This is a genomic window from Oscillibacter hominis (assembly GCF_014334055.1).
In the GTDB taxonomy this organism is placed as follows: Bacteria; Bacillota; Clostridia; order Oscillospirales; family Oscillospiraceae; genus Oscillibacter; species Oscillibacter hominis.
In genome coordinates this window covers 167,796-279,017 of the sequence record NZ_CP060490.1, presented here as the reverse complement: position 1 = coordinate 279,017, position 111,222 = coordinate 167,796, and the positions used below count along the sequence as shown (strand labels likewise).

Here is a 111,222-nt window from a genome sequence, read left to right as displayed (position 1 = left end):
TATACCTCCTACTTTCGATTAGACGCGGCGGCGCTTGGGGGGGCGGCAGCCGTTGTGGGGAATGGGGGTGACGTCCTTGATCATGGTCACCTCGAGACCAACTGCCTGCAGCGCACGGATGGCGGCCTCACGTCCCTGGCCGGGGCCCTTGACGAAAACCTCAACGGTCTTCAGGCCGTGCTCCATGGCGGCGCGGGCGGCCACTTCCGCCGCGGTCTGGGCCGCAAAGGGAGTGGACTTCTTGCTGCCGCGGAATCCCTGTCCGCCGGAGGAGGCCCAGGAGATCGCGTTGCCCTGTGTATCGGTGACAGTCACCATGGTGTTGTTGAAGGAGGAACGGATATGCACCTGGCCCTTCTCAATGTTCTTCTTTTCGCGACGCCGGCGGATGACCTTCTTACCGGCTCCTGCTTTCGCTGTTGCCATCGTTCAATCTCCCTCCTTACTTCTTCTTGTTCGCAATGGTCTTCTTGGGGCCCTTGCGGGTTCTTGCGTTGGTCTTGCTGCGCTGGCCGCGGACGGGCAGGCCTCTGCGGTGCCGCATGCCGCGATAGCAGCCGATTTCCGTGAGACGCTTGATGTCCAGCGCCACGTTGCGGCGCAGGTCGCCTTCCACGGTATAATCCTTATCGATCGCCTCACGAAGCTTGGCCTCGTCGGCGTCGGTCAGATCTTTCACGCGGGTATCAGGGTTGATGCCTGTGCGCGCCAGGATATCCTTGGCGCTCTTTCTGCCGATTCCATAGATATAAGTCAGGCCAATTTCGATCCGCTTATCCTTCGGCAGGTCAATGCCGGCAATTCTTGCCATACTGTTTCAGCACCTCCAATTAAAGTTAGCCCTGTCTCTGCTTGTGCTTGGGATTCTCACAAATCACCATGACCCGGCCTTTGCGGCGGATCACTTTGCACTTTTCGCACATGGGCTTCACGGACGGTCTTACTTTCATACTAATAAACCTCCTATTTGCTGCGCCAGGTAATCCGGCCACGGGTCAGGTCATAGGGAGACATCTCCACCGTCACCTTATCACCGGGCAGAATCCTGATGAAGTTCATCCTTAGTTTTCCGGAAATATGCGCTAAGATCGTGTGTCCATTTCCAATGTCGACCTGGAACGTCGTGTTGGGCAGGGACTCGACCACCACGCCCTCCACTTCAATCATGTCGGATTTTGCCAAAGGTTATCCCTCCTGGTCCAGATTACTTGTCTCGCGAAAACTCGCGAGGGCTCTGCGAAGCTCGCTGTTTGTGATTTTTTCATCGCTTCTGATCTTCTCGGAAAGACGGGTTTGCTCCGCCGAAACAAATTGCACATGCCTGCGCTTTTTCCGTTTCGGGGCTTCCACCCTGCGGCCCTTCCCGTCCGCCAGCAGCAGGTACTCCCCTTCCACGCAAAGGACGTAGAAGAGCTTGCCCCGGTCTCTGCCGGCGGATGCTTTCACAATATTTGATTTCGCAATGTCCATACGTTTCACACCTGCGTCACACCGGGTCCGTCAGAAGCTCCGGAGCCCCGTCCGTGATGAGTATCGTATTTTCATAGTGGGCCGCATAGGCGCCGTCCGCCGTCTTTACCGTCCAACCGTCCGGCATTTGGCAGATGGCAGCGCTGCCAGCGTTCACCATGGGTTCGATTGCCAGGGTCATTCCGCGCAGAAGCCGCGGCCCCCGGCCGGGTTGCCCGTAGTTGGGCACCTCCGGCGATTCGTGCATCTTGGTTCCGATGCCGTGACCGACATACTCGCGCACGATGGAGAATCCGTTTGCCTCCGCGTAGGCCTGGATCGCCGAGGAGATATCCCCCAGGCGGTGCCCTTCCCTGGCATAGGCGATCCCCTCAAAAAAGCTCTGCCGGGTCACGTCGATCAGACGCTGGGCCTCAGGCGAGATCTTCCCGCAGGGGAAGGTTGCCGCACAGTCGCCGTGGAACCCCCCGATGTAAGCCCCTACATCCACGCTGACAATGTCGCCCTCCTGGAGGATTCTCTTGCCGGGAATCCCGTGAATGATCTCGTCATTCACTGAAATGCAGGCGGACGCAGGAAAGCCGTTGTAGTGCAGAAAGGACGGGACGGCGCCGTGCTTAGTGATAAACCGGTATACTTCTTCGTCAATTTCCTGGGTTGTTACGCCGGGCCTTACCATTTCCCCTGCCAAGGCACGGGCAGCCGCGGTAAGTTTTCCAGCTCGGCGCATCGCTTCGATTTCATGCGGGGATTTTAAGGTAATCATATCTTATCTCCCTACCGCATGAAGGATGGCCTGAGAGGTCTCAGCCAGGGTAGGCTGGGTCTCCACAGACTTCAGAACGCCCCGGGCCTCATAAAAGGCCTTCAGCGGTTCTGTCTCTTTATGATAGACCTGGAGACGTTCTTTCACCGTCTCGGGCGTATCATCCTTGCGCTGTACCAGCTTTCCGCCGCACTTCTCGCACACGCCGGGAACCTTGGGAGGCACAGCTACCAGATGGTAGCTGGCCCCGCAGGATTCGCATACACGGCGGCCGCTCATGCGCTCCATGATGGCCTCGTCGGAGATCTCAATGGAGAGGACAGCGTCGAATTGAATTCCGGCTTTCTCCAGGGCCTCGGCCTGGGCAATGGTGCGGGGCACCCCGTCCAGGATATAGCCGTTTTTGCAGTCTTCCTCCGATAGACGCTCGGTGATGATGCGGATGATGATGTCATCCGGCACCAGGTTGCCGCCGTCCATATACGCCTTGGCCTCCCGGCCGGTGGGCGTGCCGTTTTTGATGGCCGCTCGGAGGATGTTGCCAGTGGAGATCGCGGGAATTTGCAGCTCCCTGCACAGGACTTCCGCCTGTGTGCCCTTGCCGGCGCCGGGAGCACCCAGCAAAATCAGTTTCATTGCGCTTCCCTTCTTATTCCAGGAAACCCTTGTACTGACGCATCAGCATCTGGGATTCCAGAGCCTTGACGGTTTCCAGCGCAACACCGACAACGATGATGACGGAGGTACCGCCGATAGACAGGGAGAAATTGCCCATAATCTTACCAACAATCAGCGGGCAGATGGCCACGATGCCCAGATAGATTGCGCCAAAGAGCGTAATCTTGGAGAGGACCTTGGTGATGAAGTCAGTGGTGGGCTTGCCCGGACGGAAGCCGGGGATGAAGCCGCCCTGTTTCTTCAAATTGTTGGAGATCTCCACCGGGTTGAACTGAATGGTGGCGTAGAAATAGCTGAAGCCAATGATCATCAGGAAGTAGATCACCATATAGAGGATGGACTTGGTGTCAATGGCATTGAGCAGAGAATACGTCAGGGTGCCCTCCTTCGGCGCCTTGAAAAAGGCGGCGATGGTGGCGGGCAGGGACGCGATGCTCTGGGCAAAGATGATGGGCAGCACGCCGGCCATGTTGACCTTCATGGGAAGGTGGGTGCTCTGGCCGCCGTACATCTTCCGGCCCACCTGACGCTTGGCATACTGCACGGGAATGCGGCGCTCGGCGTCGTTGATGAACACGATGAAGACCACCAGGGCCAGGATGCCCACCACGATCAGGGCTACGCCCCAGGGGGCGATGGCCTGGTTCAGGTAAGCCTGGGCCTGTTTTTCGGTGTAGTTATAGGCACTCATCACGCTCTCTACGGTCAAAGAGCCGCTCTGGACACCGGACCAGATCTTCACGCTGTCGATCATGCTGGAGACCATGGCCGGGACACGGGAGAGAATGCCTGCAAACAGGATGATGGAGATACCGTTGCCGATGCCGAATTCCGTCACCTGCTCACCCATCCACATTACAAAGGAGGAGCCTGCCACAAAGGTGACGATGATCACCAGTGCGTTCCAGATCGTGGGATCCGCCACGCTCAGAAGCCCGTTGTTCTTCATCAGCATATAGTAGCCGAAGCCCTGCAAAATGGCAATGGCCACGGTGGCATAGCGGGTGATGGACTGGATCTTCTTGCGGCCTTCCTCGCCGCCCTCCTTGGCCATCCGCTCCAGGGCGGGAATGGCCACGGTGAGCAGCTGGATGATGATGGAACTGTTGATATAGGGCTGGATGCTCAGCGCAAAGACCGTGGCGGAAGCAAACGCACCGCCGGACATCACGTTATATAAGCCCAGCACGGTGGCACTCATGGAGTCCAGATAGGCCCCTAAGAGCCCTACATTGACATACGGAACTGTAATCGCATTACCAATGCGGAAAATCAGCAGAATCAGCAGTGTAAAGATGATCTTTTTCCGCAGCTCGGGGATAGCCCACGCTTTGCGTACTGTTTGGATCACGTTACATCACCTCTGCCTTTCCACCTGCCGCCTCGATTGCCTCCTTGGCAGACTTGGAAAAAGCAGATGCCTGTACAGTGACTTTGCGGTTCAGCTTGCCGTTGCCCAGGACTTTGTATCCATACTCGCACTTGCTGAGGATCCCCTTGGCAAGCAGCGCCTCGCTGGTGACGGTCTCACCGTCCTCGAAAGCGTTCAGCGCGCTGAGATTGATGATCTCCAGAGGCTTGGCGAAGATGTTGTTGAAGCCGCGCTTCGGGACACGGCGGGAAAGGGGCATCTGGCCGCCTTCGAAGCCGATACGGACTCCGCCGCCGCTGCGGGCCTTCTGGCCCTTGTGGCCGCGGCCACCGGTCTTGCCATTGCCGGAGCCGTTGCCGCGGCCCTTGCGATAGGCCTCACGGGTAGAGCCGGCAGCGGGAGACAGTTCATTCAGTTTCATAGTCTCGTACCCCCTTAGTTGGCTTCTTCAACCTGAAGCAGATAGCCGATCTTGGCGATCTTGCCCCGGGTCTGTTCATTGTCGGGCTGCACGGTGGTGTCACCGATCTTGCGCAGGCCCATGGAGTTGGCGGTTGCAATCTGCTTCTGCAGTCTGCCGTTCAGGCTCTTGACGAGCTTAATATTTAAGTTTGCCATCTTAAGCTCCTCCTTAACCCACAATCTCTTCTACGCTCTTGCCACGGATGCGGGCGACTTCCTCAGGTCCTCTCATTGCTTTGAGGCCTTCGAAAGTGGCAGCCACAACGTTGTTGGCATTGTTGGAGCGCAGACATTTGGTGCGGATATCCTTGATGCCGGCAGCCTCGACGACGGCACGCACTGCGCCGCCGGCGATCACGCCGGTACCGGGAGCTGCGGGCTTGAGCAGGACTCTGCCGGCGCCGAACTCACCGATGATCTCATGGGGAATGGTGGTGCCGGACAGCGTCACGGTCACCAGGTTCTTCTTTGCATCCTCAATTCCCTTGCGGATTGCCTCGGGAACCTCAGCGGCCTTGCCCAGGCCATAGCCCACGCGGCCCTTGCCGTCGCCCACGACAACCAGTGCCGCGAACTTGAAGATACGGCCGCCCTTGACGGTTTTGGACACTCGGTTCAAGGACACAACTTTCTCGGAAAACTCGCTGGGCTCTTTTTCAAATCTCGCCATTTTGTTGTTCCTCCCTCCGATCAGAATTTGAGGCCGCCCTCACGGGCGCCTTCAGCCAGTTCTGCCACACGGCCGTGGTACAGGTATCCGCCGCGGTCGAACACCACGGTTTCAATGCCCTTTGCCAGGGCGCGCTCAGCAACCAGCTTGCCCACCTCGCGGGCAGCGGCCTTGTTTCCGCCGTACCCTTCGATGGACTGATCCAGGGAGGAAGCGCTGCACAATGTAACGCCGTTGACGTCGTCAATCACCTGTGCGTAGATGTTCTTTTCACTGCGGAACACATTCAGGCGGGGCTGCTCGGGGGTGCCGGAAATTTTGGCACGCACCCTCTTGTGGCGCTTCAAACGCTGTGCGTTGGTGTCAGGTCTTTTAATCATTTCGGCACACCTCCTTACTTCTTGGCGCCGGTCTTACCAACCTTGCGGCGGATGACCTCATCGGCGTACTTGATGCCCTTGCCCTTGTAGGGCTCGGGGGGACGCTTCTCGCGGACTTCGGCGGCGAACTGGCCCACCTTCTGCTTGTCGCATCCACTGATCACAATCTTATTGGGAGCGGGAACATCAATGGTGATGCCCTCGATTTCAGAGACGATCACCTGATGGGAAAATCCGATATTCATAACCAGGTTTTTGCCGTCTTTTGCCACTCTGTAGCCCACGCCGTTGACATCCAATTCCTTCTTGTACCCCTCGCTGACGCCCACAACCATGTTGTTGAGCAGCGTGCGGGTCAGGCCGTGCAGGCTCCGGTGCAGCTTGTCTTCGGAAGGACGCTCCACGGTGAGCACACCGGCGTCCTGCTTGATGATCATTTCAGGGCGCAGAGCCTGGCTCAGCTCACCCTTAGGTCCCTTGACGGTAACCACATTACCCTCGGCGACCGTGACGGTAACGCCTGCGGGGACGGTAATGGGCATTCTACCAATTCTTGACATAAGTTCAAATACCCTCCTTACCAAACAAATGCCAGGACTTCACCGCCGACATGGGCCTCGCGGGCCTTCTTGTCGGTCATGACGCCCTTGGACGTGGAAACAATTGCAATGCCCAGGCCACGGAGCACGCGGGGCAGCTCGTCGGCGCCCACATAGACGCGCAGGCCGGGTTTGCTGACACGGCGCAGGCCGGTGATGACCTTCTCCTTGCCGGCGTTGTATTTCAGCGTGATGCGGATGATCCCCTGGGTCCCGTCATCCACAATCTGGAAGTTCTTGATGTAGCCCTCATCCAGCAGAATCTGAGCGATGCTCTTCTTCATGTTGGAGGCGGGGACATCAACGGTATCATGCTTGGCGCTGTTCGCATTGCGGATACGGGTCAGCATATCTGCGACGGGATCTGTGATGTGCATTCTATTTTCCTCCTGATTTTAGAGTTACGACTCATCTAAGTCGTTCAGGCAGCGAGGTATCACTACCAATTTGGAGCGCCCGCTCGATATGACGCGTAATTGGCAGTGACCTTTCGCCATCCTATCTATCCAAAGGCGCAGGCCTCTGGTCCAAGTTACGGAAAGGCTTCTCCCCCCTCTTAGAAGGAGGCCTTTCTCACGCCGGGGATCTCGCCCTTGTAAGCCAGCTCACGGAAGCAGATACGGCAAACGCCGTAGTTGCGCAGGTAAGCATGGGGGCGGCCGCAGATCTTGCAGCGGTTATACTTGCGGCTGGAGAACTTCGGCTCCGCCTGCTGCTTCAGAATCATGGACTTCTTAGCCATTTCGTTTCTCCTCCTTAGCGCTCAAAGGGGGCGCCGACCAGCTCCAGGAGCGTACGGGCCTCTTCGTCGGTCTGGGCGGTGGTGCAGATGATGACATCCATGCCGCGGATCTTGTCGATCTTATCGTACTCGATCTCGGGGAAGATCAGCTGCTCTTTGATGCCCAGGGCATAGTTGCCGCGGCCGTCAAAGCTGTTGGGGTTGATGCCGCGGAAGTCGCGGACGCGGGGCAGGGCCACATTAAAGAGGCGGTCCAGGAACTCCCACATCTTATCGCCGCGCAGCGTCACCTTGGCGCCCACGGGCATGCCCTCACGCAGCTTAAAGTTTGCCACGGATTTCTTGGCCTTGGTGATGACGGCCTTCTGGCCGGTGATGGCGCTGAGATCGCCCACCACGTTCTCCAGAACCTTGGCATTTTCACGGGCCTCGCCGCAGCCCACGTTGACGACGATCTTGTCGATCTTGGGAATCTGCATGACGCTCTTGTAGTTGAACTTCTTCATCAAAGCGGGAGCGACTTCAGCCTTGTATTTCTCTTTCAATCTTGCCATTTTCGGTCTACTCCCCTTTCTTACAGCTCAGCGCCGCAGTGCTTGCACACGCGGCTCTTCTTGCCGTTTTCAATCTTGTGGGCAATCCGGGTGCCCTTGCCGCACTTGGGGCAGACCACCTGCACCTTGGAGGCATACATGGCGGCTTCCCGCTTCACAATGCCGCCCTCTTCGCCCTGCTTGCGGGGCTTGACGTGGCAGGTCACCATGTTGATGCCCTCCACGACCACTTTGCGCTCGGCGGGCACGGTGCCCAGCACCTTGCCCTGCTTGCCCTTGTCCTTGCCGGACAGGACGACGACGGTGTCGCCCTTCTTGACATTCAAACTTGTCATCTCGGCACCCTCCTTAAATGACTTCGGGAGCGAGGGACAGGATCTTCATATAATCCTTATCGCGCAGCTCTCTTGCAACCGGCCCAAAGATACGGGTACCTCTGGGGTTCTTGTCGTCCTTGATGAGGACGGCCGCGTTGTCGTCAAAGCGGACATAGGTGCCGTCGGCACGACGCACGCCCTTGGCGCTGCGGACGATCACGGCCTTGACGACCTCGCCCTTTTTCACGGTTCCGCCGGGAGCGCTCTTGCGGACGGAGGCCACAATCACGTCGCCGATGTTGCCGTACTTACGCTTGGATCCGCCCAGAACGCGGATGCACTTGATTTCCTTGGCGCCGGTGTTATCGGCTACCTTCAGGTATGTTTCCTGCTGAATCATGTTCCGGCACCTCCTTACTTTGCTTTCTCAATGATCTCGACCACGCGCCATCTCTTGTCCTTGGACAGGGGGCGGGTCTCCATGACCTTGACCTTGTCGCCGACGCCGCAGGCGTTCTGCTCATCGTGAGCTTTCAGCTTATAGGTGCGGCCAACGATCTTCTTATATAGGGGATGGGCCACGCGGTCTTCGATGGCCACAACAACAGTCTTGTCCATCTTGTCGGACACGACCTTACCAACCCTCGTCTTACGGGAGGAAGTTCTCATTTCGTCGTTCATCTTCGCTTACCTCCTTCTCACTGCTTGTCGGAAGCTCCGCTGTGGAGCTCCTTTTCACGCAACATGGTCTTGACTCGGGCAATATCACGCTTGGTCTCCTGAATCTTCAGGGGGTTGTCAAGCTGGTTGGTCGCGTGCTGCATACGCAGGAAGAACAAGTCCTTTTTCAGGCCCGCCAGCTTCTCATTGAGCTGGTCGGCACTCATGCTACGAACCTCACTTGCCTTCATCTTATTCACCTACTTCCTGAGCTTCCAGATCGCTGCGCTTGACAATCTTGGTCTTGATGGGCAGCTTGTGGCTGGCCAGACGCAGGGCCTCACGCGCGGTCTCTTCAGAGACGCCGGCGATCTCAAACATGACACGGCCGGGCTTAACGACTGCAACCCAATACTCGGGGGAACCCTTACCGGAACCCATGCGGGTCTCGGCAGGCTTCTGAGTGACGGGCTTATCGGGGAAAATCTTGATCCAGACCTGGCCGCCGCGCTTGGTGTAACGGGTCATGGCGATACGGGCTGCTTCGATCTGATTGCTGGTGATCCAGGAGGGCTCCAGCGCGACGAGGCCATACTCACCATAAGTGATGGTGTTGCCTCTCATGGCCTTGCCGGTCAGGCGGCCACGGTGTACTCTGCGGTACTTGACTCTCTTAGGCAGAAGCATTAGTTTGCGCCTCCTTCCTTAGCGGGCGCTGCGGGAGCAGCAGAAGAAGCCGTGGGTGCGGGGCCTCTGTTGAAGCCACCGTTGGGACGGCTGTTATTGTTGTTGCGGTTGAAACCACCCTGGCCGCCGCGGTTAAAACCGCCGCCCTGACCACCGCGGTTAAAGCCACCGCCCTGGCCGCCGCGGTTGAAACCGCCGCCACGGCGGTCGCCATCCCGGCGGGGACGGCGCTCACGGCGCTCCTGATAGGGCTTGGAGGTATCCATGGTGCGGGGAGTGGTGCGCAGGGTCTGAGAGAGGACCTCACCCTTGTAGATCCAGACCTTGACGCCAATGCGGCCAAAGGTGGTGGCAGCCTCGGCAAAGCCGTACTCGATGTCGGCGCGGATGGTCTGCAGGGGGATGGTGCCCTCGTGATAGTGCTCGGTACGGGCGATCTCAGCGCCGCCCAGACGGCCGCCGCAGGAGACCTTGATGCCCTTGGCGCCGGCGCGCATGGCGCGGGCCATGGAGTTCTTCATGGCCCGGCGGAAGGAGATACGCTTCTCCAGCTGCTGGGCAATGTTCTCGGCAACCAGCTGGGCGTCCATGTCGGGGTTGCGGACCTCGACGATGTTCAGCTTCACCTTCTTGCCGATCATCTTCTCCACCGCAAGGCGGTACTGCTCGATCTGCTCGCCGCCCTTGCCGATGACAACACCGGGGCGGGAGCAGTGCAGGAAGATGGTGACAACGTCGTTGCTGCGCTCAATCTCGATCTTGGGCACACCGGCGCTGTACAGGGTCTTTTTCAAATAGTCGCGGATCTTCTTGTCTTCGACCAGCAGATCGCCGACCTTCTCATCACTGGCATACCAACGGGAATCCCAGTCTTTGATGACACCCACACGCATGCCGTGGGGATTTACTTTCTGTCCCATAAAACTGCCTCCTCCCTCTTATGCCTTTTCCGCCACAGCAAGGGTGACGTGAGAAGTTCTCTTGTTGATGCGGTACGCTCTGCCCTGGGCCCGGGGCATCATCCGCTTCAGGATGGGGCCGGGGGTGGCGAACACTTCGCTGACGTAGAGCTTGGCGGGGTCCATGCCGAAGTTGTTTTCGGCGTTGGCGGCGGCGCTCTTGAGGAGCTTCATCAGAGGCTCGGACGCAGCCTTGGGGGTCTGCATCAGAATCGCCATCGCGGTACCCACATCCTTGCCGCGGATCAGATCGCACACGATCTGGACCTTGCGGGGAGAGATGCGGATATATCTCAGATAAGCCTTGGCTTCCATATTATTCTGCATCCTCCTTCTTATTTGTCTTTCGCGTGGCCACGGAAGGTGCGGGTGGGAGCGAACTCACCCAGCTTGTGGCCCACCATGTCCTCCTGGATATAAACGGGGACATGCTTGCGGCCGTCGTGGACGGCGATGGTATGACCGACGAAGGAGGGGAAGATGGTGGAGCTGCGGCTCCAGGTCTTCAGGACCTTCTTCTCATTGTTCTTGTTCATCTCATCGACCCGTTTGAGGAGCTCAGGGGCAACATACGGGCCTTTTTTAATGGATCTGCTCATACTTTCTTGCCTCCCTTACTTCTCGTTCCGACGCTTCACAATGAACTTGTTGGTCGGATTCTTGCCCTTGCGGGTCTTGTAGCCCAGAGCGGGCTTACCCCAAGGAGTGACAGGGCCGCTGCGGCCGATGGGCGCGCGGCCCTCGCCGCCGCCGTGGGGGTGATCGCAGGGGTTCATGACGCTGCCGCGGACAGTGGGACGCCAGCCCATGTGGCGCTTGCGGCCGGCCTTGCCGATGTTGATGTTCTCGTGCTCGATGTTGCCCACCTGCCCGATGGTGGCCAGGCAGTTGGTACGCACCACGCGCACCTCGCCGGAAGGCATGCGGATCTGGGCATCCCTGCCCTCCTTGGCCATCAGCTGGGCGGCGGTGCCGGCGGAGCGCACCAGCTGGGCGCCGTTGCCGGGATGGAGCTCGATGTTGTGGATCACGGTGCCCACGGGGATCTTCTCGATGGGCAGGCAGTTGCCCACTTTGATGTCGGCCTCGGCGGAGGAGATCACCTTATCGCCGGGGTTCAGACCCACGGGAGCCAGAATGTAGCGCTTTTCGCCATCGGCATACTGTACCAGGGCGATGTTGGCGCTGCGGTTGGGGTCGTACTCCAAGCGGACGACAGTGGCTTCCATGTCCTTCTTGTCGCGCTTGAAGTCGATGATGCGGTACTTGCGCTTATTGCCGCCGCCGCGGTGGCGGACGGTAATCCTGCCGTAGCTGTTGCGGCCGGCGTTCTTCTTCAGAGACTCGGTGAGGCTGGGCTCCGGCTTGGCGTGCTTGTCAATGCCGTCGAACCCGGAGACCGTCATTTGTCTTCTGGAAGGTGTCGTCGGCTTGAAAGTTTTAATAGACATTCGCTTAACACTCCTTCAGTTAGATCGGGTTACGGTCTTACACCATTCCCTCAAAGAATTCAATGGTCTTGGAATCATCGGTCAGCTGCACATAGGCCTTCTTCCAGGTCTTGGTCATGCCGGGACGGCCCGCGCCCATGCGCTTTTCCTTGCCGCGGACGATCAGGGTGTTGACGGAAGCGACCTTCACGCCGAAGATTTTTTCCACAGCGTCCTTAATCTCAATCTTGCCAGCATTCCTGGCCACCTCAAAGACGTACTTCTTGTCGGCAGCACCGGCCATGGCGCGCTCAGTGATGATGGGCCGGATGATGATGTCATACGTGTTAGCCATTATGCGTACACCTCCTCGATTTTTGCGAGGGCTTCCTGATCCAGCACCAGGTACTTGGCGTTCAGGAGGTCATAGACACTGAGGATGGTGGCGGTGGTGGTCTGGACGCCGGGGATGTTCCGGGCGCTCTTCACCACGTTCTCTCTCACCTCGGGAGTCACCACAACCGCTTTGCCGTCGCACTTGACGGCGCTCAGGAAGTTCCGGAAGTCCTTGGTCTTAATGGAATCCATCGCAATGCGGTCGATCACGATCAGCTCGCCGTCGGCAGCCTTGGCGGACAGCACGGACTTCAGGGCCAGACGCTTGACCTTCTTGTTCAGGACATAGGAATAGCTGCGGGGCTTGGGGGCAAACACAATGCCGCCGTGGGTCCACTGGGGGGCGCGGGTGCTGCCCTGGCGGGCGTGTCCGGTGCCCTTCTGGCGCCAGGGCTTCTTGCCGCCGCCGGAGACCTCGGCCCGGGTCAGGGCGCTCTGGGTACCCTGTCTTACGTTGGCAAGGTGGTTTTTCACAACTTCGTGAACGACAGCTTTATTGGGCTCGATGCCGAAGATGGAGTCGTTCAGCTCAACAGTGCCGACTTCCGCGCCGGCCATGTTCAATACTTTCATAGTAGCCATTTCTTAAGCACCCCTTTCCTTACTTGTTCTTGGCAGAGGCCTTCTGGGGATTACGGCCGGACGCCTTCTGCGGGTTGTTGCTGATGCCGCTCTCCACGTTCTTGACGCGGTGGGTCTTGACGGTGGACTTGATGGTCACAAGGCCGCCCTTGGGGCCGGGGATGGCGCCGCGGACAGCGATCATGTTCAGCTCCGGATCCACCTTTACGATGTCCAGGTTCTGGACCGTGACCTGCTCAACGCCCATGTGGCCGGCGCCGATCTTGCCCTTGAAGATACGGGAGGGATCGGTGGTGGAGCCCATGGAGCCGGCGTGACGGTGAACGGGGCCGCCGCCGTGGGTGGTGGGGGTGCGCCCCGCGTTCCAGCGCTTGATGACGCCGGCGTAGCCCTTACCTTTGCTGGTGCCGGTGATGTCCACGAAATCGCCGGCCTGGAACGTGTCGGCCTTGACGATATCGCCCACGTTCAGCTCAGCGGCGTTCTCCAGGTCAAACTCCTGCAGGTGCTTCTTGGGGGCGACGCCGGCCTTGTTCAGGTGGCCCATCTCAGGCTTGGTGAGCTTGCGCTCGGGAATGTCCTCATAACCCAACTGGACAGCGCTGTAGCCGTCCTTCTCGGCGGTCTTCTTCTGCGTCACGACGCAGGGGCCGGCCTCGATCACGGTAACCGGGATCACATGGCCGTTTTCATCGAAGATCTGGGTCATACCGACTTTCTTGCCGATGATTGCTTTCATGTATGTTCCTCCTTAAAGGTTATTGGTCGGCTTAGTTGAGCGCTACATTAAATAATGTATTGCATGGCTCATTGCTCTGCCGACTTGACCCCGCCCGTCCCGCAAGTTGACGGGCTATGGGTTGAGCAAACGAACTAACAGGACGAGAGAAGCCTTACAGCTTGATCTCGATCTCCACACCGGCGGGCAGGTCAAGGGCCATCAGGGCCTCGACGGTCTTGGGGGTGGACTTGGTGATGTCGATCAGTCTCTTGTGGGTGCGGCGCTCGAACTGCTCGCGGCTGTCCTTATACTTGTGCACTGCACGCAGGATGGTGACGATCTCCTTCTTGGTGGGCAGAGGGATGGGGCCGGACACCTCGGCGCCGGTGCGCTTGGCGGTCTCCACGATCTTCTCTGCGCTCTGGTCGATGACCTGGTGGTCATAGGCCTTCAGACGAATGCGGATCATTTCTTTCTGTGCTGCCATGTTCAATTCCTCCTGATTTCGTACGGTTTTACTTGACCCTCAGCCGTACGGCGAGAAGCATTTTTTCTATACGCTTATCCGTGCGTATCATTCCGACTCATAAGAAATACCGGCGAGACATGTCGGCCGGTACTGCTCATTGGCGCAGCGATCTACGCAACGTACAGATTCTTCTCAGCCGCCCGATTTTCGGACATACTCCCCGGAAGTTACCGGGCAAACGCCCGCAATCTCCCGGTTCATCGCAGTTTGCGCGTTTTGGACAGAATCCGCCCACACAGCGCGCTTAACTATAATATAAGAAATCCCCCTTGCTGTCAAGGGGGATTTCTCTATTTTTCATAAATTTTTTTGGATTTTTTCTGCTATAACGGAGAATTTCCCGTTTTTCAGAATACTTCCCGTTTTTGCGGCGCGGAACAATCAATAGGCCACGCCCCAATAGATATCGGTGGTGCAGGGCTTGCCGCACACGGGGCAGACGCCCTCGGTGCCGCTCTGGCTCAGCGGCATGCAGCGGGAGGAGACGCCGGCTTCCTCCTTCATCTTCAGTTCGCACGCCAGTTCGCCGCACCACTTGGTTTTCACAAAGCCGCCCTTGGAGTTGACGATGGTCTTGACTTCCTCCAGGGTTTGGGCCTCGTAGGTGTTGTCCTCCAGATTCTGTTTGGCCCGGTCGTACATGTTCTGATGGACCTCGTCCAACAGCCGGCCCACCGTCTCCTCCACCTGGTCCAGGGGCACAAAGGTCTTCTCCCCGGTGTCCCGGCGGGCGATGCAGCACTGGCCCTTCTCCATGTCCTTGGGGCCGATCTCCAGCCGCAGGGGCACGCCGCGCATCTCATACTCGGCGGCCTTCCAGCCAAAGCTCTGTTCGCTCTCGTCCATCTTCACCCGGAAGCCGGCATTGGCCAGGCGGGAGCGCAGGGCTCCGGCAGCCTCAAGAACGCCGCTCTTGTGCTGGGCCACGGGTATGACCATCACCTGGGTGGGGGCGATGCGCGGCGGCAGGATCAGGCCGTTGTCGTCGCCGTGGGTCATGATGATGCCGCCGATGAGGCGGGTGGATACCCCCCAGGAGGTCTGATGGGGATAGGCCTGCTGGTTATTTTTGTCGGTAAAGGTGATGCCGAAGGCCTTGGCAAAGCCGTCGCCGAAATAGTGGCTGGTGCCGGCCTGGAGCGCCTTCTTATCGTGCATCATACATTCCACGGTGTAAGTCTTCTCCGCTCCCTTGAACTTCTCCTTCTCGGTCTTGACACCCCGGACCACCGGCATGGCCAGCACGTTCTCGCAGAAGTCGGCGTAGCAGTTGAGCATCCGGACAGTCTCCTCCATGGCTTCCTCCGCAGTGGCGTGCATGGTGTGGCCCTCCTGCCAGAGGAATTCCCGGTGGCGCAGGAAGGGGCGGCTGGTCTTCTCCCAGCGCAGCACGCTGCACCACTGGTTGTAGAGCTTGGGCAGGTCCCGGTAGGAGTGGATGATGTTGGCGTAGTGCTCGCAAAAGAGGGTCTCAGAGGTAGGGCGGATGCACAGCCGCTCCTCCAACTTCTCGCTGCCGCCATAGGTGACCCAGGCGCACTCGGGGGCAAACCCCTCCACATGATCCTTCTCCTTCTGGAGCAGAGACTCCGGAATCAGCATGGGCATGTACACGTTCTCATGGCCCAGCTTCTTGAACTCCGCGTCCAGTACGGCCTGCATGTTCTCCCAGATGGCATAGCCGTAAGGCCGCAGGATGAACATGCCCTTGACGCTGCTGTAATCAATCAGCTCCGCCTTTTTGACGACATCCGTGAACCACTGGGCAAAGTCCACATCCCGGGCGGTGATGGCTTCAACCTGTTTTTTCTCCATAGCTCTCAATTCCTTTACTTTTTCCAGCATAACTGTGAGTATGTGGTATTTCACTGATCGTTAATTGTACCGTTTTCCCTGTAAATTGTCAACTGTTTCCGCCCTTCCGGCCCTTCCGTTGGAAGGTGGACAGTTTTCCCATCCAAATTCCACTTCTTAACGGCCCTTTCCCTTGTTTTTGCTGAAAAAGCGTGATAAGCTAATGGAACCACTGTATGGCGTCGGCGTTTTTAGCACAGGATACAGGAAAACGGGGGATCAGGAATGGAAAAAGAACGGAAACTGGCGCTGCTCATCGACGCGGAGAACATTGCCAGCAAATATATCAGCATCATCCTCAACGAGGCCAACAACTTGGGCACCATCATCTATAAGCGGATTTACGGCAACTGGACCTCCAGCAACATGAGCGGCTGGAAAAACGTCATCCTGGACAACTGCATCCAGCCCATCCAGCAGTACAGCAACGTCAGCGGGAAAAACTCCTCCGACTCCTCGCTGATCATCGACGCCATGGACCTCCTATACCAGGGCAGGCTGGACGGCTTTTGCATCGTCTCCTCGGACAGTGACTTCACCCGCCTGGCCTCCCGGCTGCGGGAGTCGGAGATGTTCGTGCTGGGCATGGGAGAGCAGAAGACGCCCCAGTCCTTCATCTCCGCCTGCAACAAATTCTCCTACCTGGACCTTTTGTACTCGGACGGCAGCGCCGCCCCGGCGCCGCACCAGGCCCCGGTGCCCGGCGCAAAGCGGACGGCAAAGAAAAAGGCCGACAAGGACGAGGAGCGCTCCGGCTCCAGCCTGGAGGCTGTGAAGCTTGCCCTGCGGGAGCTGGCGGAGGAAAACTCCGACGACGAGGGGTGGATTTTCTCCTCCCAGCTGCGGGATCTGTTGGTGAAGAAATTCCCGGACTTCGACGTGCGCAACTTCAAATACAAGAAGTTCGTCCCCTTCATCGAATCCCTTGGCATCTTTGAATCCCGCAAATACTCTCCCAAGGAAAACGACACGGGAAAGATCGTCTACTTCCGCCTGAAGTGAATTGCGGCATAAAAACAGCTCTGCTGTTTTTAGATTCGGCCATTTTCTCACCCTTCAATCTGTGAAAATCAGGCCAAACAGTCTGCGTCCTGCAGGGCGCGGGCAGAAAAAGAGACAGCGGTCTGCAGCCGCTGCCTCTTTTTTGTTTTACGCCCGCCAGAGGATGTCGTGGGCCACAGGCATGTAGAACATCCGCTCAATCTCCCGACGGTCCCGGGTCTGGCCCAGGATCCACATGAGCTTTGCCACCACGGCCTCCGTGGTCATGTCGTAGGCCTCCAGGACGCCGAGCCGCTCCTTTAAGCTGTGGCCCACGTTGTAGACCAGAAGGTCGCTGCCCTCGTTCTGCACCTGGGTGGTCAGCACCACGGTCTTGCCCTGCTCCATGGCGGCGCAGACGCTGCTGTAAAAATCCGTGCCCTCGTAGGACGGCAGGCCCCCCACGCCGAAGCTCTCAATGATGACCGCGTCGCTGCGCTGGAGCACATAGTTCAGCAGTTCCCCGTCCGTGCCGGGGATCAGCTTCAAAAGGCTTACCTTCGTGTCCAGCAGGTCGTAGAAGATGGGCGCGGCGCCGCAGTCCTGGCGTATGTAACGCATCAGGCACCCGTCCCGCAGCACGCCAAGGAGAGGGTAGTTGATGCTGGAAAAGGCCTGGAAGCTCTTGGAGTGGGTCTTTCTGGCCCGGGTCCCCAGGATCACCTTGTTGTTGAACACGATGGACACGCCCGGCAGGTCCTCTGTTGCGCAGCGGAAGCTGTCCGTCAGATTGATCTTGGAATCGGTGGAATCAAACCCGATGGGCCTCTGGGCCCCGGTAAGGATGATGGGCTTGGGGCTCCCCTGCACCAGGTAGCTCAAGGCCGCCGCCGTGTAGGCCATGGTGTCCGTGCCGTGGGTGATGACAAAGCCGTCGTAGGCGGCGTAGTGGTCCCGCAGGCACCTGGCCATCAGCCGCCAGTGGTTCGGCGTAATGTTGGTGCTGTCCAGATTCATAAGCTGGATGCACTCCACCTCGCAAATTTCAGAAATAGCCGGGATGTGCTCTAACAACTGCTGGGAGGTGAGCTCCGGCGCCAAGCCGTCCTGCGTCACCTCAGAGGCGATGGTGCCCCCGGTGCCGATCATCAGAATCTTTTTCATACTCTCTCCTCACACCAAATCCCGGTGATCCAGCGCCGCCAGACCAAAGCGGACCGCCTGGGTCACCGTCTCTCTCTCCTCATCGTTGGAGGCCCTGTCCCACTTTTCCCGCAGCTCCCGCAAAAAGAGCCCCCGGAGGGAGTCCTCCTCTGCCCGGGCCCACACGTCCTCCCGGATGCGGGTGCGGTCCAGAAGTTCCAGGTCATAAAAGCGCGGGCCCAGCTGTTGCTGCAAAGCGCTCAGGTCAATGCCCCGCTCATCGGTCTCCCCGGTGAGCGCAATGCGGTACAAATCCCTCTCCGTGGACGGGGGCAGCACCGCCTCCACCGCAGCCGCCGGCTCCTGATCCGATACATCCACCTCCAGGCTCTCGTAGCGCCGTTGGGCAAAAGGGACAAACCGGAGCGAAACGTCATCGCCGTCTATCGTCCCGTGGTAGAAACCCTTCTCCCCCAGCTCGTCAAACCCCCGCCCCTCCGGGCAGCCGGGATAGGCGCACCAGGTCGCGCCAAGCCGCACCGGTTCGCTGCGCTGGTGGATGTGGCCCAAAGCCAGATAAGCAAGGCCGCTCGCGGATACCTGCTCATGGGAGATGGGGTTGTAGGGCGAAGCGGCGGCGCCCAAATCCCCGTGGAGCACCATCAGCGGCACAAGGCCGTCCTTCTCCGCCCGGAAGCCCTCCAGGAGCGGCATTGTCTGCTCTGGAGCGGTGAAGGCCGCGCCGCAGACCGAAACACCCAACTCCGGGAGCGGCACTGCTTCCACCCGGGCGGAGGAAAAAATATGGACGTTGTCCGGCCAGCTCCCCCGGGCATAGGGGCTGGAGGGGCTCCAGAAGTCGTGGTTACCCGGGGCGATGAACACAGGGCAGCCCATGTCCCCCAAGGCCCGGGACAGCTGTTCCCAGGTCTCCTGATACACGCTGCCGCTGTCAAAGAGGTCTCCGGAGAGCAGCACCAGATCGATGCTGCTGCACCGCACGTACTCCGCCATGCGGCCCAAGAGCGCCCTGTTCTCCCGACGGCGTTCCGCCGCCCGTTCCGGTGAAAGGCCGGCAAAGGGGCTGTCCAGATGGAAGTCCGCCGCGTGAAGGAACCCTACCATCCTCACTCCCCCTGCCAGTTCTTGCACACATCCACCCACTTGACAAAATTGGAGGAGTAGCGCTCCATCTCCTCCAAGGTCATTTCAATGGCGGAGTTGTCGCTGCCCGCGGCCGGAAACACCGTCTCAAACCGCTTCATGGAGACATCTAAGTACACCTCTACGCCCTCGGGAAGAGCAAAGGGGCACACGCCGCCCACGGCGTGCCCGATCCGCTCCGACGCCTCGTCGTGGCCCAGCATGGTGGCCTTGCCGCCAAAGGTATCCTTGTATTTGCGGTTGTCCACCTTGGCATCCCCGGCCGCCACCACCAGCAGCACCCGGTCCCCCAATTTAAAGCTCAGGGTCTTGGCGATCCGCGCGCCCTCCACGCCCACGGCAAGGGCCGCCAGCTCCACCGTGGCGCTGGACACGTCGAACTCCCGGATGCGCCCCTCCAGGCCACGCTCTTTCATATAAGAGCGCACTTTTTCAATAGACATTGAACTTCCCCTCTTTTATCTGATGTCGATCCGCTCCACCGCGGTGCAAAGCCCAGTTGTACTGTCCAGGGTAAAGATGGCGCCCTGCATCTTGCATTCGCCGGAGGCCACCTGGTACCTGCCGGGCAGGCCGCCCAAAAAGGTCTCCACCGACTGTTCCGGCCGGATGCCCAGCACCGACTCCACCGGCCCTGTCATCCCCAGGTCCGTCAGGTAGCCGGTTCCCTTTGGGAAGACACGCTCATCCGCCGTAGGCACATGGGTGTGGGTCCCCCACAGCGCCGAAACCCGCCCGTCCAGGTAGTAGGCCATGGCCAGCTTTTCACTGGTGGCCTCTGCGTGGAAATCCACCAGCGTAAAGGTGGCTTTCTCCCCTTTTAAAATCCGGTCCATGGTAAAAAAGGGGTTGTCCGCGTGAAAGTCCAACCCGCAGCGGCCGATCAGGTTCACCACCCGGAAGGTAACCGCCCCCATATCCCAGATCACCTCGCCTTTGCCCGGCGCCCGGCCGGTGTAGTTGGCGGGCCGGAGCAGGTAAGGGCTGTCCTCCAGATACGGCGCGATCTGCGCCTTGCCCCAGGTATGGTTGCCCAGAGTGACCACATCCGCCCCGGCGGCAAAGAGATCGTCCGCCTGGTCCGGCGTCAGCCCCACGCCGGCGGCATTTTCCCCATTCACCACGGTGAAAGCGATTTTCTTCCACTTTTTGAGGGCGCGAAGGTGGCGGCTCAGGTGGCGGACGCCGGCCTCCCCCACCACATCTCCCACGGCAAGCACGTGATACTCCATGCAGTTCCTCTTTCCTAAGCTCCCAAGGGAGCGGTCTTTTACAAAACAGCCCTCTGCAATCAGGGGCCGTACCCTGTATTATACCCAGACCATGCCAGGAATGCAAGCCAGCTCTTCCCAGGGTCCTTTCTCCTTTTCCATACCTTGCAATCCTCCGTCCCAAATGTTACGATCTCCATATCACTATGTCAGGAGAGCTTTATGGAGGCATTTGCCATACGGCGTCACAGGCGGCTGAACTTTACTTTGGCCTTCTCGATCCTCATCGGGTGCTGTACACAAAATACAAATGGAAAAAGGAGCGGGACGCAGCTGCGTCCCGCTCCTTTTTGTTATTTTGCGTACTCCACCACTTTGGTTTCCCGCAGCACGTGGACCTTGATCTGGCCGGGGTACTCCATCTCGCTTTCGATCTTTTTGGCAAGGTCTCTTGCCAGGATGACCATCTGGTCCTCGGAGACCTGCTCCGGCTTTACCATCACGCGGACCTCGCGGCCGGCCTGGATGGCATAGGCCTTATCGACGCCGGGATAGCTTCCGGTGATCTCCTCCAACTGCTCCAGGCGCTTGATGTAGTTCTCCAGATTCTCGCGCCGGGCACCGGGCCGGGCAGCGGAGATGGCGTCTGCCGCCTGCACCAGGCAGGCAACCAGCGTCTTGCACTCCACATCGCCGTGGTGGGCCTGGATGGCATGGATGATCTCTTCTTTTTCCCTGTACTTCCGGGCGAACTCCACGCCCAGGGCCACATGGGTGCCCTCCATCTCATGGTCCACGGACTTACCCAGGTCGTGGAGCAGTCCCGCCCGTTTTGCGGCGGTGACGTCGGCGCCAAGCTCGGCGGCCATCAGGCCGGCCAGCTGGGATACCTCGATGGAATGCTGCAGCACGTTCTGGCCGTAGCTGGTGCGGTAGTGGAGCCGGCCCAGCATCTTCACCAGTTCCGGATGCAGCCCGCGGACGCCGGTCTCGAAGGTGGCCCGTTCGCCCTCGGCCTTGATGGTGGCCTCCACTTCCCGCTTGGCCTTTTCCACCATTTCCTCGATGTGCGTGGGATGGATGCGCCCGTCGGCGATTAACTTTTCCAAGGCCAGCCGCGCGATCTCCCGGCGGACCGGCTCAAAGCAGGAGACCGTGATGGCCTCCGGCGTATCGTCGATAATCAGGTCGACGCCCGTCAGCGTCTCAATGGTGCGGATGTTGCGGCCCTCACGGCCAATGATACGGCCCTTCATCTCGTCATTGGGCAGGGGAACCACACTGACGGTAATCTCGGCCACATGATCCGCGGCGCACCGCTGGATCGCAGTCGCAACAATTTCGCGGGCCTTCTGGTCCGCTTCGTCCTTGGCACGGGTCTCGATCTCCTTGATCTTCATGGCGGCCTCGTGCGTGACTTCGGTCTCCACCTGGGCAATCAGGTACTTTTTCGCTTCCTCCGCGGTAAAGCCGGAAATGCGTTCCAGCATCTCCGTCTGACTGCGTTTGATGATTTGAATCTGCTCGTTTTCCTTGTCCAGCACCTCGTGCTTTTGCTGGAGCAGCTCTTCCTTTTTCTCTATTGCGTCGGTCTTCTTATCCAGGTTCTCCTCTTTCTGCTGAAGCCGGTGCTCCTGGCGCTGCAGGTCGTTTCTGCGCTCTTTTACTTCCTTCTCATACTCGCTGCGATTTTTTAAAATCTCCTCTTTCGCTTCCAGCAAAGCTTCCCGCTTTTTGCCCTCCGCGCTCTTGATCGCTTCGTTGATGATCCGTTTTCCTTCTTCTTCCGCGCTCGAGATTTCCTTTTCAGAGACGTTTTTCCGATAGCGAATGCCGAGAGGGAAGCCAACCACACAACCGACCACCAGCGCGATTACACCAATGATCACTTCCGGTATCACGATTGGTTCTTCCTCCTTGTATCATTTGAATTATGCGAACAGTAGGCTTGCGCCCTTTGATAGATACCATTGAAAGATACCCCTTTATCTTTCAGCAATAATCCTATCTAATTTTAATCGTTTCCGCCTTCACTGTCAAGGGAAATCCCAATTTTACTGTAAGTCTCTGGAAGCTCTTCAGTTCAGCTGGATATAATCTCCGGAGGCATAGCCCACCAGATCCCCGTAGTGGACCACATACCAGCCCTGCCATTGGCCGTAGACGGTGACCGTGCTTCCGTTGGGCATGTTGGCAATCACCGTGCCGTAAGTGGAGGGGTAGCTACGCAGTGTCAGAGTACCGTAGTTCACCCGCACCGTGCCGCTGCGGGGCTCCATGGGATAGATGAAGGGCAGGCCAAAGTACTCCGTCAGGGACAGAACCAGGTTCTGGGCGATCTCATCCATATTGTTCTCAATCCAGTAGGCGTCACTCCAGTTGTCGTGATACCCCAGTTCAAGGAGCACTGCAGGGAACCGTGGCTGGCGCACCTCGCCCAGCGTGGTGGTGGCCTGTGCGCGGACCTTGTCAGGCAGGGGATAAATGTTGCGCAGGTTGTCAACAAAGATGTTGGCCGCCCGCTCGCCGTCGGCACTGCCGGGGTAGTAGAAGGCGATGACTCCGCGGACGGGGCTGGCTTCCCCCTGGCCGGAGGCGTTGGAGTGCAGCGCAAGGTAGAAGTCGTAATACCCCTTGTTGGCCTGGCGGATGGACTCGGCCGCCGTCATATCCGGCGTGTTCCGGCTCCACCGGATGCCGTTGGACAGCAGATAAGGCACCATGGCGTCGGCCAGCAGGTTCATATTGTACTCCTCCGAGCCGCTGCCGGTGATGTAGGGGTTGCTCTCCTGGGTGGATGGGCTCAGGTAGATGATTGGCATACTTAGGTTCCTCCCGTCATATCAGTCTCTTTTCAGATGTTTATGTGGAATTCCCATTATCTATGTGATAAAATCGAAAAAATAGCCGCCGGACGGGCGGCGGAAGTTTGGTGATTGGATTTGAAAATAGAACGGAACTTTCCCAGCGTAACCGTAAGTCCCAAGGCGGAGGCCGCCGTCACCGGCGGGCACCCCTGGGTCTATGGCGAAGAGATTCTCTCCCACAGCGGCGAGGCGCCCAACGGCGGACTGGTGGATGTGCTCAGCCGGAAGGGCCGGTATCTGGGCACCGGTTTTTTGTCGGAGCGGTCCAAAATCCGGGTACGGCTCATCTCCCGCAACGCCAACGATACGTTCGATGAAGCCTTTTGGGAGCGGCGGCTGCGCTATGCCTGGGACTACCGCAAGGCCGTGATGCGGCCGGAGGACCTCTCCTGCTGCCGCATCATATTTGGAGAGGCAGACACCTTCCCAGGGCTGACGGTGGACCGGTTCGGTCCCCTCCTGGTGGTCCAGGTGCTGTCTTTGGGGATGGAGCTGCGCAAGGACCTGATCTTCCGCCTGCTCCTTAAGCTCCTGCGGGAGGACGGGGAGCGGATCGACGGGCTTTTTGAACGCAACGACGTCCCCATCCGGGAGTTGGAGGGGCTTAAGCAGAGCAAGGGCTGGTACCCACTAAAGGGTGAAGCGCCTCCTGCGTCGCCGGTGACGGAGATCGTGGAAAACGGCATCCGCTACGCCGTGGACGTGGAAAACGGGCAGAAGACCGGCTTCTTTTTAGATCAGAAGGACAACCGGGCGGCGGTCGCGCGGCTGGCCAGAGGACGCAGGGTGCTGGACTGCTTTACCCACACAGGTTCTTTCGCCCTCAACGCCGCCAAGGGCGGGGCAGCCCATGTCACCGCCGTGGATGTCTCGGACAGCGCCATCGCCATGGCCCGGGAGAATGCCCGGCGCAACGGCCTGGAGGAGCGGATGGACTTCCGGACGGCGGATGTTTTTGATCTGCTCCCTGGGCTGGAGCCCCGCCTCTACGACTTCATCATTCTGGACCCGCCGGCATTCACCAAGAGCCGCAAAACGATTCGCAACGCCATGGCCGGCTATAAGGAGATCAACTACCGGGCAATGCGCCTGCTGCCCCGCGGCGGGTACCTGGCCACCTGCTCCTGTTCCCACTTCGCCACTGAGGAGCTCTTTTGCCAAATGCTTGCTCAGGCCGCCCGCGACGCCGGTGTACAGCTGCGGCAGATCGAGGCGCGCCAGCAGTGCCGGGACCACCCCATCCTCTGGGGCGTGGAGGAAACCAACTATCTCAAGTTCTATCTATTTCAAGTGGTGTAGAATTTTTCAAAAAAGGGACCTGCGGAATCTTCCGCAGGTCCCTTGATTCATAGATGTCACTTGACAAGCTGGCCCTCTCGTTTGGCGCTCATGCGCTGGTAGAAGATAATGCCGCCCACCAGCACCAGGCCGATGACGTCGGTGACAACGCCGGGGTAGAGCAGCGTCAGGCCGCCCACGATGGACACAACCCGCAGCAGCCAGGGTATTTTCTTATAGATGAAGCCCTCCGTCCCCAGCGCCACGCCAAAGATGCCAAGAAGCGAGGTCAGGATGATCAGCACCACCTCGTACCAATGGGTGTCGATGAACAGCATGGCGGGGTTGAGCGCAAAGACATAGGGGACAATGAATGCGGCGATGGCCAGTTTGGAGGCGTTCAGCGCCGTCTTCATGGGCTTGGATTTTGCGATGGCCGAACCGGCATAGGCCGCCAGGGCCACAGGGGGCGTGATATCCGCCACGATGCCGAAATAGAATACGAACATATGGGCCGCCAGGGTGGGGACGCCCATTTTGATCAGGATGGGCGCACAGGTGGTGGCCATGATGACATAGTTGGCTGTGGTGGGCACGCCCATGCCCAGGATGATGCAGGTGATCATGGTCAGCAGCAGCGCCACGATCAGATACCCGCCGGAGGCGTTGACGATCAGGGTGATGAGCTTGGTGCCGATGCCGGTGGTGGTGATGACGCAGGCGATGATTCCGGCCACCGCGCAGGCAATGCCCACGGTCAGGGTGCTCTTGGCGCCGTTTTCCAGCGCGTCCAAGAAGCGGCTCAGATTCAGCCGGGTTTCCTTGCGGAACATGCTGACAACAATGGCCAGAACAGTCGCCAGGACGGCCGCCATAGCCATGGTGCGGGTGATGATCAGGTACACCAGCAGCAAAAGGGGCAGCAGCAGGTAGCCCTGGGCCAGCATCAGCTTGCCGAACTTGGGCAGCTGATCCCGGGGCAGCCCCCTCAGGCCCAGCTTCTTAGCCTCCAGATGCACCGTGATAAAAATGCCCGTAAAGTACAGCGCCGCTGGCAGGATGGCCCGCACGGCAATGGACCCGTAGGCCACGTTGGCATACTCCACCATCAAAAAGGCGGCTGCGCCCATGATGGGCGGCATGATCTGCCCGCCAGTGGAAGCGGCCGCCTCCACCGCGCCGGCAAATTCGCCCTTATAACCGTTGCTCTTCATCAGCGGGATGGTCACGGCGCCGGTAGTCACGGTATTGCCCACGGAGGAGCCGGACACCATGCCGCACAGGGCACTGGAGATGACCGCCACCTTTGCCGGGCCGCCGGAAGAACTGCCGGCAACGGAGTTGGCCAGTTCAATAAAGAAGTTGGAGATACCCGTTTTCTCCAAAAACGCCCCGAAAATTACGAAGAGGACAATGAACGTGGAGCAGGCCCGGATGGGAGTTCCGATGACGCCCTCCGTCGTGTAAAACAGGTTGTAAATGTTCAGGGCCACCGACTTCTGGGTCAGCGCATAGAGGATGAAGCAGCTGGCCACGATCACAATTGGGATGCCCGTTGCCCTGCGGCAGGCCTCCAGCGTGATGAGTACGCCGATGGCGCCCAAGATCACCTGATAGTTCTCCAACTTGATGCCCTGCTTGATGATGGCCTGGCAGTTTAAGACAAAATAGAAATAGGTACCGCCGCCCACAAAGCCCAGCAGGAGATCATACCAGGGGATGTGGTTCGGCTTCTTTTTCCCATTTTTGGTGGCCGGGAAGATCAGGAAAATCAGAAAGACCAACCCTCCCACGAAGGAGGCGCGCTCAATGCGGGTCTCCCAGTTGAACACCAAATTGATCAGGACGCTGTATACTGCAAAGGCCACCATCAGGTAGCGCACAATACTCCGGGGCACGCCCTCCCAGATGCGGACGTTGGATTCCCGGTCGAACTTCTCCAAAACCGCCTGGGCCTCCGCCTCTGCTGCCGCCTCCGCCCGGAGTTCCTCCTCCGGGCTCAATGGCCTATCTTGTTCGGCGGCCGACCGGGTATCTTCTTTCTTCTTAAAAATTGACAAGGCTCTCCTACCTCCTGTCTAAAATTCCTCAGAAAGGACGCCATTGTACCGTAAAGGTCACTCTGCTGTTGCGCCCGCACAACGCCCGCAGGCTGACTTCCCTCTCTCCAATCCGCAGGATATGATCGGACACCGTACCCACCATATACGTCAGCGGGTCCAGCTTGATATTGATGTTTTTCACCTGCATGGAGCCATCCTCGCCATAGCTCAGCGTCTCGCCGGGGTTGAGCTCCGTCTGTACACCGGCGCCAAAGGCGAAGTAATCCGTCTCCACCACATAGAGGTCGGTGTTGTCCCGCACCTCGTAGATATCCCGCACCGGGGACTTGTTTACGGAGTGGACAAACTCCACGCTGAAGCGGTCCCCCTCCCGTATGGGGTATTCCTCATAAATCTGCCCCGTTTGGGAATTTCGGAGGACCAGATGGTACCCCGGGCTTCCGAACAGGAGGAGCATTGCAGCCGCGGCGACTAAAAGCGCCGCGGCTGCAAGCAGTTTCTGATGTGACTGCGTTCGGCTCACTTACATCGCGCCAACTTCCTTGTAGTACTTTTCAGCACCCGCATGGAAGGGGATGGAAATGCCGGAAACGGCAGTCTCGGTATTGAGCAGCTCACCCTTGGAATGGCCGGCGGCGATGTCGCTCTGATACTCAAAAAGGCCCTTGGTGAACTCATAGATCACATCCTCAGGCACGTCGTTCCTTGCAACGATGGTCGCCATCACGGCCACGGTCTGCACGTCATCCGCCACGCAGCTGTAGGTGCCACCGGGAATGGTGACTGCGGTGTAGAACCCGTAGTCCTTCTGGAGGGCCGCCAGATGCTCGCCGTCGATGGGCAGCACATTGAAGGAGTAAGTGGAGGACAGCTCGGTCACAGCGGTGGTCGGCGCGCCGGCGGTGACAAAGGCGGCATCGATGGTGCCGTTTTTCAGGGAGTCGGCGCTGTCGGCAAAGGACTGGTTGTTGACGGTGATGTCGTCAAAGCTCAGGCCGTATGCCGCCAGGATCTGACGGGCGTTGAACTCCACGCCGGAGCCCGCGTCACCCACGGAGACCTTCTTGCCCTTGAGCTGGTCGATGGAGGTGATGGAGGAGTTGGCGATCACCTGGACCTCCTCGGGATAGCAAGATGCCACGGCAGAGAAGGAGGTGCAGGCTTCTTCCCCATCAAACATGTCAGTCCCGGTGTAGGCGTAGTACATCACGTCGTTCTGCACGATGGCCAACTGGTTCTCGCCGGCATCCACCAGCTGGATGTTGGCCTTGGAGGCGCCAGTGGACACCACGGCGATGTCCAGCACGCCGCCCAGCTTCTCATTGAGCACCTGCGCCAGAACACCGGAGAATCCGTAGTATGTACCGGAGGTGCCGCCGGTGGCCATGGACAGCGAGGTGGGGGTTCCGGACACCGGGCCGGAGGACGCGCCGCTGCCGGAGGCAGACCCGGAGCCGGACCCGGACCCTCCGCCGCCGCCGGAGTTACCGCAGCCGGCCAGCAAAGAGGCGACCATGACCAGCGCCAGGATCAGAGACAAAAACTTTTTCATGTTACTTCTCCTTTACCCAAAAAATTTGGAAGCACGGGTTCTTCCCTGGAGCATATTGTAACCCATTTTGCCCCATTTTGCAAGTGTCATTTCTTTAATTTGCATTTTTTGATTCTCCGCCCGCCTCCCGCACTTCTATTTATTGATATATTTATTGCAAAAACATTGAAATATTTGTCCATATTTTTTATTTTCTACGCCTGATTTTAATATATGTAAAAATTTGGCACAATTTTTGCTTAGTATATTTTTGCATTTTTTATCAAACTAACTTGCAATATTTATAACATTTTTCCTTGTTTTTGCATACTTTGCACATTATTTTTGCAAAGTATCATTCATTTTTTGTTTGTTTTGCTATTCGCTTTGCAAAAAAGCAACCCCGCTATGAAGCGGAGTTGCTTTTTTGCACAAATTCTATCTTCTTTTACTTCTTGGCTTTGGTATCTACAACATTTTTCAGCAGTGCGGCAAACTCGGGAACGCTCATGACACCCAGATCGCCCTCGGCGCGGTGGCGGACAGCCACCTGGCCGTTCTCCACTTCCTTGTCGCCCACCACAAGCATATAGGGCACCTTCTCCAGCTGAGCCTCGCGGATTTTCTTGCCGATTTTTTCATTGCGCTCATCCACTTCCACCCGGAAGCCCTGGCTGAACAGCTCCTTCTGAAGCTTGACGCTGTACTCAGCGGCACGGTCGGTGATGGGCAGGATGCGGACCTGCTCCGGCGCCATCCAGGTGGGCAGAGCGCCGGCGTATTCCTCCAAAAGGTAGGCCAGCGTCCGCTCATAGCAGCCGAGGCTGGTGCGGTGGATGATATACGGGGTCTTCTTCTGGCCGTCCGCATCCACATACTCCATGCCAAACTGCTTGGCCAGCAGCATGTCGATCTGGATGGTGACCAGCGTGTCCTCCTTGCCGAAGACGTTCTTGTACTGAATATCCAGCTTGGGGCCGTAGAAGGCGGCCTCATCGATGCCCACGGTGTAATGGACATCCAGATCGTCCAAAATCTGGCCCATGACGCTCTGGGCCTCGTCCCACTGCTCGGCGGTGCCCTCATACTTGTTGTTGGGGTTAGCGGGGTCCCACTGGGAGAAGCGGAAGGTGCACTTGTCCAGCAGTCCCACGGTGCCCAGGCAGTACTTGGCCAGGTCCAGGCAGCCCTTGAACTCCTCTTCCAGCTGCTCAGGGCGGAGCACCAGATGGCCCTCGGAAATGGTAAACTGGCGGACGCGGATGAGGCCGTGCATCTCGCCGGAATCCTCGTTGCGGAAGAGAGTCGAGGTCTCCCCCAGACGCATGGGCAGGTCGCGGTAGCTGCGTCCACGGTTCAGGAAAACCTGATACTGGAAGGGGCAGGTCATGGGACGCAGGGCAAAGCACTCCTTGGTGTAATCGTCGGGGTCGCCCAGCACAAACATGCCGTCCAGGTAGTGATCCCAGTGTCCGGAGATCTTATAGAGTTCCCGCTTGGCCATATAGGGAGTCTTGGTCAAAAGATAACCCCGCTTTTGCTCCTCGTCCTCCACCCAGCGCTGCAGCGTCTGGATGGTGCGGGCGCCCTTGGGCAGCAGGATGGGCAGGCCCTGTCCGATGACGTCCACGGTGGTGAAGTACTCCAGTTCCCGGCCGATCTTGTTGTGGTCCCGCTTCAGCGCCTCCTCCTGCTGCTTGAGGTACTCGTCCAACTCCTCCTTCTTGGGGAAGGCCACGCCGTAGATGCGCTGGAGCTGCTTGCGGGAAGAGTCGCCCCGCCAGTAGGCGGCGTTGCAGGCGGTGAGCTTGATGGCATTGCCCTTGATGCGGCCGGTGGAGTCCAGATGGGGACCCGCGCACAGGTCGGTGAAGTCGCCCTGCTTATAGAAGCTGATGACCGCGTCCTCCGGCAGGTCGTTGATCAGCTCCACCTTGTAGGGCTCGCCCTTTTCCTCCATGAATTTGACAGCCTCTTCCCGGGGCAGCTCAAAGCGCTCCAGCTTCAGCTTCTCCTTGCAGATTTTGCGCATCTCCGCCTCGATCTTCTCCAGGTCCTCGGGAGTGAAGGTCTCCTCGGAGTCCAGGTCATAGTAGAAGCCGTTGTCGATGCTGGGGCCGATGGCCAGCTTGGTCTCCGGCCAGAGGCGCTTTACCGCCTGGGCCAGGACGTGGGAACAGGTGTGCCAGTAGGTTCTCCGGTACTGCTCATTTTCAAAGGTGTACAGATCAGACATTGCAGTTTCCTCCTTTGCACTGCGGGGCAGGCAAATAAAAAATCCCACCCCTGAAACTCAGGGGTGGGATACAAAAGACGTATTCCACGGTTCCACCCTGCTTGCGCTTTTGAAAAGCGCCGCTCGTGCCCTCTGTAACGGGAGGTCCCGTCCCGGTTTACTGGGGTTTCCCCGTTCAGCGGGCGGCTCCAAGGCGGTGGCTGTTCCGTCTCCGGCGAGGGCCGCTTGCAGCATCTGCGGCCCCTCTCTGTCGTCTTCCCCGGACAGCGTCCTTTTCCAAGCCTTTTCCTATCAATGCACCCTATGTTAGCACGCCTCTCCCCCTCTGTCAAGCGCACATTGTACAAAAATTTGTTCCTGCCCTGTGCATTTTCCCCAAATACGCCCTCCCCTCTCCTGCGCGAATTTCATAAACTATTTTGAAGTAAACTTTTACCATAGAAACAAATTTTATGAAATAATAAACTATTTTCATCAAAATGAATGGGCAGGCGGATGCGCGCAAAAAATAGCCCGCGGCTATGAGTTCATCCCATCAGCGTCCGCAGGGGCACCAGCAGCGCGAAAAGCACAGGCTGATGGAGCAGGTACACCGGAAGTGCCTGGCGGCCCAGCCGGGACAGCGCCGTGGGACGGAGCTGCGCAAACTGCCAGCGCTGCGCCCAGCCGCCCAGCCGCGCGCCGGCAAAAAACAAAAACATCCATGGAAGCAGAGGGAAGTAGTCATAGGATACCATTCCGGGCCAGGGAAGGCCCAGCACCCAGAGCAGGGGGCTGCGCAGCGAGGTGGCCTTCAGCCACAGCAGCGACAAAAAGAAAGCTCCGGTGTGAACCGCCTCCGGCAGGCGGTCGGTCCATCTTCCCACCAATGCGTAGAGAAGCATGCACACGGACAGCAGATGCAAAATCCCGAAGTGGATGGGAAACCCGGCGGCCCGGGTCACAGCAGTGAGGGCCATGGCCACGGCCAAAAGCCGGGCGCCGCGGCGGCCGTTGCTCCTGGAAAAGCGGCAGCACATGCCGGACAACGCCACAAAAATCCCGGCGAACAGATAGTGCCCCGCCGCAAACAGCGGGTTCCAGAACAGCCACCCGGGTGCACCGAAGAGCAGCACCAGGTCGTAGAGCAGGTGGTGAATCACCATCAGCGCCACCGACAGGCCCCGCAGCGCGTCCAGGCGGTGCAGCCTCGCTCTTCCCACAGCCTTCCCCCCTTTGTTGATGCAATTCAGTATGGCAGGTTTTGGCCCGGTTTAAACCTTGCCTTTTTCGACACGCTCCTTTATAATAAAGTTTGATTTTTACATGAGGAGGTCGGCCATGTCAGTCAAGCTGGAGCTCTACCGAATATTCAAAGAGGTGGCGGAGGCCGGGAACATTTCCGTGGCCGCCCGGAACCTCTACATCTCCCAGTCCGCGGTCAGCCAGTCGGTGAAGCAGCTGGAGAACGAGCTGCAGGTGCGGCTCTTTTCCCGCAGCCCCCGGGGCGTGACACTGACCAGCGAGGGACAACTGCTCTATGAGTACGTCCGCAGCGCCATCAGCCTCCTGGAGACCGGCGAGGACAAGATCTCCCAAACCCGGGAGCTTTTGATGGGCGACCTGGTCATCGGAGCCAGCGACACGGTCACCAGCTGGTTTCTGCTGCCCTATCTGGAGTCCTTCCACAAGGAGTATCCGGCCATCCGCCTCCAGATCACCAGTGGGCGGAGCCAGAAAGTGCTGGGCCTTCTCAAATCCGGCAAGGTGGATATCGCCTTCGCCTCCTCCCCCTCCGACCCGGCGGGTCTGAACACCTGGCCCTGTTTTGATACCCACGCGGTGTTTGTGGCCTCGGCCAACTATCCCTGTGACTTTGACCACGTCTACACCCTGGAGGAAATTGCCCGCTTTCCCCTGATCCTTCTGGAGCGGAAGGCCAGCTCCCGGGTGTTTTTGGAGCAGTTCTTCCTGCAAAACGGCATGTCCCTCCACCCGGAGATTGAGCTCAGTTCCCGGGGCCTGCTCATCAAGCTGGCCCAGATCGGCCTGGGCGTGGCCGGCGTCACCCGGGAGTTCGTGCAGCCCGCGCTGGACTCCGGCGCCATCCGTCTGCTGAAGACCAACTTCCAGATCCCGGTCCGGTCTGTGGACATGTGCACGCTGAAAGCTGTTTCCCCCACCGCCGCCGCAGAGCGGTTCATGGCCCTGGTCAAGGCCGGTAAATGATGCAAAAGCCGCCGGGAACTCCCGGCGGCTTTGTTACAGGTCCTGAATATTCATTTTCTCCACTGCGTCTTTTTTCCGCCGCCTTTCCCGGCAGGCAAAGTAGACGGCCAGCAGGACAATGGTGGGTATGTTGCTCAGCAGCATTGTGAGCAGCGCCATCAGCGCGGTCTGGAGCGGACTTTCCATGGCCCTCAGGTTCAGCAGGTATATGAGCGACCACAAAAAGCTCACTCCCGGCAGGATCAGTCCCAGCCACCTGCTCTCCCGCCTGGACAGGAACACCTGCAGCAGGATGACGCCTGCTGTGAACACAAGGAAAAACAAGATACCAAACCAAAGCGTCCTTACTGCAATTTCCATATTATGCGTCCTCCTTCCTCCTGCGGTATTCCGTCACCAGCAGCTTGGCTGTGTCGAAATCCAGCCTGTCGTCCACTGCCAGCCGCTTGATCAGGGCCACATAGGGCTCTTCCTCCGCCTGCTCGCTCAGCCGGATTTTCTGAATCAGCCGGTCCAGCCGCAGGCGCACCGTGGGATAGGTGACGCCGTAGAGCGACGCCATCTCCTTCAGGGACCCCGAGCTGAGGATGAACTTTTTGATAAACGTCATGTCCTCGTCCTCCAGGCCCGCCATCCAATCGGGCAGCAGCTCCATCCCCATCCCCCTCTTTCATAATATTAAATATATACTTTAATTTTATGAAAGTCAATATGAAATATTATTTTTAATTTATTGACAAAGGGTCGTCCCATATGGGACGACCCTTTGTCAATCCAGCGGAACGTCAAATTCCCTGTCTTGGCGGTAGTACCTCCGATCTTCCTCCGTGATCTGCCGCACCACCCGGCACGGGTTGCCCACGGCGATGGTGCGGGCGGGAATGTCCCCTGATACCACGCTGCCGGCCCCGATCACCGCGCCTTCTCCAATGGTGGCGCCAGGCAGGAGCACCGTGTTCCCGCCGATCCACGCATTGTCCCCCACGGTGACGGGCGCGCCATACTCATAGCCGGTGTTCCGGCTCTCCGGGTGGATGGGGTGTCCGGCGGTGTAGAGGGCCACATTGGGCCCCATCAGCACATGGCTGCCGATGGTGACGGGCGCAATGTCCAAAATCACCAGATTGTAGTTGGCGAAGAAGTAGTCGCCCACAGAGATGTTGTACCCGTAGTCGCAGTGGAAGGGCGCCTCCACCGTGAAGTGCTCCCCCGCCCGGGCAAAAAGGCCCTTGAGCAGCTCCATGGCCTCACTCCGCCGGGAGGGCTCCATGTGGTTGAAGCGGTGGATCACCTCTTTGCAGGCCAAACGGTCCTCCGCAAGGCCGCCCACCCAGGGCCGGTAGGGCAGCCCCGCAATCATCCGTTCCCTTTCTGTCATGCTTCTCTCCTCCCTGCTTTTTCAAAAGGCTCAAAAGGCTCCGCTGACAGCGGAGCCTTTCGTCATTTCCCAATGCCGTATATCTCAAAACGGCCGATCAGATTCTGCACGGTGAGCTTATTGGCCAAAAGCTGCTGATAGGTGACGGACTTAACCCGCCCGGCCGCCTTCAGCTCCTCCTGCTGGCGGAGAATTCCGTCCAGCTCCTTCAGCAGGTCCCGGTACATCCGGTCGTAGCGCTCCAGCCGTTCCCGGTCACCCTGTTCCATAGCGCCGCCCATCAGACGTTGAAGCGGAAGTAGATCATATCGCCGTCCTGCACCACGTACTCCTTGCCCTCGCTGCGCAGCAGGCCCTTTTCCTTGGCCGCGTTGACACTGCCGCACTGGAGCATGTCGTCATAGGCGATGACCTCCGCCCGGATGAAGCCCCGCTCGATGTCGGAGTGGATCTTCCCCGCGGCCTGGGGCGCCTTGGTGCCCTTGCGGATGGTCCAGGCCCGGCACTCGTCCTTGCCGTAGGTCAAAAAGGAGATCAGGCCCAGCAGGGCGTAGGAGCACTTGATGAGCCGGTCCAGGCCGGACTCCTCCACCCCTAACTCCTCCAAAAAGAGCTGCTTCTCCTCGCCCTCCAGTTCGGCGATATCCTGCTCCAGCTTGGCGCAGATGGGCAGCACCTGGGCCCCCTCGGCCTGGGCGATGGAGCGCACCTGCTGATAATAGCCGTTCTCCTCCAGGTGGGTGAAGCCCTCCTCGTCGGTGTTGGCGGCGTAGATCACAGGCTTGAGCGTCAGAAGGTCCGATGTGGCCAGCAGTCCCCTGTCCTCCTCGCTGCACTGGAAGGTCCGGGCCAGATTGCCCTCGTCCAGGTGCTTTTGGAGCGCGGTGAACAGCTCCACCTCATGGGCAAACTTCTTGTCACCCTTCATGGCCTTTGTCGCCTTGTCCACCCGGCGCTGCACCATCTCCAGGTCCGCCATCACCAGCTCCATGTTGATGATGTCGATGTCCCGGCGGGGATCCGTGGTGCCCTCCACATGGATGACGTTTTCATCGTCAAAGCAGCGCACCACGTGGATGATGGCGTCGGTCTCCCGGATGTTGGCCAGGAACTTGTTGCCCAGGCCCTCGCCCTTGGAGGCGCCCTTCACAAGGCCCGCGATGTCCACAAACTCGATGACCGCCGGGGTCTTTTTGTCCGGCTGGTACATCTCCGCCAGCTTGTCCAGCCGCTCATCGGGCACCGCCACCATGCCCACATTGGGATCAATGGTGCAGAAGGGGTAGTTGGCGCTCTCCGCCCCGGCGTTGGTGATGGCGTTGAACAGGGTGCTCTTGCCCACGTTGGGCAGGCCCACGATACCTAATTTCATAGAAGCAAATCTCCTTTGCCGTATTTTCGACTTATTATTGTATCATCCGCACAGGAAAAGTGCAAGGAAAAGAAAATGTAAAAAACTGTTGACATTGATTGAAATTGGAGGTACACTGCAAATGTCAAAAATACTTTACATTTGGGGAGGAAACTCTATGAAAAAATCAGATGAAATGCAACTGCACATTGAGCTCTCCGCCATGAAGTGGGCATGGGCGTTCGACGTGGCGGTGCTGTTGGTGTGGGGCGTGTGGGACCGTGCACGGACCGGGCACTTCACAGGCCCCATGTACCTGCTGGTGCTGCAGAACCTCCTGTACCTTGTCGCCGTGCAGATCGGGAAATGGCGGGTCGGAGACGAGGAGGGCAGGCGTGGCCTTGTGGGGTATCTTGCGGCTGCGGCCGGCGTTCTCCTCCTGGGCGGCGCGTTGATGTGGCTGCAGAGGCTGTAGGGAGATGGAAAACAGCATCCGGATGCTGCGCAAGGCCGCGGGGCTGCGGCAGGAGGACCTGGCGGAGCGCCTGGGCGTCACCCGCCAGACCATCAACGCCATTGAAAACAACAAATACGACCCCACGCTGGGCCTGGCCATGCGCCTGGCCCGGCTGCTGAACACCACGGTGGAGGAGCTTTTCCGTCTGCCGGAGGAGTGAGGCGCAAAAAAGGCACACCGTAAAACGGTGTGCCTTTTCATATCTATGTGTACCGCCGGTACGCCCCGTGGCAAGGAGCGGGCTTGCCTGTTCGCAGCTGTTGCCGCGAGACCGCTCATTCGGGGATACGGCCGGAGTGCGCGTTACGCGGCAGTCCCGCTGCCCGGGCGGGAGCCGAAAAAGTAGTCAAACAGGTCGCCGGGATAGCCGCCGGTCTGATCCTGGGTGGCGCTGGTGGTGGCATCGTGCTGATTGTCCTGATTATCCGGCAGGGTGCCAAAGGTCAACTGGAGCTCAATGTCCTCTCCGCCCCGGAACACCGTCACGGCGGTGGTGTCGCCGGCGGCGTAGCCCTTCTTAGCGGCGGTCAGGTCCTCCAGGGAAGCGATGGTCCTGCCGTCGATGGCGGTGATGACGTCGCCCACCTGCAGCCCGGCCTTCTCAGCGGCGCCGCCAGGCTCCACGGAGTAGACGTAGACGCCCTCGGTCAGATTGGTCTGCTGGGCCATGGCCGCGTTCATGGTGCCCACAGTGGCGCCCAGATAGGGCTTGTTGGTCACATAGCCGTTGGTCATGATGTCCTCGATCATGGCCCAAACATCGTTGATGGGAATCGCAAAGCCCAGGCCCTCCACCGACTCGGAGGAGTAAGAGGAGTATTTGGCGGAGACGATGCCCACCACCTCGCCGTACTCGTTGAACAGCGGGCCGCCGGAGTTGCCGGGGTTGATGGAGGCGTCGGTCTGGATCATGTTGAAGGGCGTGCCATCCACGTTGATGGCGCGGTTCACGCTGGACACCATGCCGCCGCTCATGGAGAAGGTCAGTTCACCCAAGGGGTTGCCCACGGCCAGTACATGGTCGCCCACATTCAGGCTGTCGCTGTCGCCCAAAACAACGCTCTGCAGTCCGGTGGCGTTGATCTTCAGCACGGCGATATCGTAGTCCTCATCGCCGCCGATGACCGTGGCGTCGTAGGTTTCACCGGAGTACAGCGTCACCTTCACGGAGGTGGCTCCGTTGATCACGTGGTGGTTGGTGACGATGTATCCATCCTGGGAGATGATAAAGCCGCTGCCGGAGGATGCGCTCTCCACCACCTGACCAAAGATGTTGGTGCTGGCGGCAGAGGAGTTGATGGACACGGCGCTGTTGACGTTGGCGGCGTAGTTCTCTGCGTCGGAGAGAAGCTTCTGCCCGTCCACCGACACTTTGTTGACCTTCACCGGGGTGCGGGTGCTCATCTGGACATTGACTTCGTCGCCGCCGCGGCTGACGCCCCACATCACGCCCGCGCCGGCGGCGCCGCCCAGCAGGGCACAGCTCAGGGCCAGCGCCGCGATTTTGAGCCCGGCGCGGCTTTTCTTTTTGCGTTCGGGCTTTGCCTCCCAGGGTTCGCGGTAGACCGCCGGTCCGGCGGTGGGGGCTTCTGCGGTATGTTCGGTACCGTCCTTGCGGTAAGTGTAATGGTACAGGTTGTGTTCGTCGTTATACATAACTGATTCCTCCTTGTGTAACGAGTCCCTCACATTGGGACTCAGTATATCGGCTCTTTATGTCCAAAGTATGAAAAATGCTGTTGGATTATTTGAATTTTTGCTTGAGGGTCTTTTCTTCCAATATTTCGAATTCCTTTTCACATCTGCTGAGCGCAGTATAGCCGGGGTATCTTAAATGGACTTTAAAATCAGGCGTCAAATTATAACCGTTCTGTGAACATTTTTCAAAATACCATTGGATTTTGCTGGAATTGCATACTACTGAAACAGAAAACCAATCACGCGGCAGGCGCACATGTCACTGAAAAAAATAAAGCGCCCAAGGAAGACAGCGCCTCCATCTTATGATATACTTGCTGTGGACTTCCACGCCCTGAATAGGGACAGGGCGTCTGAATACATGATGTTCTCCGCGAGGGCGGAGGGAAAGCTGGTGAATCGTTTGCTGAAATTAGAAGGGCTGAAGCTTGCCCCAGGCCAGCCGGAGTCCGCGCTGTGGAAAAAGGCGGCCCGGGAGCTGCATGTCCCTGCCGTGGAATCGCTGCGTGTCCTGCGCCGCTCCATCGACGCAAGGGACGGGTTGTTTTTTGTCTATTCGGTGGCCGTAACGGTGCAGGACGAGGAGGCCGTGCTGCGCCGCCATCCCCGCCTCTCCCGCTATGAAGAACCCCTTTACCTTCCGCCGGCGCCTCTTGATCGCGCCGTGGAACCGCCGGTTGTGGTGGGCGCCGGGCCGGCGGGCCTTTTTTGCGCATTGCTCCTGGCCCGCGCCGGGGCCAGGCCCATTCTGCTGGAGCAGGGGCAGGGCGTGGAGCAGCGCCGGCAGGACGTGGAGCGCTTCTGGTCCACCGGCGAGCTGAACACACGCTCCAACGTCCAGTTCGGTGAGGGAGGCGCAGGGGCCTTTTCCGATGGAAAGCTCAACACCGGCACACGGGACATCCGCCACCGCTGGATTCTGCGCCAGCTGGTCTCCTGGGGCGCACCGGAGGACATCCTCATCGACGCCAAGCCCCACGTGGGCACGGACCGACTACACGTTGCCCTTCAGGGGATGCGCCGGACGCTTCTGGACGCGGGCTGCGACATCCGCTTTGGCCACGCCCTGGTGGGAATCCACAGCAGGGACGGCGCCGTTGCCTCCCTGGACGTGGAGGGCCCCGGCGGCCTCTACTCCCTGCCGGCCCGGCAGGTGGTGCTGGCCCCCGGCCACAGCGCCCGGGACACCTTTTTCCTGCTGCAGGACCTGGGGGTCCATCTGGAGGCCAAATCCTTCTCTGTCGGCGTGCGCATCGAGCACAGCCAGTCGGACATGGACGCGGCCCAGTACAAGCGCTACGCCGGCCACCCCTGCCTTCCCGCCTCCAGCTATAAGCTCTCCTGCCACCTAAGCAGCGGCAGGGCGGTCTACTCCTTCTGCGTCTGCCCCGGAGGCCAGGTGGTGGCCGCCGCGTCGGAGGAGGGCCGGGTGGTCACCAACGGCATGAGCGAATTTGCCCGGGACGGAGAAAACATCAACGGCGGATTGCTGGTCAGCGTGACGCCGGAGGACTACGGCGGCGGCCGGGACGCGCTGGCCGGCATCGCCTTCCAGCGCCGTTTGGAGGAGGCAGCCTACGCCCTGGGCGGAGGCTGCTACCGGGCGCCGGCCCAGCGGGTGGAGGACTTCCTGGCCGGGCGGCCCTCCACCGGGCCAGGAGCGGTGCGGCCCACCTACCGTCCCGGCGTCACTTACACCGACCTGCGCCGGTGCCTGCCGCCCTTTGTGGCCGACGCCATCGCCCAGGCCCTGCCCCTCCTGGGCCGGAAGGTCCGGGGCTATGACGCGCCGGACGCGCTCTTGACGGCGGTGGAGAGCCGCAGCTCGTCTCCGGTGCGCATTGTGCGGGATGAAACGTACCAATCCTCCCTCCGGGGCCTGTACCCCTGCGGCGAGGGAGCCGGTTACGCCGGCGGCATCTTATCCGCGGCCGCCGACGGCATGAAATGTGCGGAACAAATTTGGGAGGTACTCCAACATGAAGCATGAAATCTGTGTGGTCAATGATTTTCTCACCGCTGCCCACAGGGAAAAAGTATGCGCCGCAGCGGAGCGGCACGGCTACACCGTCCGCTTCTTCGAAACCCCCGAGGCGGCTGAAGGCCAGCTGGGCCAATGTGAAATCCTCTACAGCCACTATCCAGACCTCCTCCGCCAGGCGCCGGAGCTGAAGTGGTACTGCTGCTCCTTTGCCGGGGTGGAGCCCTATATGCAGCCCGGCATTTTCCCCAACGAGGAGTGCCTGCTGACCAACTCCTCCGGCGCCTACGGCGTCACCATTGCCGAGCACATGGTCATGGTGACGCTGATGCTGATGCGGCGGATCATGGAATATCAGGCCTCCATGGCCCGAAGGGAGTGGATCCAGGAGCTGCCCATCCGCTCCATATTAGGCAGCCGCATCACCGTGCTGGGCACCGGTGACATCGGCAGCAACTACGCCCGGCGGGTCAAGGCCATGGGCGCGGCAAAAGTGGTCGGCGTCAACCGCAGCGGCGGCTCCGGAGAGCCCGCCTACGACGCGGTCTATCCCTCTGCCCGGCTGGAGGAGGTGCTGCCCCAGACGGAGGTGCTGGCCATGGCCATGCCTTCCACGGCCCAGACCGCGGGCATCCTCTCCCGGGAGCGGATCGCCCTGCTGCCCCAAAATGCCCTTGTCCTCAATGTGGGCCGCGGCTCCGCCATCGACCAGGAGGCTCTCATCGAGGCGCTGAACGCGGGCCGCATCGCCGGGGCGGCATTGGACGTGATGACGCCGGAGCCCCTCCCCGCAGACCACCCCCTGTGGTCCGCCCGGAACGTGCTGCTGACGCCCCATATCTCCGGCGACATGACCTTGGGCTGGACCTGCGATAAAAATGTGGATCTGTTTTGCGAGGACATTGAAAACTACTGTACCGGGCGTCCCCTGATCCACGCGGTGGACCGGACGCTGGGCTATTAAAAGGAGCATTTATGGAAAACTTTACATTTTACTCCCCCACCTACTTCTCCTTCGGCGACGGGGCCGAGTCCCAGGCGGCCGATCTGGTCCGCCGCTTCGGCGGCTCAAAGGTGCTGATCCACTACGGCGGCGGCTCCGTGATGCGCAACGGTGTATACGACAAGGTCACCTCCGCTCTCTCCGCCGGGAACATCCCCTTTGTCTCGCTGGGCGGCGTACAGCCCAACCCACGCGCCAGCCTGGTCTACGAGGGCATCCGGCTGTGCCGCGCTGAAAGCGTGGACTTCATCCTGGCCTTAGGCGGCGGCAGCACCATCGACTCATCCAAGGCCATTGCCGCCGGCGTCCCCTATGACGGGGACTTCTGGGACTTTGTCACCGGCAGGGCCCATCTGAGCGCCACGCTTCCCGTGGGTACGGTGCTGACCATCTCCGCAGCCGGCAGCGAGGGATCCAACAGCTGCGTCATCACAAAGGACGAGGGGATGCTCAAGTGGGCCTTTCCGGGAAATGACCTGCTGCGGCCCAAGTTCTCCATCCTGAACCCCCGCTTTACCTGTTCCCTGCCCCCCTACCAGACTGCCTGCGGCATCACGGACATGATGGCCCACATCCTGGAGCGCTACTTTACCAACACGCCGGAGGTGGAGGTCACGGACCGGCTGTGCGAGGGCCTTTTGAAGGCGGTTCTTCACGCGGCCGGTGAGGTGATGGCCGATCCTCAGAGCTACAGCGCCCGCTCCGATCTCATGTGGGCGGGGATGCTTGCCCACAACAACCTCTGCGGCGTCGGCCGGGAGCAGGACTGGGCCAGCCACCGCATCGAGCATGAGCTCTCCGCCGTCTACGACTGCGCCCACGGCGCGGGCCTCGCGGTCATCATGCCCGCCTGGATGGAGTATGTCCTGCCCCATGACCCGGCCCGCTTTGCCCAGTTCGCCGTCCGGGTCTGGGGCTGTGAAATGGACTACTCCCACCCGGAGCGTACCGCACGGGAGGGCATCGCCCGGTTCCGGGCCTTTCTCCGCTCCATCGGCATGCCCACCAACTTCCGGGAACTGGGCGCCCGGGAGGAGGACATCCCGAAGATCATGGAACACGAGCGGCTCAAAGGGGAGGTCCATGAGGGCCATTTTGTCCCCTTGGGCGACGCCGACGTGGAGGCCATCCTCCGGCTGGCAGCCAGGAGCAATTGACAAAAAAGGCAGTGGACTTCCGTCCACTGCCTTCTTCTATTTGGCCGCCTTGACCGCCGCCCGGCGCAGCAGCAGCCAGTTCACCACGATCCCCGCCGCCGACAGCGCCGCCAGCACCGCAATGAAGTTCCAGGGGGACTGCATCAGAAACCCCACCGCCCGGAGCCCCGCCTCCGCCACGGCCTCCTCTCCCGCCAGATAGATCGCCAGATAGGGGACGCCGTTTGCAAGCACAGGGATGGCCACGGCCACCACCACAGTCCAGAACTTGTTGAGCCGCCAGAACAGCAGGGAGAAAAAGCTGCCCCAGACGGCGGCGCAGAGGCCCAGCATCAGGACAAAGATCATGCTCATGGCGTGCTGGCCCATGGTCAGCACCGGCTGGTCGGCTCCCACATAGAGCATCTGGTACAGATCAAAAAGGAAGATATTTGGGCGGCCGCCCAGCACCACCTGGGCAGTGCCCACAAAGACCTCGCCCGCCGCGGCCATGGTCCCGGCCACCGTCAGCAGGGTGATCAGATTCCCCAAAAAGGCGGAGCGTCGGCCCACGCCGCATTGGGCGGCCAGCCGGACGTCCTCCCGGATGGCGCAGATGCCCAGGACAAAGAGCATAATGACCGTGCTGAAGCCGTAGGCGCTGAAGCTGATCCGCTCTTCGCCCGTTTCAATGCAGGCGATCACTGCCACGATCAGCAGCATGACCCCCCAAAAAGCCACCACGCCCTTCATCATATCCGTGTAGCGGTAACGAATCAGTGCTTTCATTTCCGGTCCTCCTCTTTCATCAGGCTGATGAAGTAGTCCTGCAGGTTCATTCCCCCGATCTCCAGCCCGTCGGGCAGGGGATCCGGCTGACCCTGGACACAGGCGGTCTTCAGGCCGCCCAGGGCAGTTTCGGACAGCACATGGCGGCCCGACAGGTATTGCTCCATAGCCGCAGCCGGGCCGGACACCGTGTAGGCGCCCTCCATCAGTTCCTCGGTGGGACCCTGGCGCAAAATGGCGCCGGAGCGGATGATGAACGCGTAGTCGATCAGATTGGCAGCCTCCGCGATCAGATGGGTGGAGAGCACCACCGCGCAGGGGTGCTCCGCGTACTTCTCCAGTACAAGCCGGTAAAAGAGCTCTCTGTGCTGGGCGTCCAGTCCCAGGACCGGCTCGTCAAAGAACAGATAGGGCGTGTTCACCGCCAGTCCCAGCACAATGCGGAAAATGGAGCCATAGCCGGTGGAGAGGGAGGTGATCTTCTGCTTCAGGTTCAGGCCGAACAGCTCCGCCGTGCGCTCCGCCAGGGCCATGTCAAAATCCGGGTAAAAGGATGCCACCGTCCGCAGCGCCTTTTTCACCCGCATATCCTCGGGGAAAAAGTTCTGCTCCCCCACCAGGAAGACCTTGGACAGCGCCTCGTCGGACCGGTTCTCCGTGCCGTCGATGCGCACCGTTCCCCCGTCGGCGCGGACGCGGTCTGTGATGATGTTCAGCAGTGTGGACTTGCCTGCCCCGTTGTTGCCCAACAGCCCATAGATATGGCCGCCCTCCAGCGTCAGCGACACGTCGCGCAGCGCCCGCGTCTCCCGGAAGGACTTGGTAATATGTGTGATCTCAATTGCCATTGTCTTCAAATCCTCTCTCAATCAATCCGGCCAGCTCCTCCCGGGTCATCTCCAACCGTTTGGCCTCACTGACCAGCTTCTCTACATAGTCGGTGTAAAACCGCTCCCTCCGCACTCTGCGCAGCTTCTCTCTCGCCCCCGGCGCCACAAACATGCCAACCCCCCGCTTCTTGTACAAAAGCCCTCCGTCCACCAGCAGATTGATTCCCTTCAGCGCTGTGGCCGGATTGATTTGATACGCCACGGAATACTCCGTGATGGAGGGAACCGGCGTCTCCTCTTCGTAGACGCCCGTTAAAATAGCCTCCTCCAGCTGTTCCGCCAGCTGAAGGAATATGGGCCGCTCGTCGTTGAACTGCACGGCGTCACCTCCCTCTTAGCTTAGTTAATTAGTGAAGTAATTAACCGTGTAACTAACATACCACTGTCAGCACCGGTTGTCAACTGTTTTTTGGATGGAACATGTGATCACGCCAGCAGCAAGGCGCCAATGGCGCAAAAAAGGCAGTGGACTTTCGTCCACTGCCTTTTTTGATTTTAAAATTCGGCGTTGCCCACGGTGCGGGGATGGGGCAGCACGTCGCGGATGTTGCTGACGCCGGTGAGATACATCACCATGCGCTCAAAGCCCAGGCCGAAGCCCGCGTGGGTGCAGCTGCCGTAGCGCCGCAGGTCCAGATACCACCAATAATCCTCCGGCTTCATGCCCAACTCCCGGATGCGGCGCTCCAATACGTCCAGCCGCTCCTCGCGCTGGCTGCCGCCGATGATCTCGCCGATGCCGGGCACCAGGCAGTCCGAGGCGGCCACGGTCTTGCCGTCCTCGTTGAGGCGCATATAGAAGGCCTTGATCTCCTTGGGGTAGTCGGTGACGAACACCGGCTTTTTGTAGATCTGCTCGGTGAGGTAGCGCTCATGCTCCGTCTGAAGATCACAGCCCCACTCCACCTTGTAGTCGAACTTGTCGTTGTGCTGCTTGAGGAGGTCCACCGCCTCGGTGTAGCTCACCCTGGCAAAGTCGGAGGAGGCCACGTGGCTCAGCCGCTCAATGAGGCCCTTATCCACAAAGCTGTTGAAAAAGTTCATATCGTCGGGGCAACGCTCCATGACCCGCCGGATGATGTGCTTGATCATGGCCTCCGCCACGTCCATGTCGCCCTTGAGGTCCGTGAAGGCCATCTCCGGCTCGATCATCCAGAACTCAGCGGCGTGGCGCTGGGTATTGGAGTTCTCCGCCCGGAAGGTGGGGCCGAAGGTGTAGACGTCGCCGAACGCCATGGCAAAGTTCTCGGCGTTCAGCTGGCCGGAGACCGTCAGGTTGGCGCTCTTGCCGAAAAAGTCCTCGCCGTAGTCCACAGCGCCGTCGCCGGTGCGGGGCAGGTTCTCCAGATCCAGCGTGGTCACCCGGAACATCTCGCCGGCGCCCTCGCAGTCGCTGGCGGTGATGATGGGCGTATGGATATAGACAAAGCCCCGCTCCTGGAAAAATTCATGGATGGCATAGGCCGCCGCGCTGCGCACCCGGAAGACCGCGGAGAAGAGGTTGGTCCGGGGCCGCAGATGCTGGATGGTCCTGAGGTACTCCACGCTGTGGCGCTTTTTCTGCAGCGGGTACTCAGGGCTGGAGGTCCCCTCCACACGGACGGAGGACGCCCGCAGCTCCAGGGGCTGCTTCGCCTCCGGGGTCAGCACCACAGTGCCGGTGACCACAAGGGCGGCACCCACATTCTGTCCGGCGATTTCCTTATAATTTGCCACCTCGCCGTCCGCAAATACCACCTGCAGGTTGCGGAAGCACGAGCCGTCGTTCAACTCAATGAAGCCGAAGGTTTTCATGTCCCGGATGGTGCGGACCCAGCCGCCCACCTGGACCTCCTTGCCGGACAGGGCTTCGCTGTCGGCATAAATGGCCGCTACTTTCGTGTAACTCATCTTTTTCACCCGTTTTTCTTGTTTTTGCCTGTGGCTGCAAATTATATGGTATTGTACCCTATTTTTTCCCATATTACAAGAGGAAACGGACTTTTTACACGTTGAACGTTCGAGTCGCGGACTCCGCGGCGTATTTTTCCGTCAACGCGCCCTCAGGAGATTGCCTCGCCGCCCACCTGGTAGTCCGACCACTCCCCGCTGCTTCCGCGCACGGAGGTGCAGTCCGAGAAGAAATAGGCCCCGGTGCCGCTGCGCCACTTCTGGGCGTCGAACGTCACGGTGTCGCTGACATGGTAGTCCTTCAGCGGCGAATCCTCCCCCTCCTGGACGGTGGGCAGGCTGAACGCTACCTTACTCTCCTTTTCCCTGATGGAGAAGAGGCAGCCGTCGGCCCACTGGTAGAATTTGGCGTCGCTGCCCTCAAGGGGCTCGCCGGTGATATAGCCCTGCTCCAGCAGCTCCTCATAGGTGCCCTGGACGGGTGCAAGGCCGTGCTCCTCCCCAAAGGCCCAAGCCACGGCGGACTGCTCCGCCGCGCTCAGCCGGGTACCGGAGAGGTCCACGCCCAGCTCTGTGATGTTCTCGTTGAGCCCGCTGTCCACCTCCCAGAGGTCCTCCAGCACATCCAGGTACAGCTCCGCCAGATCGTCAAACCCTTCGGAACGCACGTTGATGCTGGTGACAGAGCCCAACTGGGCCGGGAACGTCTCCATGACGCCGCCGTCATAGCAGACCTCCACCAGCATACCGCTCTCTATCTCGTCGGCGGCGGAGGACTCGCCCTCCAGCGTAACCGGCAGGCCGGAGGCATCCAAGCGGTATACGTCGCCGCTGCCCCCATCCTGCTTCGCCAGAAGAAGAGAGCCGTCGTCCTCGTCAATGATCCGGCAGACCACCACGGCACTTCCTCCCGAGCTGCTGCCGTCCGGGACGGAGCTGCTGGCGGACCCGCCGCCGGAAGAGCTTCCCCCTCCAGAGGAATCGCCCGGACCGCAGGCCGCCAGAACTCCCATGCACAGTGTCAAGCCCAAAAGGGCGCAAACCAATCGTTTCATGCCATCAGCCTCCTTTTGAGATTGTGACGGCCCCGGCGGCCAATTGGTTCCATCATGCGGAGTTTCGCTTCCGATATGCCCGGACGGCCGCGCCCACAAGGTTGCCAAGCAGCGCCGCGGCGCCGGCCACCCCCGCCTGGAACAGGGCGCTGGAATTATACAGCCAGAAGATGTGGGGGATGGTCAGCACCGCGCAGACCACAGGGTACAGCGGCGTGATCCCCCACCGCTTCCCCAGGCTCAGCGCAGAAGAAAAGCAGACAACAGGCAGAACCAGATACGGATACAGCAGCCCCGTGAGCACGGGGAAATCCCTGGCGTCCACCAGCCGCAGAAGCGGCGGCAGCACCAACTCCACCGCGGCGATCAGCACCATATCCGGCATTGTCTCCCGCCACCGCAGCATCGAGGGCGGCGGCGTCAGCTTCAGCTTCTCCCGGATGCTGTCCACATCCCGGCGGCAGCCGTAAAACCGCCTGGCCCAATCCATCACAAAAAGGATCAGCGTGCCGCCGATCCAGAGATTGACGCCCTCCTGATGCTGCCAGTCCCAGCCGTGGAGCGTCCAGGTCCAAAGCGCCATGCCGGTGCCCACTATCAGGAAGCTGATGAGGGACTTTTTCAAAAAGCTCATGGTCTCCCGCTTCCAAAGCAGCGAGATCAGCCCGGCGCAGAGGCCAAAGCCGGCGAATGCCGTCACCTGCGCGGCCCGTGCCCGGCCCACGGTGCCGCAGGCCTCCACCAGCGCGCCGGCGGGTTCGCCGCCGCTGTAGAGGAGGAACCACACCCCAACGCCGTACAGCGCCCCCAAGGCGAGGCGCGTCCAAATCTCACGTTTCATATTCCCAGCGCCTCCTTGATCTTTTTCACATACCGCCGGGAGACGTAGCACACCGTCCCTCCGGCCAGCGTCATGCGGATGGTGCCGGACAGGCTCAAATCCAGGCCCGCCACCTGCCTAAGATTCACGATCTCCGAGTGGGAGATGCGCACGAACTGCCCCGGCAGCCGCTGCTCCAGCTCGTAGAGCCGCGCTTTCAGCGTGTAGACGCCGCCCCCGGTCTGGGCGCAGACCTCCTTGTCCTCCCCGTAGAGCCGCAGGATGCTGTCTATTTTCAGCAAAGACGCCTCGCTGCCGCGAAAGCCCGGGATCAGGTCCATGGCCGCCGGCTGGAGGCTGTCGATCAGCGCCTTCACCTCCGGCGTCATGGCCGGAGCATAAATTACCACCTTGGCCTCCAAGCGCTCCGGCTCTATTTTTACCTCAATTTCCAAGGCTCATCCTCCTCTCTGGGCTCAGTATAGCGGACGGCCGCCCCGCCGTCCAGCACTTTCCGACCATCGGCTTCCCCGGCGGGACAGACGGCAATCCCCACCGGGCAGCGGCGGCAGAATCAGCCGCCCTTGCAAAAGGCGCAGTCATCTGATAAACTGAATAAATTGGAAGCCAATCCAGTTCACGAGGAGGATTCCCATGCCTTTGTTCTTAACTGCCCATTTACCGGAGGCCCACAACGATTCGTTCCTTGTCTTCCTCGGCTCCCCCTGGGGGCTACTAAGCGGCTATCTGCTGGCGATCAACCTGATCGCCTTTCTGATATTCGGCGTGGACAAGTGGAAGGCAAAGCGAAAAAAGACCCATGAATCCACCCGCCGGGTCCCGGAGAAGACCCTCTTTTTGCTGGCGGCCTTAGGCGGCAGCTTGGGCGCGCTTTTGGGGATGAAGGCCTTTCACCACAAGACGCTGCACAAGACCTTTACCATCGGCATCCCGCTGATTTTAATCCTTCAGATTGTGATTCCCCTGGGCTTATTCGTCTATTTCCGCTTTCTCCGCTGAGGCCATCGTCCAAATAAAAAGCCGTGGAATTGCTTCCACGGCTTTTTCTCATCTTCGTCTTCCCCGGTAGTTGCGGCCCCGGCCCACTTTTCTGCCGTAGCGGTAGCGCCGCCGGCCCACCGTCAGCTTCCAGCCCGCCAACAGGAGGACCAGCAGCAACAGGATCACCAAAATCACCTTGACGATGGTCTTGGAGAAGAAGTCCTTCACGTTCTTCTGGAGAACCAGCAGCCTGGACGCCTCGATGCTGTCGTAGGCCAGCAGCTTCACCGTAGCGTAATCGCGGTCCTCATAGCTGAGGGTGACCTCCCCCAACACATCGCCCTTCTCCACCGGCGCCTCCACCGTATCCTGGTAAAGCGTAACCCTCCGTTTCAGGCTCTCCGGCTCCAGGCTGTTGGGCAGCAGGGCCTCCACATCCGACGCAGGATGGGCCACCACATAGTTCACATCCTTGGACAGCGACACAGGCACCTCCTGGATCATATCGGCCTGGGTCAGGATGGTCTTGCGGGAGAAGTTGTTGAAGCCCCACTCAAAAAGGCGCTTTGTCTCGGAAAAGCTCTGGGTCTGGGTCTTTCCGTCGGTCAGGGAAACCCGCTCCGCCCCAAGCACCACGCTGATGAGGGAGCGGCTGCCCTCCACCGCGGAGGAAACCAGGCAGTAGCCGGCGTCGGAGGTGGACCCGGTCTTGATGCCCCGGGCTGCGGAATAGGTGTAGCCGATGGCCCGCCAGTTGGACAACAGGTAGTTGGTGGTGTGCAGCACCCGCGCCTCCGACAGGTTGGTGGCCGGCACGGTGATCTGGGCGGTATTGCAGATGGTCATGAAATCCGGATGCCCCATGGCCTCCTTGGTGATGAGGTAGATGTCCCAGGCGGAGGTATAGTGCTTGGGATCGTGGAGGCCCGTGGCGTTGACAAAGTGGGTGTTGGCGCAGCCGAGCTCCTCCGCCCGCTGGTTCATCCGCTCCACAAACGCGTCCACGCTGCCGCTGACCCGCTCGCCCAGGATGTTGCAGGCCTCGTTGGCGGAGACCACCAGCATACAGTAGAGGAGGTTCTCCACGCTCATGGTCTCCCCCTCTTTGATGTTGGCGGAGCTGCCGTCGTCCGCCAGGCCCTCAAGAGCGGTGGCGGTCACGGTGATCTGCTCGTCCATGGAAAGCTTTCCGCTGTCCACCGCCTCCAGCACCAGCAGGGCCGTCATCACCTTGGTGATGCTGGCCGGATAGAGCTCATCGTGCTCATTTTTGGCATAGAGGACCTCTCCGGTGTCCCCATCCACCAGCAGCGCAGCCTTGGCCGCGACCTCCATCACCGGGGCGCTGTCCCCCTCCTCCGCGGGCGCGGCAAGGGGCACGGCCACCAGGCTCAGCACCAGGGCCAGTATGAAAAAAACAGACGCGAACCGTTTCATTTTCATGGTACACTCCCACAATCTATGCTATAATAGCTCCAAAGCGGCCATTATGCTGAAATCCAGATGGGACCTGCCGCGATGATGCGAACGGCAGTCTCCCCCAAGTTTCGACTTTATAGTAGTATATCAAATATTTTTCTTGAGTTCAACTGTGAGAAGGAATTTACAGATGATAAAAACCGACTGGGCGCTGCTGGCAATCACCCTCTCTTTTCTTCTGGTGCTGACCGCCATGTATTTCAGCGACCAGAGCCGCCGCGACGCGGGAACCTACACCATCACCACCGCCCAGGCAGCGCCGGAGCCCACCGCGCCCCAGGTTCGGCCCATCAACCTGAATACCGGGGACATGGACGAGTTGACGCTGCTGCCCGGCATCGGGGAAGTCATCGCCCGGCGGATCATCGACTACCGGGAGAAACACGGCCCGTTCCAGTCCATTGAGGAGATCATGAACGTCAGCGGCATCGGCGAGGCAACTTTCGCGGACATCAAGGATCAGATCACCGTGCGGGCAAGCTGGGTGAAGGGGCCTCCCGCCCGATATGGAAAGCGCCCCGCCTGAGGCGGCTGAAGTGTAAAAAAGGAGGACAAGATCTTGCGGATACTGGTCGTGGACGATGAAAAGCTCCTGGTCAAGGGGATGAAATTCAATCTGGAGAACGAGGGGTATGAGGTGGAGTGCGCCTATGACGGCGCGGCGGCGGTGGAGACAGCCCGGGACGGCCGGTTCGACCTTATCATCCTGGACGTGATGATGCCGGAGGTGGACGGGCTGGAGGCCTGCATGCGCATCCGGGAGTTCTCCAACGTGCCCATCATCATGCTCACCGCCAAAAGTGAGGATACGGACAAGATCATCGGCTTTGAGTGCGGCGCCGACGACTACATCACCAAGCCCTTCAACATCCTGGAGCTGAAGGCCCGGGTCAGGGCCCTGCTGCGGCGCAGCACCGGCGTCCAGCGCTCCAGCGGCGGCACGCTGACCGTGGGGGACATCACCCTGGACACGGAGCAGCGTGTGGCCGTCCGGGAGGGCCGGACCGTGGACCTCACCGCCAAGGAGTACGACCTCATCGAGCTTCTGATGCGCAACCCCCGCCGGGTCTACAGCCGGGAAAACCTGATGAACGTGGTGTGGGGCTATTCCTACGCGGGGGACTACCGGACGGTGGACGTCCACATCCGCAGGCTCCGGGAGAAATTGGAGAAGGTGCCCGCGGAGCCGGAGCATATTCTGACCAAGTGGGGAGTGGGCTACTATTTCAAGGCATAGCTTACAGTACAAGTTCGGCCTGTCCTACATCCTTGTCATCATTGCCGTGCTGATCCTGCTGAACACCTATCCGCTGATCGTCTCGGAAAACCTGGTGTTCCAATCCAAGCAGAGCACGCTGCAAAACAACGTGACGGTGATGGTCTCGGCCCTCAGCGGCCTGGACCGGCTGACCGAGGAAAATGTGACCACGGCCATGACGGTGGTGGAGGAGACGGGAATCTCCCGCATCCTGGTCACCGACGCCAGGGGCAAGGTCCTCTACGACACCCGGGAAACCGGCGGTGCCGTGGGTTCCTATGCCCTTTACACAGAGATCGTCCAGGCCCTGGACGGCAACGACACCTTCTATTGCAGCTTCAGCGACGACGCCTTCCGCAGCCGGGCCTCCTCCCCCGTGCTCTATCAGAACCAGGTCATCGGCTCCGTCTACGCCTATGAGTACGATACGGTGCAGGCCAGCCTCCTGCGGGGCTTTCAGAGCAACCTGCGCAGCCTCTCCCTGGTGGTGGGGCTGCTGGTGCTGGCCCTCTCGGCCATTTTGTCCCGGGCCTTGACCCGTCAGATCAGCGACCTGCTCTCCGCCATCCGGAAGGTCCGGGAAGGCGCCTACAGCCACCGAGCCGAAATCCACGGCCACGACGAGATCGCCCAGATCGCCACGGAGTTCAACAGCCTCACTGACCGGCTCCAGACAACGGAGACGGCCCGGCGGCGTTTTGTCTCCGATGCCTCCCACGAACTGAAGACGCCTCTTGCGGCCATCCGGCTGCTGTCGGACTCCATCCTCCAGACGGAGGACATCGACCCGGACACCACCCGGGAGTTTGTGGCCGACATCGAGCGGGAGGCCGAGCGCCTCAGCCGCATCACCGAGGACCTTTTGCAGCTGACCCGGCTGGACGGCGACCTGCTTGCCCCTGCCACGGAGGTGGAACTGCTGCCGGTGGTGCAGCAGGTGATGCGGATGATGGAACTGGTGGCCACGGAAAAGAACATCAGCCTGACCTATCAGGCTCCCGACTCTCCCTGTTTCGTCCTCTCCACCCGAGACGAGATCCATCAGGTGATCTACAACCTGTTGGACAACGCCGTCAAGTACAGCAGCGAAGGCGGCTGGGTCCAGCTGCGGCTGGGAAACGAGGCGGACCAGGTGGTCTTAGCGGTGGAGGACAACGGCATCGGTATCCCGGAGGAAGACCTGCCCCGGATTTTTGAACGTTTCTACCGGGTGGACAAGGCCCGCTCCCGGGCCGCAGGCGGCACCGGGCTGGGGCTGGCCATTGTCAGCGACACGGTGCGCAGGCGGGGTGGCTCCATCGCCGCAGCCAACCGCTCAGGCGGCGGAACGGTGTTCACCGTCCGCTGGCCCGCCGCCGGGGAAGGGAGGCAAGGCGAATGAGAAAACGAATGGCATGCCTTCTCTGTGCCCTGACGCTTCTGGTCACCGGCTGCGCCTATGCGGTCAGGCAGTCCCAGCCCTCCGACGAGGATGTCTATCAGCTCTACTATGCCGTGGAGGATCTGGAGATGGTGCAAGGCGGCGACGCAATCAGCGCCGAGACCATCCCAGTGACTCAGCTCGACCCCCTCCCCACCCGGGAGATGGCGGAAGCCCTGCTCACCGTGCTGTTGGAGGGGCCGGACACCGCGGCTCTGCGCAGTCCCATCCCCGCCGGCACAAAGCTCCTGGGCCTGGAAATCAGCGGCCAGCACGCCCACGTGGACCTGTCTGCCCCCTATGGCGCCCTCTCCGGCATTGCCCTGACCATTGCCGACTACTGCATCACGCTGACTCTGACCCAGCTGCCGGAGATCACCGTGGTCTCCATCACGGTGGAGGGCCAGCCCCTGGCCTATCGCAACAGCCAGAACTTCACTGCCCACGACGTGCTGCTCTCCAGCACCGCGGACGTAATCCGGACCCTTGATGTGTCCCTTTACTTCCTGGACGGCGCCGGCAGCCTCGTCCCGGAGCAGCGCACCCTGGAGCTCTATGAGGGCGATACTCAGGCCCTGTCCCTCATCAACGCACTGGTGTCAGGGCCCCATGGCAAGGGCCTCTCCTCTGCCCTTCCGGAGCAGTTCTCCGTGCTGTCCGTCTGGCAGGAGGAGGGCGTCTGCTATTTGAACCTGCCCTCCGCCCTGCTGACAGACAGCACGCAGACGCCGGAGCAGCAATCCCTCACCGTCACCGCGCTGGTCAACTCCCTCTGCTCCCTGGACTCTGTGGACAGCGTCCAGATTCTGGTGGACGGAGAGCTGCGGAGCTTCTACGGCTCCATCTCCATTGAGGGGCTCCTCTATCCCACCGCGTCATAACAAACAGGGGCGGCCCTTTCGGGCCGCCCCTGTTTGTTCTCATTTTATAGATACGTGACCATATCCTCCAGAGGATTCCGCTGATCGTGCAGATGGGCCGGATGCGCCCCTTCCGCCGCATAGCCCACCGGCAGCAGGGCGATGACCGTCACGCCCTGGAGCTGGGGAAGCTCCTGCTCCAGTTTGACCGGATCGAACATCCCCACATAGGTGGTGCCCAGGCCCAGGTCGGCGGCCTGGAGCATGATGTGGGCCGCCGCGATGGCCGCGTCGATCTCCCCGTGGTTTTTCCCGTCGCTGCGGACCCAGGCCGCAGAGGCGTCATAGCCCACCGCCAAAATGACCGGCGCGCCAAAGTGGCAGGGCGTGCATCGGCCTGCCTTTTCCAGTGCCGACGGGCTGCGCAGAACAAAGATGCGCTGGGGCTGTAAGTTTTTCGCCGTGGGAGAGGCTTGGGCGGCCTCCAACAGAAGATCCAGCTTCTCCTGCTCAACGGGGCGGGAGCTGAACTTCCGGAGGGAGTAGCGCCCTTTTGCCAGTTTTGCAAACTCCATTGTCATTCACTTCCTTGTTTTGAGAAAATACGGCTGCTTCTCTCAGCCTGCCCTCTTCTATTTGAGTATCGTAGCACAGTTCTTTTCTTTCTGCAATCCGTCTTTACCCCAACTCACAAAAGCAGCGCGGGACAAATCCCGCGCTGCTTTTCCCGCTGACAGCGGATCAGGACTGCCTCCACCCGCTCTGCTGTAAAAGCTCGTTGCAGGCGTCCCGCCGCTGTGTATCGTAAAACTCCATGAACTTCAGCGAATAGATGTCGCTGACGATGTAGCGGTCCCGGGGTTCCTGATAAATTGTGACATAATCGTTTCCCACATCGTAGAGGATTCCCTCCCAGGACACCATGTTCTGAGTTCCCACCAGGAACGTGGCCACAATATAGTTGCCCTCGTTTCTGGCCAGCATCGCCTTCAGGGAGCCCTTGTAGACCTCTTCTCTTGAAACCGGAGCCTCAACGACATCAGAGGGCAGGTTGTTTCTCATCTGAAGCGCGTTGTCGGTGGTAGCTGCACCGGTCTCCATGTTTGCCATACCGAGCTCAGTCCCAGTGCGCATAGGCATGGTTGCGTCTGTGCGGGGAACCGGGGTTCCGGCTGTAAAGGGGACCACGTTCTGACCGGCATTCTCCAGCCGGCGCATCTCCTGGGTCCAATTCCCGGTTCCCACATTGGAGTAGCCCGGGGCACTGTTGGAATTCATATACATAATGACACCTCTTAAGTCTTGTAGTAAGCGTCTGTCGGATTGTAAAAGCAATGGTCGCCGATGCGCGTCTGCAAATATCCCACATTGGATGGGAACTGGGGGCGGCAATTGGGAGAGAATGGATTGTAAAACCACAGGGATTCCGCCACATCCGGAAGACGGTTTCCTGCAATGGCCCAGTCAGCGATGTCATAGTGTATCTGCTGCGGGCGCATATTGTAGATATTCTGCGGGTTATACGCCCCGCCCTCCGTCTCGCTGGCACAGACAAATTGTCCCGGCTGAAAAATGATGTTGCGGATGCTGCCCTGCCCAACGCGGGCATACTCTCCGCCGGTGGCATGGACCCGGTTCATCACCACGCCCGCCACCGCCTTCATCCCGGTGTCACCCTCTCCTCCCGCCTCGCATTCTATCAGACGCGCCAATAATTCACGATCTGAATAAGCCATATAACAACACACTCCTGTTGGATACACCATTCTATGCAAAGGGCACGCAAAGGTTCCCCGCCGCCCGCCGCAGCGGGCGGAATCCCAGCATCCCCCGTCCCGAGGAGCGCCGCAACCGCATTCTATGCAAAGGGCACGCAAAGGTTCCCCGCCGCCCGCCGCAGCGGGCGGAATCCCAGCATCCCCCGTCCCGAGGAGCGCCGCAACCGCGCCCCCACATCAAATGGTGGCGCGACGAGAGCAAGCGCAGCCGCCACGCGGCGGAGCGCGCAGGCCCATGCCCGGCGGGCCCACGGAGCCAGGAGCCGGGCATGTGGCATTGCGGGGGGGCAGCGCACAGCGCAAAGCCGCCCGCAGGCGGCGCGGGGGGAGCCACCGCTTCTATGCCAATAAGGGGGAGCCTTCCGATCCTTTGCCATTGTGAGGCCGCACCGCCTCCCGATCCTTTGCTTTTGGGCGGCGGTCAAAAGGGAGAGACATCAGTCCCCCCCGTAGAGCCTGGGCTGTACCTTGGCCCAGGGCGACCAGAGGAAGCCCTCGTCGGCGTAGTAGTCCGCCAGGTACTCCACGCAGTCCTGGCACACCTCCGCGCCCTGGAGGTCTCCATACTCCGGGAGGCGGGTGCCGTGGGCCACGGCGTGGCAGCGCCAGCAGAGCGTGATCAGGTTGTGGGGATAGTCCGTGCCGCCCTGGGAGCGCCGCACCACGTGGTGCACCTGGAGGCCCGCTGTGGAGTCGCAGAGGGCGCAGCGGTAGCCGTCGCGGCGATAGACGGCCTTGCGGGTTTCGTTTGTGAGCTTAGCTGAGATCATGGTGGTTCCTCCTTTTCAGAATGTGCGCCTTCCCCAGCGCGGCAGTCAAGGGCGCACCGGCGCACGGAGTTCCGAGCGTTTGGCCGGGCACGCCGGCGGGCGGGGGCGAGCCCACGCACGGCGGCGGGGGCGGCCATAACCGACGCGCAGCGGCGGCGGGGCGCTTGCTTTGCCCTTGACGGCTGCGCTACCATCTCCCCGATTCTGAAAAGGAGGGGCCGCCAGGGCTCAGCGGCTTATATCTGAACCGTCGCCGAGCCGCTCGCGCACCCATGCCGCGATCTGAGCGCGGATCACGGCGTAAGGCGTGGTTCCCTCCGCGACGCACAGTATGCGGAAGTCCTCGTAGTCCTCCACCGTCATCTTGGTGCAGGCTGTGCGCAGGTTTGCCCTATCCCAGCGTTCCTGCCTTGCTCTTTCCATCTGATCTCACCTCCCGGGCTTAGTGTACTGTAGACCCGCCGTCATGTCAAGAAAACTGTGAAACGCATCGTCTACTACCCCGTTTCCTGGCAATCCCACCCCTTTTTCACCGACTTTTCCACAGAAACCGGGCCTGTCCGCCGTTCCCTGCCCCGTATGGGGCATACCACAGTTGGCACTCCTGTTGGATACACCATTCTATGCAAAGGGCACGCCCGTGACACAAAAAAAGAGCAGCACGCTGCATGCGCACTGCTCCTTTTTTCACTCAGCGCTCCACCATGGAGGAAAAGTCCTCCATCACCTCGTCGGCAGCGGATCGCACCTCCTCTTCCGCCGCCCGGCCCAAAATCCCGACAGTCCGGAATTTTGCCGCCTTGGCGGAGCGCAGGACCTCCGGGTCGCCGGAGAAAACCGCCAGCATGGACTTTGGCAGCTTCATCCGCCGGGCCGCCTTCCAGCACAGCTCCCCGCTGTCGCCCTCGGCCTCATCCGCGGCCACAATCCCCCGGAAGTAATCCGTCAGATCCAGCTCATCCAGCCGCCGCACCGTCTCAAGGCGCTGGGCTGTAATCAGGTACATCCACACGTCTTCTAACTTCATCAGCGTCAAAAACGCCCGCACCTCCGGGCGCAATACCCCCGTTTCGTCAAGGAACGTGCTGTTCCAGTCAAAAATCGCACCCTGCATCCGCATTGCCGATCCCTCCTTTTTTAAATTCAGTATACCGCTTTTTCCCTGCGCTGCAAAGGGGAAAATATCCGGCGGCATTCGACACCAGCCGCGGTTCTATTTGACAGACACATGTTCTGTTGCTAAGATGGACATACTGAGTCCAGAACACTTACTCACAAAAAACGAGGAGGGCTTTCCATGCTACATGGGAAAGTGGCTATTATCACCGGCGGCAGCCGCGGGATCGGATACGCGGTGGTGGAAACCTATTTAAAAAACGGCGCGTCCGTGGCGCTGTTCGCCTCCCGGCAGGAGACGGTGGATAAAGCGCTAAGCAAGCTTGCAGAGGAGCATCCCAACGCGCCCGTCATGGGCCTGTATCCGGACTTATCCGATCTTGCCTCTGTGGAGGAGGCCTTCGGCCAGGTCAAGGAGCGCTTCGGCAGGATCGACATTCTGGTCAACAACGCGGGAATCTCTGCACGGGAGAGCATCTTTGACTACAAGGCAGAGGACTTTGAGCGGATCATCCGCCTGAATGTGACCGCTCTGTTCAACTGCTCCAAGGTGGCGGCCGTCTACATGCGGGAACAGGGCGGCGGTGTGATTCTCAACGCCAGCTCCATGGTCACCCGCAACGGCCAGAGCGCCGGCTGCGGATACCCCACCTCCAAGTACGCAGTCAACGGCCTGACCAGATCCCTTGCCAGGGAACTGGGGCCTTACCACATCCGCGTCAACGCTGTGGCGCCCGGCGTCACCCGGACGGATATGGTGGCAAACCTTCCCCAGGCCATGGTGGACCGCCTGCTGCCTTCCATCCCCCTGGGGCGTATGGGAGAGCCGGAGGAGGTGGCCAACGCCTACCTCTTCTTGGCCAGCGATCTGGCCAGCTATGTCACTGGCGCGGTCCTTCATGTGGACGGCGGAGCCATCGCCTGATTTCCTCTGTGATGGCTTCACCAGCTTGAATTCCCATTCAAAAGTTGATATACTGTCATCCATGAACTGCGATTGAACGCTGCCGTATGCAAGGCAATTCTTGCATACGGCAGTTTCCTTAAAGGCCCGGCGGCCCTATCGCCGGCGCAGCCGCATCGCAACGATCTGTGAGGTGGAACCATGCAAGAATCAGACATCAGGAACACCGGACAGCACCGCGCCATTGCCCGCACGCTGATCCAATTCAGCCTTCCGCTCATCCTCAGCGGCATCCTGCAGCAGCTTTACAACTGGGCGGATGCGTTCATTGTGGGCAATGTGGAGGGGGAACTGGCTCTGGCCGCCATCGGCGCCACCGGCACGGTGGTCAACTTTTATCTGATGACCATCACCGGCTTCACCTTAGGGCTCTCCATCCTGTTTGCCCAGGCATTCGGCAGCGCTCAGACAGAGTTCATCCCCAAGGTGCTCTCCACCTTCTCATTGCTCCTTGGCTCCATCTTCCTGGTGCTGGCCGCCGTGGGGATCGGCACATCCAGTGCGCTGCTGCGTCTGATGCACACCACCCAGGACACACTGGCCCTGGCGGACTCCTATCTCCGGATTGTCCTCTCAGGCATCCCTTTCCTTGCGGTCTACAACGTATACTCCGCGGCGCTGCGTGGCGTTGGCAACAGCAGGGCCCCCTTCCTGGCCATTGTCTTCTCCTCTGTGGTCAATGTGGCCCTGGACATCCTGTTCGTATTCCTGCTGCGCTGGGGCGTCGGCGGAGCCGCTGCCGCGACCGTGCTCTCCCAGGCGGCGATGACCGCTTTCCTTGTGGTTTACAGCATAAAAAAGCAGCCGCTGCTGCGTTTTCGCTTCAGCCGGAAGGCACTGGACCGCAAGGCGCTGGCACAGGGCGTCCGCCTGGGCATTCCGCCCATGATCCAATCCAGCGTCAGCGCCTTCGGCAGCCTGCTGCTCCAGAACTTTATGAACGGCTTTGGGACCCAGACCGTGGCGGCGATCACCACGGCGTACCGGGTGGACACCATCATCCTGCTGCCCATCATCAACCTTGGGTCCGGCATCTCCACCATCGTGGCCCAAAGCTACGGCGCGGGAGAGAGGCAGCGGACCCGCAGCATCCTTTCCGTGGGCACAGTGCTGATGGCCATTGTGTCCCTTGGGATGACCGCCCTGGTCATCCCCACAGGAGGGTATCTGATCGCCATGTTCGGCGTGGGCCGGGAGGCCACGGAGATCGGGCGTGACTTCTTCCTGCACATTGCCTGCTTCTATGTGGCCTTCGGCCTTGCGACCGCGGTCCGCGGCTTCCTGGAGGGGCTTGGGGACGTGCTCTACTCCAGCGTGGCGGGCATCGTGTCGCTGGCCGTCCGCATCGCGGCCTCCTATGGCCTGGCCGTGTATTTTGGCAGCAGGATCATCGCCTACGCCGAGGCCTTCTCCTGGGGCGTGCTGCTGATCCTCTATGTGACCCGCATGGTGTGGATCAGGCGTCACCCCGACGCGCTGGGCGGGGAGAGGGACGGAAGGTAATAAAAGAGACTGCCGGTTCGCCGGCAGTCTCTTTTTTCCTTAGTTCAGCTCCAGGGCGGCCTGGACATTGGCCAGAAAGGACCTCAGCTGCATCCGGGAGGATTCCCCGCCGGTGCGCCGGTCGATTTCGCCGTTGGCCGCCGGGTGATAGTAGCTCCCCAGGGCTTCCGCCTGTTTTCCGGCGGAGATGGCCGCGTGCAGGATGGAGAGGTCCGCGATCCGCTCCTCCTCCGGGATGGGCCGGAGCAGCAAAAGGCCGCGCTCCGCAGCGCGTCTGACCGCCTCCGCCGTCCCATAGCCGGCAAGGCCCTCGTCCAAGGCCACGCATGTGCTGTGAAAGAGATAGCCCGTGCACTCACTTCCCGCCACGTGGACGCCGTGCTGCCACAGCCACCCGAAGGTGGCGGGCACATCCAGCATATCCTTGGGTGCCGTGGCCAGCAGGGCCACCGGGTAGCGCACCAGCGCCGGAAGGTCCGGGCACAGCTCTTCGCCCCGGATGTCCCCAATGCCGCCGATACCGCAGCTCACCGCAAGAAAGACGCCTAAGCGGTGGCACGCGGCCATGGTGCCGGAGGCCGTCAGCGCTCCGGAGGCGCCGCTTTTCAGGGCATCCTCCAAGTGCTCGCAGTCGATGCGGCCCACCTCTTCTCCCCTGGAGCGGAAGGGCAGGTATTCCTCCATGGTACCCACCCGGAGCGTTCCACGCTCCACCCATGCAAGACAGGGCCGGCTGACGGTCCAGGCGGAGCGCAGCTCCTCATTGGATATGGACCGCAGCCCGTGGGTCAGAAGGGCCGTTTCCGCCAGAAAGTCCATTATTTCCAGTCGTCCATCTGGCTTACGTTGTCCACGCTCACCAGCGTCAGGGGCAGGTAGATGGGATCGGCGTACTCCGTTCCCTGGGCCATGGCAATGGCCATCTTCAGGGCGGCCTCGGTGTACTTGACGCTGGAGTAGGACATGGAGCCGGTCATGGTGCCCTCCTTCATGGCGGCACGGGCGTCATCGGTGAAGTCCACGCCGTACACCAGCACATCGCTGCGGCCCTCGGCGCCCAGCGCCTCCACTGCGGCCAGAGCCATCACGTCGTTGCAGGCAAAAATGGCCTTCAGGTCCGGGTGCTCGGTGAGGATGTCCTTGGTGGCGTCATAGGCCTTTGTGGCGTCCCAGTCGCAGGGAACGGAGGCCACCAGGTCGATGCCTTCGGCTGCTTCCAGCACTTCCGCGGCTCCCGCGGTGCGGCCCTCAGACTGGCCGGCTCCGGTCAGGCCCTGCAAAATGGCGACCTCGCCGCCGGAGGGAAGACGGGCAATGATGTCATTTGCCACGGTCTGGCCCTGCTCTTTGAAGTTGACGGTGATCTTGCCGTCCAGGTGGCCGCCGGCCTCCGCCAGGGCGTCCGTGTCCACGCCCGGCCCCAGGTTGATGACCTTGACGCCGTTTTCATTGCACTTGACAATGCCGGGGATCAGGTTGGTGCCGTCGATGGGAGAGACCAGGATCACGTCGTAGTCCATGTCCGCCATGGTCATCAGCACATCCAACTGGGACTGGGTATCGCCTTCGGTGGTGCCGGTCTGAACGTCGATGCTGACGCCCAGCTCCTGGGCGGCCGCTTCATAGCAGTCCTTCATGGTCACCCAGAACGGGTTCGTGAGAGAGATGATGACCGCGCCGAACTTCTCCTCACCGCTGGCGGTGGGCACCTGGCCCAGCTGTGCGGAGAGGGCCTGGTCCACGGAGTCGTAGAGCTGGCTCACTATGTCGTCTCCGGACGGAGCCTGGCTGCCGGACGCGGCGCTTCCAGAGCCGCTGCCGGAGCCGGATGCGCTGCCGGAGCTGGATGCTCCGCCGTTTCCGCAGCCGCCCAGCAGGGCCACTACCATTGCAAGGGACAGCAAGAGTGTCAATGTCCGTTTCATATGCGTTTCCTCCAAAGTAAAATTGAATCTATTATGCAGGGGAACCCCCTCATAACCATTTGCTCAGCCGACCCGCTGCCGCCGCTGGCGCAGCTCCGCCGACACCACTGCGCACAGCAGGATCGCTCCTGTGATGAACTGCTGATAATAGGACGAGACGCTCATCAGCGTGAGGCCGTTTCGGATCATGCCCAGCAGGAATACCGCCACCGCCGTGCCCGCCAGGGACGCACTGCCGCCGGAGAGGGGCGTACCGCCCATGATGACCGCCGTGATGGCGTCCATCTCCATGTCCAGCCCCGCGTTGGGCTCGGCGGAATTGAGCCGGGCGGTGATGATGACCCCCGCCAAAGCCGCCAGCACGCCCATGGCGGCAAAGCAGCCGATGCGGTATCGGCCCGTGCTCACGCCGCTGCGCTTCAGAGCCTCCGGATTGCCTCCCAGGGCCGTCAGGTAGTGCCCCCAGCGCATTTTGTACATCAGGGGGAAGGCCGCGGCAATCAGCAAAATCGCCATGGTCACGCCGGATTCCATGCCGAAGAGGTCCCCGTAGCCAAAGCTCCGGAAGGCCTGGGGGAACTTGGTCACCGGCGCGCCCAGCGTCAGCATCAGCGCCAGCCCCCGGTAGAGAAAGGAGGTGGCCAGGGTGACGATCAGCGCGTTGATCCGGGTCAGGTGGATCAGCGTCCCATTGACGGTGCCCAAGGCCCCGCCCACAATAAGCCCCGCCGCCACGGACAGCGCCACGCTCCAGCCGCCGTGCATGGCCTGGGCCATCACAATGGCGCTGAGGGACAGGATGGACCCCACGGAAAGGTCGATGGCCCCCGATGCCACCACAAAGGTCATGCCGACGGCCAGAATCATCCGGTAGGAGTTGGCCTCCAGGATGTTGACCACGTTCTTCGAGGAAAAAAAGGAACCGGTGCGCAAACTTAAAAATCCTGCCAAAAGCAGGCAGAAGGCCACTAAAATCCAGACAGAGGCATGGCGGGCAAAGTGTTTTTTCATCTCTCTTCGCTCTCCTGCTGCAAAATCATCGTGTGGATCGCCTCCGGGCTGGAGGACGCGGTCATCACGTCGGCAATGCAGCGCCCCGCTCGCATCACCACCACCCGATCCGCTACGTCAAACACCTGGTAGAGGTTGTGGCTGACCAGCACCTGGGTCATACCCTGGCTGCGCAGGCGGCGCAGCAGCTCCAGCGTGTTGTGGGATTCCCGGATGCCCATTGCCGCCGTGGGCTCGTCCAGCAAAAGGACCTTTCCCGGCGTGCGCAGGGCCCGGGCAATGGCCAGCCCCTGCCGCTGGCCGCCGGAGAGGTTCCGCACCGGCAGTTCCAGGTCCGGGATGTGAATTTCCAGCTGGTCCAGCAGCCGCCTGGTCTCCCGCCGCATGGTGCGCCGGTCGATCAGCACGCCGCAGCGCATGGGCTCACAGCCCAAAAAGACATTTTCATAGCTGTTTTTATAGTTGTCCAGCGACAGGTCCTGGTACACGGTCCGGATACCAAGTTCGATGGACTGGCGGATACTCAGCCGGGGATAGCCGCCCGCCGGGGTACAGATGGTTCCGCTGTCAGGCTCCAGGTTCCCGGACAGGATTTTGATCAGCGTGGACTTGCCGGAGCCATTGTCACCCACGATGGCGGTGATCCAGCCGCTGACGATCTCCGCGTCCACGCCGTCCAAGGCCTGGATCGGGCCGAAGTGTTTCCTGATTCCCTTGAGCGTCAGCAGCGTCACAAAATCCCTCCATCCTTTGCCGTATCGGGCCATACTGACTGTACCGTCCTTTTCCTGGAAAGTCCAATTGGATTTTTCTCTCATAGTGGTTTATATGAGTGTCAAAAGCGATGATATCCAATCCGATCAGGCAAATGGCCACAAAAAGAGACCTGTGAAAGCTCACAGGTCTCTTACACTCCTATAGAACCGCATGCGTTTGGGCGCAGCGGAACAGGATCACCGCCAGCTGGTCCCGCCGGACCATGTCCCCCGGGCGGAGCATCCCCTGTTTATCGCCCCGAAGGATTCCCTCTTCCACGGCCCATCCCAAGGCAGGCACGGCGTAGGGAGAGGCCGCTTCGCCATCCGGAAAGCCACTCAGGTTTCCCCGGAACTCCGGGCCGCCTTTCCATCGGTACAGCATGGCGGAAAGCTGCTCCCGGGTGAGGCTCTGATCCGGCCGGAAAGAGCCGTCCTCATAGCCGGTGACAATCCCCTGCTCCATGGCCCAGGAGACAGCCCCGGCGCACCAGGCCGGCAGATCGGAAAGCGCCGCCCCGTTCCGGGGTGCCGGTGCGCCCGACATCCGCCACAATACCACGGCCATCTGGGCCCTGGTCACCGCATCCCCTGGTCCAAAGGTTCCGTCCGTCCTGCCGTTCATCCAGCCCCGAGCGCTGACAAAGCGGACCTCCCCGGCGCACCAGGCGTCAAACGCCACGTCCGAAAAGGGCCTCAGCACGGCCACAAGCTGCTCCGCCAACACCTGATGCCCCGCATCATTGGGATGGAAGTCCAGGTTCAGGGGGCTGAGCGAGGCATTGCACAACCGCTCCGCCGATGCATCAAAGGCGCTGTACGCATCGGCAATCCATATGCCGTCCATGCTCCGGATCACCTCGTTGAGGCGCTGGACGCACAGCCCCGCCTCCCTGGCCAGCTGGAGAAACAGTCCCTCTTCCATCCACCGATAAGGGTGGTACTGAGTGGCCACCACTACAGGGGCCCAAGGGTTTTTCGCCCGCAGCGCGGCCACGGCGGCAGACAGGTTCTCCCGGCAGCGCTCCAGCGCCGATTGGAGGGCCTGCCGGTCCGCATTGTTCTCCGGGCGGATGAAGTTGAGCAGGATCGCCGCCGCGACCTGGATGGCTTGGGCGTCCCCGCCCATCAGCCGGGTCTGGGCCTCCCAGACCGATTCGCCCAGGCCGGCCGACACCCGTTCCAGCAAGAGATTGGCCAAATCGTTCCCGCCGATTGTAATGGAGATGGCGGCGGCGCTTTCCACCGCGTCATCTATCGTTCCGCCCTCCACCAGCGCCCTCAGGTCTGCGGTGTCTGCGCCGTTCACGGCCCGGTTGTCCCAGGCAAGGCCCAGTTCCTCCGCCGCCCGGGCGGCAAAGGACAGGCTGCGGCACTGCTCCGCGTCATCGGCAAGCCCATACCCGGTGGTAATGCTGTCCCCAAGGGCCAGCAGGACGCCGCCTGACGCCTGCGCGGCGGAGGACAGTATCGGCAGCATTAGGGCGAGGATCAAAACCACCCCGATCCAAGTTCTCTTCATCGTTGTTCCTTTCTACTGTCTGTCTCCCTCGGAGAACTGCCGGGCGTACTGCTTGGGGGAAATCCCGGTCATGGAGGTAAAGGTCCGGATAAAGTGCTCGTTGCTCTGAAAGCCCACCGCCTCTCCGGCCGCCTGGACCCGGACGCCGTCCTGGAGGAGCAGCCGCGCCTTGAGGATCCGGCTGCTGATGAGGTATTCCATGACCGAAAACCCGGTGGCAGCCTTGAAGCAATGGCTCAGGTGGTACTTGCTGATATAGAATTCCGAGGCGATCTGATCCAGCGTCAGCTTCTCCGTCATATGCTCCTGGAGGTAGTCCAGCACAGCGCTGATCTGGAGGGAGTTGCTCTTCATGCTGTGCTTGGGGAGCTCCGGCTCCCTTTTCCGGGGCTTGGCCAGGCTCAGCGCCTCTATCAAAAACTTGGTCAGTAAAAAAAGCTCCTCGATGTCCGCGCCGAATTCCATACTGTGGGCCTCGCACCGCTTCTCCAGCTGGCCCAAAAGGTCCCGGAAGTACTCCGCCCGGTCGCCTAACTCCACCATATACTGGGTGTTATGGATGCGCTCACTGAGGTTGGTCTGGGAGGTGGATAAAAAATCCAGGGTCTGCACCGGCACATGGAGCACAAACCGCTTATAGGGCTTTGAGGCCAGCGTCTTGTGGAGCGTGGCATCCGGCAGGACAAACAGCACCGTCGGCCGCAGCGGGTACGCCTCATTCTCCACAAACAGCTGATCCCCGCTGGACACCGGCAGCAGAAACTCCACGCTTTCATGAAAATGCGGCCGATCCATATACCAGGAGTCATCCCGGCTCATCTTCAGGTAAAAGGCCGGCAATTGCATCATACCGCTGCTCCTTCCTCTTCTATCTGCACAAAGAAATAAAACGCAAGAAACGTTAATTTTTTAGCGCAACAAGACATTTACTAACTTTGCTTGTGTGGTATTCTTATAGTATCTGAGTCTATGAGAAAATACAAGAGGTTTGTCTGAATTTGCTGAAAAAAGAACTCACAGCAACAGAAAATAATGGTTGGAGGCTTTTTTATGGGAAAAGTATGCACACTTTCCGAAGCAATCGCAAAGTACGTCAACAGCGGCGATACCATTAGCTTCGGCGGTTTCACCACGAACCGCAAGCCCTATGCGGCGGTCTACGAAATTCTCCGCCAGGGCCAGAAGGACTTCACTGTCTGGGCCGGCCCTGCCGGCGGTGACTGGGATATGCTGATCGGCGAAGGCCGTGTCAAGGCATACATCAACTGCTACACCGCCAACTCCGGCTTCACCAACGTGTCCCGCCGGTTCCGCGCGGCCATTGAGTCCGGCAAGCTGACCTATGAAGACTACAGCCAGGACGTGCTGATGCTTCAGCTGCACGCTGCGTCTTTGGGTCTGCCCTTCCTGCCCGTGCGCCTGATGCAGGGCTCCGGCCTGACGGAGTTCTGGGGCATCAGCAAGGAAAAGCGCGCTGAGCTGGACACCGTGGACAACGACAAGTTCGTCATGGTCGACAACCCCTTCAACCCCGGTGAAAAGGTTGTGGCCGTGCCTGTGCCCAAGCTGGATACCGCCATCATCCACGTTCAGAAGGCCTCCCCCGACGGCACCTGCATCATCGAGGGCGACGAGTTCCACGATGTGGACATCGCCATTGCCGCCAAGAAGACCATCGTCACCTGTGAGGAGCTGGTCTCCGACGAGTACATCCGCCGCGACCCCACCCTGACCCGCATCTTCGGCGAGTGCGTGTGCGCCGTGGTCCACGCCCCCTACGGCGCATGGCCCGCCCAGTGCTACGGCTATTATGACGACGACCCCGACGCCCTGGTGGAGTATGACAAGGCCTCCAAGTATCAGGATGCCGAGGACGCCAAGGCCCAGCTGGCCAAGGCCGCGGACAAGGCGGAGAAGGCCGCTGCCAAGAACCCCGATGACGCCAAGGCCGCTGAGGCTGCCGTCAAGGCCAGAAAGGCCGCTCAGGCTGCCGCCGACGGCACCGCCATCCCTGAGACCTTCCAGGATTTCCTGAACAAGTGGGTGTACAGTGCGAAGGATCACGACGAACTGCTGGATAAAATCGGCGGTTCCCGGCTGATGAAGCTGAAGAACGTCCCCGGCCTGGGTTATGCCGGTAAGATTCAGTAAAGGGAGGGCATCAATCATGTCTGAATACAGCAATTATACAAAACAAGAAATGCAGGCATACGCCATTGCTAAAAATATCCAGGAGAACCAGATCGTCATTGTCGGCACCGGCCTGCCCCTGATCGGCGCCTCTTTGGCCAAGCGGGTGGTCTGCCCCTCCTGCCATCCCATCGTGGAGAGCGGCCTGATGGACTGCGCTCCCATCGAAGTGCCCCGCAGCGTGGGCGACAACCGCTTCATGGCCCACTGCGCCGTGCAGTGGCCCAACATCCGCTTCATCGGCTTTGAGGCCAATGAGTGGCTCCACAACGAAGACCGTCTGATTGCCTTCATCGGCGGCGCCCAGATCGACCCCTACGGCAACGTGAACTCCACCAGCATCGGCGACTACCACAACCCCAAGACCCGGTTCACCGGCTCCGGCGGCGCCAACGGAATCGCTACATACTGCAACACCATCATCATGATGCAGCACCAGAAGCGCCGCTTCATGGATAAGATCGACTACATCACCAGCTGCGGCTGGATGGACGGCCCCGGCGGACGTGAGCGCGCCGGCCTGCCCGGCAACCGCGGCCCCCAGATGGTGGTCACTGACCTTGGCATCATGAAGTTTGACGAGGACACCAAGCGCATGTACCTGGCCTATTACTATCCGTTCTCCTCCCCTGAGATGGTTCAGGAGAACACCGGGTTCGAGGTGGACGTCTCCCGTGCCCAGTTGATGGACGGCCCCAGCGAGGAGATCATCCGCGTCATCCGCGAGGAGATCGACCCCGGTCAGGTCTTCATCAAGCTGCCGAAGAAGAAATAAGCACCGATCATCCCGGCCTTATAATTGGCCGGGATGATCTTTTTCCCGCCCTTTTGCATGAAAAAAGCGGCAAGCGCCGCCCCAATCGAATGGGGCGGCGCTTGCCGCTTATGAAAGAAATTGAGAAGCGCGGTAATCAGCCGATCTGCACCAGCTGCTGGCCGGCCTCCAGGTCGGCGCCGACGCTGACAAAAACCTTCTGCACGGTTCCAGCGGCGGGGGCCATGACCTCGTTCTCCATCTTCATGGCCTCGAAAGTCAGCACCACCTGGCCGGCCTTCACCGCGTCACCCTCCTTGACGGGGATGCTCAGCACCTTGCCCACCATGGGGGCGGTCAGGACGCCGGCGCCGCCGGCGGGAGCGGCGGCCTTGGGAGCGGCAGGGGCGGCCGCAGGTGCGGGAGCCGCGGCGGGAGCAGGAGCGGCGGCCTTGGGGGCGGCAGCCACGGGGGTCACTTTCTGGATCTGGACGCCGCCGTCGACTTCCTTCTCAGCCACCTCGACGTCATAGGTCTTGCCATTGACAGTAATGGTATAAGCTCTCATAGTTCGATTCTCTCCTTAGTCCTGATTCACGTGCACACAGTCACGCACCATAGGATCGGTTACAACAATGTCGGTTGCAACAGCGCGATAGGTATCTCCGCCGCTGCGGACCATGGGGTTGGCTTTTCTCTTTTGCTCAAAGGCGTAGATCGCGGCCGTCAGGATCGCAATCAGCTCACCGTCGTCGGTATCCGTCTTCCCGGCCTGCTCCGGCGCCGCCTTGACGCGGAAGACAAGGGGGAACAGTTTTAGAATGACCATCAGAATGATCAAGCCGGTAAAGACGATACCCATACTGACGAGAGATACGCCCAGTGACTCTATACCGGACATATACTCACCTCAGCTTATTTCTTCAGATTATCCCAGTCCCGGAGAATGCGGGGCGTCATCATCTGGTGGAAGGGGCAGATGGACTGGGGATTCTGATAGGCGGAGCCGACGAAGGCGCAGATATAGCGGCGCAGTTCATCCAGCTTTACGATCTCATCCACAAAGCCCACCTTGGCGCAGAAGTCGGGACGGGAGTTCTTGGTGTAATCCTGGATCAGCTTATTCATCTTTTCGATGGTGGGCTCCAGGTCCTTGCCCTCCTTCTGATCCTTCACCAAACGGCGCGCGTACATGGCGGCCGCAGCGGTCTCGCCGTGCATGACGTAGACCTCGGTGGCAGCGGTACCCAGGCTGAACACGTTGGTGTTGTTGCCCTGGGGGCCGCCCATGACATAGTGGGCGGCAGCGGTGCCCTTGCGCAGGGTGATCTCCAGCTGAGGCACCTTGGAGTTCTCGATGGAGTAGATCAGAGACTGGCCCAGGCCCAGCAGCTCGGCCTTCTCGGCGGGATCGCCCACGTCGATGCCGGTGGTATCCTGGATCCACACAATGGGCAGGCGGTCACGGCCGCACATGGTGACGAACTCGTTCATCTTGATGAGGCCCTGGCGATACAGCTTGCCACCCACGCCCATGGCACCCTCACCACGGTAGTCGGGGTAGTTGGGGATCAGGCCCTGATAGTTGGTGATGACGCCGGTCAAAAGCCCGTTGACCTTGGCCAGGCCGCAGACGATCTCGGGGCCGTAGCCGTTCTTGTACTCCAAAAACTCGCTGTTGTCAAAGAGGCAGGCCAGCACCTCACGGACGTCGTAGGCGCGGCGCTGGTTCAGGGGCACGCGGGAGTACAGCTCTTCACCGGTGTGGGCGGGCTGCTTGGGCTCATCCACGCGGAAGAAGTTCTCGTTGTAGGCGGGGATGGCATCCATGTACTTCTTGATGGCGCCCAAAACGCCCTCTTCCTCGGCATAGACCTCGCGGAAGAAGCCGGTCTCGCCAAAGTGGATATGTACGGCTCCGGGAGGATCCACCTTACCGGCCTTGACGGTGGCATCGATCAGGGCCTGGGCGGCCTCCTGATCCACATAGCCCTTGGGGTTCATGCCGCCCACGATGCCGGCGCCGCCCACGGCCATGTTGGCCTTTTCATGGGCGATCAGGATGGTGGGGCTGATGGAGTGGTAGCCGCCGCCGGCGGGGTTGGTGCCGTAGATGCCGACGATGACGGGGATACCCATCTGCTCCAGCTCGGCATGGCGGTAGAAGGGGGTGCCGCCGCCCACACGGCCGGCGTAGACCTTCTCCTGCTCATCCAGCTTCACGCCGGAGCAGTTGAGGACGTAGACCAGGGGGATGCGCAGCTGCTTGGCGATGTCGGTGGCGCGGGTCAGCTTCAATGCCTGGCCAGGCACCCAGGCGCCGGCCAGCTTCTTATTGTCAGAGGCGATGATGACGGCCCACTTGTCGTGGATCTTGCCGAGGCCTGTGATGACGCCGGTGCTGCCGTCCTTGTTGTCGCCGGGATTGTAGAGGCTGTTCAGGGGGCACCAGGTGCCCTCGTCCACCAGCAGCTTGACGCGCTGACGGGCGGTCATCTGGCCGGCGGCGTTGAGGGACTCGTCGGAGCGGCCCGCGCTCAGGGCAGCCTCGGACTTGGCCTCCAGCTCGCTTTCAATATCCTTCAGGGATTTTGCGTTCTCCTCATTCACCGCGTTCAGAGCTGTGCCGATCTGCGGCATGTTCTGAAAATAGGAGGGCATCGAGTAACCGAATGTGCTCATAAAATACCACCTTATATAAATTTATCGTTTCCGGGTCACACTCTGAACTTACAGGGAGATCACGTCGGCAAATGCCTGGATGGCGGTCCGGGCCTGGCCGAAATCGCGCATCTGCTGATCCACGCCCAGCTTGATGTGGGGGATGCCGGCGCTGTCCAGGGCCTTCTTCAGGTAGGGGTACTCCATCTCCTCGGGATCGCAGAACTGCTGCATGAACAGCACCAGGCCCTGGGCCCCGCTCTCTTTGACCAGGTTGGCCACGAACTCGCCCCGGCGGTTCTCGCTGGAGTGCTCGTCGTAGAGCAGCACGTCATAGTCCTGATCGGCAAACTGATGCGCCAGCGCCAGGATGGGATCGCCGGACTCGGGAGCGTCCACACGGAAGGCGCGGCTCTCGTGGGCCACGTCGTCGGCGGCAATGGCGATGTTGTTCTCCTCAAAGATTTCCAGCAGCTTGGGGTTGTCGCAGATGATGCCGGAGGTGACCACCTTGGTGCCCTTCCACTTGCACACGGGCAGGGCCTTCAGCTCGCTGTTGAGCTGCTGGAGCTTTTCTGTGTACTCCGCCTTGGGCATGAACCAGGCGGCCTTCAAAACGGCGCTGCGCTTGGTGGGGGTGATGACGTCGCAATGCTCGTTGGCCAGTTTGGCAAACTCACGGCGGGCGGCGCGGCTCTTGTTATAGACCTTGATGGAGTTGAGGATCGCCTCGTCCGCAATGGGCGCGCCGGCAATCTTCTCCAGCTCGGTGCGGACGTTGGTGTACTGGTCCACGCAGAACTTCAGGCCGAACTCGGGCCTGCGGTACTGGGGATGGGCCAGGAAAATGCAGGGCAGCTTCTCGCTCATGGCCACGCGGATGTTCTGGCTCATGGGGCGCAGGGTATCGCAGATGGTGGGGGTGATGACGCCGTCCAAAAGGTCCATGGTGCCGTCTAACAGCATCTCCAAATCCAGCTGGGCGATGGTGCAGTAGAAGGTGGCGCAGTATTCCTTGGCGCGGCTGATGGTCTTGTCGTTGCTGCCCCACATGCCGAAGGGCACCATGCCGGCGGCATCCACCAGTTCCTCGGGGGCATAGTAGGGCATCACGCCGATGCACTTTTTGCCCTGCTTTTTATAGGCTTCCAGCTGGGCCTTGGGGTTGGCCGCAATCTGGCTGAACTCCTGAACCAAAGTATCAATACTCATCACGCATTCTCCTCCTTGGCTTTCTTGTCTTTCATGGCCTCCATGGCCTCCACCAGGCCCTGCACGCGGGTCTCGTACTGGGCCTCGTTGAAGTTGCGGGGGTCGGCCTGGTCGCCGTCAAAACCGGCGCAGGGCACACCCAAGTCCGCGGTGAAGCGGCGCTGCATCTCGGCCATGTAGCCGGACCAGGGCTTGCAGGAGCGGTTGTAGTGGACCAGAACACCGTCCACCTTGTTGTCCCGGCAGATGCCCTCGCGCCAATCCACGCCCTGCTCGATGCAGACGCTGTTGGGGGCCTTGTAGTAGGCACGGGCCATCTCGTCGATGTTGTTGTAGACAAAGCCGAAGGCCGGTGCGTACACCACAGCGGTGACGTTGACGCCGTTGGCCTTCAGGGGCTTGAACAGGTTGGGCAGCTTGGGCCAGCAGGGGATGCCCTCGAACATGACGCGGTACTTCTCGGGGAAGGGCGTGGTGGTGCTCCCGGTCTTGACCGCCTCGGCCAGATCCTTCTCCAGCAGCTCAAAGGCCTCGGCTGCCTCCACCTTGCCGCGGGCGGTGACGATATCCGCCATGTGGTTGAAGAGGTCAAAGCCGCTGTAGGGAGCGGGCTTGTACTGTAAGTAGTCGCACACCCGGAGCCAGGCGCTGGCGGTGCGGTTGGCGTTGGCGCAGGCCTGCTCGAACTTCTTCTCGTCGAACTTCTTGCCGGTCAGCTTCTCCAGCTCGTGAATGGCATTGTCAAACTGGGCGCGGACATAGGCCACGTTGGAATCATGTACATCCACGGTGTTGTTGTAGGGGATGTCAATCATGATCAGGGGGATGTTGCGCATCCGGGCAATATTTTCATACCACTTGGTCATGCAGTTGCAGATGTTGTTGCAGCAGAGCACGAAATCGGGCTGGGGAATCTGCATCTGGCGGTAAGGCTTGATGGCCGCCTTGCGCAGCTCCTTCTCCCGGCCCTCAGGCAGCGCCTCGATCTCATAAATGTCATCCAGCACGGTATAGGGCTGCATGGTCTTGGGGTCTTTCTTGGGCTTGCCGGTCTCGGGGTCGATGACCACGTTGCCGTTCTCGTCCTTGAGGGGCTTGCCGCTGTTGGGGTTGATGACGTACTCGCCGGTCTCCAGGTCCACCTTGCGGGACGCGCGCTTTCCGGCGGCATAGGCCAAAGAGATGCGGGCGTAGCCGCAGATATCGTTGTCAAAGCCCAGGTCCTCGGCGGCCTGGCACATGAGCTCGCCGTCGCGGTTGGCGGCGATGCCGGCGGCCTGATTCTCCGGGTACATGACGTTCAGGTCAAAGGCCTCCGCCAGCTCACAGGGGAACTTGGAACTGGACCAGCCTACCAACTTACCCTCCGCATGGGCTTTACGGGCGTCTGCATGAACGTCATCCACCACCTTGCGCAGCGCAGCTACGCCGGGGCTAACTGTTTTTGCCATGATCGTTTTCCTCCCTACTCTTTTTCAATAATTTTCTTATTTTCATGCAGGGGGCGCTCACGCCTCCTGCTCCTTTTGATAGCGCTGATAGGCAAACAATGCGGCCCCCAGCGCACCGTTGTACTGGGTCAGGGGCGAGGTGTGGATTTCGTGGCCCAGCTCTTTTTGCAGGGCGTTGACCACACCGTAGTTCTGGGCCACACCGCCGGTCATGACCACCTCGTCCCGCACACCGATGCGGTGGGCCAGGCCCACCACGCGGCTGGCCACACTGCGGTGGATGCCGTTGATGATATCCCGCTTGTCGGTGCCCTTGGCCAGCTGGCTGATGACCTCGCTCTCGGCAAAGACGGTGCAGGTGGAGCTGATGCCCACCTCCACGGTGGACTGGGCGCCCAGAGGGGCCAAATCCTCCACCTTCACCTCCAGCACCCGGGCCATCACATCCAAAAAGCGGCCGGTTCCGGCGGCGCACTTGTCGTTCATGGCAAAGTTCACCATCATGCCGTTTTCAATCTCCAGGATTTTCACGTCCTGTCCGCCGATATCAATGACCGTACGCACCTTCGGAAAGAGGAAATAGGCGCCGCGCGCGTGGCAGCTCAGCTCGCTCATCTGCTGGTCGGCGATGCCCTCCAGCGAATTGCGGCCATAACCGGTGGCCAGCACATAGCCCATATCCTCACGCTTCATATTGCAGTTTTCCAACACCTCGCGAATGGCACGGGCCGGGCCGCTGGTGCCGGCGCCCACCGAGACCAGGGACTTGCCCACAATCTCATGCCCATCCTTCAGTACAATGCATTTGGAGGCGGTGGAACCCACATCGATTCCCATTGTATACATGCTGAAAATCCCTTTCCTGTCTCCTCCCCGGCGCCGTGGCGCCGTCTGTTCGGGGTGGAAACGCTGATCATACCTTTCTTAGGCTACCCTAAGCATAGCACACAAGAGCAGTTAGTAAATAGAAGGAAGCGCTAAAAAATTGCTGTATCTTGTGATTTTGTTTTTTCTGATATCTATTTTTTCCCGGATGCTTCCATTCTGACGGAATTTTCATTAGTTTTCGGACGAAATTGTTCTTCCTGTTCCCTGGGAAAACAGCCGGAAATGGTGTCAATTGCGGCTGTGGATGGCACGTTTCTCCACATTCAGCGCCGCCTCCCGCACCGCTTCGGTGACGGTGGGGTGGGAGTGGATGGTCTCGATGATGTCGTCCACGGTGGCGCCCATGCGGATGGCCAGAGCACCCTCGGAGATGAGGTCCGTGGCCCGGGGCCCGATGATGTGCATGCCGATCACCTTATTGTCGGAGCGGTTGGCAATGATCTTCACCAGTCCCTCGCCGCCGTTGAGGATAAGAGCCTTGCCGTTGGCGGCCATGGGGAACTTGCCCACGATGTAATCCAGTTCCCGGGCCTTGGCCTGTTCCTCGGTGAGGCCCACGCCGGCGCACTCCGGCTCAATGTAGACACAGGTGGGATTGGTGGACTCATCGTAAGCCGCGTCCAGACCCATGGCGTTCTCCACGGCCACCTCGCCCATGGCGGAAGCGGTGTGGGCCAGCTGGGCCCGGCCGAACACACAGTCGCCGATGGCGTAAACGCCGGGCACGTTGGTCTCCATCCGGTCGTTGACCAGGATGCGGCCCCGGTCGTTCTCAATGCCTCCCGCGGCCAGGTTCAATCTCTCGGTGTTGGCCCGGCGGCCCACCGCCACCAGCACCTTCTCCGCCTCAAAGGAGACGTCCTCACCCTTTTTATCCTTGCAGTTGACCCGCACGCCGCCCTCCACGGCCTCCACGGACTGCACCGGGGTCTCCAGGTGGAAATCAATGCCCATCTTGCGCATATGGCGCTGGCCCAGGCGGGTCAGCTCTCCATCCATCATGGGCAGCATGGCGGGCATCATCTCCACCACAGTGATCTTGGTGCCGAAGGCCGCATAGGCGCAGGCGATCTCCAGGCCGATGACGCCGCCGCCGATGACGATCATACTGGCGGGCAAATGATCCAGACTCAGCGCCCCGGTGGAGTCGATGCAGTTTTCATTCTCCCGGATGCCGGGGATGGGAGGCACCGCATTGATGGACCCGGTGGCCAGGATGATCTTGTCCGCTGTCATCTCTTCCTCTGTGCCGTCGCTCTTTTTCACCAGCAGCCTCCCGGGGGCGGTGAACTCCGCCGTACCGTCCACCCGGGCCACCTTGTTGTTTTTCAGCAGATTGGCGATGCCGCCGGTCAGCTTTTTGGACACGGCGTCCTTGTGGGCGATGACCTGGGGGAAATCGACCTCCGCCCCGGTGACCCTGACGCCGATCTCCGCGCCCTGCTCCCGGATCTGGGAGAGGAGTTCCGCGCTGTGCAGCAGGCACTTGGTGGGGATGCAGCCCACGTTCAGGCAGGTCCCCCCCAGGTGCTCCCGCTCGATCAGCGTCACGTCGGCGCCTAACTGGGCCGCGCGGATGGCCGCCACATAGCCGCCGGGGCCGCCGCCCACCACAAGAATGGATGTATTGCTCATTTCATTTCCTCCTTCTCAATCTTCCGCAGGTCAAATATGGTATCCAGAATCTCCTCCCGGGCAATTCCTCCAAAGCAGCGCCCTAAGGGGAACCGGTCCAGCACCGCGGCCACGTCCTCCCGGCGAAACGGAACTCCGCAGAGGGCCTGCCGCAGGCCGTCCAAAGGACACAGGGCCAAAAAATCCCCGTAAAAGACCACGTGGGCAATGTGCCCCTGCTCCACCGCCAGCCGGACCTCCAGGATGCCGCCGTCCCATTTGCGGCGGTTTTCCAGCCCATAGCGGGGAGAGGCGCCGAAGTTCCATTCCCAGGTGTCGTACTTTGTCTCCTTCAGCCGGCGGACCTCCGCCAGCTCCTCTTCCGTGAGCGCCGCATCCTCCAGCCCCCCGGCGGCCAAGGCGCCCTTCAGGTAGTCCCAGAACTCCCTCAGCGTCATGTCCTTTTTCAGCATGGGCCGGATGTTCCCGATCCGGCTGCGGACGGACTTGGCGCTTTTGGACTGGAATTTCAGGGGGTCTGCGTTCAGGGCACCGGCCACCATGCCGGGGTTTGCGTCAAAGAGCAGCGTGCCGTGGTGGAGAATCCGTCCTCCCGTGAGCCGCTGGGCGGTTCCGGAGACCTTCTTTCCCTCCGCCAGGATGTCGTTGCGGCCGGAGGCCTCCGCCTCCACCCCCAATTCCCGGAGGGCACGCACCACAGGGGCTGTAAAGCGCTGGGCCATGCGGTCGTTCTCCGCCGCGTCGGTGATGAAGGAGTAGTTCAGGTTCCCCAGGTCATGATAGACCGCGCCGCCGCCGGTGGTGCGGCGCACCACATGGATTCCATGCTTCTCCACGAAGGCGCGGTTGATCTCCGCCTCTGCGTTTTGGTTCTGTCCGATGACGATGGTGTTGTCATTCTGCCACAGCATCAGGTAGTTTCCATCAGTGCGATGGGTCAGTACATACTCCTCCAGGGCAAGGTTGTAAGCAGGGTTCTCAGAGTGGGTTTCTATGTATCGGGTCACGTCAGACATAGGCTTCTCCTCCCGGGCAAATGTCATGTCCATTATATACGGTCCCCAGCCCTTTGACAACCCGCCAGATTGGAGGTCCAGCTCATAGAAGCACGCATGGTTCCCGCTTTTTCCGGCTCGGTTCATCGTATTAAAAACAGAAGAGGGGAGGCGCTGCCTCCCCTCCATTCTCCCTACCGCTGGCAACTGCCGCGCTGTCCGGCGCTTCAGGTCAATGTGAGCATCACACTGCCCAAGTGCCAGTGGTCCATGCTATCCTGATAAAATCCGGAGAAGCCGTACTGCGACTCCCCGTCGCTGCCCACGCTGTAGAGCGGCGCCAGTGCCGCGTCCTCCAGCAGCAGCGTCTCCGCGTCGTGCAGGCAGGCCACCCGGGCCGATTCGTCGGTGGCGCTGCGCACCACCGTCATCAGCGTGTCAAAGGCGCTGTTGCTGTAACCGGCAAAATTGTGCTCGTTGCCGCTTTCCCAGCGCTCCAAAAACCCCATGGCGTCGGCCACCGGAGAGGTGATCTCCACCGCGGCCAGGGCGTAGGTCCCGTCGGCCAGTGCCTTCTCCATCTCCTGGCCGGAAACCGCCCGCGTGCTCACCTGGACCCCAAGCTGCTCCTTCCACATCTGCACCAAAGCCTGGGCTGCCTCCGCGGCACCTTCTTCGTCCACATAGAGGTATTCCACGGCCGGGAAAGACGCGCCGTCAGCGTACCCGGCCTGGGCCAGGCTCTCCCGCGCGGCCTTGCAGTTGTCCCCGTACGCCCGGTCCGTGCCCAACAGGTCCCCTCCGCAGGAGCGGAAGCTCTCCTCCTTTGTCTCCATCACGCCGCCGGGCACAAGCCCCCGTGCGGCGGCTGCGCCGGGGCCAGCCAGCCCGGCAAGGGCGGAGCGGTCGATTGCCAGGGAAAATGCCCTGCGCACCTGGGGGTCTGAAAATGCCTCATTGCCGTTGTTCATCAGCACCGTATAGGTGGACAGGCCCTGGGGCTGAACGTACAGCTTATTTTCCAGGCGCTCCGCCAGGCGCTGGTTTGGGATGGGCGCTACAAAGTCCACCGCATTGTCCAGGAACAGGGCATAGGCGTCCTCCACCGTGTCGGCCAAGTAGAACCTGATGCTCTCCGGCCCGCCGGAGCCGTTCTCGTGATACTGCGCGTTCGCCTTGATTTCCAGGTACTCTCCCTCCCGGAGAGCAGCCACCTGATAGGCGCCGTTGGTAACGGAGCGCTCCCAGTCCTGGCCCCAGCCGTCCCGGACCAACGCCTGGCGGACCGGCATGGTGGCAGCCGCCGTACACACCTCGGTGATGAAGTAGGGGCATTTGTAGCCCAGTGTCACGCTCAGTGTGTCCTCGTCCTTGGCCTCCACCCCCAACTCCGACACATCGGCGCCGGCGCGGACCTCCTGGTAGCCCTGCACCATTTCCAGCAGGGAATGGTTGGGAGATCCCTGGGCAGGATCCACCAGGCGCTGCCACGCATAGACAAAGTCCTGGGCTGTCACATGCGTCCCATCAGACCACTTGGCATCCGGATGGAGGTGGAACGTATAGGTCACCGTCCCGTCGTGGTTGGTCTCCTCATCGTAGCTCTTTGCCGCGCCGCCGGTAAGCTCGGTCTCCTCCGACGGCGTCAGGACCGTGCGCATCAGGTTCTCATAGAGGTGCAGCACCACCGTCTCGTTGGCCTGGCCCACGGCCATGGCCGGGTCCAGGGTATCCACCTGCCCCACAATGGATGCGTTGAGGGAAAACGCACTTCCCTGCCCAGCCCCGCATCCACTCAGCAGCAACAGGCTCATCAGGGCGCACAGCACCACTCGTCTCTTCATCTGACAATCCCTCTTTTCTTGATCCATACAACCTGTTTCATCCGGGAAAGTACCCGTCATTATACTTGCTTTGCCCCAATTTGTAAAGCCGGGGCCGGCAAAACAGCGGCAAATCATAACAAATTTAAGAATTGTTTACATTTTGCTGGGCCCTGGATGCAAAAAGCGCGGAGCAGCCTTGCTCCGCGCTCAACCTATTCGACCTCCACCAGCGTGCCGTCCTCGTTGAAGCGCACGTTGAGGATTTGGTTTTTCGTAAACTTGGCAATGTCGTCCATCCGCATTTTGGAGGGGTAGTCGGAGACAAAGGTCACCGCCACGCCGTGGCGCTTGGCCCGGCCCGTGCGGCCGATGCGGTGGATGTAGTCCTGGTTCTCATCCGGCACATCGCAGTTGAACACCGCGTCCACGTCGTCCACGTCAATGCCCCGGGCGGCCACATCCGTGGCCACGAACACCCGCAGCTCCCCCTTGCGGAACCGGTCCATCACCTGCTCCCGCTTGCGCTGGGGGATGTCGCCGTGGATGCACTCCGCGTCCACGCCCCGCATCTGCAAAAACTTGGTGATCCGCTCCGTGGAGCCCTTGGTGTTGCAGAAGACCATCACCCGCTCCAGCTCCCCGTTTTCGATGAGCTTCACAATGGCGTCGGTCTTTTCGCTCTGGGGCAGCTCCATGCGGAACTGAAGGATGTCCGGCTTGTTCTGCTCGTCGGGCCGCACCTCGATCTCCACCGCGTCCCGCTGATAGACCCAGGCGATGTCCATGACCTCCCGGGAGATGGTGGCGGAAAAAAGGCCCAGGTTCCGCCGCTTGTCCATCCGGTCCAGCAGCTTGGTCACATCGTGGATAAAGCCCATGTCCAGCATCCGGTCCGCCTCGTCCAGCACCACGGTCTGGGCTGTGTCCACCCGGACGGTGCGGCGCTTCATGTGGTCGGCCAGCCGCCCCGGCGTGGCCACCACGATCTGGGGGTTTTTCTTCAGCGCATCGATCTGCTTGCCGATGGGCTGCCCGCCGTAGAGGCAGACGATCCGCACGCCCGGCCGAAAGGCGGCCAGGTCCCGCAGCTCCCCAGCGGTCTGCATGGCGAGCTCCCGGGTGGGGGCCAGGATCACCGCCTGCACCTCCTCATTGTCCGGGTTGATGTGCTCGATGATGGGGATGCCGAAGGCAAAGGTCTTGCCCGTCCCGGTAGGGGCCTTGGCGATGACGTCCTTCCACTCCCGCATGGGCGGGATGCATCCGGCCTGCACCGGGGTGGACGTCTCGATCCCCTTTTTCTCAATGGCGCGCATGATCTCCGGCGTCAGGCCCAAAGTGTCAAAGCGCACGCCCTGTGTAATTTCCATAGTCTGTTCCTCTTTTTATCCTCTATTCTCTCCCGCATATGGTGGGGATTTGCAAAAAAGTGACGGAAATACTCCGTCAGGATAGATCATACCGGATATTTGGCAAAAATGCAAGTAAAATCAGCTTTTCCTCCAAAAAGGCGCTTTGAAGGGACAAAAAAGGGCGCGGCAATCGGCGCCGCGCCCTTTTCATCCGTTTTTAGCGGAATAAGACTCACCTGTGGCCCACATGCCAGATGTGGTCGGCGTATTCCGCCACGGCCCGGTCCGCGGCAAACATGCCGGAGCGGGCGATGTTGTGCAGGCTCATGCGGTTCCACTCCGCCGGATTGGCGTAGGTTTCCACCATCCGCTTCTCTGCCGCGCAGTAGGCGGCAAAGTCCGCCAGCAGCAGATATTCATCTGCCGCGCAGTTGCTCCCGGTCACCAGCCGGGCAAAGAGGTCCTCATAGCTCACGCCGTCCCGGAATCCGGTTTTCAGCTGATCCAGCGCCCGGCGGAGGATGGGGTCCCGGGCGTAGAGCCGCTGGGGCAGGTATCCCCTGGCCTTGAGCTCCGCCACCTCGTCGGCGTGAAGGCCGAAGAGGAACATGTTTTCATCGCCCAACAAGTCGTGCATCTCCACGTTGGCGCCGTCCAGGGTCCCCACCGTCAGCGCGCCGTTCATCATAAACTTCATATTGCCGGTTCCGCTGGCTTCCTTGCCCGCGGTGGAAATCTGCTGGCTGACCTCACTGGCGGGGATCAGCTGCTCCGCCAGGGACACCCGGTAGTTTTCCAAAAACACCACCTGGAGCTTATCCTTGCAGATGGGGTCGTGGTTGATCTGGTCCGCCAGGGAGTTGATGAGGTGGATGATCCGCTTGGCCACCGCATAGCCCGGCGCCGCCTTGGCGCCGAAGAGGAAGGTCTGGGGCTGCATGGACCGGCCGGGATCGTCCTGAAGCTGCTGGTACAGGGTGATGATGTGCAGCGCGTTGAGAAGCTGGCGCTTATACTCGTGGAGCCGCTTGACCTGCACGTCGAAAATGGCGTCCGGGTTGAGCACCACATCCTGAGTTCTGCGGGCATAGTCGGCAAAGGCCTCCTTGTTCTTCCGCTTGATCTCCGAAAGACGCTGAAGCACCTCCGCGTCGTCCGCGTAATCATCCAGCCTGCTCAGCGCCGTGGGGTGGAGCAGATACTCGTCTCCCCCGGCCAGGTCCCGGATCAGCCGGTCCAATCCGGGGTTGATTTCAGAGAGCCAGCGGCGGTGGTCGATGCCGTTGGTGACGTTTTGGAACTTCCACGGCTCCATGCCGTAGGCATTGCGGAAGAGGTCTTTTTTCAATATGCCGGAGTGGAGGCCGCTGACTCCGTTTACCGCCATACCGCCGGCGATGCAAAGGTTCGCCATGCGGACCTGGCCGCCCCAGATAATGGCCATGTCCTCGGTTTTTGTGCTGTCGTGGTAGAAGTCCTCTACCTTCTTCTGCCAGCGGTTGGAAATCTCCACCAGGACCTGCCAGATCCGGGGCAGGTTCCGCTGGATCAGGTCCTGGGGCCAGCGCTCCAGGGCCTCGGAGAGCACTGTGTGGTTGGTGTAGGCCACAGAGTGGGTGGTGATGTACCACGCCTCATCCCAGCTCAGGCCCGCGTCGTCGATGAGCAGGCGCATCAGCTCCGGGATCACCAGGGCCGGGTGGGTGTCGTTGACCTGGAACACGTTTTTCTCATGGAAGTTCTTCAGCGTGCCGTAGGTCTCCAGGTGGCGGCGGGCCACGCTCTGCACCGTGGCGGAGACAAAGAAGTACTGCTGCTTTAAGCGCAGGGACTTGCCCTCGATGTGTTTATCCTCCGGGTAGAGCACCTTGGCGATGACCTCCGCCATGGCGTGGGCCTCGGTGGCCTTGAGGTACTCGCCCTGGGAGAAAAGGGACATGTCCACAGGGGAAGGGGATTTGGCGTCCCAGAGCCGCAGGGTATTGGTATGGCGCGTCTCGTAGCCGGCGATCTCCATGTCGCAGGGGATGGCCAGCACAGTCTGGTAATTTTCATGGACCACATGGTGGTACCCGTCCGCCCAGAACTCCCGGATGTTCCCGCCGAAGTGGACCTCCTCCGTCTCCTGGGGCTTGGGCATCAGCCATGCGTCGCCCAGGTCCTTCCAGTTGTCCGGCAGCTCCACCTGCTGCCCCTCGATGATCTTCTGGCGGAAGAGGCCCAGCTCATAGCAGATGGAGTATCCGGTGGCCGGAATCTCCAGGGTGGTCATGCTGTCCAGGTAGCAGGCGGCCAGGCGGCCCAGGCCGCCGTTTCCAAGGGCGGCGTCCGGCTCCAGCTCAAAGATGTCCGCCGCCCGGAAGCCCAAATTCTCCAGGGCCTGGCGCAGCTGGGGCAGAAGCCCCAGGTTGTATGCGTTTTTCATCAGGCTGCGGCCCATGAGAAATTCCAGGGACATATAGTGCACCTGGCGCTTTTCCTCCCGGCGGACCATCTGCTTGGTCTCCACCTCACGGATCGCCATCATATCCCGCAGCACCAGGGCGCAGGCCTTCATCATCTGGGCGTCGGTGGCCTCTTCCACCGTACTGCCGAAATTCAGGCGCAGCTTGGCTCCCAGCGCTCCCTCCAATGTCTTGCTCGTCACAGTTGCCATTTACGTTGAGTTTCCTTTCTGTACCCGGGGGTCAGCCCAGGATTTTGTCATAAATGCGCCGGTATTCCTCTGCGCTCCGCCGCCAGCTGTAATCGCCGGTCATGCCGCGCAGCTGAAGCCGGCGGAAGGCTTCCCGGTCGCCGCGGTACAGCTCCACCGCCTGGCTGATGACGCTGAGCATATCAGCGCCGTCGTAGTTGGCGAAGGTGAAGCCATTCCCGCTGTCCCGCCACGCCTCATAGGGCTGGACCGTATCCTTCAGCCCTCCGGTCTCCCGGACGATGGGCACGGTGCCGTAGCGCATGGCAATCATCTGGCTCAGCCCGCAGGGCTCGCTGCGGGAGGGCATCAGGAACAGGTCCGCCCCGGCGTAGACGTTCATGCTCATGGCCTCGTTGTAGCCGATGTAGGCGCACATGCGGCCGGGATAGTGCTGCTGGGCCCAGCGGAAAAATTCCTCGTACTTATAGTCTCCCTTACCCACCAGGACCATCTGGACCGGCAGTTCCATCAGAGCCTGGAACGACTGCTGCACCAAATCCAGACCCTTGTGGGATACCAGGCGGGAGACCATGCCGATCACCGGGGTATCCGCCTCCTCCCGCAGCCCCAGCAGCCGCTGCAGCTCCGATTTGTCCCGGGCCTTGCCGGAGAGGTCCTCCGCGCTGTAGGTGGCGGCAATGGTGCGGTCCTCCTCCGGATTGTAGCGCTCCATGTCCAGCCCGTTGAGCACGCCATAGAGCTTGTCGCTGCAATTGCTGACGATGCTCTCCAGCCCATGGGCAAAATAGGCGAACTTCAGCTCCTGGGCGTAGGTTGGAGACACGGCGGTCACCGCGTCGGCGCAGAGCATGGCGCCTTTGATCAGATTGATGTCCCCATCCATCTCCAGTGTGCCGTCCCGGAGCCATCCGGCGTTCAGGCCAAAGAGGTCCCCCAGTGTCTCCTTGCCGTAGCGGCCCTGGTATTCAATATTATGCACCGTAATCACCGTTCGAATCCCCTGGAGCCCTTCCTCCCGAACGCCGTCGTCCTTCAAATATACGGGAACCAGGGCGCTCTGCCAGTCGTTGCAGTGGATCACCTGGGGCCAGAAGTCCAGATGGGGCAGCAGTTCCACCACGGCGCGGCAGAAATAGGCAAACCGCTCGCCGTCGTCATAGTAGCCGTAAAGCTCCGGGCGCTTAAAATACTGCTCGTTGTCCACAAAGTACCATGTGACCCCGTCCTTCTCCATACGGAACAGACCGCAGTACAGGCTGCGCCATGCCAGTCGGACATAGATGTACTTCATAAACTCCAATTTGTCGCCGAAAGCATCTTTCACCTTCTGGTACAGCGGCAGGATCACCGCCACCTGGTTGCCTGCAGCGGCCAGGGCCTGGGGCAGGGAGCCGGCCACGTCGGCCAGTCCCCCGGTCTTGCAAAAGGGCACCGCTTCGCTGGTCACATATAAGATGCGCCTTGGAGCCGGTTCGGCCGCAGCGGGAAAACCCGCCGCCTCATTCACAGATAGAGAGTCCATCGTCTCCCCGGCGGCAACAGTGCTCTCCCGAGTGGTTTTATCTGCGCCCTTTTTCACCGCTTTTTTTGCACCAGCCGGTTTGCTCTTTGCGGTATTCTTCTCAGCGGGCTTGGCGGCCTTCCTAAGTTCTCCGTTTCCTTTTTTCGTAGTCATCACACGATCGCTCCTTTTGATACCACCACGGGGTAGGTTTCATGGCCCATCAGATGGCGCCCTTCCAGAATCTCCACTTTCTTATCCGCAATGACATAGTGCAGCACCGCGTCGCGGCGCACCACAGCGCCCTTGAACAGCACGCAGTTGCGCACCTCCGCCCCCCGTTCCACCGTGACCCCGGGGAAGAGGATGGAATTCTCCACCGTGCCCTCCACAAAGCAGCCGTCCGCCACCAGTGAGTTGCGGCAGGCCGTCTGGGGGTCGATATAGGCGGAGGCTTCGTCGCCGCTCTTGGCCCGGATCGGCCGCTCCGGGCAGAAGAGGTCCTTCCGTATGGCCGGGTCAAGCAGCTGCATGCTGCGGTCGTAATACTCCTTCACGGAGCGGATCTGGGCGGCGAACCCGTTCCAGATGAACGCCCGGATGTTCAGCGTACTTCCCTGGGCCTGCAGCACATCCCGGCGCAGGCTGTACTGGTCGTGGCTGGCGCAGTAGTCCACCAGGTCGATGAGCAGCCGGGTGGAGATGACGTAGACCTCCAGGGAGCGGTTGCCACGGGGGCAGTTGGTGTGATAGACCGTGTCGATCACACGGCCCGTGTCATCAATCTGGAAATAGGTGCCATCGTCCACCTGGAAGCAGTCGTTGCCGCATACCACCGTAATGTCCGCACCGGAGGCCATGTGGTGCTCCAGCACCCGGTCCAACGGCAGGTTCACCACCAGGTCCCCATCCATCATCACCACGTAGTCCTGGCGGATTTCGTCCAGGTAAGAGCGGACGCCGGCCAGCGCCTCCATCTTTCCCCGGAAGGCCCTGTCGCCCCACTGCTGGGTAAAGGCAAAGGGCGGGAGAATCTTCAATCCGCCCCGCTTGCGGCTCAGGTCCCAATTCTTGCCGGTGCCCAGATGGTCCAGAAGGCTCTGGTACCGGCCATGGAGCACCACTCCCACGTCGGTGACTCCGGCGTTGATCAGATTGGACAGCCCGAAATCCACCGCCCGGTAGCGTCCGCCGAAGGGAATGGAGGATGGGGAGCGGAATTCGCTGAGCTCCCGCAGGTTGTTCCGCTTTTCATAACAGAATATGATTCCATGCATCCCGTTCATCTTGACACCTCCTCACCGCTGCGATCCAAAATGGTCTTGGGTGCGATCACCCGGCCCGCCTCCACCTCCGTGCCCGGGCCCAGCACTGCCAGGCCCCAATTCACAGGCTCCACCCGCTCCGGGTCGTCCCCAACTTTGGCTCCGGCGCGGATGCGGCAGTTTTCACCCAAGATCGCGTAGCGCACCACGGCGCCCCGCTCCACCGTGACCCCGGGCATCAGCACGGAATAAGAGACCTCCGCCCCCTCCTCCACCGTTACATCCGGAGAAAGAACGGAGTTTTTCACCGTGCCCTGAAGGTCGCAGCCCCGGCTGATGGCGCTGTTGGAAATTTCCACCTGAGAACCCAAAAAGGCCGGGGGCAGCGAGGTGGTCCTGGCATAAATGGGCCAGTCGGGGTCCAGCAGGTCCAGCCCCGTGTCCCGGGCCAGCATATCCATATTGGCGTCCCACAAGGACTCCAGGGTGCCCACGTCCTTCCAGTAGCCGGAGAAGCGGTAGGCCGCCATCTTCTCCCCCTCCCTCAGCATGGCGGGGATGATGTTCTTGCCGAAGTCGTTGCTGGAGGCGTCATCCCTTTCATCCTCGATGAGATAGCGGCGCAGGGTCTGCCAGGAGAAGACATAGATGCCCATGGAGGCCAGGTTGCTCTTGGGCGCTTTGGGTTTTTCCTCAAATTCGGTGATGCGGTCGGACTCATCCACGTTCATGATGCCGAAGCGGGGCGCCTCGTCCCAGGGCACCTCCATGACGGAGATGGTGCAGGCCGCGCCGCTCTCCTTATGGCGTCTGACCATCAGGGAGTAGTCCATCTTGTAAATGTGGTCGCCGGAGAGGATCACCACGTAGTCCGGGTCATAGAGGTCGATGAATCCCATGTTCTGGTAGATGGCGTTGGCGGTGCCCTTGTACCAGGTCCCGCCGGTGGCGGACTGGTAGGGCGGCAGGATGTGGACGCCGCCGTCGGTGTGGTCCAGGTCCCAGGGCTGGCCGTTGCCAATATAGCTATTGAGCTCCAGCGGCCGGTACTGGGTCAGGACGCCCACCGTGTCGATTCCTGAGTTGGCGCAGTTGGACAGCGGGAAATCAATGATGCGGAACTTCCCGCCGAAGGGGACCGCCGGCTTTGCCATCTCCCCGGTGAGCACGTAGAGCCGGCTTCCCTGTCCGCCTGCCAGCAGCATGGCGATGCACTCTTTTTTCATTTTACACCATCCCTTTCCTTTCCTTACCCTGGAGTGATGAACTGCGTTTGCTTCCACGGCGGGCCTCTCCCCGGAAGAATACGGCGCCAAAGGGCGGGATGCGGATGGCAATGGACTGGGGCTTCCCGTGGGAGGGGACCTGCTCCACCGCTATCGCCGTCTCATTGGAAACGCCGCTGCCGCCGTAGGCGGGGTCGTCCGTGTTGAAGATTTCTCTGTAGCGCGCTTTGTCGTTCACGCCGAAGCGGTAGTTCTCATAGGTATTGGGGGAAAAGTTGACGGCGCAGACCACTTCCCTGCCCGCCTTGTCCCTGCGCAGGAACACGGCCACATTGTTCTGGTTGTCGTCGGCCACCAGCCACTCAAATCCGGCCCAGTCCCGGTCCACCTCCCACAGCGGGCTCTGGTGGAGGTAAAAGTGGTTCATGTCCCGGAAAAACTGCTGGGTCTGCTGGTTTTCGGTATGATCCAGCAGATACCAGTCCAGAGCGCTGCCCGCGTCCCACTCATGCCACTGGCCCAGCTCCGCGCCCATAAACATCAGCTTCTTGCCGGGATGGGCCATCATATAGGCGTAAAATCCCCGCAGGCACTGGAGCTGCGTCCGGTAGTCCCCGGGCATCTTCCCCACCAGCGAGCCCTTCATGTGCACCACCTCGTCGTGGGACACGGGGAGGATATAGTTCTCAGAAAAGGCATACATCATGGAAAAGGTCAAATCCCTGTGATGGTGCTGGCGGAAATAGGGGTCTAACTTCAGATAATGGCACATGTCATTCATCCAGCCCATGTTCCACTTCAGGTTGAAGCCCAGCCCACCCTCCTCCGGCGGATAGGTGACGAGGGGCCAGGCGGTGGACTCCTCCGCCACCATCAGTACGCGGGGGTTGACGGCAAAGGCCGTGCGGTTCAAATCCCGCAGGAAGTCGATGGCTTCCAGGTTCTCCTTCCCGCCGTAGTGGTTAGGCGTCCATGCTCCGTCGGGCCGGTCATAGTCCAAGTACAGCATGGAGGCCACCGCGTCCACCCGCAGGCCGTCGATGTGGTACTCCCGCAGCCAGAACGCGGCCGAGGAGAGCAGAAACTCCCGGACCTCCCGCTTGCCATAGTCAAAGACCCGGGTGCCCCATCCCGCGTGCTCCCGCTTGTTGGGGTCGGCGTACTCATAGCAGCAGCTGCCGTCAAACTCATAGAGCCCCTGCTCATCCTTACAGAAGTGGGCGGGCACCCAATCCAGTATGACGCCGATGCCGCGGCGGTGCATGCAGTCCACGAAATACATGAAGTCGTGGGGCGTGCCGAACCGGGACGTGGGAGCGAAATACCCGGTGCACTGATAGCCCCAGGAGTCGTCCAGAGGGTGTTCCGTCACTGGCAGCAGCTCCACATGGGTGTAGCCCATGCCGCTCACATAGGTGGACAGCTCCTCCGCCAGGCTCCTGTAATCGTAAAACGCCCCGTCCTCCCGCCGCCTCCAGGACCCAAGGTGCACTTCATAGATGTTCAGCGGCCGGTCGTAGAGCTCCCTTGGCTTCCAGCGGCCGTCCCTCCACTGGTAGCCGGAGAGGTCGTAGAGCTTGCTGGCCGTGCCGGGGCGGGTCTCCGCGTGGAAGGCATAGGGGTCGCTCTTCCACACCTCCTGCCCGCCCTGCCCCACAACGGCGTATTTGTACGTGTCGTATTGGGCAAGGCCGGGGACAAACGCCTCCCAGTCCTGGTCTTTTCTCTCCATTGGGGTTGCCGAGGGATCCCACCCGTTGAATTCTCCCACCACGGAAACGCTGCGTGCCTGGGGCGCCCAGACCCGGAAGCGCCATCCGGCCCGTCCGTCTCTCTCTTCCGGATGGGCGCCGTATCTCTCATAGTCCCTGGCGATGGTCCGATCTCCCAATTCCATATGGTTCCCTCTCTCCGGATCCCGCGCAGGGTAATCCTTTCCAAAATAAGGAATAAATTACCAACTCTTAGGCAGGAATCCATCTTGTATTTACACTTTATATTATAGGCTTCCCCCATTGCAGCGTCAAGAAAGCGAATGTCACAAAAAGCAGCGCTGCCGACAGACAATTCTGTCAGCAGCGCCACAGGTTCGATTCAATTCATCGCACTTCGACAACGCGGATCTTTCCGCCCTCATCCACAGTGCGGTCGTAGTAGAGCGTCGCTGTGGAGGCGAAGGCCCGGGCCGCGCTGAGGGTCAGGAACTTCCCGGTGGTCCGGTTGTAGCAGACCACATCCTCGCTGACGGGATAGGTCACACCGTCCACCGTCACATACTCGCTGGACTTCCACGCGTTGTTGGGCACATTGTCCAGCTGCTTCAGGCTCATCACGGCCACCACCTGGCTTCCGGCGGAGTTGACGGCGATGCCCGCAAAGGAGCCATCGGCAAACTTATAGGCCGAGGTGGCGCTGACGGATTTGCCGTTGTCATAGCTCACGGTGAGGCTGTCGTCCTCCATCCGCACCCGGCCGTAGGTGAAGGTGTCGCCGGTGACGTTGTTGAGGATCAGCAGGCTCACCCGGCCCGCCCAGTCATACTCGGCAAAGGCGATGTTGGAGCCGTTGATCTTGCTCTGGACGATCTGGGTCAGGACGATGGGCTGCACCGGGGCGTTGGCGTGGGCCTTTTCGTAGACCATCACGTTGTCGGCCAGGGCGGCGCTGCCCAATTTGCGGGTAGACATGTCCAGGGTGTTGTAGCCGCTGCCGCTGAGGGTGGCCAGGGAGATGGTCCCCCGGCGGGCGGAGGACACCCGCACCAGCTGGCCCAGGAGCTTGGCGTTGTAGCTTTCGCTGGTATCCGTATTTCCGGTCAGCTCCAGGCCGCTGAGCAGCTGCACCGTGGCGGAGGTTCCGGAGGCGGCGGTCACCATGCCGATGGCGTTGGAGCGGGTGGCGGCGGTATTGGCCACGGCGCCCGCCACCTTGTTGTCCACGGTAAGCAGCAGCGACACGCTGTCGTTCACCTTAAAGCCGGACAGCATCTCGCCGGCGCTGGGCAGCACCTCGAACTCATGGCCGATCACCGTCAGGCTGGTGGGGGCTTCAAAGTTGGGGTACACGTTCTCGATGACGCCGGTGAGGCGGGTGTCGCAGACCTGGATGGTGTTGGTGGCCGCGTTGTAGGTGGCCACGTCGTTGGCGCGCAGGTCAGAGGAGGTGATCGTGAGGCCGTTTTTGCTCAGCTTATAGTTGGTGCTTCCGCCGGTCAGGGAGGTAAAGCCGTTGGTGGAGCCCTTGGCCAGCACCACCACTGCATCGGTGGTGGACTCGCTGCCGGAGAAGACGTACTCCGCCGTGCCCGCGGCATTGAAGTAGACCGTCACGGAGTTTCCCGCCCGCAGGTAGGTGTACATCTCGCCGTAGGTGGTCTTCTCGCCATTGTGGTAGGCCACGGTCTTGGCGGTGACCTCATAGCGGTGGCCGGAGCTGTCCTGGAGGTAGCCGGCTTTGGCCACGGACAGGTTGAAGGTCTCCGAGCTGCCGGCCTTGACAGGCACAAAGGTCAGCGCCTTGCCGGAGGCGTCCAGCAGCACCGTGCCCTTTCGGCCGTTGAGGAGGCCCGAGCCGCTGTTCCGGGCCGGCTTATAGGTGCCGTCGGAGGTCTGCAGGGCTCCGGAGGAGCCGTCGGAGGCAGTGGCGGAGCAGGACAGCAGCACGGTGTCCGCCACCAGGGAGTTGGCAATGGAGGCGGCGTAGGTGGAGGTGGAGTCCTTCATGTTGGTGTTGAGCAGGTTCACAAAGAGCTGGGCCGCCTTACCCCGGGTGATGGAGGCGGAGCCGGTGAGCTTCAGCCCGTCGGTGAGGCCGATGGTGGACGCGGCGTTCAGGTAGCCGTCGGGCCACACGGCGCCCACGTCCTTATCCGCATAGCCCAGAAGGCGCATCAAAATGGTGACCGCCTGGCCATAAGTGACAATGCTGTCCGGACGGAAAGTGCCGTCGGGATAGCCGGCGATGATGCCGGGGCGGGCCGCCGTTTCCTCGGTGGCCTTCTCCCCGCGGACAGCCATGTTGATGTATCCGGAGGCCCAATGGCTGGCCTTCACGTCCGGGAAGATGGTGTAGTTTTTATACTGGCCCACCTGGTCGGCGCCGTTTTTGGTCATCAGCACCGCCATCTTGCAAAACTGCGCGCGGGTCAGCGTGGCGTTGGGGCGGAAGGTGCCGTCTGCATAGCCGTCCAGCACGCCCATCATCCGGAGCACCTCCACATTGGAGGCCGTGTCCGGGTCGTTCAGGTCGGAAAACGTGTTCTCCGCCGCCAGGGCGGAAAAGGGCGTCAGGCAGGAGACCATCAGGGCCAGCGCCAGCAGGAGGGAAATGCGTTTTGTCTTTCTCATATTCATACCACTTCTTTCTTTACTCCGCGCGCAGCGCTTCCACCGGCTGGAGCCGGGAAGCCTTCATGGCGGGATAAATACCGAAAATAATGCCCAGTGCAACGGACAGGATGAACGCGGACAGCGTGATCCACGCCGGCGGGAACAGGATCAGGTGCAGCAGCAGCTTGCCGGCGATCAGCGTGCAGAGGATGCCTAAGATGATGCCTAAGATACCGCCCACGCCGCAGATCATGGCCGCCTCGATGAGGAACTGGGTCACGATGGAGCGCCGCTCGGCGCCAATGGCCCGGCGGATGCCGATTTCACGGGTCCGCTCGGTGACCGTGACCAGCATGATGTTCATGATGCCGATGCCGCCCACCAGCAGGGAGATGAAGGCGATGCCGCCCAGCACCAGGGACATCATCATGGTGGCCTGGTTGTTGCTCTCCTGCCACTGGTTCTCGCTGTAGACCTGCTTCCAGCCCTGGTTCATGTCGATGATGCCGCCCAGGAAGGCGTCGATCCGGCTGATGGCCTGGGTGGTGGCCTCCTTGCTGGCGGCCTTGACCACGAACTCGCTCATCTGCTGGTCCGGGGCCAGCAGGCGGCTGGCGGTGTAGGGGAAGACAATGATGTTGTCCATGGACCAGTCGCTGTCCGGGTCCTTTTCCGCATAGACCCCGATCACAAGAAAGGGGTTGCCGTTGACCTGGATCTCCTTGCCCACGGGATCCGCATAGTCAAAGAAGGTCTGGGCCGCCCGGGCGCCCAAAACGCAGACCTGACCATAGGAATCGATGTCGATCTTGCTCAGATCCCGCCCCTGGGCGATCTGGAAATTGTTGCAGATGGCGTACTGGTCGCTTCCAAAGTACAGCTGGGGCGGATAGACATTATCCATGCCGCCGCCTCCGCCATCCATGGAAACAGCCATTCCTCCGCCGTAATACATGCCGCCCCCGCCCATCTTGGCACTGCTCTTGTTGCCATAGACCACGGTGGCGCCGAAAGAGGCGTTGGGCGTCACGCCCAGGACATAGTCCGAAAGGCTGTTGCAGTAGTCGTAGAGCTCGTCAAAAATGTCTTTGTTGTTCCACTGGTAGGCGCTCACGTTGATCTTGTTGGTTCCCAGGCTCTCATAGTACTTTTGCATCTCAAGGTTGGAGCCGTTGACTGTGGACACAATGGTCATCACCGAGGCGATGCCGATGATGATGCCCAGCATGGTCAGCATGGAGCGGCCACGGTTGGAGAGGATGGATTTGATGGCCATTTTGATGGCCTGTGTAATATTCATGCCCAGTCCACCTCCTGCAGATGGTCGTCCACGATCTTTCCGTCGCTGATGCGGACGACCCGCTTGGCGGTGGCGGCGATGCCGTTGTCATGGGTGATGAGGATGACGGTGCTGCCCTCCCGGTTGAGCTGCTGCAAAAAGCCAAGCACCTCGTGTCCGGTCTTGGAGTCCAGGGCGCCCGTGGGCTCGTCGGCCATGATGATGGGCGGGCTGGTGGCGATGGCCCGGGCAATGGCCACACGCTGCTGCTGGCCGCCGGACATCTCAGTGGGCTTGTGGCCGCCCCGGTTTCCCAGGCCCACCCGCTCCAGCGCCGCCTGAGCCAGGTCGTGGCGGCGCTCGCCGTTGATTCCCTGGTAGATCAGCGGAAGCTCCACATTCTCCTTTGCGGTGAGGGCGGGGATCAGGTTGAAGCCCTGGAAGATGAACCCGATCTGCTTGTTGCGGATATGGGACAGCTCCCGGTCCGTAAGCTCCTTCACATCCACGCCGTCTAAGAAGTAGTCGCCGTAGGTGGGGACATCCAGACAGCCCAGGAGGTTCATCATGGTGGACTTGCCTGAGCCGGAGGCGCCCACCACCGCCACAAACTCGCCGCGGTCGATGGCAAGCGACACGCCGTCCAGAGCCCGCACCTCGCTCTCCAGGCCCTCGCCGTATATCTTGTAGACGTTGCGCAATTCAGCTAACATGTCGTCCCCCTTAATACCAGGAATTCTCTTTCTGGACTGTTGTAAATACCTCCGTGCCCTCTTCCACGCCGCTGATGATCTCCACATGGTAGTTGTCGGAGATGCCGGTCTCCACCGGTATGGCATAGAACCCCTCGGGCACTTCTTCCACAGGGACGGTGAGATCGATTGCGTTTTCAGGCCGGCTGTCCGCCTTGACAAAGACCACTGATCCGGTGGTGCCGTCCTCCATGGGCACGGACTTCACCGCCTGGATGGGCAGCAGCAGACAGTTGTCGTTCTCACTGGCAATCAGGGAATAGGTGACATTGCTGCCGGTCATCAGGGAGCCGTCGGTATTGTCCACAGAAATGACCATGGGATAGGAGGCCACGCCGTTTTCCACCTTGCTGGAGAGGCTGACCGACTCCACCATGCCGGTGAAGGGCGTGCCCCACTGGTCCAGGTCCACCATCATGCCCTGCTGGACATAGGAGATGTTCCGTTCGTCCACCGTGGCGTCGATGAGGACAGTGGTGGTATCGGCAATGGAGATCACGGTGGTGTTGGCCGCCACCTCATCGCCGGGGGCAATGGCCAGGCCGATGACCGTGCCGTCGATGGGCGCCACGGCGCTGCAGTTGGCCAGGTTCTTCTGAGCGGTCTCCAGATCCTTCTGGGCCGTGGCCAGGGACTGCTCCAGGGAGAATATCTCGTTTTCACTGTCCTCGCCGTCGATCTTTACCAGCACCTGGCCCGGCGTCACTTCCATATAATTCAGGAGGCTGCTGGAGATCACGGTGCCGTTGACCGTGGACTTGAGGTCGGTGGAGCGGTTGTACTCCAGTTTTGCGGACTCATAGGGATACACGGTCTCGCCGCCCACGGTGATCACCGCAGAGGCCTCCATGTCCGCCGTCAGAGTCCCCGGGTTTTTCAGCGTGACCTCCACCTCAAAGAGCTTGGAGCCCTCGGCGCTGATTCGCTCCACCATATGTACGGCATCCACGGTGCCGGTGATGCCGCTGCTCATCAGGGCGGGGACGGACACATTGGCGCTCTGGCCCACCTTGATGCTGTCCGCGTAGGCATAGCTGTAATACTGCTTCAGGCGCAGCGTGCTGTCATCCACCAGCTTGGCCACCACCTGGTCCTTGGAGATGGTGTCCCCGGCGTTCAGCTTCACCACGTCCAGGAGCTTGCCGCCATAGGCGGGGGTCAGGTTCAGCCCGGCGATGTCCTTATAGAGGGCGTCCAACTGCTTCTGATAGCCGTTGGCGTCCTTGCGGGCCTTCTCCACCGCCTCCCGGGCCGCCTCGCTGTCAATGGTGAACAGCGGCGTTCCCGCGGTGACCTGCTGGCCCTCGGTGACGTACACGTCCGCCACAGTACCGCTGGTGGTCAGGGTGATGGTCTCGCTGTTTTTGGGCTTGGTGATGCCGCTGCCCTGCACGGTGGAGGTGATGGAGCCGTACTGCACCATGTCCGTGATCACCTGCCCCTCCTCTTCCTTGGGCGCCAGCAATTGATACATACCAAAGGCAATACCACCAAGGACCACGGCCAGGATCACCCAGGAGATGATTTTCTTCTTCTTTTTCTTCTTGGGCTTCTGGGGGGCGGGAGGTGCTGCGGATTCCGGCTGCACCAGGGCCTCGTCCTTTTTTTCCAAAACGGGATCCATCACTTCTGCCATGTCTTTTTCCGTCCTTTCACTTCCGATGTAAGAAACTGTATTATTTATAATAATACAGTTTCCCTATGAAATCAACTTACAAATCCGTAACAACTTCTTCCTGGTGAAAAGAAGTTCAGAATAACAGTTAGACGGCTCCGCCGGACGAAAAGTTTCAATCATTTCCAAAAGCGCCCTGTATTTTTTGTTCACACTCTGTTCCTTGACAGGCACCCTGTTTTGTGATACCGTCCCTACTGTAATTTTCCGATGGAAAGCGAGTGTTTGAATGAGGCGTTTGGTATTGACAGCGGCTGGCGCTTTGCTATTGGCCCTGCTGCTTCTGGCCGCCCGAAGCGGCCCATCCGGCGGTTCTTCCTCCTCCGGCTCCTCTCCGATCTCCCCCGGCTCCGAGGCTGCAGTGCTTACCGAGGAGGAGGCGCTGGCCAAGGTGCAGGAGCATTTCGGCGAACGGGACGAGGCCACCGGGAACATATTTTCCATCGCCTTTGAAAACATGGTGAACGTGGACGGCGCCGACTGCTACAGCTTCCGCGTCTCCTGGCTGGTGGACGGCAGCCACCTCTCCTACCTGACCAACTACATCGTCTCCTTAGATGGCAGCATTATGCAGGAGTACCTTCCGGACAGCCCCGCCGGCGGCAGCGTCAGCCCGGAGCCCCAGACCGCCCGGGAGGCGGCGGACTCACTCTTCGACCTGCTGCGGCTGAGCCCCGGGGAGCTGAAACCCTCCATCGACCCGGAGCAGGGGCTGACCTTCACCCCCTGCCTCCCGGTCTCCGAGCGCAACCGCACCGTGACGGCGGAGGAGTTTTCCTCCTTCTTTTCTGACAAGGAGCTCTACACTTGGGGAAGCCTGGACGATCAAGCCGTCTCCCTCACCGGCAGCGACTACTGGGCCCGGTTTGTCTGGGATGAGGACGGCGCCTATTTTGCACCGGATACGGTGACGGAGGGCAAATTGGCCCTTGGCGGGGAACAGGATCTGTCCGGCGCCTATCCGGACTGCGCCTTTGTGGACTATTGCTTCAACGACACCGACGGCAGCGTCTCCTTCTCCTTGACGCTGGTGCTGCGCCAGGTGGAGGACACCTGGTATCTGCGGGGGCTCGTTCACAGCCAGTCAGGGAAATAGGACGCCCTATTACCGCCGGAGGAATGGAGACCGACGCTCTGCGATTTTGACAAAAGCCAGCGGCCATTAAGCCGCTGGCTTTTTTTGCATTCAGGGCAGAAGCTGCGCCGCCATGCCCCTGGCAAATCCGTCTAACCGCCCGCCGATCCCCGGCAGGTTCAGCGCGGTTCCGGCGTCGTTGGCCGTCTCCAGCAGGGCAAAGCGGGGCGGCAGGTAAAAGGACTTGTTCATGCACAGCGCCGAGATCAGCTGCCTGGCCACAATGTCCCCGCCGGAGTAGCCGGAGACCACGATGGCATAGAGGGCCTTGTCGTAAAACTGCACGGTGCGGTACAAGGCGGTCATCCGGTTGATGCTGGCGGTGAGATTGGCGGAGAGGGCGTCATTGTAGTTGGGGCAGAGCATCACCAGCGCGTCCGCCCGGCGCAATGCGGGATAGACCTCCTCCACCATGACGCCGCCGTAAAAGCAGCCGCCGCGCTCCCCGAAGTGGAGGCACATGGTGTAAGGGCAGCCGGAGCAGTCCACCACGGAGCCGTTTCGAAGGCCCACCTCCCTCCACCCCATCTCCTCCCCCAGCCGCTCCTTCACCGATTCCCAGAGGGCCAACGTGTTGGAGGTCCTGTGACTGGAGGCATGGAGCGTCAGCAGCTCCGGATGGGTCCGGCGGGGCGGAGAAAAGGCCAGGATGCGGCCGATCAGCTGTCCGGCGCTCTCCCGGTAGGCGTCCAGGAGATCCAGATTCCCCAACCGGGCCAGAACGTTGAAATTGGACAGCGACCCGGTGGCCTCCACCAGAGGCCGGCCCACAAAGGCACAGCCCGCCCGGTTGGCGGCAAGAACCAGCTCCGTGGCCGCGGACTTGGTGTAGAGCTCGCTTCCCCCGTCCACAATCAGCCCGCCCACGCAGCCCTCCAGCGTGACGTCACCGCGGCGCAGGCGCCGCAGAAGGGCGGCATACCCCAGGTTCACCCCATCCCCGCCCACCGAGATGGCAAAGAGGATGCGCCGGCGCTCCACCGGCCCCTCTACTGACTCCACCCGCTCATGGGGGACGCCGGAGAGCACGGCACGGAGTACGGCGTCCATCCTGGGGTTCTCCCCGTCCCGGGGCGTTACCACAAGCAGCTTTTCCAACAGGGAGGCCTCCCTTCAAATGACCGCTTTCAAATGCTCCGCCGCCAGCGAAATGCGCTGGAAGAGCTGCTCCGGCAGCTCCAGGCTCTCCACCTCCTGGCCAAAGGGCGTATAACGGTTTTTCACTCCCAAATACACGCCGTCCAGATATACGGAGCCGTAGTGCCACTCGCCACGCAGCGTCAGCAGCAGCGAAAGGGCGGCAGAGGAGAGGGCCGGGGCCACATAGGGCTTGAAGCCCAGCCGGCGCATTTCCAGATTGGCCGTTACCGCCAGCTGGGTCAGCTCCCGGGAGAGGGCGTCGTCGTATCCAGCGATGGAGTTGGCGATGACCAGGTCCTCCCCATGGGGCCCAAAGGCCCTTCCCTCAGTGAGGAAGGAGGCGAAGCGGAGGTCTTTTTTGGCATAGTAGGCCGCCCGGGCGTTCATCACACCCAGGCCGTAGCCCTGGACCTGCTCAGGCAGCAGGCCCCGGCCGTCCAGGGCGCCGTCTTCTCCCCGGTTGCTTTCCAGAAGTGCGGCCTTGGCCAGGGGGTCCACGGGGTCGGAGACCACGGCGAACAGCCCCCGGAACTTAGCCTCCCGGGCCATGCGGGCAAAGTGCTCCACCAGCCCCCGGTTGGCCTCGAACTGGGCCATGCGCACATCCTGGACGCCGCTGTCCACCGGAGGAATCCCCCGGGTGGCCACAAAGACAAATACATCACAGTCAAAGAGGTGCTCCTGGTCCACCACCTCCACCTCCGGCAGGGCGCTGTAGTCCCAGGGATAGGCCACCTGGTTCATCTCAAACTCCCAGCGCCTGGTGGCCTTTTCGTTCAGATCGCAGATGCCGATCGTGGAGAGCACATCGGCGCCCAACAGCTTCAGGGCGGTCAGCAGCGTGCTGCCCACGTCGCCAAGAGCCAGGATGTGGAGCCGCTTTTTCCCGGCGCGGCCCGCCTCCGCCGCAAAACGCCACCGGGGGTGGTCAAAGTTCACGGCCCGCAAGGTTCCGGCCTCTATGCGCCGGGCCGCCGGGCCCGGAAGCTCCGGCGCCGCGCCCAGGCGTCTCAGGTCCAAAAAGCCCAATCCCTGGTCCGCCGACAGCTGCCTGGGGTCGGTGACGGAGAAGGATGCCCGGCAGCTCAGGGGGTCGCGGCGGAACAAAAACGACATGGGCACCCCCTCCTCCGGAGGCTCCACCCGGGGCAGGGGCAGGTCCTCCTCAAACGCGCAGTAAAAGCTTCCATTTTGCCGGTAATACACCATGGGAATCCCTCTTTTCTTCATTTGGCTCAGTCTATGCGCGGCCCTCTGCGCCGGTCAGTCGAAGAGCTTGCGCAGGCGCATCAGCTGGGCGAGGTCGTTTTCCAGATATTCAGACGCGGCCAGGGCCGGGTCGTAGTGCATACAGCCGCCCTTGTCCGGGCACAGGGGCAGGATCACCGCCTCGCTGAGCCGGGAAAGGGTCAGGTTCTTTCCAAACTGGGAGCGGTACTCGCCCTCAATGGCCAGCAGGATGTCCCGGGAATTCTCCAGGCAGACCCGGGAGAACTCAAAGGTGGCGCGCCGGTCACATGCCTGATGGAAGGCCGGGTAGGTGTAGGGCAGGATCATATTGATGGAGGGCACCAGTCCCGGCCGCCCCTCCCGCCGGACCGTATCGCCGCCGATGAAGGGGTAGAGGGTGGACTCCACAAACCAGGCCTGCAGATTGGGCACAAAGTAGACGCAGTCCACCGGGCGTCCCCGGGTCTCCATCAGGTCCCTGCCCCGGCCGGACAAAAAGCCCACCAGCACCTCCCGGATCTGGAGCTGTTCCGCCCGGATCAGCGGGTCCAGCACCCGGATGCGGTCGCCGGAGTGGAGCAGGTCATCCACTAAGATCACCGGGCGGCCAAAGGACTTCACCGTGCGCACCTGGCTGGGCAGGGGCGCGTAATAGGGGAACGCCTCGATGGTCATGCTCTTTAAATCCGGGGTGTAGACCTTGTCCGTGTGAATGGTCTTGGTCACCGTGTTGGGCACGGCGCTGCCCCGCAGCAGCTTGCCAAAGGGCACGCACATATTCTCCCCCAATTTCCGGGGCGTCTCCGGCACGGCGCTCACGCCGTTGATGGCCGTGATCTTCTCCACCAGGCGGTGGTGGATCACCTGGGCGTTGAGGCTCAGCAGCAGCGTGCCGGGATACAGCCCCGTCACCGAGGTCTGAAGCCGCCTGTGGGCCAGGCGCACCGCCTCCAGCACCCGTTTATTGGTGGAAAACGGTGCCTTGATGGCGGTCTCCATATTCTGAAGCAGCACCACCGGAGAACGCATATCCACCAGCATGGCAGGCCTTGCCCCCTCTATGTCCGGGGTTCGGACAAAGCCCTGGCGCTGCATGGTCTCTATGGTGGCCGAGCGCATACTTCCGTCCCGGGGGCAGAACAGCCCATAGCTGCACTCCTCGTTCAGCGCCCGGGCCAGCACCTCCGTCAGCAGCAGCTGCTCCGTATCAAAACTCCCTTGGGCCTTGTAGAGCCCGGTGAGCAGCAGCAGCCGGCCCGCAGCCTGGTTGCGGATGTAATCCGCCTGCTCCCGGCTGCCCAGGGCGGAGTAGAGCTCCGCAACCCGGATGCTCCGCAGCGCCGCAAAACCCAGGATGCGCTCCTCCGCCCCCATGCGCAGGATCATCACCGCATCATCGTCGTCAAAGAGCTCCCGGCAGATGACGCCCCGCTGGTAGGGCTCTGCCTCCACAGCCTGGGCCAGCTCCTCCAGCAGTTCCCTTGCCGGGTGCTCCACATAGTCAAAGCGCAGCGGGTTGGCATGCATCAGCGGCTTATACTGGGGCTCCCTCAGATAGAGGCCGTTTTGGTAGATGAACTCCTGCACCGCCGGGTCGATGAGGTTGGAGATGTCCCGGTTGAGATCGATGTTCTCCCGGATCTGGGTGGAGCTGATGTCCTCCAGATGGGTGGGCAGCTGCAGCTCCACCACCTTGCCGGTCAGCCGGGAGAGGTCCGCCTCGCCGCCGGGGCCGTGGAGGCTGCTCTGGCGCCGGAACACGATGTGGTTCAATGAGTGGACCGAATCCTCCACCGGCTCCGCCCGGTAGGAGGAGGCGCCTGCGATCACGTCGGAGCCCACGGCCAGATAGAGCTCCCGCCCGGCGAACAGCCGGCGCAGCCGGTGCAGGTCATGGGGGTTGGCGATGTTCACCGGGATGTCGTGGGGGAAAAGGTGCACGTGGAACTCGTCAGCCACGGACAGGCCGACAATCTGCCGCCGGACCAGGCTGGGCTGTGTCTTTTTGGACCAGGAGAACTCATCCACCGCCAAAAACACCTCAAACCCCATGTCCCGGATCTCCCGGACAATGCCCTTGTGGGACAGGGTGAAGGGGTCAAAGGTGCCGGGGAAAAAGGCCACCTTGCTCCGCCGCTCAAAGGGGAAGTCGCCCACCGCGATCTGGTGGCGGATCAAAAAGCGGTACAGATGGGACAGCGCCGCCGCCCGGTAGAAGAGGGTCAGTTCCCCGCCGGGGTACTCGCTGAACAAAAAGAGCAGCTTTTTGGCCACCAGGGTGAAGAGCTTTTCCTTGTCCGCTTCAGACAGCACGTCAGAGCCGAAAAGGCCCCGGCCAAAGACCCACATGGCCTCCTGGCGCACCGCCGAGCGGTAGGAAGCCAGGCCCTTGAGCAGCATCCCCGCCAGCTTCCGCCGGCGCAGCTCCACCGTCCGCTCCGGCTCATGGAACCGCTCCGGGTAGACCGCATAGTGCTCCAGCACCACGCCCACCGTGGTCAGCGACGCGCTGACCACGCTGTCGTTGGGGCTGGAGAGCAGCTGGCCCAGCCGCTCGATGGTCTCGTCCAGCTCCGAGGGCCGCAGGAACAGGCAGAACTCCCCCAGGCACTGAGGGATGTATTTGGAGAACTCGTACTGGCCCACCTCCAGGCCCTTGGTCAGCTCCACCGCCACTTCGTTGCGCTGGTCGTAGCTCAGTGACCGGGCAATGCGCAGCAGCGATTCTCCTGCGGAGTATCGGACCACAATGGTCTCGCTGACCTTGATGAGGTTGGAAAAGTGGGTCGCGATGTGGAGCATGTCTCCCTTGGCCTGGGTCTCCAGAAGGCGGATGTTCACATCCTTGAGCACCCACGGCGTGGAGCTTTTCAAATTGTCCAGGAAGAGCTCGCTTGCCACCTTCGGCGGGCAGGGCTCCGGGTGGCCCAGGGCCGCGTCCCGGAGATACTTCAGCGCCCAGCTTCCGCCGCACTCGGCGCGCTCAGCCACTTTGGCGGCCCGGTCCACCCCTCCCTGTACGGCATGGAGCAAAAAGCGCAGTGCCGCCGCCCGGAGGGTCAGGCTCTCCCGGGGGAGCTGGGCGGCGGTGAAGCGCAGCAGTGTGTCCACCGCCCCGTCACCGCAGAGGTCCATGGGCAGAAAGTACAGCGCGTCCAGCAGGGCAAAGGCCGCTTCCTCATCCCTCCCCGGCTCTTTATAGAGCTGCACCAACTCGGCGATGAACCTCTCCGTGTCCTGGCTCCGGCAGTCCTCCAGCACCCGCTCCACCACGATTTTCAGCGCGTAGCGGATGTGCTTTTTCTGCCAGGGCGTCAGCTTATGATCCGGTGAGACCAGCATCAGCAAATACTGGCCCCAGAGGGCAAACTGGGTCTCCTCGTCCTCCGTGGGGCCGGCTCCCGGCGGAAGCTCCTTGCGGTAGCCCAGGTTGAAGCGGGCGATGATCCGCCCGATCAGCGCCGCCGCCTGGCGGCGGATGTCCCCCTCCGGAAACATCAGCAGCTCATAGAGGAACCCCAGGGTCTGGGTCTTTTGGGTGGCGTTCAGATAGGTGAAATACTCCTCAAAGATACTGAGATAGGCCCTGACCTTGGTCCAGCTCTTCTCGCTGCGGGCCGCCTCCAGCAAATTGCCGAAGAGCCGCTCGTGGCCAAAGCGGTGCATCAGCTGCAGATTGTGCTCCACCGCCATCATCCGCAGCGCCTCCACCGCCTCGTCCGGGCTCATCAGCGCCGTGTCCCGGGCAGCCCTGGGCTCCGTGGGGCGGCCCAGGAGCGTCACGTCCACCCCCAGGGAGCGCATATAGTCCTCAAAGTCGTGGAGTTTCAGATAGACATACTCGTAGCGCAGCCGCTTGGCCTGATCCACATTGTCCAATTTGCTCAAAATCACCTGGAAGGACTCCTCCAGAGGGAAGACCTTCATCCGCCCTGCCCCGTCCTCCTTTACCCGGAAATCGGCATAGATGAGGCACAGGGACTCCATGGAGAGGTTCTCCAGCTCCAGATCCCAGGTGGAGTGGTTGGCGGCGATGTGGCCCACCGAGGCCAGGCCCCGGCGGACACACCATCCGTCGGTGTAGTAGTAGTGCAGGTAGGGCACCTTCTCCCCCGCCCGGCAGCCAAACTTGCCGATGTCATGGCAGGCCGATGCGGCGGAGACCAGGGCCGGGTCCACCGGGGCGCCGGCGGCCGCCAGCTCCCGGGAAACCGTCATGGCCACATGGTGCACCCCTGCGATGTGGGGCAGGGTGGAAAAAGGGGTCGCCTCACAGGAAAGGCGCATCAGTTCATAGACGTAGTCCTCCCGCCAGGACCGCAGAAAGCCCTGGTACTCCTCCGCCCGGTCGCTGAGATGAACCTCCTCGGCCGTGCAGAAGGCAAAGTCCCACATGGGGTCAAAGGCCGCGCGCTCCTCCCCCAGCAGAAGCTGGATGGCCTGAAGCAGACACACGGCCCCGTCCCGCTGAGCCGGGGTGTATACACTCTTCAGGTGGGGAAACTGGATTTGACAGGCCACATGGTAGGCGCAGCTGAGCCAGCCCTCCTCCGGCTCCGGGGCGATCTTTTCCAGCAGGGGCAGGCAGCGCCCCACCGCATCGGCGCACCGCAGCCGCTTTCCCCTGCGCATGAGCCCGCTGAACAGCGCCGCCCAGTCGGCGCCGCGGAAGAGCTCCCCGCTGGCCACGTCGCTGAGACGGGCTGTAAAGTGGGGCTGGTCAAAGGCGTTTTCCCACTGTCTGCCGATCCGGCTTTTCATATCCTCGCTCCTTCCGTCAGGGCGTACTTCTTTTCCATACAGCGGCCGTGAGGCCGCAGTACCACCGAACGGCAGGCGCAGGCCTGAACGGCCAAGTCATGCGTTCAAGCCCTGATGCATCCAACTATATGCCCTCACCTGCCGATTTCCGTTATTTTATCACAGTTTGCCCAGCATGAAAAGAAATTTCCGCACCAGCTCACAGGCTCTTTCTGCAAAAAAGCCCGCTGCTGCAAGCTTTGCGGCAGCGGTTTGCCCGGGCGCCGTCTTTTGCCACGGCATATGGTCAGACGAGCAGGGAACCGGGCAGGGCGGGGCCAAATGGCCCCGCCCTGCCCGGCGAGATAGGAGATGCTGAGAAGGTCATGATTCTTTAGGCCGCCCCGATAAGGGATTGAAGCGGCAGAGACTTAACACTGCCTCCTCTTTCCGCGGGCTCACTCGCACCGTTCCACGCTCACCTGGTACTCTCTGCCCTCCAGGCGGACAAGAAATCGGCGGACGTCTGCTGCCACGGCGGCGCCGCGGATGCGTTGGGCCAGCTCCCGCCGCCGGCCCATGGCCTGGACATAGAGGTCCTGGGCCTGCTGTACGCTGACCTCCCGGAACCGGATTTTGGTTCCGGGCTTGCTCTGGGCCAGCCTGGGGATGTCCACGGAGATCACGGTGGCGATTTTGGTATAGCCTCCGGTGGGCAGGCGGTCGGCCAGCATGATGATGGGCTGGCCGTTGGAGGGCACCTGCACCGAGCCAAACGCAATCCCGTCGGAGATGATGTTTCCGTCTTTCACATGCTCAATCCCGCTGCCCTCTAACTTGGCGCCGGTGCGGTCGCACTCATTGGTGATGGTGTACTCGCTGGAGAAAAAGGTATCCAGGCCCTTGGGGGTAAACGCCTTGTCCTGCGGCCCCCGGATCACCCGCAGCCAGAGCTCCGCGCCGGGTATCTCCTCCGGATCGCATCTGCGCGCCGGGAGATTGGGCAGCGTGGGGCGGGGCGCGGCAAAGCCGATCTCGTCCCCGGGCATCAGCCTGCGGCCCTCATAGCCGCCGAATTTCCCCCGCAGGTGGGTGGAGCGGCTGTTCATCACCAGCGGGACATCCAGCCCGCCGGCAAAGGCGATGTAGGCCCGGAACCCGGTTTTCAGCCCGCCGAAGGTCAGTTTGTCCCCGGCCCCGGCCGCCACGGCCCGGTACATGGGGATCACCTGCCCATTGAGCTGCGGTGAGAGGTCTCCGCCGGTGACGGCAAAGACGTTGGCCGTCTGAAAGCGCAGCGCGGGGCCCAGGACGGTGGCCTCCAAAACCGCCTCGCCCTCGTCATTGTCCACCAGGAGGTTAGCCAGCATCATGGCCTGCTGATCCATGGCTCCGGCCACAGGCACGCCATACTGCTGCCAGCCCCGGCGGCCCCGGTCCTGGACCGTGGTCAAAAGGCCGCCCTGTTCCACCAGGATGCTCATTTTGCCGCCTCCTTCCGATAAAAGCGGCACTGATAGGCGCCGGCGCGGACCTTAGCCGCAATGTCCTCATACTCCGCCCTGTCGATGGAGCGGAAGCGAACCCACTGCCCCGCTTTCATCAAAAACGGGTCCGGCTCGCCCATGTCGAACACCTCCACCGGGGTCTTGCCGATGACCTGCCACCCAGTGGGATAGGTGATGGGCATGATGATGGTCTGGTTTTCCCAGATGATGACGGCGCCCTGCTCCACCTGGGTGCGGGAGGTCTGGCGGCGGGGCATGTGCAGCCCGTTCTCCGCCCCCAGATAGGCCATGCCCGGTGCGGCGCCCAGCATATAGGTGTAGTTGTCCTTTGCGGTGTGGGCGTCAATGACCTGCTGCACGCTCATCTGGTGGTAGCCGGCCACCTCCTGCAAATCCTCGCCGCACACACCGCCGTAGAGCACGGGGATTTCGCAGACCATCTCCTCCTCCGCGCCCTCCTCCGCCGTGTCCGGCAGCGCTTCCACCCGCCGGCGGCACTGCTCCACCAGCGCGTCATAGCGGATGGTCCCCGGCTCATAGTGGATCATCAGCGAACAGTAGGTGGGCAGCAGCTCCTCCACCCCCTCGATGGGCTCCGCCTCCAGGGCGCGCAGCAGCGAGCGCACCCGCTTGCTGACCTCCAGGCTAATCCGGTCGCCCACCTGGATGGAGATGGCCGCATCGCCGTTGGTTAAAAATTTGGCTTCCAATCTGATCCCTCCTTTTGGGAGTCCCGCAATTACCGGTCGGAGAGGTTCGCAATCTCAATGCCCTCCGCCTCCAGGGCGGCGCGCATCTTCTTCACGATCTCAATGGCCGAAGGCGTGTCGCCGTGGACGCAGACCGTGTGGCAGTCGATATCGATGTCCTTTCCTGTGATGGCAGTGACCTTCTTCTCCTTGATCATGCGGATGACCCGCTCCGTGGCAAGGTCCGGGTCCTCGATCATGGCGCCGGGCGTCCCCCTGGCCACCAGGGTGCAGTCCTCGTTGTAGGCCCGGTCGGCAAAGACCTCGTTTGCAAACCGCAGGCCCATCTTCTGCGCCTCTTTCACCACGCAGCAGCCGGGCAGGCTCATCACAATAATGGTGGGGTCCACCTCCGCCACGGCGGTGCAGATGGCCCGGGCCAGCGTCTCATCCTTCAGCGCCATGTTGCCGAATGCGCCATGGGCCTTCAGGTGCTGGATTTTTAAACCACAGGAGGAGGTGAAGGCCGTCAGCGCGCCCAGCTGGTACTTGATGTAGGTCTTGGCCTCCTCAAAGGAGAGTTTCATCTGGCGCCGCCCAAAGCCCATCAGATCGGGAAATCCCGGGTGTGCGCCGATGGCGACGCCGGCCTCGGCACACATTCTGACGCTTTTTTCCATAACCATGGGGTCGCCTGCGTGGAAGCCGCAGGCCAGATTGACAGAGGACACATATTGGATGAGTTCCGCATCGCAGCCCAGCCGATAGTCGCCGAAGCTCTCGCCGATGTCGCTGTTGAGATCAATTTTCATCATAGCAGTTTATCCTCCTTTACATCGGGGGAGGCAGCCGCCTCCCCCACGGCCTTTATTGGAACAAGGCGATCAGATTGGGAATATTCTTGGTGCTCAGGTAGGCCGCGGCCACAAAGACCACTGCCGCGCCCACGGTCATCCAGACGGGATGGCGATAATCCTCGCCCATGATCCGCTTGCTGTGGGAGGCGATCAGCATCACCAGCATGGTGAAGGGGAGCACAAGGCTGTTGATGGAGCCCGCGGCCACCAACAGGTTCACCGGCTGGCCCAAAAACACGTCCACAACGGTGCAGATGCCGATGAAGAGAATGGCGCTCTGACGCTCGTGGGCAGCGATCCACTTGAAGTGGGTCTTGGTGAAGGAGAGGAAAATCGCTGCCGCGCCCAGGATGGTGGTGGTTCCCGCGGCCAGGATCACCGCGCCGTAGAGCCTGTATCCGAACATACCGGCCACCGCCTGATAGGAAGAGGGGGCGGGATTGGCCATATCGATGGTGGCGCCGTGCATCACCGCGCCGAAGGTCACCAGCACCAGCAGCACACGCAGCACGTAGACCGTGGTGGTGCCCAAGAGCTGGGTCCGCTTATAGAGGTAGTAGTTTTCCGCGCCGCTGACGCCGGAATCCAGCAGGCGGTGAGAGCCGATGTAGGCGCCGTACCCGCCGCATACGCTGCCCAGGATGGTGATGGTGGGCAGCAGCAGGGAACTGACGTCGGCCCCGGCGATCTGGGATGGGATCTCCCCCACCGGCGGCTTTGCCATAAACACCAGAATCAGCGCTGTGAGGATCAAAACCGCGCCCAGCACCTGGGCCAGGATATTGATGATCTTGTTGGCGGACCTGGAGAGAAACACCGCCATGGCGATCAGGCCGCACAGCACGGTGCTGACCGCGGTGCTGGTGCCGAACAGTGCAGACATGCCCAGCCCGGTGCCGCTGACGTTGGAAAACTGGAAGACACAGATGCCAAATACCACAATGGCCGTCAAAAGGTATCCTACCACAGGATGGATGGCCGCTGCCACCTCCTGGCCGCGTTTTCGGGTAAAGCAGAGGATGCGGTACACGTTCGCCTGGGTGATGATGTCCAGCGCCAGTGCCGCGATGATGCAGAGGAAGAAGGCACCCAGGTACTGTGCGCTGAAAAGGGCGGACTGCGTGGTAAAGCCCGGCCCTACCTGTGTGGTGGCCGCCACCAGGGCCGCGCCAAGGGTGGTGGTGAATGCAACTTTCTTTGCTTGCTGATCGGACTGCGTCATTTGCTTTTCCCTCCCTGTTTCTGATCGATTTCACATGGTCCCGCTGGTGCGCCATGGCTCCGGCGGGCTGGATACGGCTTGCTTTTTCGCCGCGCGGTCAAAATCCGGGCCGTATTTTTGTGCCAATCCGTCTACACATAGTATCGAATTTGCATATCTTTTGTCGACATATAAAAATTTTTTTACTGCCAGTAATCCGTTCCGGAGATGCCGATGTCCTCCGCGCGGAAGACCGGCTCCTTCCCCTCCCGCTTTTGCTTTTTATAGTCGTCCAGGCAGTCAAAGGCCTTTTTCCCCAGCACCACAATGACCGGCAGGTTCACCAGGGACATCACCGCCATCATCAGGTCCGCAAGGTTCCACACCAGGCCGAACTCCAAAAAAGCACCAGTGAACACAAACAGGGTTTCAATGAGATAAAAGGCGATCCGGCCGCCTTTGGAAAGGTCCTGCTGAAGGATGAACTTCAGGTTGGGCTCCGCGTAAAAACAGTTGCCCAGCAGCGTGGAAAACGCGAACATCACCATGGAGAAGGTCACAAAGAGATAGCCGAAGTAGCCGAAAGTCCCGGCCACCGCCTCCTGCACATAGGCAATGCCGGCCAGCTCCGCGGAAGGCTCTATGCCGGAGCACATGCACATCAGGGCTGTGGCGGAGCAGATGACGATGGTGTCCAGAAAAACGGACAGCACCTGCACCAGGCCCTGCTTTGCCGGATGGGCCACGTCGGCGGCAGCCGCCGCGTTGGGGGCCGAGCCAAGGCCCGCCTCATTGGAGAAGAGTCCCCGCTTGATGCCGTACATCAGGCAGGAGCCGGTCAGGCCGCCGAAGATTGCGGTAAAGTCGAACGCCTCCCGGAAAATGCGGGCAAAAACCTGGGGGATCAGCGTGATGTGGGTCAGGATGATCGCCAGTGCCACCACGATGTATACAACGCCCATCACCGGAACCATCACCCCGGTGACCTTCGCTATCTTTTTACCGCCGCCGAAGATGCACAGGGCAAAGAGCAGCGCGGTGACCGCGCCGATCACGATGGGCACGGGGCCCGCATAGAACTTCTCCCCGCCGCCAAAGTAGACCTTAAAGGAATCCACCAGGTTATAGGAGGCCAGCATGATAAACCCGCAGCCGAAGGTGCACAGCAGCAGTATGGAGAACACGATGCCAAGCCCCCGGGAGTGGAGGCCCTGCTGGATGTAATAGGCCGGGCCTCCACGGCTGGTGCCGTCATCGCCTTCGCTCCGTTTTTTATAGATCTGGGCCAGGGTGCTCTCCACAAAGGCGGAAGCGCAGCCGATGACCGCGATCAGCCACATCCAGAACACGGAGCCAAATCCGCCCAGGCAGATGGCCGTGGTGACGCCGACGATATTCCCCGTCCCCACCCGGGAGGCGGTGGACACCATCAGCGCCTGGAACGAGGAGATGGAGTCCGTGCTCTTTGTCTTTTCGCCCACCACCCGGATGGCCTCGCCAAACATATTGAACTGCACGCCCTTCAGGCGCACGGTAAAGTAAAGCCCCACTGCGATCAGCAGGACGGCCAGGATTTTGTCGTACAGAAATCCCGCCACAGTGCCTACAAGCTGTTCAAGCGGCATAAATGGTTCCCCTCTCTATTTTTAGTTTCCCTGGCCGGAGGCCTCCTCATAGGCCAGCTGGGCCACCCGGGAGATGATGTCCAGTGCAAAGGGCTGGAACTGGGGAATGTCGGGTTCAAACTGGGTCATCACACAGCAGATCAGCAGAGGCTTTTTGTCCTCCAGGCCATAGAGGATACCCAGGTCGTGCATGGTGCCGAATTCGGTGATCCCGCCGGTCTTGTGGGCAATGAGCAGGTCCTCGTCCAAAAGCGCGGGCAGGCCGTATGTATAGCGCTGTTCGGTGAGGATTTGCAGCATTTTGTCACACAGCTCCCTGGGCATCCGCCTGGCGCTCAGCAGCTCCTTGTAGAAGTCGGCCACGTCCCGGCAGGAGGTGTAGTTCTCCCTTCCCTGGCGGGCACCCTCGTAGTCGTTCATGATGCGGTCAAACCGGGTGCTGCGAAGCCCCAGCTCCTGGATGTCCCGCTGCACGGATTCCAGGCCGAACATGCGCAGCAGGATGTTGGCGGCAGTATCGTCGCTGAGGACGACGTTCATCCGTACAATGTCCTCCAGCGTCAGCTCAATGCCGGTGTGGAAGTCCCGCAGGATGCCGGTGTGGTAGGGCGTGGTGCCCTCCCGGTCGGAGTCCTTCAGCGCATAGAGCGCCTGAGGGTCCAAGGTTCCCGCTGCCACCCGCCGGTAGAACTCCCACAGAATAAAGAGCTTTACCACGCTGGCGGATTTCATCATCTTGTCGGCGTTGTTTTCATAGACGGCGCCGGTGCGCAGGTTTTCCACGTACACGCTGACGTTGTCCTGGTACCGTCTCACATAGCCGGCTAACTTTTCAAACATCCCTGTACCTCCTTATGCCGCCAAGAGCTTTTCCACGCTGGCCAGCTTCACGGCCACGCAGAATACCTCCATGGCCGCTTTCAGCTCCTCCAAGGGCGGATAGGTTGGTGCGATGCGGATATAGGAGTCCTCCGGGTCAACGCCGCCCGGATGGGTGGCGCCGGCGTTGGTCAGCGTCACGCCCGTGTCGGCGCATAGCTGTACAATCCGCTTTGCGCAGCCGGGCATGGCCATGTAGGTGACGAAAAATCCGCCGTCGGGCCGGGTCCAGTCCCCCACCCCCAGGCCGGTGAGTTCCCGGTCAAAGGTGCCCAGCACCGCGTCAAAGCGGGGACGCAGGATGGCGGCGTGCTTTTTCATCAGCTCCTTGATGTTGTCCATACTCTTTAAGTAGCGGACATGGCGCAGCATGTTCATCTTATCCCAGCCCACCGTCTGGACCGCGTACTGCTTTTTGATGAATTCCGTGTTGGCCCGGGAGGCGGCGATGAAGGTGACGCCGGAGCCGGCCATAGTGATCTTGGAGGTAGAGCCGAACAGGAAGACCCGGTCGGGGTTGCCCACCTCCTTGCACACGTCCAGCATGTTCAGCACCGGGTGGTCTTTGTAGATCACATGGTAGCTGTAGGCATTGTCCCAGAAGAGGCGGAAGTCCTTGGCCGCGCACTGCATCCTTGCCAGGCGGTAAATTACCTCGTCGCTGTAGCAGGCGCCGAAGGGGTTGGAAAACTTGGGCATGCACCACATGCCTTTGATGCTCTCATCCCCGGCCACCAGCTTCTCCACCAGGTCCATGTCCGGGCCGTCGGCGCGCAGGGGCACGGGGATCATCTCAAGGCCCACGAACTTGCAGAAGCCAAAGTGCTTGTCATAGCCGGGGACGGGGCAGATGAACTTGGGGTGCTCGTATTTTCCCCAGGGCTTGTCGGAACCCAGCACGCCCTGGAGCATGGCACGGCACAGCGCGTCGTAGAGCAGCTGCAGCGAGGACTGCCCGCAGATGACGATCTCATCCTCCTCCACGCCCATGTACGCGGCAAAGAGGCGGATGGCCTCGGGGATGCCGTAGATGTCGCAGTAGTTGCGGCAGTCGGCGCCGTCTTCGGCATGGCAGTCGCTTTTGGAGTTGACCACGTCCAGCATCTCCATGGATAAATCCAACTGCTCGGCGCTGGGCTTGCCGCGGGCCATATTGAGGCTGAGCCCTCTGGCCCGGTAACCGGCCAGGTCCTGCTCCAGACGGGCTTTCAGCGCCTCCAGCTGGGCGCGGGACAGATTCTGATACGCTTCCATCTCTCAGTCCTCCTTACAAACAAATTCCCGGGCAAACCCGCGGACGTCGGCCACATGCTCCAAATCCCTGCACACCGCCAGCGCCTTCTCCGTGTGCTCCGCGGAAAACGTGGACTGCATCAGCATGCGGAATTTATCCTCCCGCTCCTCCTGGGTGGCCGGATGCATGGGGTCTCCCTTGGGGTAATACTGCTCATCGTTGTAGATTTTCCCGTCCACCGTCTCAATGGTGATGATGCAGGGGAACTTCTCCGGATACATGGCGTTGACCTCCGGCGTGGAGACGATCTCCACCTTTTTCAACATATCCTGAACCGCCTGGCTCCTGATGACGGGCATGGTGACGGAGCTGAGACCCATCTCACCGGTGGCGGCGGACACGGCGATGCAGTAGGGCACGGAGAACTGGGCGGCCATGGTGCTCTCGGGGTCGTAGTTGGAGAAGTGGGTGCGGACCGTGTTGTAGGTGAGCTCTGTGATCTTCTTGATGGATTCGGGCCGGATGTTGTCCCGGTGAACCATGCGCAGCGTGGTCTCGATGGCGCAGTGGCTGGCCAGCAGGGACGGATACATCTTGGGCAGGTTGTTGAGGATCTCCCACGTCTCGCCCAGTCCCTCATCCAGCTTCTCCAGCTTGGGCTCCTCGTCGCAGTAGACGTGGCAGTAGCCGTGGGGATGCTCCAGAGCGTTGGGATGGGCGGTGGTTCCCACCTTGGCAGCCCAGCCGCTGAGCAGCCCGTTGAAGGCGGCTTGGCCGGGGTTCATGTTGCCGTCGGCCGTGCCGGTGTCCAGATAGGCCAGCAGGCTGCCCACCCGGGAGCAGGCCAGCCCGATGGCCCGGATGATACCGTCCTCGTCGCAGCCCAGCATCTTGGCAGACATGGCCGCGATGGCCATGGTGGGATGGGTGCCGGTGGAGTGCCAGCCCCGGGCA

General features: G+C 60.9%; 115 protein-coding genes (1 of these 115 cut by a window edge). 18 read left to right on the top strand and 97 right to left on the bottom strand.

Annotated elements, in window-relative coordinates; genetic code table 11:
- Window positions 1-18: 18 nt before the first annotated feature.
- The 30 genes from rpsK to proS all read right to left on the bottom strand — a co-directional run bounded on the left by rpsK (window position 19) and on the right by proS (window position 15,789).
- Complete coding sequence (gene rpsK, locus H8790_RS01435; protein ID WP_187333329.1) at window positions 19-426, bottom strand: 30S ribosomal protein S11; 408 nt, start codon at window positions 424-426, stop codon at window positions 19-21.
- A gap of 16 nt (window positions 427-442) precedes the next feature.
- Window positions 443-811, bottom strand: a complete 369-nt coding sequence (rpsM, locus tag H8790_RS01430; protein WP_187333328.1) for a 30S ribosomal protein S13 — start codon at window positions 809-811, stop codon at window positions 443-445.
- A gap of 25 nt (window positions 812-836) precedes the next feature.
- Entirely contained in the window at window positions 837-950 is a 114-nt protein-coding gene (rpmJ, locus tag H8790_RS01425) for a 50S ribosomal protein L36 (RefSeq protein WP_014116882.1), read from the bottom strand.
- Between the two features lie 13 nt (window positions 951-963).
- Window positions 964-1,182 (bottom strand): translation initiation factor IF-1, encoded by a 219-nt coding sequence (infA, locus tag H8790_RS01420; protein ID WP_021858709.1) that lies wholly within the window; start codon window positions 1,180-1,182, stop codon window positions 964-966.
- A 3-nt stretch (window positions 1,183-1,185) separates the two neighbouring features.
- Window positions 1,186-1,470: a KOW domain-containing RNA-binding protein gene (locus tag H8790_RS01415; RefSeq protein ID WP_187333327.1), complete on the bottom strand. Its 285-nt coding sequence runs from the start codon at window positions 1,468-1,470 to the stop codon at window positions 1,186-1,188.
- 16 nt (window positions 1,471-1,486) lie between these two features.
- Window positions 1,487-2,236: a type I methionyl aminopeptidase gene (gene map, locus H8790_RS01410; RefSeq protein WP_187333326.1), complete on the bottom strand. Its 750-nt coding sequence runs from the start codon at window positions 2,234-2,236 to the stop codon at window positions 1,487-1,489.
- Between the two features lie 3 nt (window positions 2,237-2,239).
- Complete coding sequence (locus H8790_RS01405) at window positions 2,240-2,872, bottom strand: adenylate kinase (RefSeq protein ID WP_187333325.1); 633 nt, start codon at window positions 2,870-2,872, stop codon at window positions 2,240-2,242.
- 13 nt (window positions 2,873-2,885) lie between these two features.
- Window positions 2,886-4,265: a preprotein translocase subunit SecY gene (gene secY, locus H8790_RS01400; protein WP_187333324.1), complete on the bottom strand. Its 1,380-nt coding sequence runs from the start codon at window positions 4,263-4,265 to the stop codon at window positions 2,886-2,888.
- A 1-nt stretch (window position 4,266) separates the two neighbouring features.
- Complete coding sequence (rplO, locus tag H8790_RS01395) at window positions 4,267-4,707, bottom strand: 50S ribosomal protein L15 (protein ID WP_187333323.1); 441 nt, start codon at window positions 4,705-4,707, stop codon at window positions 4,267-4,269.
- 14 nt (window positions 4,708-4,721) lie between these two features.
- Window positions 4,722-4,904: a 50S ribosomal protein L30 gene (gene rpmD / locus H8790_RS01390; RefSeq protein WP_187333322.1), complete on the bottom strand. Its 183-nt coding sequence runs from the start codon at window positions 4,902-4,904 to the stop codon at window positions 4,722-4,724.
- 13 nt (window positions 4,905-4,917) lie between these two features.
- Window positions 4,918-5,418: a 30S ribosomal protein S5 gene (gene rpsE / locus H8790_RS01385; RefSeq protein WP_187333321.1), complete on the bottom strand. Its 501-nt coding sequence runs from the start codon at window positions 5,416-5,418 to the stop codon at window positions 4,918-4,920.
- Window positions 5,419-5,438: 20 nt separating this feature from the next.
- The gene (gene rplR, locus H8790_RS01380) at window positions 5,439-5,798 is read right to left on the bottom strand and encodes a 50S ribosomal protein L18 (protein ID WP_187333320.1); all 360 of its coding nucleotides are present in this window, start codon (window positions 5,796-5,798) and stop codon (window positions 5,439-5,441) included.
- A 14-nt stretch (window positions 5,799-5,812) separates the two neighbouring features.
- On the bottom strand, window positions 5,813-6,358 hold the full coding sequence (gene rplF / locus H8790_RS01375) for a 50S ribosomal protein L6 (RefSeq protein ID WP_187333319.1): 546 nt from the start codon (window positions 6,356-6,358) through the stop codon (window positions 5,813-5,815).
- A gap of 17 nt (window positions 6,359-6,375) precedes the next feature.
- Window positions 6,376-6,774 carry a 30S ribosomal protein S8 gene (gene rpsH, locus H8790_RS01370; RefSeq protein WP_187333318.1) on the bottom strand — a complete coding sequence of 133 codons (399 nt, stop codon included), beginning with the start codon at window positions 6,772-6,774 and terminating at the stop codon, window positions 6,376-6,378.
- A gap of 179 nt (window positions 6,775-6,953) precedes the next feature.
- Window positions 6,954-7,139: a type Z 30S ribosomal protein S14 gene (locus H8790_RS01365; protein ID WP_187333317.1), complete on the bottom strand. Its 186-nt coding sequence runs from the start codon at window positions 7,137-7,139 to the stop codon at window positions 6,954-6,956.
- 14 nt (window positions 7,140-7,153) lie between these two features.
- The gene (gene rplE, locus H8790_RS01360) at window positions 7,154-7,693 is read right to left on the bottom strand and encodes a 50S ribosomal protein L5 (RefSeq protein ID WP_187333316.1); all 540 of its coding nucleotides are present in this window, start codon (window positions 7,691-7,693) and stop codon (window positions 7,154-7,156) included.
- Window positions 7,694-7,713: 20 nt separating this feature from the next.
- Window positions 7,714-8,028 (bottom strand): 50S ribosomal protein L24, encoded by a 315-nt coding sequence (rplX, locus tag H8790_RS01355; protein ID WP_187333315.1) that lies wholly within the window; start codon window positions 8,026-8,028, stop codon window positions 7,714-7,716.
- A gap of 13 nt (window positions 8,029-8,041) precedes the next feature.
- Window positions 8,042-8,410 carry a 50S ribosomal protein L14 gene (gene rplN, locus H8790_RS01350; protein ID WP_187333314.1) on the bottom strand — a complete coding sequence of 123 codons (369 nt, stop codon included), beginning with the start codon at window positions 8,408-8,410 and terminating at the stop codon, window positions 8,042-8,044.
- A gap of 14 nt (window positions 8,411-8,424) precedes the next feature.
- The gene (rpsQ, locus tag H8790_RS01345; RefSeq protein ID WP_449866952.1) at window positions 8,425-8,691 is read right to left on the bottom strand and encodes a 30S ribosomal protein S17; all 267 of its coding nucleotides are present in this window, start codon (window positions 8,689-8,691) and stop codon (window positions 8,425-8,427) included.
- A 17-nt stretch (window positions 8,692-8,708) separates the two neighbouring features.
- Window positions 8,709-8,921, bottom strand: coding sequence for a 50S ribosomal protein L29 (gene rpmC, locus H8790_RS01340; protein ID WP_187333313.1), 213 nt, complete (start codon window positions 8,919-8,921; stop codon window positions 8,709-8,711).
- 1 nt (window position 8,922) lies between these two features.
- Window positions 8,923-9,357, bottom strand: a complete 435-nt coding sequence (rplP, locus tag H8790_RS01335; RefSeq protein ID WP_187333312.1) for a 50S ribosomal protein L16 — start codon at window positions 9,355-9,357, stop codon at window positions 8,923-8,925.
- Window positions 9,357-10,277, bottom strand: a complete 921-nt coding sequence (gene rpsC, locus H8790_RS01330) for a 30S ribosomal protein S3 (RefSeq protein ID WP_187333311.1) — start codon at window positions 10,275-10,277, stop codon at window positions 9,357-9,359. Before rpsC ends, rplP begins: the two co-directional genes overlap by 1 nt.
- 18 nt (window positions 10,278-10,295) lie before the next feature.
- Entirely contained in the window at window positions 10,296-10,631 is a 336-nt protein-coding gene (gene rplV, locus H8790_RS01325; protein WP_187333310.1) for a 50S ribosomal protein L22, read from the bottom strand.
- 20 nt (window positions 10,632-10,651) lie between these two features.
- The gene (rpsS, locus tag H8790_RS01320; RefSeq protein WP_187333309.1) at window positions 10,652-10,915 is read right to left on the bottom strand and encodes a 30S ribosomal protein S19; all 264 of its coding nucleotides are present in this window, start codon (window positions 10,913-10,915) and stop codon (window positions 10,652-10,654) included.
- A 15-nt stretch (window positions 10,916-10,930) separates the two neighbouring features.
- Entirely contained in the window at window positions 10,931-11,767 is an 837-nt protein-coding gene (gene rplB / locus H8790_RS01315) for a 50S ribosomal protein L2 (RefSeq protein WP_187333308.1), read from the bottom strand.
- 37 nt (window positions 11,768-11,804) lie between these two features.
- On the bottom strand, window positions 11,805-12,101 hold the full coding sequence (gene rplW / locus H8790_RS01310) for a 50S ribosomal protein L23 (protein ID WP_187333307.1): 297 nt from the start codon (window positions 12,099-12,101) through the stop codon (window positions 11,805-11,807).
- Window positions 12,101-12,724 (bottom strand): 50S ribosomal protein L4, encoded by a 624-nt coding sequence (gene rplD / locus H8790_RS01305; RefSeq protein ID WP_187333306.1) that lies wholly within the window; start codon window positions 12,722-12,724, stop codon window positions 12,101-12,103. The genes rplW and rplD overlap by 1 nt, the downstream gene beginning before the upstream one ends.
- 19 nt (window positions 12,725-12,743) lie before the next feature.
- Window positions 12,744-13,463, bottom strand: a complete 720-nt coding sequence (gene rplC / locus H8790_RS01300; RefSeq protein ID WP_187333305.1) for a 50S ribosomal protein L3 — start codon at window positions 13,461-13,463, stop codon at window positions 12,744-12,746.
- A gap of 154 nt (window positions 13,464-13,617) precedes the next feature.
- Complete coding sequence (gene rpsJ, locus H8790_RS01295; RefSeq protein WP_187333304.1) at window positions 13,618-13,932, bottom strand: 30S ribosomal protein S10; 315 nt, start codon at window positions 13,930-13,932, stop codon at window positions 13,618-13,620.
- A 423-nt stretch (window positions 13,933-14,355) separates the two neighbouring features.
- Window positions 14,356-15,789 carry a proline--tRNA ligase gene (gene proS / locus H8790_RS01290; RefSeq protein ID WP_187333303.1) on the bottom strand — a complete coding sequence of 478 codons (1,434 nt, stop codon included), beginning with the start codon at window positions 15,787-15,789 and terminating at the stop codon, window positions 14,356-14,358.
- A 264-nt stretch (window positions 15,790-16,053) separates the two neighbouring features.
- On the opposite strand from proS, the gene H8790_RS01285 reads away from it, so the two are divergent.
- The gene (locus H8790_RS01285; protein WP_187333302.1) at window positions 16,054-16,830 is read left to right on the top strand and encodes an NYN domain-containing protein; all 777 of its coding nucleotides are present in this window, start codon (window positions 16,054-16,056) and stop codon (window positions 16,828-16,830) included.
- A 147-nt stretch (window positions 16,831-16,977) separates the two neighbouring features.
- Here the strand turns inward: H8790_RS01285 and H8790_RS01280 are convergent, their stop codons facing one another.
- The 6 genes from H8790_RS01280 to H8790_RS01255 all read right to left on the bottom strand — a co-directional run bounded on the left by H8790_RS01280 (window position 16,978) and on the right by H8790_RS01255 (window position 23,149).
- Window positions 16,978-17,973 (bottom strand): asparaginase, encoded by a 996-nt coding sequence (locus H8790_RS01280; protein ID WP_187333301.1) that lies wholly within the window; start codon window positions 17,971-17,973, stop codon window positions 16,978-16,980.
- 9 nt (window positions 17,974-17,982) lie between these two features.
- The gene (locus H8790_RS01275; RefSeq protein WP_187333300.1) at window positions 17,983-19,077 is read right to left on the bottom strand and encodes a metallophosphoesterase family protein; all 1,095 of its coding nucleotides are present in this window, start codon (window positions 19,075-19,077) and stop codon (window positions 17,983-17,985) included.
- A gap of 2 nt (window positions 19,078-19,079) precedes the next feature.
- Window positions 19,080-19,559 (bottom strand): YbaK/EbsC family protein, encoded by a 480-nt coding sequence (locus H8790_RS01270; protein WP_187333299.1) that lies wholly within the window; start codon window positions 19,557-19,559, stop codon window positions 19,080-19,082.
- A gap of 15 nt (window positions 19,560-19,574) precedes the next feature.
- Window positions 19,575-20,348 (bottom strand): TIGR00282 family metallophosphoesterase, encoded by a 774-nt coding sequence (locus tag H8790_RS01265; RefSeq protein WP_187333298.1) that lies wholly within the window; start codon window positions 20,346-20,348, stop codon window positions 19,575-19,577.
- Between the two features lie 332 nt (window positions 20,349-20,680).
- Window positions 20,681-22,228: a ribonuclease Y gene (rny, locus tag H8790_RS01260; protein WP_187333297.1), complete on the bottom strand. Its 1,548-nt coding sequence runs from the start codon at window positions 22,226-22,228 to the stop codon at window positions 20,681-20,683.
- A 177-nt stretch (window positions 22,229-22,405) separates the two neighbouring features.
- Window positions 22,406-23,149: an N-acetylmuramoyl-L-alanine amidase gene (locus tag H8790_RS01255; protein WP_187333296.1), complete on the bottom strand. Its 744-nt coding sequence runs from the start codon at window positions 23,147-23,149 to the stop codon at window positions 22,406-22,408.
- A 120-nt stretch (window positions 23,150-23,269) separates the two neighbouring features.
- Here H8790_RS01255 and H8790_RS01250 point away from each other — a divergent pair, with 120 nt between their 5' ends.
- Window positions 23,270-24,493 (top strand): class I SAM-dependent rRNA methyltransferase, encoded by a 1,224-nt coding sequence (locus H8790_RS01250; RefSeq protein WP_187334199.1) that lies wholly within the window; start codon window positions 23,270-23,272, stop codon window positions 24,491-24,493.
- A gap of 56 nt (window positions 24,494-24,549) precedes the next feature.
- On the opposite strand, the gene H8790_RS01245 is transcribed toward H8790_RS01250, so the two are convergent.
- From H8790_RS01245 to H8790_RS01225, 5 genes are all read right to left on the bottom strand, one after another.
- Window positions 24,550-26,532 carry a TRAP transporter permease gene (locus H8790_RS01245; protein WP_318646859.1) on the bottom strand — a complete coding sequence of 661 codons (1,983 nt, stop codon included), beginning with the start codon at window positions 26,530-26,532 and terminating at the stop codon, window positions 24,550-24,552.
- Window positions 26,533-26,560: 28 nt separating this feature from the next.
- Entirely contained in the window at window positions 26,561-27,058 is a 498-nt protein-coding gene (locus H8790_RS01240) for a DUF1850 domain-containing protein (RefSeq protein WP_187333295.1), read from the bottom strand.
- The gene (locus H8790_RS01235) at window positions 27,059-28,087 is read right to left on the bottom strand and encodes a TAXI family TRAP transporter solute-binding subunit (RefSeq protein WP_187333294.1); all 1,029 of its coding nucleotides are present in this window, start codon (window positions 28,085-28,087) and stop codon (window positions 27,059-27,061) included.
- A gap of 427 nt (window positions 28,088-28,514) precedes the next feature.
- Complete coding sequence (thrS, locus tag H8790_RS01230) at window positions 28,515-30,302, bottom strand: threonine--tRNA ligase (protein ID WP_187333293.1); 1,788 nt, start codon at window positions 30,300-30,302, stop codon at window positions 28,515-28,517.
- A 527-nt stretch (window positions 30,303-30,829) separates the two neighbouring features.
- Window positions 30,830-31,504, bottom strand: coding sequence for a heparan-alpha-glucosaminide N-acetyltransferase domain-containing protein (locus H8790_RS01225; RefSeq protein WP_187333292.1), 675 nt, complete (start codon window positions 31,502-31,504; stop codon window positions 30,830-30,832).
- A 118-nt stretch (window positions 31,505-31,622) separates the two neighbouring features.
- On the opposite strand from H8790_RS01225, the gene H8790_RS01220 reads away from it, so the two are divergent.
- Complete coding sequence (locus H8790_RS01220; RefSeq protein ID WP_187333291.1) at window positions 31,623-32,510, top strand: LysR family transcriptional regulator; 888 nt, start codon at window positions 31,623-31,625, stop codon at window positions 32,508-32,510.
- Window positions 32,511-32,543: 33 nt separating this feature from the next.
- Here the strand turns inward: H8790_RS01220 and H8790_RS01215 are convergent, their stop codons facing one another.
- From H8790_RS01215 to ychF, 5 genes are all read right to left on the bottom strand, one after another.
- Window positions 32,544-32,870 (bottom strand): hypothetical protein, encoded by a 327-nt coding sequence (locus H8790_RS01215; protein WP_187333290.1) that lies wholly within the window; start codon window positions 32,868-32,870, stop codon window positions 32,544-32,546.
- A 1-nt stretch (window position 32,871) separates the two neighbouring features.
- Window positions 32,872-33,171 (bottom strand): DUF2089 family protein, encoded by a 300-nt coding sequence (locus tag H8790_RS01210; protein WP_187333289.1) that lies wholly within the window; start codon window positions 33,169-33,171, stop codon window positions 32,872-32,874.
- 108 nt (window positions 33,172-33,279) lie between these two features.
- Window positions 33,280-33,888, bottom strand: coding sequence for a sugar O-acetyltransferase (locus H8790_RS01205; RefSeq protein ID WP_187333288.1), 609 nt, complete (start codon window positions 33,886-33,888; stop codon window positions 33,280-33,282).
- Window positions 33,889-33,950: 62 nt separating this feature from the next.
- Window positions 33,951-34,157 (bottom strand): hypothetical protein, encoded by a 207-nt coding sequence (locus H8790_RS01200; protein WP_187333287.1) that lies wholly within the window; start codon window positions 34,155-34,157, stop codon window positions 33,951-33,953.
- 11 nt (window positions 34,158-34,168) lie between these two features.
- Window positions 34,169-35,260: a redox-regulated ATPase YchF gene (gene ychF / locus H8790_RS01195; protein ID WP_187333286.1), complete on the bottom strand. Its 1,092-nt coding sequence runs from the start codon at window positions 35,258-35,260 to the stop codon at window positions 34,169-34,171.
- Between the two features lie 157 nt (window positions 35,261-35,417).
- Between ychF and H8790_RS01190 the strand changes: the two genes are divergently transcribed.
- Window positions 35,418-35,714, top strand: a complete 297-nt coding sequence (locus tag H8790_RS01190) for a hypothetical protein (RefSeq protein ID WP_187333285.1) — start codon at window positions 35,418-35,420, stop codon at window positions 35,712-35,714.
- Window positions 35,715-35,718: 4 nt separating this feature from the next.
- Window positions 35,719-35,916 (top strand): helix-turn-helix transcriptional regulator, encoded by a 198-nt coding sequence (locus H8790_RS01185; protein WP_187333284.1) that lies wholly within the window; start codon window positions 35,719-35,721, stop codon window positions 35,914-35,916.
- 143 nt (window positions 35,917-36,059) lie between these two features.
- Here the strand turns inward: H8790_RS01185 and H8790_RS01180 are convergent, their stop codons facing one another.
- Window positions 36,060-37,412, bottom strand: coding sequence for a S1C family serine protease (locus tag H8790_RS01180; protein WP_187333283.1), 1,353 nt, complete (start codon window positions 37,410-37,412; stop codon window positions 36,060-36,062).
- Between the two features lie 436 nt (window positions 37,413-37,848).
- Here H8790_RS01180 and H8790_RS01175 point away from each other — a divergent pair, with 436 nt between their 5' ends.
- Genes H8790_RS01175 through H8790_RS01165 form a run of 3 tightly spaced genes read left to right on the top strand, consistent with a single transcriptional unit; the run spans window position 37,849 to window position 41,595 of the window.
- Window positions 37,849-39,444, top strand: coding sequence for an NAD(P)/FAD-dependent oxidoreductase (locus tag H8790_RS01175; protein WP_318646858.1), 1,596 nt, complete (start codon window positions 37,849-37,851; stop codon window positions 39,442-39,444).
- Window positions 39,434-40,399 carry a D-2-hydroxyacid dehydrogenase gene (locus H8790_RS01170; RefSeq protein ID WP_187333282.1) on the top strand — a complete coding sequence of 322 codons (966 nt, stop codon included), beginning with the start codon at window positions 39,434-39,436 and terminating at the stop codon, window positions 40,397-40,399. The genes H8790_RS01175 and H8790_RS01170 overlap by 11 nt, the downstream gene beginning before the upstream one ends.
- Window positions 40,400-40,410: 11 nt before the next feature.
- Entirely contained in the window at window positions 40,411-41,595 is a 1,185-nt protein-coding gene (locus H8790_RS01165; protein ID WP_187333281.1) for an iron-containing alcohol dehydrogenase, read from the top strand.
- Between the two features lie 36 nt (window positions 41,596-41,631).
- On the opposite strand, the gene H8790_RS01160 is transcribed toward H8790_RS01165, so the two are convergent.
- The 7 genes from H8790_RS01160 to H8790_RS01130 all read right to left on the bottom strand — a co-directional run bounded on the left by H8790_RS01160 (window position 41,632) and on the right by H8790_RS01130 (window position 47,473).
- Window positions 41,632-42,363 carry a hypothetical protein gene (locus H8790_RS01160; RefSeq protein ID WP_187333280.1) on the bottom strand — a complete coding sequence of 244 codons (732 nt, stop codon included), beginning with the start codon at window positions 42,361-42,363 and terminating at the stop codon, window positions 41,632-41,634.
- Window positions 42,360-43,211 carry an ABC transporter ATP-binding protein gene (locus H8790_RS01155; protein ID WP_187333279.1) on the bottom strand — a complete coding sequence of 284 codons (852 nt, stop codon included), beginning with the start codon at window positions 43,209-43,211 and terminating at the stop codon, window positions 42,360-42,362. The genes H8790_RS01160 and H8790_RS01155 overlap by 4 nt, the downstream gene beginning before the upstream one ends.
- A complete protein-coding gene (locus H8790_RS01150) occupies window positions 43,201-43,572 on the bottom strand; it encodes a GntR family transcriptional regulator (protein WP_187333278.1) in 372 nt (123 codons plus the stop codon). The genes H8790_RS01155 and H8790_RS01150 overlap by 11 nt, the downstream gene beginning before the upstream one ends.
- A 176-nt stretch (window positions 43,573-43,748) precedes the next feature.
- Window positions 43,749-45,143, bottom strand: coding sequence for an asparagine--tRNA ligase (gene asnS, locus H8790_RS01145; RefSeq protein ID WP_187333277.1), 1,395 nt, complete (start codon window positions 45,141-45,143; stop codon window positions 43,749-43,751).
- 152 nt (window positions 45,144-45,295) lie between these two features.
- Window positions 45,296-46,198: a hypothetical protein gene (locus tag H8790_RS01140; protein WP_187333276.1), complete on the bottom strand. Its 903-nt coding sequence runs from the start codon at window positions 46,196-46,198 to the stop codon at window positions 45,296-45,298.
- Window positions 46,199-46,250: 52 nt separating this feature from the next.
- On the bottom strand, window positions 46,251-47,039 hold the full coding sequence (locus H8790_RS01135; RefSeq protein WP_187333275.1) for a DUF3021 family protein: 789 nt from the start codon (window positions 47,037-47,039) through the stop codon (window positions 46,251-46,253).
- Window positions 47,036-47,473: a LytTR family DNA-binding domain-containing protein gene (locus H8790_RS01130; protein WP_243208533.1), complete on the bottom strand. Its 438-nt coding sequence runs from the start codon at window positions 47,471-47,473 to the stop codon at window positions 47,036-47,038. Before H8790_RS01130 ends, H8790_RS01135 begins: the two co-directional genes overlap by 4 nt.
- A gap of 199 nt (window positions 47,474-47,672) precedes the next feature.
- On the opposite strand from H8790_RS01130, the gene H8790_RS01125 reads away from it, so the two are divergent.
- Complete coding sequence (locus H8790_RS01125) at window positions 47,673-48,038, top strand: DUF1294 domain-containing protein (RefSeq protein WP_187333274.1); 366 nt, start codon at window positions 47,673-47,675, stop codon at window positions 48,036-48,038.
- Between the two features lie 48 nt (window positions 48,039-48,086).
- On the opposite strand, the gene H8790_RS01120 is transcribed toward H8790_RS01125, so the two are convergent.
- Window positions 48,087-49,463 (bottom strand): D-alanyl-D-alanine carboxypeptidase family protein, encoded by a 1,377-nt coding sequence (locus tag H8790_RS01120; protein ID WP_187333273.1) that lies wholly within the window; start codon window positions 49,461-49,463, stop codon window positions 48,087-48,089.
- Window positions 49,464-49,629: 166 nt separating this feature from the next.
- Between H8790_RS01120 and H8790_RS01115 the strand changes: the two genes are divergently transcribed.
- Genes H8790_RS01115 through H8790_RS01100 form a run of 4 tightly spaced genes read left to right on the top strand, consistent with a single transcriptional unit; the run spans window position 49,630 to window position 53,058 of the window.
- The gene (locus H8790_RS01115; RefSeq protein WP_187333272.1) at window positions 49,630-50,025 is read left to right on the top strand and encodes a ComEA family DNA-binding protein; all 396 of its coding nucleotides are present in this window, start codon (window positions 49,630-49,632) and stop codon (window positions 50,023-50,025) included.
- 33 nt (window positions 50,026-50,058) lie between these two features.
- Window positions 50,059-50,736, top strand: a complete 678-nt coding sequence (locus H8790_RS01110; protein ID WP_187333271.1) for a response regulator transcription factor — start codon at window positions 50,059-50,061, stop codon at window positions 50,734-50,736.
- Window positions 50,737-50,782: 46 nt separating this feature from the next.
- Entirely contained in the window at window positions 50,783-52,138 is a 1,356-nt protein-coding gene (locus tag H8790_RS01105) for a sensor histidine kinase (protein ID WP_187333270.1), read from the top strand.
- The gene (locus H8790_RS01100; RefSeq protein WP_187333269.1) at window positions 52,135-53,058 is read left to right on the top strand and encodes a GerMN domain-containing protein; all 924 of its coding nucleotides are present in this window, start codon (window positions 52,135-52,137) and stop codon (window positions 53,056-53,058) included. Before H8790_RS01105 ends, H8790_RS01100 begins: the two co-directional genes overlap by 4 nt.
- 44 nt (window positions 53,059-53,102) lie before the next feature.
- Here H8790_RS01100 and H8790_RS01095 read toward each other — a convergent pair whose 3' ends face one another.
- From H8790_RS01095 to H8790_RS01070, 6 genes are all read right to left on the bottom strand, one after another.
- Window positions 53,103-53,612, bottom strand: a complete 510-nt coding sequence (locus tag H8790_RS01095) for a nitroreductase family protein (protein ID WP_187333268.1) — start codon at window positions 53,610-53,612, stop codon at window positions 53,103-53,105.
- A 166-nt stretch (window positions 53,613-53,778) separates the two neighbouring features.
- Window positions 53,779-54,321 carry a hypothetical protein gene (locus tag H8790_RS01090; protein ID WP_187333267.1) on the bottom strand — a complete coding sequence of 181 codons (543 nt, stop codon included), beginning with the start codon at window positions 54,319-54,321 and terminating at the stop codon, window positions 53,779-53,781.
- Window positions 54,322-54,332: 11 nt separating this feature from the next.
- The gene (locus H8790_RS01085; protein ID WP_187333266.1) at window positions 54,333-54,773 is read right to left on the bottom strand and encodes a cell wall hydrolase; all 441 of its coding nucleotides are present in this window, start codon (window positions 54,771-54,773) and stop codon (window positions 54,333-54,335) included.
- A 479-nt stretch (window positions 54,774-55,252) separates the two neighbouring features.
- Entirely contained in the window at window positions 55,253-55,585 is a 333-nt protein-coding gene (locus H8790_RS01080; protein WP_187333265.1) for an HNH endonuclease, read from the bottom strand.
- Between the two features lie 228 nt (window positions 55,586-55,813).
- Window positions 55,814-56,008 carry a hypothetical protein gene (locus tag H8790_RS01075; RefSeq protein WP_187333264.1) on the bottom strand — a complete coding sequence of 65 codons (195 nt, stop codon included), beginning with the start codon at window positions 56,006-56,008 and terminating at the stop codon, window positions 55,814-55,816.
- A gap of 268 nt (window positions 56,009-56,276) precedes the next feature.
- On the bottom strand, window positions 56,277-56,705 hold the full coding sequence (locus H8790_RS01070) for an HAD family hydrolase (protein ID WP_187333263.1): 429 nt from the start codon (window positions 56,703-56,705) through the stop codon (window positions 56,277-56,279).
- Between the two features lie 177 nt (window positions 56,706-56,882).
- On the opposite strand from H8790_RS01070, the gene H8790_RS01065 reads away from it, so the two are divergent.
- Complete coding sequence (locus H8790_RS01065) at window positions 56,883-57,626, top strand: SDR family NAD(P)-dependent oxidoreductase (RefSeq protein WP_187333262.1); 744 nt, start codon at window positions 56,883-56,885, stop codon at window positions 57,624-57,626.
- A gap of 180 nt (window positions 57,627-57,806) precedes the next feature.
- Window positions 57,807-59,168, top strand: coding sequence for an MATE family efflux transporter (locus tag H8790_RS01060; RefSeq protein ID WP_187333261.1), 1,362 nt, complete (start codon window positions 57,807-57,809; stop codon window positions 59,166-59,168).
- Window positions 59,169-59,207: 39 nt separating this feature from the next.
- Here H8790_RS01060 and H8790_RS01055 read toward each other — a convergent pair whose 3' ends face one another.
- From H8790_RS01055 to H8790_RS01030, 6 genes are all read right to left on the bottom strand, one after another.
- Window positions 59,208-59,987 carry a pseudouridine-5'-phosphate glycosidase gene (locus tag H8790_RS01055; RefSeq protein WP_187333260.1) on the bottom strand — a complete coding sequence of 260 codons (780 nt, stop codon included), beginning with the start codon at window positions 59,985-59,987 and terminating at the stop codon, window positions 59,208-59,210.
- A complete protein-coding gene (locus tag H8790_RS01050) occupies window positions 59,987-61,093 on the bottom strand; it encodes a sugar ABC transporter substrate-binding protein (RefSeq protein ID WP_187333259.1) in 1,107 nt (368 codons plus the stop codon). Before H8790_RS01050 ends, H8790_RS01055 begins: the two co-directional genes overlap by 1 nt.
- 63 nt (window positions 61,094-61,156) lie before the next feature.
- Complete coding sequence (locus H8790_RS01045) at window positions 61,157-62,104, bottom strand: ABC transporter permease (RefSeq protein WP_187333258.1); 948 nt, start codon at window positions 62,102-62,104, stop codon at window positions 61,157-61,159.
- The gene (locus tag H8790_RS01040) at window positions 62,101-62,838 is read right to left on the bottom strand and encodes an ATP-binding cassette domain-containing protein (protein ID WP_187333257.1); all 738 of its coding nucleotides are present in this window, start codon (window positions 62,836-62,838) and stop codon (window positions 62,101-62,103) included. Before H8790_RS01040 ends, H8790_RS01045 begins: the two co-directional genes overlap by 4 nt.
- Window positions 62,839-63,019: 181 nt before the next feature.
- A complete protein-coding gene (locus tag H8790_RS01035) occupies window positions 63,020-64,381 on the bottom strand; it encodes an S-layer homology domain-containing protein (protein WP_187333256.1) in 1,362 nt (453 codons plus the stop codon).
- Between the two features lie 12 nt (window positions 64,382-64,393).
- Window positions 64,394-65,230: a helix-turn-helix transcriptional regulator gene (locus tag H8790_RS01030; RefSeq protein WP_187333255.1), complete on the bottom strand. Its 837-nt coding sequence runs from the start codon at window positions 65,228-65,230 to the stop codon at window positions 64,394-64,396.
- A 201-nt stretch (window positions 65,231-65,431) separates the two neighbouring features.
- On the opposite strand from H8790_RS01030, the gene gctA reads away from it, so the two are divergent.
- Together gctA and gctB are read left to right on the top strand one after the other, a co-directional pair.
- On the top strand, window positions 65,432-66,532 hold the full coding sequence (gene gctA / locus H8790_RS01025; protein WP_187333254.1) for a glutaconate CoA-transferase subunit A: 1,101 nt from the start codon (window positions 65,432-65,434) through the stop codon (window positions 66,530-66,532).
- A gap of 16 nt (window positions 66,533-66,548) precedes the next feature.
- Window positions 66,549-67,346: a glutaconate CoA-transferase subunit B gene (gene gctB / locus H8790_RS01020; protein WP_187333253.1), complete on the top strand. Its 798-nt coding sequence runs from the start codon at window positions 66,549-66,551 to the stop codon at window positions 67,344-67,346.
- Between the two features lie 136 nt (window positions 67,347-67,482).
- On the opposite strand, the gene H8790_RS01015 is transcribed toward gctB, so the two are convergent.
- From H8790_RS01015 to H8790_RS00925, 19 genes are all read right to left on the bottom strand, one after another.
- Window positions 67,483-67,893: a biotin/lipoyl-containing protein gene (locus H8790_RS01015; RefSeq protein WP_187333252.1), complete on the bottom strand. Its 411-nt coding sequence runs from the start codon at window positions 67,891-67,893 to the stop codon at window positions 67,483-67,485.
- Window positions 67,894-67,908: 15 nt separating this feature from the next.
- Window positions 67,909-68,226 (bottom strand): OadG family protein, encoded by a 318-nt coding sequence (locus tag H8790_RS01010; RefSeq protein ID WP_187333251.1) that lies wholly within the window; start codon window positions 68,224-68,226, stop codon window positions 67,909-67,911.
- A 14-nt stretch (window positions 68,227-68,240) separates the two neighbouring features.
- Complete coding sequence (locus tag H8790_RS01005; protein WP_187333250.1) at window positions 68,241-70,007, bottom strand: acyl-CoA carboxylase subunit beta; 1,767 nt, start codon at window positions 70,005-70,007, stop codon at window positions 68,241-68,243.
- A 48-nt stretch (window positions 70,008-70,055) separates the two neighbouring features.
- On the bottom strand, window positions 70,056-71,198 hold the full coding sequence (hgdB, locus tag H8790_RS01000; RefSeq protein WP_187333249.1) for a (R)-2-hydroxyglutaryl-CoA dehydratase subunit beta: 1,143 nt from the start codon (window positions 71,196-71,198) through the stop codon (window positions 70,056-70,058).
- A complete protein-coding gene (gene hgdA, locus H8790_RS00995; protein ID WP_187333248.1) occupies window positions 71,198-72,649 on the bottom strand; it encodes a (R)-2-hydroxyglutaryl-CoA dehydratase subunit alpha in 1,452 nt (483 codons plus the stop codon). The genes hgdB and hgdA overlap by 1 nt, the downstream gene beginning before the upstream one ends.
- Window positions 72,650-72,706: 57 nt before the next feature.
- Window positions 72,707-73,495: a (R)-2-hydroxyglutaryl-CoA dehydratase activase HgdC gene (gene hgdC / locus H8790_RS00990; RefSeq protein ID WP_187333247.1), complete on the bottom strand. Its 789-nt coding sequence runs from the start codon at window positions 73,493-73,495 to the stop codon at window positions 72,707-72,709.
- Between the two features lie 270 nt (window positions 73,496-73,765).
- Window positions 73,766-75,172: a dihydrolipoyl dehydrogenase gene (gene lpdA / locus H8790_RS00985; protein ID WP_187333246.1), complete on the bottom strand. Its 1,407-nt coding sequence runs from the start codon at window positions 75,170-75,172 to the stop codon at window positions 73,766-73,768.
- Window positions 75,169-76,188, bottom strand: coding sequence for a lipoate--protein ligase (locus H8790_RS00980; RefSeq protein WP_187333245.1), 1,020 nt, complete (start codon window positions 76,186-76,188; stop codon window positions 75,169-75,171). The genes lpdA and H8790_RS00980 overlap by 4 nt, the downstream gene beginning before the upstream one ends.
- Window positions 76,189-76,394: 206 nt before the next feature.
- A complete protein-coding gene (locus H8790_RS00975; RefSeq protein ID WP_187333244.1) occupies window positions 76,395-78,011 on the bottom strand; it encodes a peptide ABC transporter substrate-binding protein in 1,617 nt (538 codons plus the stop codon).
- A 194-nt stretch (window positions 78,012-78,205) separates the two neighbouring features.
- A complete protein-coding gene (locus H8790_RS00970) occupies window positions 78,206-79,363 on the bottom strand; it encodes a DEAD/DEAH box helicase (RefSeq protein ID WP_187333243.1) in 1,158 nt (385 codons plus the stop codon).
- A 214-nt stretch (window positions 79,364-79,577) separates the two neighbouring features.
- The gene (locus H8790_RS00965) at window positions 79,578-82,001 is read right to left on the bottom strand and encodes a glycogen/starch/alpha-glucan phosphorylase (RefSeq protein WP_187333242.1); all 2,424 of its coding nucleotides are present in this window, start codon (window positions 81,999-82,001) and stop codon (window positions 79,578-79,580) included.
- Between the two features lie 31 nt (window positions 82,002-82,032).
- Complete coding sequence (gene glgA / locus H8790_RS00960) at window positions 82,033-83,679, bottom strand: glycogen synthase GlgA (protein ID WP_243208532.1); 1,647 nt, start codon at window positions 83,677-83,679, stop codon at window positions 82,033-82,035.
- Window positions 83,679-84,791 carry a glucose-1-phosphate adenylyltransferase subunit GlgD gene (gene glgD, locus H8790_RS00955; RefSeq protein ID WP_187333241.1) on the bottom strand — a complete coding sequence of 371 codons (1,113 nt, stop codon included), beginning with the start codon at window positions 84,789-84,791 and terminating at the stop codon, window positions 83,679-83,681. Before glgD ends, glgA begins: the two co-directional genes overlap by 1 nt.
- Window positions 84,788-85,996, bottom strand: coding sequence for a glucose-1-phosphate adenylyltransferase (locus tag H8790_RS00950; RefSeq protein WP_187333240.1), 1,209 nt, complete (start codon window positions 85,994-85,996; stop codon window positions 84,788-84,790). Before H8790_RS00950 ends, glgD begins: the two co-directional genes overlap by 4 nt.
- A gap of 1 nt (window position 85,997) precedes the next feature.
- On the bottom strand, window positions 85,998-87,893 hold the full coding sequence (gene glgB / locus H8790_RS00945; protein ID WP_187333239.1) for a 1,4-alpha-glucan branching protein GlgB: 1,896 nt from the start codon (window positions 87,891-87,893) through the stop codon (window positions 85,998-86,000).
- 202 nt (window positions 87,894-88,095) lie between these two features.
- Window positions 88,096-90,342, bottom strand: coding sequence for an S-layer homology domain-containing protein (locus tag H8790_RS00940; protein ID WP_187333238.1), 2,247 nt, complete (start codon window positions 90,340-90,342; stop codon window positions 88,096-88,098).
- 19 nt (window positions 90,343-90,361) lie between these two features.
- Entirely contained in the window at window positions 90,362-91,624 is a 1,263-nt protein-coding gene (locus H8790_RS00935) for an ABC transporter permease (RefSeq protein WP_187333237.1), read from the bottom strand.
- On the bottom strand, window positions 91,621-92,316 hold the full coding sequence (locus tag H8790_RS00930; RefSeq protein ID WP_187333236.1) for an ABC transporter ATP-binding protein: 696 nt from the start codon (window positions 92,314-92,316) through the stop codon (window positions 91,621-91,623). The genes H8790_RS00935 and H8790_RS00930 overlap by 4 nt, the downstream gene beginning before the upstream one ends.
- 10 nt (window positions 92,317-92,326) lie before the next feature.
- A complete protein-coding gene (locus H8790_RS00925) occupies window positions 92,327-93,991 on the bottom strand; it encodes an HlyD family efflux transporter periplasmic adaptor subunit (RefSeq protein ID WP_243208531.1) in 1,665 nt (554 codons plus the stop codon).
- 268 nt (window positions 93,992-94,259) lie between these two features.
- Between H8790_RS00925 and H8790_RS00920 the strand changes: the two genes are divergently transcribed.
- Window positions 94,260-95,126, top strand: coding sequence for a hypothetical protein (locus H8790_RS00920; protein WP_187333235.1), 867 nt, complete (start codon window positions 94,260-94,262; stop codon window positions 95,124-95,126).
- Window positions 95,127-95,216: 90 nt separating this feature from the next.
- Here the strand turns inward: H8790_RS00920 and H8790_RS00915 are convergent, their stop codons facing one another.
- The 11 genes from H8790_RS00915 to H8790_RS00865 form a co-directional block, all read right to left on the bottom strand.
- Entirely contained in the window at window positions 95,217-96,263 is a 1,047-nt protein-coding gene (locus H8790_RS00915) for an NAD(P)H-dependent oxidoreductase (protein ID WP_243208530.1), read from the bottom strand.
- Between the two features lie 15 nt (window positions 96,264-96,278).
- The gene (locus H8790_RS00910) at window positions 96,279-97,514 is read right to left on the bottom strand and encodes a Rossmann-fold NAD(P)-binding domain-containing protein (protein ID WP_187333234.1); all 1,236 of its coding nucleotides are present in this window, start codon (window positions 97,512-97,514) and stop codon (window positions 96,279-96,281) included.
- Window positions 97,515-97,568: 54 nt separating this feature from the next.
- Window positions 97,569-102,296, bottom strand: coding sequence for a nicotinate-nicotinamide nucleotide adenylyltransferase (locus H8790_RS00905; protein ID WP_187333233.1), 4,728 nt, complete (start codon window positions 102,294-102,296; stop codon window positions 97,569-97,571).
- 437 nt (window positions 102,297-102,733) lie between these two features.
- Window positions 102,734-103,759 carry a 5-oxoprolinase subunit C family protein gene (locus tag H8790_RS00900; RefSeq protein ID WP_187333232.1) on the bottom strand — a complete coding sequence of 342 codons (1,026 nt, stop codon included), beginning with the start codon at window positions 103,757-103,759 and terminating at the stop codon, window positions 102,734-102,736.
- Window positions 103,756-104,493, bottom strand: a complete 738-nt coding sequence (locus H8790_RS00895; protein WP_187333231.1) for a 5-oxoprolinase subunit B family protein — start codon at window positions 104,491-104,493, stop codon at window positions 103,756-103,758. The genes H8790_RS00900 and H8790_RS00895 overlap by 4 nt, the downstream gene beginning before the upstream one ends.
- Window positions 104,494-104,522: 29 nt before the next feature.
- Window positions 104,523-105,287: a LamB/YcsF family protein gene (locus H8790_RS00890; protein ID WP_187333230.1), complete on the bottom strand. Its 765-nt coding sequence runs from the start codon at window positions 105,285-105,287 to the stop codon at window positions 104,523-104,525.
- Between the two features lie 52 nt (window positions 105,288-105,339).
- Complete coding sequence (locus tag H8790_RS00885) at window positions 105,340-106,551, bottom strand: NRAMP family divalent metal transporter (protein ID WP_187333229.1); 1,212 nt, start codon at window positions 106,549-106,551, stop codon at window positions 105,340-105,342.
- Window positions 106,552-106,733: 182 nt separating this feature from the next.
- Window positions 106,734-108,155 carry an alanine/glycine:cation symporter family protein gene (locus H8790_RS00880; protein WP_187333228.1) on the bottom strand — a complete coding sequence of 474 codons (1,422 nt, stop codon included), beginning with the start codon at window positions 108,153-108,155 and terminating at the stop codon, window positions 106,734-106,736.
- Window positions 108,156-108,176: 21 nt separating this feature from the next.
- Window positions 108,177-108,995 (bottom strand): serine hydrolase, encoded by an 819-nt coding sequence (locus tag H8790_RS00875; protein ID WP_187333227.1) that lies wholly within the window; start codon window positions 108,993-108,995, stop codon window positions 108,177-108,179.
- Window positions 108,996-109,007: 12 nt separating this feature from the next.
- A complete protein-coding gene (locus tag H8790_RS00870) occupies window positions 109,008-110,288 on the bottom strand; it encodes an aminotransferase class I/II-fold pyridoxal phosphate-dependent enzyme (protein ID WP_187333226.1) in 1,281 nt (426 codons plus the stop codon).
- Between the two features lie 3 nt (window positions 110,289-110,291).
- Window positions 110,292-111,222, bottom strand: partial view of an MmgE/PrpD family protein gene (locus H8790_RS00865; RefSeq protein ID WP_187333225.1) — the 3' portion only. It continues 443 nt past the right edge of the window; 931 of the gene's 1,374 nt are visible here — the last part of the coding sequence; the start codon falls outside the window, past its right edge; the stop codon is at window positions 110,292-110,294.

What these genes read in the sequence shown, in the direction of transcription:
- H8790_RS00900 (WP_187333232.1), bottom strand. Translation starts at nt 103,759, where the DNA reads ATGAGCATCCTGGTGGAACAGGGCGGCCTTTTGACCACGGTCCAGGAC.
- rplX (WP_187333315.1), bottom strand. Translation starts at nt 8,028, where the DNA reads ATGACAAGTTTGAATGTCAAGAAGGGCGACACCGTCGTCGTCCTGTCC.
- rplN (WP_187333314.1), bottom strand. Translation starts at nt 8,410, where the DNA reads ATGATTCAGCAGGAAACATACCTGAAGGTAGCCGATAACACCGGCGCC.
- rpmJ (WP_014116882.1), bottom strand. Translation starts at nt 950, where the DNA reads ATGAAAGTAAGACCGTCCGTGAAGCCCATGTGCGAAAAGTGCAAAGTG.
- H8790_RS01160 (WP_187333280.1), bottom strand. Translation starts at nt 42,363, where the DNA reads ATGAAAGCACTGATTCGTTACCGCTACACGGATATGATGAAGGGCGTG.
- H8790_RS01210 (WP_187333289.1), bottom strand. Translation starts at nt 33,171, where the DNA reads ATGGGGATGGAGCTGCTGCCCGATTGGATGGCGGGCCTGGAGGACGAG.
- hgdC (WP_187333247.1), bottom strand. Translation starts at nt 73,495, where the DNA reads ATGTATACAATGGGAATCGATGTGGGTTCCACCGCCTCCAAATGCATT.
- rplC (WP_187333305.1), bottom strand. Translation starts at nt 13,463, where the DNA reads ATGAAAGCAATCATCGGCAAGAAAGTCGGTATGACCCAGATCTTCGAT.
- H8790_RS01090 (WP_187333267.1), bottom strand. Translation starts at nt 54,321, where the DNA reads ATGTATATGAATTCCAACAGTGCCCCGGGCTACTCCAATGTGGGAACC.
- rpsH (WP_187333318.1), bottom strand. Translation starts at nt 6,774, where the DNA reads ATGCACATCACAGATCCCGTCGCAGATATGCTGACCCGTATCCGCAAT.
- H8790_RS01405 (WP_187333325.1), bottom strand. Translation starts at nt 2,872, where the DNA reads ATGAAACTGATTTTGCTGGGTGCTCCCGGCGCCGGCAAGGGCACACAG.
- rplD (WP_187333306.1), bottom strand. Translation starts at nt 12,724, where the DNA reads ATGGCTACTATGAAAGTATTGAACATGGCCGGCGCGGAAGTCGGCACT.
- H8790_RS00890 (WP_187333230.1), bottom strand. Translation starts at nt 105,287, where the DNA reads ATGATGAAAATTGATCTCAACAGCGACATCGGCGAGAGCTTCGGCGAC.
- H8790_RS01100 (WP_187333269.1), top strand. Translation starts at nt 52,135, where the DNA reads ATGAGAAAACGAATGGCATGCCTTCTCTGTGCCCTGACGCTTCTGGTC.
- gctB (WP_187333253.1), top strand. Translation starts at nt 66,549, where the DNA reads ATGTCTGAATACAGCAATTATACAAAACAAGAAATGCAGGCATACGCC.
- hgdB (WP_187333249.1), bottom strand. Translation starts at nt 71,198, where the DNA reads ATGAGTATTGATACTTTGGTTCAGGAGTTCAGCCAGATTGCGGCCAAC.
- H8790_RS00950 (WP_187333240.1), bottom strand. Translation starts at nt 85,996, where the DNA reads ATGAAAAAAGAGTGCATCGCCATGCTGCTGGCAGGCGGACAGGGAAGC.
- glgD (WP_187333241.1), bottom strand. Translation starts at nt 84,791, where the DNA reads ATGAACGGGATGCATGGAATCATATTCTGTTATGAAAAGCGGAACAAC.
- rpsM (WP_187333328.1), bottom strand. Translation starts at nt 811, where the DNA reads ATGGCAAGAATTGCCGGCATTGACCTGCCGAAGGATAAGCGGATCGAA.
- rplW (WP_187333307.1), bottom strand. Translation starts at nt 12,101, where the DNA reads ATGGCTAACACGTATGACATCATCATCCGGCCCATCATCACTGAGCGC.
- H8790_RS01155 (WP_187333279.1), bottom strand. Translation starts at nt 43,211, where the DNA reads ATGGCAATTGAGATCACACATATTACCAAGTCCTTCCGGGAGACGCGG.
- proS (WP_187333303.1), bottom strand. Translation starts at nt 15,789, where the DNA reads ATGGAGAAAAAACAGGTTGAAGCCATCACCGCCCGGGATGTGGACTTT.
- H8790_RS01115 (WP_187333272.1), top strand. Translation starts at nt 49,630, where the DNA reads ATGATAAAAACCGACTGGGCGCTGCTGGCAATCACCCTCTCTTTTCTT.
- H8790_RS00935 (WP_187333237.1), bottom strand. Translation starts at nt 91,624, where the DNA reads ATGAATATTACACAGGCCATCAAAATGGCCATCAAATCCATCCTCTCC.
- H8790_RS00885 (WP_187333229.1), bottom strand. Translation starts at nt 106,551, where the DNA reads ATGACGCAGTCCGATCAGCAAGCAAAGAAAGTTGCATTCACCACCACC.
- H8790_RS01265 (WP_187333298.1), bottom strand. Translation starts at nt 20,348, where the DNA reads ATGGAGTATCACGTGCTTGCCGTGGGAGATGTGGTGGGGGAGGCCGGC.
- H8790_RS01070 (WP_187333263.1), bottom strand. Translation starts at nt 56,705, where the DNA reads ATGCGGATGCAGGGTGCGATTTTTGACTGGAACAGCACGTTCCTTGAC.
- rpsQ (WP_449866952.1), bottom strand. Translation starts at nt 8,691, where the DNA reads ATGAACGACGAAATGAGAACTTCCTCCCGTAAGACGAGGGTTGGTAAG.
- H8790_RS00920 (WP_187333235.1), top strand. Translation starts at nt 94,260, where the DNA reads ATGAGGCGTTTGGTATTGACAGCGGCTGGCGCTTTGCTATTGGCCCTG.
- H8790_RS01060 (WP_187333261.1), top strand. Translation starts at nt 57,807, where the DNA reads ATGCAAGAATCAGACATCAGGAACACCGGACAGCACCGCGCCATTGCC.
- glgA (WP_243208532.1), bottom strand. Translation starts at nt 83,679, where the DNA reads ATGACTACGAAAAAAGGAAACGGAGAACTTAGGAAGGCCGCCAAGCCC.
- asnS (WP_187333277.1), bottom strand. Translation starts at nt 45,143, where the DNA reads ATGAGTTACACGAAAGTAGCGGCCATTTATGCCGACAGCGAAGCCCTG.
- H8790_RS01235 (WP_187333294.1), bottom strand. Translation starts at nt 28,087, where the DNA reads ATGAAAAAGTTTTTGTCTCTGATCCTGGCGCTGGTCATGGTCGCCTCT.
- ychF (WP_187333286.1), bottom strand. Translation starts at nt 35,260, where the DNA reads ATGAAATTAGGTATCGTGGGCCTGCCCAACGTGGGCAAGAGCACCCTG.
- H8790_RS01415 (WP_187333327.1), bottom strand. Translation starts at nt 1,470, where the DNA reads ATGGACATTGCGAAATCAAATATTGTGAAAGCATCCGCCGGCAGAGAC.
- H8790_RS01205 (WP_187333288.1), bottom strand. Translation starts at nt 33,888, where the DNA reads ATGACAGAAAGGGAACGGATGATTGCGGGGCTGCCCTACCGGCCCTGG.
- rplB (WP_187333308.1), bottom strand. Translation starts at nt 11,767, where the DNA reads ATGTCTATTAAAACTTTCAAGCCGACGACACCTTCCAGAAGACAAATG.
- H8790_RS00875 (WP_187333227.1), bottom strand. Translation starts at nt 108,995, where the DNA reads ATGTTTGAAAAGTTAGCCGGCTATGTGAGACGGTACCAGGACAACGTC.
- H8790_RS01255 (WP_187333296.1), bottom strand. Translation starts at nt 23,149, where the DNA reads ATGCCAATCATCTACCTGAGCCCATCCACCCAGGAGAGCAACCCCTAC.
- rpsE (WP_187333321.1), bottom strand. Translation starts at nt 5,418, where the DNA reads ATGGCGAGATTTGAAAAAGAGCCCAGCGAGTTTTCCGAGAAAGTTGTG.
- H8790_RS00905 (WP_187333233.1), bottom strand. Translation starts at nt 102,296, where the DNA reads ATGAAAAGCCGGATCGGCAGACAGTGGGAAAACGCCTTTGACCAGCCC.
- H8790_RS01045 (WP_187333258.1), bottom strand. Translation starts at nt 62,104, where the DNA reads ATGAAAAAACACTTTGCCCGCCATGCCTCTGTCTGGATTTTAGTGGCC.
- H8790_RS01085 (WP_187333266.1), bottom strand. Translation starts at nt 54,773, where the DNA reads ATGGCTTATTCAGATCGTGAATTATTGGCGCGTCTGATAGAATGCGAG.
- H8790_RS01180 (WP_187333283.1), bottom strand. Translation starts at nt 37,412, where the DNA reads ATGTATAACGACGAACACAACCTGTACCATTACACTTACCGCAAGGAC.
- rpsS (WP_187333309.1), bottom strand. Translation starts at nt 10,915, where the DNA reads ATGAGCAGATCCATTAAAAAAGGCCCGTATGTTGCCCCTGAGCTCCTC.
- H8790_RS01120 (WP_187333273.1), bottom strand. Translation starts at nt 49,463, where the DNA reads ATGAAAATGAAACGGTTCGCGTCTGTTTTTTTCATACTGGCCCTGGTG.
- thrS (WP_187333293.1), bottom strand. Translation starts at nt 30,302, where the DNA reads ATGTCTGATCTGTACACCTTTGAAAATGAGCAGTACCGGAGAACCTAC.
- H8790_RS00970 (WP_187333243.1), bottom strand. Translation starts at nt 79,363, where the DNA reads ATGGAAATTACACAGGGCGTGCGCTTTGACACTTTGGGCCTGACGCCG.
- rplE (WP_187333316.1), bottom strand. Translation starts at nt 7,693, where the DNA reads ATGGCAAGATTGAAAGAGAAATACAAGGCTGAAGTCGCTCCCGCTTTG.
- H8790_RS01065 (WP_187333262.1), top strand. Translation starts at nt 56,883, where the DNA reads ATGCTACATGGGAAAGTGGCTATTATCACCGGCGGCAGCCGCGGGATC.
- gctA (WP_187333254.1), top strand. Translation starts at nt 65,432, where the DNA reads ATGGGAAAAGTATGCACACTTTCCGAAGCAATCGCAAAGTACGTCAAC.
- H8790_RS01125 (WP_187333274.1), top strand. Translation starts at nt 47,673, where the DNA reads ATGCCTTTGTTCTTAACTGCCCATTTACCGGAGGCCCACAACGATTCG.
- H8790_RS01055 (WP_187333260.1), bottom strand. Translation starts at nt 59,987, where the DNA reads ATGGACTTTCTGGCGGAAACGGCCCTTCTGACCCACGGGCTGCGGTCC.
- H8790_RS01075 (WP_187333264.1), bottom strand. Translation starts at nt 56,008, where the DNA reads ATGGAAAGAGCAAGGCAGGAACGCTGGGATAGGGCAAACCTGCGCACA.
- rpsJ (WP_187333304.1), bottom strand. Translation starts at nt 13,932, where the DNA reads ATGGCAGCACAGAAAGAAATGATCCGCATTCGTCTGAAGGCCTATGAC.
- H8790_RS00870 (WP_187333226.1), bottom strand. Translation starts at nt 110,288, where the DNA reads ATGGAAGCGTATCAGAATCTGTCCCGCGCCCAGCTGGAGGCGCTGAAA.
- H8790_RS01275 (WP_187333300.1), bottom strand. Translation starts at nt 19,077, where the DNA reads ATGGTAGGGTTCCTTCACGCGGCGGACTTCCATCTGGACAGCCCCTTT.
- rpsC (WP_187333311.1), bottom strand. Translation starts at nt 10,277, where the DNA reads ATGGGACAGAAAGTAAATCCCCACGGCATGCGTGTGGGTGTCATCAAA.
- H8790_RS01030 (WP_187333255.1), bottom strand. Translation starts at nt 65,230, where the DNA reads ATGATGCAATTGCCGGCCTTTTACCTGAAGATGAGCCGGGATGACTCC.
- rplR (WP_187333320.1), bottom strand. Translation starts at nt 5,798, where the DNA reads ATGATTAAAAGACCTGACACCAACGCACAGCGTTTGAAGCGCCACAAG.
- H8790_RS01280 (WP_187333301.1), bottom strand. Translation starts at nt 17,973, where the DNA reads ATGAAAAAGATTCTGATGATCGGCACCGGGGGCACCATCGCCTCTGAG.
- H8790_RS00930 (WP_187333236.1), bottom strand. Translation starts at nt 92,316, where the DNA reads ATGTTAGCTGAATTGCGCAACGTCTACAAGATATACGGCGAGGGCCTG.
- H8790_RS01010 (WP_187333251.1), bottom strand. Translation starts at nt 68,226, where the DNA reads ATGTCCGGTATAGAGTCACTGGGCGTATCTCTCGTCAGTATGGGTATC.
- glgB (WP_187333239.1), bottom strand. Translation starts at nt 87,893, where the DNA reads ATGGAATTGGGAGATCGGACCATCGCCAGGGACTATGAGAGATACGGC.
- H8790_RS01015 (WP_187333252.1), bottom strand. Translation starts at nt 67,893, where the DNA reads ATGAGAGCTTATACCATTACTGTCAATGGCAAGACCTATGACGTCGAG.
- H8790_RS00880 (WP_187333228.1), bottom strand. Translation starts at nt 108,155, where the DNA reads ATGCCGCTTGAACAGCTTGTAGGCACTGTGGCGGGATTTCTGTACGAC.
- H8790_RS01165 (WP_187333281.1), top strand. Translation starts at nt 40,411, where the DNA reads ATGGAAAACTTTACATTTTACTCCCCCACCTACTTCTCCTTCGGCGAC.
- rpsK (WP_187333329.1), bottom strand. Translation starts at nt 426, where the DNA reads ATGGCAACAGCGAAAGCAGGAGCCGGTAAGAAGGTCATCCGCCGGCGT.
- H8790_RS00965 (WP_187333242.1), bottom strand. Translation starts at nt 82,001, where the DNA reads ATGGCAACTGTGACGAGCAAGACATTGGAGGGAGCGCTGGGAGCCAAG.
- H8790_RS01135 (WP_187333275.1), bottom strand. Translation starts at nt 47,039, where the DNA reads ATGAAACGTGAGATTTGGACGCGCCTCGCCTTGGGGGCGCTGTACGGC.
- rplV (WP_187333310.1), bottom strand. Translation starts at nt 10,631, where the DNA reads ATGGAAGCCAAGGCTTATCTGAGATATATCCGCATCTCTCCCCGCAAG.
- H8790_RS01215 (WP_187333290.1), bottom strand. Translation starts at nt 32,870, where the DNA reads ATGGAAATTGCAGTAAGGACGCTTTGGTTTGGTATCTTGTTTTTCCTT.
- rplF (WP_187333319.1), bottom strand. Translation starts at nt 6,358, where the DNA reads ATGTCAAGAATTGGTAGAATGCCCATTACCGTCCCCGCAGGCGTTACC.
- H8790_RS00980 (WP_187333245.1), bottom strand. Translation starts at nt 76,188, where the DNA reads ATGTCTGACGTGACCCGATACATAGAAACCCACTCTGAGAACCCTGCT.
- H8790_RS01140 (WP_187333276.1), bottom strand. Translation starts at nt 46,198, where the DNA reads ATGAAACGATTGGTTTGCGCCCTTTTGGGCTTGACACTGTGCATGGGA.
- H8790_RS01080 (WP_187333265.1), bottom strand. Translation starts at nt 55,585, where the DNA reads ATGATCTCAGCTAAGCTCACAAACGAAACCCGCAAGGCCGTCTATCGC.
- H8790_RS01095 (WP_187333268.1), bottom strand. Translation starts at nt 53,612, where the DNA reads ATGGAGTTTGCAAAACTGGCAAAAGGGCGCTACTCCCTCCGGAAGTTC.
- H8790_RS00925 (WP_243208531.1), bottom strand. Translation starts at nt 93,991, where the DNA reads ATGGCAGAAGTGATGGATCCCGTTTTGGAAAAAAAGGACGAGGCCCTG.
- H8790_RS01285 (WP_187333302.1), top strand. Translation starts at nt 16,054, where the DNA reads ATGGAAAAAGAACGGAAACTGGCGCTGCTCATCGACGCGGAGAACATT.
- H8790_RS01190 (WP_187333285.1), top strand. Translation starts at nt 35,418, where the DNA reads ATGAAAAAATCAGATGAAATGCAACTGCACATTGAGCTCTCCGCCATG.
- H8790_RS01035 (WP_187333256.1), bottom strand. Translation starts at nt 64,381, where the DNA reads ATGAAGAGAACTTGGATCGGGGTGGTTTTGATCCTCGCCCTAATGCTG.
- rplO (WP_187333323.1), bottom strand. Translation starts at nt 4,707, where the DNA reads ATGAAACTGAATGAACTGTCTCCCGCTGCCGGCTCTACCCGTGAGGCC.
- H8790_RS01220 (WP_187333291.1), top strand. Translation starts at nt 31,623, where the DNA reads ATGTCAGTCAAGCTGGAGCTCTACCGAATATTCAAAGAGGTGGCGGAG.
- H8790_RS01365 (WP_187333317.1), bottom strand. Translation starts at nt 7,139, where the DNA reads ATGGCTAAGAAGTCCATGATTCTGAAGCAGCAGGCGGAGCCGAAGTTC.
- H8790_RS01185 (WP_187333284.1), top strand. Translation starts at nt 35,719, where the DNA reads ATGGAAAACAGCATCCGGATGCTGCGCAAGGCCGCGGGGCTGCGGCAG.
- hgdA (WP_187333248.1), bottom strand. Translation starts at nt 72,649, where the DNA reads ATGGCAAAAACAGTTAGCCCCGGCGTAGCTGCGCTGCGCAAGGTGGTG.
- H8790_RS00975 (WP_187333244.1), bottom strand. Translation starts at nt 78,011, where the DNA reads ATGAAGAGACGAGTGGTGCTGTGCGCCCTGATGAGCCTGTTGCTGCTG.
- lpdA (WP_187333246.1), bottom strand. Translation starts at nt 75,172, where the DNA reads ATGAGCAATACATCCATTCTTGTGGTGGGCGGCGGCCCCGGCGGCTAT.
- H8790_RS01270 (WP_187333299.1), bottom strand. Translation starts at nt 19,559, where the DNA reads ATGTCTATTGAAAAAGTGCGCTCTTATATGAAAGAGCGTGGCCTGGAG.
- rpmD (WP_187333322.1), bottom strand. Translation starts at nt 4,904, where the DNA reads ATGGCAAACTTAAATATTAAGCTCGTCAAGAGCCTGAACGGCAGACTG.
- rplP (WP_187333312.1), bottom strand. Translation starts at nt 9,357, where the DNA reads ATGCTTCTGCCTAAGAGAGTCAAGTACCGCAGAGTACACCGTGGCCGC.
- H8790_RS00910 (WP_187333234.1), bottom strand. Translation starts at nt 97,514, where the DNA reads ATGGTGTATTACCGGCAAAATGGAAGCTTTTACTGCGCGTTTGAGGAG.
- H8790_RS01050 (WP_187333259.1), bottom strand. Translation starts at nt 61,093, where the DNA reads ATGAAACGGACATTGACACTCTTGCTGTCCCTTGCAATGGTAGTGGCC.
- H8790_RS01170 (WP_187333282.1), top strand. Translation starts at nt 39,434, where the DNA reads ATGAAGCATGAAATCTGTGTGGTCAATGATTTTCTCACCGCTGCCCAC.
- rpmC (WP_187333313.1), bottom strand. Translation starts at nt 8,921, where the DNA reads ATGAAGGCAAGTGAGGTTCGTAGCATGAGTGCCGACCAGCTCAATGAG.
- H8790_RS00940 (WP_187333238.1), bottom strand. Translation starts at nt 90,342, where the DNA reads ATGAGAAAGACAAAACGCATTTCCCTCCTGCTGGCGCTGGCCCTGATG.
- H8790_RS01200 (WP_187333287.1), bottom strand. Translation starts at nt 34,157, where the DNA reads ATGGAACAGGGTGACCGGGAACGGCTGGAGCGCTACGACCGGATGTAC.
- H8790_RS01005 (WP_187333250.1), bottom strand. Translation starts at nt 70,007, where the DNA reads ATGAGCACATTCGGTTACTCGATGCCCTCCTATTTTCAGAACATGCCG.
- map (WP_187333326.1), bottom strand. Translation starts at nt 2,236, where the DNA reads ATGATTACCTTAAAATCCCCGCATGAAATCGAAGCGATGCGCCGAGCT.